At 58.8% G+C, this 115,343-nt stretch carries 100 protein-coding genes and 6 pseudogenes (2 of these 106 cut by a window edge); 45 read left to right on the forward strand and 61 right to left on the reverse strand.

What is annotated here, in order from left to right; genetic code table 11:
- Nucleotides 1-24: the 5' end (the start) of an Lrp/AsnC family transcriptional regulator gene (locus ACZ9BX_RS27455; RefSeq protein WP_476221325.1), read on the reverse strand. Its footprint begins 465 nt before the window's first position; 24 of the gene's 489 nt are visible here — the first part of the coding sequence; its start codon is at nt 22-24; its stop codon lies beyond the left edge, outside the window.
- Nucleotides 25-152: 128 nt separating this feature from the next.
- Here ACZ9BX_RS27455 and hppD point away from each other — a divergent pair, with 128 nt between their 5' ends.
- On the forward strand, nt 153-1,265 hold the full coding sequence (hppD, locus tag ACZ9BX_RS27460) for a 4-hydroxyphenylpyruvate dioxygenase (protein ID WP_476221326.1): 1,113 nt from the start codon (nt 153-155) through the stop codon (nt 1,263-1,265).
- An 88-nt stretch (nt 1,266-1,353) separates the two neighbouring features.
- Here the strand turns inward: hppD and ACZ9BX_RS27465 are convergent, their stop codons facing one another.
- Together ACZ9BX_RS27465 and ACZ9BX_RS27470 are read right to left on the reverse strand one after the other, a co-directional pair.
- Nucleotides 1,354-1,953 carry a HupE/UreJ family protein gene (locus tag ACZ9BX_RS27465; RefSeq protein ID WP_476221328.1) on the reverse strand — a complete coding sequence of 200 codons (600 nt, stop codon included), beginning with the start codon at nt 1,951-1,953 and terminating at the stop codon, nt 1,354-1,356.
- Nucleotides 1,954-2,125: 172 nt separating this feature from the next.
- Nucleotides 2,126-3,142 (reverse strand): substrate-binding domain-containing protein, encoded by a 1,017-nt coding sequence (locus ACZ9BX_RS27470; protein ID WP_476221330.1) that lies wholly within the window; start codon nt 3,140-3,142, stop codon nt 2,126-2,128.
- A gap of 318 nt (nt 3,143-3,460) precedes the next feature.
- On the opposite strand from ACZ9BX_RS27470, the gene ACZ9BX_RS27475 reads away from it, so the two are divergent.
- From ACZ9BX_RS27475 to ACZ9BX_RS27510, 8 genes and pseudogenes are all read left to right on the forward strand, one after another.
- Nucleotides 3,461-4,711: an ABC transporter substrate-binding protein gene (locus ACZ9BX_RS27475; RefSeq protein WP_476223061.1), complete on the forward strand. Its 1,251-nt coding sequence runs from the start codon at nt 3,461-3,463 to the stop codon at nt 4,709-4,711.
- A gap of 70 nt (nt 4,712-4,781) precedes the next feature.
- On the forward strand, nt 4,782-5,768 hold the full coding sequence (locus ACZ9BX_RS27480; protein WP_476221331.1) for a carbohydrate ABC transporter permease: 987 nt from the start codon (nt 4,782-4,784) through the stop codon (nt 5,766-5,768).
- Nucleotides 5,768-6,598: a carbohydrate ABC transporter permease gene (locus ACZ9BX_RS27485; protein ID WP_037142405.1), complete on the forward strand. Its 831-nt coding sequence runs from the start codon at nt 5,768-5,770 to the stop codon at nt 6,596-6,598. The genes ACZ9BX_RS27480 and ACZ9BX_RS27485 overlap by 1 nt, the downstream gene beginning before the upstream one ends.
- A gap of 12 nt (nt 6,599-6,610) precedes the next feature.
- Nucleotides 6,611-7,636 carry an ABC transporter ATP-binding protein gene (locus tag ACZ9BX_RS27490; RefSeq protein ID WP_132564645.1) on the forward strand — a complete coding sequence of 342 codons (1,026 nt, stop codon included), beginning with the start codon at nt 6,611-6,613 and terminating at the stop codon, nt 7,634-7,636.
- Nucleotides 7,637-7,701: 65 nt separating this feature from the next.
- Complete coding sequence (locus ACZ9BX_RS27495) at nt 7,702-8,487, forward strand: ThuA domain-containing protein (RefSeq protein WP_476221332.1); 786 nt, start codon at nt 7,702-7,704, stop codon at nt 8,485-8,487.
- Between the two features lie 10 nt (nt 8,488-8,497).
- The gene (locus ACZ9BX_RS27500) at nt 8,498-9,613 is read left to right on the forward strand and encodes a Gfo/Idh/MocA family protein (protein ID WP_476221333.1); all 1,116 of its coding nucleotides are present in this window, start codon (nt 8,498-8,500) and stop codon (nt 9,611-9,613) included.
- A 146-nt stretch (nt 9,614-9,759) separates the two neighbouring features.
- Nucleotides 9,760-10,851 (forward strand): Gfo/Idh/MocA family protein, encoded by a 1,092-nt coding sequence (locus tag ACZ9BX_RS27505; protein ID WP_476221335.1) that lies wholly within the window; start codon nt 9,760-9,762, stop codon nt 10,849-10,851.
- An 8-nt stretch (nt 10,852-10,859) separates the two neighbouring features.
- Nucleotides 10,860-10,991: pseudogene (locus ACZ9BX_RS27510) on the forward strand (IS110 family transposase); the annotation flags it as partial.
- 269 nt (nt 10,992-11,260) lie between these two features.
- On the opposite strand, the gene ACZ9BX_RS27515 reads toward ACZ9BX_RS27510, so the two are convergent.
- The 3 genes from ACZ9BX_RS27515 to ACZ9BX_RS27525 form a co-directional block, all read right to left on the reverse strand.
- Entirely contained in the window at nt 11,261-13,159 is a 1,899-nt protein-coding gene (locus ACZ9BX_RS27515) for an ABC transporter ATP-binding protein (protein ID WP_476221336.1), read from the reverse strand.
- 22 nt (nt 13,160-13,181) lie between these two features.
- Nucleotides 13,182-15,035 (reverse strand): ABC transporter ATP-binding protein, encoded by a 1,854-nt coding sequence (locus tag ACZ9BX_RS27520; RefSeq protein ID WP_476221337.1) that lies wholly within the window; start codon nt 15,033-15,035, stop codon nt 13,182-13,184.
- Nucleotides 15,036-15,204: 169 nt separating this feature from the next.
- Complete coding sequence (locus ACZ9BX_RS27525) at nt 15,205-16,308, reverse strand: acyltransferase family protein (protein WP_476221339.1); 1,104 nt, start codon at nt 16,306-16,308, stop codon at nt 15,205-15,207.
- 155 nt (nt 16,309-16,463) lie between these two features.
- On the opposite strand from ACZ9BX_RS27525, the gene ACZ9BX_RS27530 reads away from it, so the two are divergent.
- The 3 genes and pseudogenes from ACZ9BX_RS27530 to ACZ9BX_RS27540 all read left to right on the forward strand — a co-directional run.
- On the forward strand, nt 16,464-17,384 hold the full coding sequence (locus ACZ9BX_RS27530; protein WP_476221341.1) for an alpha/beta hydrolase: 921 nt from the start codon (nt 16,464-16,466) through the stop codon (nt 17,382-17,384).
- A gap of 282 nt (nt 17,385-17,666) precedes the next feature.
- Nucleotides 17,667-19,073: an FAD/NAD(P)-binding protein gene (locus ACZ9BX_RS27535; RefSeq protein ID WP_476221343.1), complete on the forward strand. Its 1,407-nt coding sequence runs from the start codon at nt 17,667-17,669 to the stop codon at nt 19,071-19,073.
- A 113-nt stretch (nt 19,074-19,186) separates the two neighbouring features.
- A pseudogene (locus ACZ9BX_RS27540) lies at nt 19,187-20,773 on the forward strand (response regulator); the annotation flags it as partial.
- Here ACZ9BX_RS27540 and ACZ9BX_RS27545 read toward each other — a convergent pair.
- Genes ACZ9BX_RS27545 through cyoA form a run of 5 tightly spaced genes read right to left on the reverse strand, consistent with a single transcriptional unit; the run spans nt 20,697 to nt 25,746 of the window.
- Entirely contained in the window at nt 20,697-21,437 is a 741-nt protein-coding gene (locus tag ACZ9BX_RS27545) for an SURF1 family protein (RefSeq protein WP_476221344.1), read from the reverse strand. The pseudogene ACZ9BX_RS27540 and the gene ACZ9BX_RS27545 overlap by 77 nt on opposite strands.
- Before the next feature lie 48 nt (nt 21,438-21,485).
- On the reverse strand, nt 21,486-21,887 hold the full coding sequence (gene cyoD / locus ACZ9BX_RS27550; protein WP_132564670.1) for a cytochrome o ubiquinol oxidase subunit IV: 402 nt from the start codon (nt 21,885-21,887) through the stop codon (nt 21,486-21,488).
- Nucleotides 21,884-22,504 carry a cytochrome o ubiquinol oxidase subunit III gene (gene cyoC, locus ACZ9BX_RS27555; RefSeq protein WP_132564673.1) on the reverse strand — a complete coding sequence of 207 codons (621 nt, stop codon included), beginning with the start codon at nt 22,502-22,504 and terminating at the stop codon, nt 21,884-21,886. The genes cyoD and cyoC overlap by 4 nt, the downstream gene beginning before the upstream one ends.
- Nucleotides 22,505-22,509: 5 nt before the next feature.
- The gene (cyoB, locus tag ACZ9BX_RS27560) at nt 22,510-24,513 is read right to left on the reverse strand and encodes a cytochrome o ubiquinol oxidase subunit I (protein WP_132564676.1); all 2,004 of its coding nucleotides are present in this window, start codon (nt 24,511-24,513) and stop codon (nt 22,510-22,512) included.
- A 45-nt stretch (nt 24,514-24,558) separates the two neighbouring features.
- Nucleotides 24,559-25,746, reverse strand: coding sequence for a ubiquinol oxidase subunit II (cyoA, locus tag ACZ9BX_RS27565; protein ID WP_476221346.1), 1,188 nt, complete (start codon nt 25,744-25,746; stop codon nt 24,559-24,561).
- A 372-nt stretch (nt 25,747-26,118) separates the two neighbouring features.
- Here cyoA and ACZ9BX_RS27570 point away from each other — a divergent pair, with 372 nt between their 5' ends.
- Nucleotides 26,119-27,453, forward strand: coding sequence for an MFS transporter (locus ACZ9BX_RS27570; RefSeq protein ID WP_476221347.1), 1,335 nt, complete (start codon nt 26,119-26,121; stop codon nt 27,451-27,453).
- A 69-nt stretch (nt 27,454-27,522) separates the two neighbouring features.
- Here ACZ9BX_RS27570 and ACZ9BX_RS27575 read toward each other — a convergent pair whose 3' ends face one another.
- The 10 genes from ACZ9BX_RS27575 to ACZ9BX_RS27620 all read right to left on the reverse strand — a co-directional run bounded on the left by ACZ9BX_RS27575 (nt 27,523) and on the right by ACZ9BX_RS27620 (nt 42,159).
- Nucleotides 27,523-27,993, reverse strand: a complete 471-nt coding sequence (locus ACZ9BX_RS27575) for a cyclic nucleotide-binding domain-containing protein (protein ID WP_027511109.1) — start codon at nt 27,991-27,993, stop codon at nt 27,523-27,525.
- 107 nt (nt 27,994-28,100) lie between these two features.
- Nucleotides 28,101-30,815, reverse strand: coding sequence for an ABC transporter transmembrane domain-containing protein (locus tag ACZ9BX_RS27580; RefSeq protein ID WP_476221348.1), 2,715 nt, complete (start codon nt 30,813-30,815; stop codon nt 28,101-28,103).
- 191 nt (nt 30,816-31,006) lie between these two features.
- The gene (locus ACZ9BX_RS27585) at nt 31,007-32,140 is read right to left on the reverse strand and encodes a glycosyltransferase family protein (protein ID WP_476221349.1); all 1,134 of its coding nucleotides are present in this window, start codon (nt 32,138-32,140) and stop codon (nt 31,007-31,009) included.
- A complete protein-coding gene (locus tag ACZ9BX_RS27590; protein ID WP_476221350.1) occupies nt 32,137-33,384 on the reverse strand; it encodes a glycosyltransferase family 4 protein in 1,248 nt (415 codons plus the stop codon). The genes ACZ9BX_RS27585 and ACZ9BX_RS27590 overlap by 4 nt, the downstream gene beginning before the upstream one ends.
- A gap of 11 nt (nt 33,385-33,395) precedes the next feature.
- Nucleotides 33,396-34,604, reverse strand: a complete 1,209-nt coding sequence (locus tag ACZ9BX_RS27595; RefSeq protein ID WP_476221351.1) for a glycosyltransferase family protein — start codon at nt 34,602-34,604, stop codon at nt 33,396-33,398.
- A 93-nt stretch (nt 34,605-34,697) separates the two neighbouring features.
- The gene (locus ACZ9BX_RS27600) at nt 34,698-35,870 is read right to left on the reverse strand and encodes an ABC transporter permease (protein ID WP_165928237.1); all 1,173 of its coding nucleotides are present in this window, start codon (nt 35,868-35,870) and stop codon (nt 34,698-34,700) included.
- Nucleotides 35,870-36,868 (reverse strand): ABC transporter permease, encoded by a 999-nt coding sequence (locus ACZ9BX_RS27605; RefSeq protein WP_132564697.1) that lies wholly within the window; start codon nt 36,866-36,868, stop codon nt 35,870-35,872. The genes ACZ9BX_RS27600 and ACZ9BX_RS27605 overlap by 1 nt, the downstream gene beginning before the upstream one ends.
- 1 nt (nt 36,869) lies before the next feature.
- Nucleotides 36,870-38,780, reverse strand: coding sequence for an ABC transporter substrate-binding protein (locus ACZ9BX_RS27610; RefSeq protein WP_476221353.1), 1,911 nt, complete (start codon nt 38,778-38,780; stop codon nt 36,870-36,872).
- Nucleotides 38,774-40,669, reverse strand: a complete 1,896-nt coding sequence (locus ACZ9BX_RS27615) for an ABC transporter ATP-binding protein (protein ID WP_476221355.1) — start codon at nt 40,667-40,669, stop codon at nt 38,774-38,776. The genes ACZ9BX_RS27610 and ACZ9BX_RS27615 overlap by 7 nt, the downstream gene beginning before the upstream one ends.
- A 146-nt stretch (nt 40,670-40,815) precedes the next feature.
- On the reverse strand, nt 40,816-42,159 hold the full coding sequence (locus ACZ9BX_RS27620; RefSeq protein WP_476221356.1) for an adenylate/guanylate cyclase domain-containing protein: 1,344 nt from the start codon (nt 42,157-42,159) through the stop codon (nt 40,816-40,818).
- Between the two features lie 448 nt (nt 42,160-42,607).
- On the opposite strand from ACZ9BX_RS27620, the gene ACZ9BX_RS27625 reads away from it, so the two are divergent.
- The gene (locus ACZ9BX_RS27625; RefSeq protein WP_476221358.1) at nt 42,608-43,948 is read left to right on the forward strand and encodes a nucleotide sugar dehydrogenase; all 1,341 of its coding nucleotides are present in this window, start codon (nt 42,608-42,610) and stop codon (nt 43,946-43,948) included.
- Here the strand turns inward: ACZ9BX_RS27625 and ACZ9BX_RS27630 are convergent.
- On the reverse strand, nt 43,938-45,113 hold the full coding sequence (locus tag ACZ9BX_RS27630; RefSeq protein ID WP_476221359.1) for a DUF3095 domain-containing protein: 1,176 nt from the start codon (nt 45,111-45,113) through the stop codon (nt 43,938-43,940). The two genes, ACZ9BX_RS27625 and ACZ9BX_RS27630, sit on opposite strands and share 11 nt — an antisense overlap.
- 124 nt (nt 45,114-45,237) lie before the next feature.
- Between ACZ9BX_RS27630 and ACZ9BX_RS27635 the strand changes: the two genes are divergently transcribed.
- A complete protein-coding gene (locus ACZ9BX_RS27635) occupies nt 45,238-45,717 on the forward strand; it encodes a class I SAM-dependent methyltransferase (protein ID WP_132564710.1) in 480 nt (159 codons plus the stop codon).
- On the opposite strand, the gene ACZ9BX_RS27640 is transcribed toward ACZ9BX_RS27635, so the two are convergent.
- A complete protein-coding gene (locus ACZ9BX_RS27640; RefSeq protein ID WP_476221360.1) occupies nt 45,718-46,596 on the reverse strand; it encodes an FkbM family methyltransferase in 879 nt (292 codons plus the stop codon).
- Complete coding sequence (locus ACZ9BX_RS27645; protein ID WP_476221361.1) at nt 46,596-48,314, reverse strand: adenylate/guanylate cyclase domain-containing protein; 1,719 nt, start codon at nt 48,312-48,314, stop codon at nt 46,596-46,598. Before ACZ9BX_RS27645 ends, ACZ9BX_RS27640 begins: the two co-directional genes overlap by 1 nt.
- A 302-nt stretch (nt 48,315-48,616) precedes the next feature.
- Here ACZ9BX_RS27645 and ACZ9BX_RS27650 point away from each other — a divergent pair, with 302 nt between their 5' ends.
- Both ACZ9BX_RS27650 and ACZ9BX_RS27655 read left to right on the forward strand, forming a co-directional pair.
- The gene (locus ACZ9BX_RS27650) at nt 48,617-49,705 is read left to right on the forward strand and encodes a glycosyltransferase family 4 protein (RefSeq protein WP_476221362.1); all 1,089 of its coding nucleotides are present in this window, start codon (nt 48,617-48,619) and stop codon (nt 49,703-49,705) included.
- On the forward strand, nt 49,702-50,481 hold the full coding sequence (locus tag ACZ9BX_RS27655) for a polysaccharide deacetylase family protein (RefSeq protein ID WP_476221363.1): 780 nt from the start codon (nt 49,702-49,704) through the stop codon (nt 50,479-50,481). Before ACZ9BX_RS27650 ends, ACZ9BX_RS27655 begins: the two co-directional genes overlap by 4 nt.
- Here the strand turns inward: ACZ9BX_RS27655 and ACZ9BX_RS27660 are convergent.
- Together ACZ9BX_RS27660 and ACZ9BX_RS27665 are read right to left on the reverse strand one after the other, a co-directional pair.
- Nucleotides 50,463-51,293 (reverse strand): MBL fold metallo-hydrolase, encoded by an 831-nt coding sequence (locus ACZ9BX_RS27660; RefSeq protein ID WP_476221364.1) that lies wholly within the window; start codon nt 51,291-51,293, stop codon nt 50,463-50,465. The genes ACZ9BX_RS27655 and ACZ9BX_RS27660 overlap by 19 nt on opposite strands.
- Nucleotides 51,294-51,582: 289 nt before the next feature.
- Nucleotides 51,583-52,350, reverse strand: coding sequence for an SDR family oxidoreductase (locus ACZ9BX_RS27665; RefSeq protein WP_476221366.1), 768 nt, complete (start codon nt 52,348-52,350; stop codon nt 51,583-51,585).
- Between the two features lie 116 nt (nt 52,351-52,466).
- On the opposite strand from ACZ9BX_RS27665, the gene ACZ9BX_RS27670 reads away from it, so the two are divergent.
- Nucleotides 52,467-52,970 (forward strand): GNAT family N-acetyltransferase, encoded by a 504-nt coding sequence (locus ACZ9BX_RS27670; protein ID WP_476221367.1) that lies wholly within the window; start codon nt 52,467-52,469, stop codon nt 52,968-52,970.
- Between the two features lie 14 nt (nt 52,971-52,984).
- Here the strand turns inward: ACZ9BX_RS27670 and ACZ9BX_RS27675 are convergent, their stop codons facing one another.
- The 11 genes from ACZ9BX_RS27675 to pcaD all read right to left on the reverse strand — a co-directional run bounded on the left by ACZ9BX_RS27675 (nt 52,985) and on the right by pcaD (nt 62,939).
- On the reverse strand, nt 52,985-53,701 hold the full coding sequence (locus ACZ9BX_RS27675) for an ABC transporter ATP-binding protein (RefSeq protein WP_132564731.1): 717 nt from the start codon (nt 53,699-53,701) through the stop codon (nt 52,985-52,987).
- Nucleotides 53,682-54,446, reverse strand: a complete 765-nt coding sequence (locus ACZ9BX_RS27680; RefSeq protein WP_476221369.1) for an ABC transporter ATP-binding protein — start codon at nt 54,444-54,446, stop codon at nt 53,682-53,684. The genes ACZ9BX_RS27675 and ACZ9BX_RS27680 overlap by 20 nt, the downstream gene beginning before the upstream one ends.
- Nucleotides 54,443-55,438 (reverse strand): branched-chain amino acid ABC transporter permease, encoded by a 996-nt coding sequence (locus ACZ9BX_RS27685; RefSeq protein ID WP_476221371.1) that lies wholly within the window; start codon nt 55,436-55,438, stop codon nt 54,443-54,445. The genes ACZ9BX_RS27680 and ACZ9BX_RS27685 overlap by 4 nt, the downstream gene beginning before the upstream one ends.
- A gap of 13 nt (nt 55,439-55,451) precedes the next feature.
- Complete coding sequence (locus ACZ9BX_RS27690) at nt 55,452-56,315, reverse strand: branched-chain amino acid ABC transporter permease (RefSeq protein WP_027511131.1); 864 nt, start codon at nt 56,313-56,315, stop codon at nt 55,452-55,454.
- A gap of 191 nt (nt 56,316-56,506) precedes the next feature.
- Nucleotides 56,507-57,679, reverse strand: coding sequence for an ABC transporter substrate-binding protein (locus ACZ9BX_RS27695; protein WP_132564740.1), 1,173 nt, complete (start codon nt 57,677-57,679; stop codon nt 56,507-56,509).
- A 162-nt stretch (nt 57,680-57,841) separates the two neighbouring features.
- Entirely contained in the window at nt 57,842-58,888 is a 1,047-nt protein-coding gene (locus tag ACZ9BX_RS27700; protein WP_476221373.1) for a 3-carboxy-cis,cis-muconate cycloisomerase, read from the reverse strand.
- 113 nt (nt 58,889-59,001) lie between these two features.
- Nucleotides 59,002-60,171, reverse strand: a complete 1,170-nt coding sequence (locus tag ACZ9BX_RS27705) for an acyltransferase family protein (protein ID WP_476221375.1) — start codon at nt 60,169-60,171, stop codon at nt 59,002-59,004.
- A gap of 184 nt (nt 60,172-60,355) precedes the next feature.
- The gene (gene pcaG / locus ACZ9BX_RS27710; RefSeq protein WP_476221377.1) at nt 60,356-60,967 is read right to left on the reverse strand and encodes a protocatechuate 3,4-dioxygenase subunit alpha; all 612 of its coding nucleotides are present in this window, start codon (nt 60,965-60,967) and stop codon (nt 60,356-60,358) included.
- A 2-nt stretch (nt 60,968-60,969) separates the two neighbouring features.
- On the reverse strand, nt 60,970-61,719 hold the full coding sequence (gene pcaH / locus ACZ9BX_RS27715) for a protocatechuate 3,4-dioxygenase subunit beta (protein WP_476221378.1): 750 nt from the start codon (nt 61,717-61,719) through the stop codon (nt 60,970-60,972).
- Between the two features lie 9 nt (nt 61,720-61,728).
- The gene (pcaC, locus tag ACZ9BX_RS27720) at nt 61,729-62,133 is read right to left on the reverse strand and encodes a 4-carboxymuconolactone decarboxylase (RefSeq protein WP_476221380.1); all 405 of its coding nucleotides are present in this window, start codon (nt 62,131-62,133) and stop codon (nt 61,729-61,731) included.
- The gene (gene pcaD, locus ACZ9BX_RS27725) at nt 62,130-62,939 is read right to left on the reverse strand and encodes a 3-oxoadipate enol-lactonase (RefSeq protein ID WP_476221382.1); all 810 of its coding nucleotides are present in this window, start codon (nt 62,937-62,939) and stop codon (nt 62,130-62,132) included. The genes pcaC and pcaD overlap by 4 nt, the downstream gene beginning before the upstream one ends.
- 92 nt (nt 62,940-63,031) lie before the next feature.
- Between pcaD and pcaQ the strand changes: the two genes are divergently transcribed.
- From pcaQ to ACZ9BX_RS27755, 6 genes and pseudogenes are all read left to right on the forward strand, one after another.
- A complete protein-coding gene (pcaQ, locus tag ACZ9BX_RS27730) occupies nt 63,032-63,955 on the forward strand; it encodes a pca operon transcription factor PcaQ (protein ID WP_476221383.1) in 924 nt (307 codons plus the stop codon).
- A gap of 112 nt (nt 63,956-64,067) precedes the next feature.
- Nucleotides 64,068-64,544 carry an aminoglycoside phosphotransferase/kinase family protein gene (locus ACZ9BX_RS27735; protein WP_476221384.1) on the forward strand — a complete coding sequence of 159 codons (477 nt, stop codon included), beginning with the start codon at nt 64,068-64,070 and terminating at the stop codon, nt 64,542-64,544.
- 642 nt (nt 64,545-65,186) lie between these two features.
- Entirely contained in the window at nt 65,187-65,453 is a 267-nt protein-coding gene (locus tag ACZ9BX_RS27740) for a DUF2277 domain-containing protein (RefSeq protein ID WP_476223062.1), read from the forward strand.
- A 90-nt stretch (nt 65,454-65,543) separates the two neighbouring features.
- Nucleotides 65,544-65,852 (forward strand): annotated as a pseudogene (locus ACZ9BX_RS27745) (RES family NAD+ phosphorylase); the annotation flags it as partial.
- Nucleotides 65,853-66,085: 233 nt separating this feature from the next.
- Nucleotides 66,086-66,232, forward strand: a pseudogene (locus ACZ9BX_RS27750) (DUF2934 domain-containing protein); the annotation flags it as partial.
- A 231-nt stretch (nt 66,233-66,463) separates the two neighbouring features.
- On the forward strand, nt 66,464-66,649 hold the full coding sequence (locus ACZ9BX_RS27755; RefSeq protein WP_476223063.1) for a DUF3008 family protein: 186 nt from the start codon (nt 66,464-66,466) through the stop codon (nt 66,647-66,649).
- 32 nt (nt 66,650-66,681) lie between these two features.
- Here the strand turns inward: ACZ9BX_RS27755 and ACZ9BX_RS27760 are convergent.
- The 5 genes and pseudogenes from ACZ9BX_RS27760 to ACZ9BX_RS27780 form a co-directional block, all read right to left on the reverse strand.
- Nucleotides 66,682-67,061, reverse strand: a pseudogene (locus tag ACZ9BX_RS27760) (recombinase family protein); the annotation flags it as partial.
- An 852-nt stretch (nt 67,062-67,913) separates the two neighbouring features.
- Nucleotides 67,914-68,585 (reverse strand): hypothetical protein, encoded by a 672-nt coding sequence (locus tag ACZ9BX_RS27765; RefSeq protein ID WP_476221386.1) that lies wholly within the window; start codon nt 68,583-68,585, stop codon nt 67,914-67,916.
- Between the two features lie 298 nt (nt 68,586-68,883).
- Nucleotides 68,884-69,351 carry a transposase gene (locus tag ACZ9BX_RS27770; protein ID WP_476221387.1) on the reverse strand — a complete coding sequence of 156 codons (468 nt, stop codon included), beginning with the start codon at nt 69,349-69,351 and terminating at the stop codon, nt 68,884-68,886.
- Nucleotides 69,352-69,533: 182 nt separating this feature from the next.
- Nucleotides 69,534-69,710: a hypothetical protein gene (locus ACZ9BX_RS27775; RefSeq protein ID WP_476221388.1), complete on the reverse strand. Its 177-nt coding sequence runs from the start codon at nt 69,708-69,710 to the stop codon at nt 69,534-69,536.
- A 35-nt stretch (nt 69,711-69,745) separates the two neighbouring features.
- Nucleotides 69,746-71,215, reverse strand: a complete 1,470-nt coding sequence (locus ACZ9BX_RS27780; protein WP_476221389.1) for a DHA2 family efflux MFS transporter permease subunit — start codon at nt 71,213-71,215, stop codon at nt 69,746-69,748.
- Between the two features lie 451 nt (nt 71,216-71,666).
- Between ACZ9BX_RS27780 and ACZ9BX_RS27785 the strand changes: the two genes are divergently transcribed.
- Entirely contained in the window at nt 71,667-72,092 is a 426-nt protein-coding gene (locus ACZ9BX_RS27785; RefSeq protein ID WP_476221390.1) for a VOC family protein, read from the forward strand.
- Nucleotides 72,093-72,178: 86 nt separating this feature from the next.
- Here the strand turns inward: ACZ9BX_RS27785 and ACZ9BX_RS27790 are convergent, their stop codons facing one another.
- From ACZ9BX_RS27790 to ACZ9BX_RS27810, 5 genes are all read right to left on the reverse strand, one after another.
- Nucleotides 72,179-72,382 (reverse strand): hypothetical protein, encoded by a 204-nt coding sequence (locus ACZ9BX_RS27790; protein WP_132564776.1) that lies wholly within the window; start codon nt 72,380-72,382, stop codon nt 72,179-72,181.
- A 51-nt stretch (nt 72,383-72,433) separates the two neighbouring features.
- Nucleotides 72,434-72,697 (reverse strand): DUF1488 family protein, encoded by a 264-nt coding sequence (locus ACZ9BX_RS27795; protein ID WP_476221391.1) that lies wholly within the window; start codon nt 72,695-72,697, stop codon nt 72,434-72,436.
- Nucleotides 72,698-72,806: 109 nt separating this feature from the next.
- A complete protein-coding gene (locus tag ACZ9BX_RS27800; protein WP_476221392.1) occupies nt 72,807-73,748 on the reverse strand; it encodes a beta-1,6-N-acetylglucosaminyltransferase in 942 nt (313 codons plus the stop codon).
- A gap of 239 nt (nt 73,749-73,987) precedes the next feature.
- Nucleotides 73,988-75,613, reverse strand: a complete 1,626-nt coding sequence (gene groL, locus ACZ9BX_RS27805) for a chaperonin GroEL (protein WP_476221393.1) — start codon at nt 75,611-75,613, stop codon at nt 73,988-73,990.
- Between the two features lie 63 nt (nt 75,614-75,676).
- Nucleotides 75,677-75,973, reverse strand: a complete 297-nt coding sequence (locus ACZ9BX_RS27810) for a co-chaperone GroES (protein ID WP_476221394.1) — start codon at nt 75,971-75,973, stop codon at nt 75,677-75,679.
- A 424-nt stretch (nt 75,974-76,397) separates the two neighbouring features.
- Here ACZ9BX_RS27810 and ACZ9BX_RS27815 point away from each other — a divergent pair, with 424 nt between their 5' ends.
- The 3 genes from ACZ9BX_RS27815 to glgB are packed head-to-tail and all read left to right on the forward strand — an operon-like array spanning nt 76,398 to nt 85,177.
- The gene (locus ACZ9BX_RS27815; RefSeq protein WP_476221395.1) at nt 76,398-79,643 is read left to right on the forward strand and encodes a maltotransferase domain-containing protein; all 3,246 of its coding nucleotides are present in this window, start codon (nt 76,398-76,400) and stop codon (nt 79,641-79,643) included.
- A gap of 42 nt (nt 79,644-79,685) precedes the next feature.
- Nucleotides 79,686-82,973 carry a maltose alpha-D-glucosyltransferase gene (treS, locus tag ACZ9BX_RS27820; RefSeq protein WP_476223064.1) on the forward strand — a complete coding sequence of 1,096 codons (3,288 nt, stop codon included), beginning with the start codon at nt 79,686-79,688 and terminating at the stop codon, nt 82,971-82,973.
- Nucleotides 82,970-85,177: a 1,4-alpha-glucan branching protein GlgB gene (glgB, locus tag ACZ9BX_RS27825; RefSeq protein WP_476221396.1), complete on the forward strand. Its 2,208-nt coding sequence runs from the start codon at nt 82,970-82,972 to the stop codon at nt 85,175-85,177. The genes treS and glgB overlap by 4 nt, the downstream gene beginning before the upstream one ends.
- A 77-nt stretch (nt 85,178-85,254) precedes the next feature.
- Here glgB and ACZ9BX_RS27830 read toward each other — a convergent pair whose 3' ends face one another.
- The gene (locus tag ACZ9BX_RS27830; protein ID WP_476221397.1) at nt 85,255-87,318 is read right to left on the reverse strand and encodes a putative bifunctional diguanylate cyclase/phosphodiesterase; all 2,064 of its coding nucleotides are present in this window, start codon (nt 87,316-87,318) and stop codon (nt 85,255-85,257) included.
- 728 nt (nt 87,319-88,046) lie between these two features.
- On the opposite strand from ACZ9BX_RS27830, the gene ACZ9BX_RS27835 reads away from it, so the two are divergent.
- The 3 genes from ACZ9BX_RS27835 to ACZ9BX_RS27845 all read left to right on the forward strand — a co-directional run bounded on the left by ACZ9BX_RS27835 (nt 88,047) and on the right by ACZ9BX_RS27845 (nt 89,339).
- Nucleotides 88,047-88,289 (forward strand): glycine zipper 2TM domain-containing protein, encoded by a 243-nt coding sequence (locus ACZ9BX_RS27835; RefSeq protein WP_132564950.1) that lies wholly within the window; start codon nt 88,047-88,049, stop codon nt 88,287-88,289.
- Nucleotides 88,290-88,306: 17 nt separating this feature from the next.
- Nucleotides 88,307-88,660: an EF-hand domain-containing protein gene (locus ACZ9BX_RS27840; RefSeq protein WP_476223065.1), complete on the forward strand. Its 354-nt coding sequence runs from the start codon at nt 88,307-88,309 to the stop codon at nt 88,658-88,660.
- 433 nt (nt 88,661-89,093) lie between these two features.
- Nucleotides 89,094-89,339: a hypothetical protein gene (locus tag ACZ9BX_RS27845; protein ID WP_476221399.1), complete on the forward strand. Its 246-nt coding sequence runs from the start codon at nt 89,094-89,096 to the stop codon at nt 89,337-89,339.
- Nucleotides 89,340-89,458: 119 nt separating this feature from the next.
- On the opposite strand, the gene ACZ9BX_RS27850 is transcribed toward ACZ9BX_RS27845, so the two are convergent.
- Nucleotides 89,459-89,692, reverse strand: coding sequence for a BrnA antitoxin family protein (locus ACZ9BX_RS27850; protein ID WP_476221401.1), 234 nt, complete (start codon nt 89,690-89,692; stop codon nt 89,459-89,461).
- 477 nt (nt 89,693-90,169) lie between these two features.
- Here ACZ9BX_RS27850 and ACZ9BX_RS27855 point away from each other — a divergent pair, with 477 nt between their 5' ends.
- The 3 genes from ACZ9BX_RS27855 (at nt 90,170) to ACZ9BX_RS27865 (ending at nt 90,852) form a co-directional block, all read left to right on the forward strand.
- The gene (locus ACZ9BX_RS27855; RefSeq protein WP_165928240.1) at nt 90,170-90,322 is read left to right on the forward strand and encodes a hypothetical protein; all 153 of its coding nucleotides are present in this window, start codon (nt 90,170-90,172) and stop codon (nt 90,320-90,322) included.
- A gap of 37 nt (nt 90,323-90,359) precedes the next feature.
- Entirely contained in the window at nt 90,360-90,596 is a 237-nt protein-coding gene (gene rpsU, locus ACZ9BX_RS27860; RefSeq protein WP_476221403.1) for a 30S ribosomal protein S21, read from the forward strand.
- A gap of 61 nt (nt 90,597-90,657) precedes the next feature.
- Nucleotides 90,658-90,852 (forward strand): hypothetical protein, encoded by a 195-nt coding sequence (locus ACZ9BX_RS27865; RefSeq protein ID WP_027511162.1) that lies wholly within the window; start codon nt 90,658-90,660, stop codon nt 90,850-90,852.
- A 166-nt stretch (nt 90,853-91,018) separates the two neighbouring features.
- On the opposite strand, the gene ACZ9BX_RS27870 is transcribed toward ACZ9BX_RS27865, so the two are convergent.
- A complete protein-coding gene (locus tag ACZ9BX_RS27870) occupies nt 91,019-91,231 on the reverse strand; it encodes a hypothetical protein (RefSeq protein ID WP_476221405.1) in 213 nt (70 codons plus the stop codon).
- 220 nt (nt 91,232-91,451) lie between these two features.
- Between ACZ9BX_RS27870 and ACZ9BX_RS27875 the strand changes: the two genes are divergently transcribed.
- Nucleotides 91,452-92,729 carry a glycosyltransferase family 4 protein gene (locus tag ACZ9BX_RS27875; RefSeq protein ID WP_476221406.1) on the forward strand — a complete coding sequence of 426 codons (1,278 nt, stop codon included), beginning with the start codon at nt 91,452-91,454 and terminating at the stop codon, nt 92,727-92,729.
- Nucleotides 92,730-93,234: 505 nt separating this feature from the next.
- Entirely contained in the window at nt 93,235-94,368 is a 1,134-nt protein-coding gene (locus ACZ9BX_RS27880) for a glycoside hydrolase family 18 protein (RefSeq protein ID WP_476221407.1), read from the forward strand.
- Between the two features lie 97 nt (nt 94,369-94,465).
- On the opposite strand, the gene ACZ9BX_RS27885 is transcribed toward ACZ9BX_RS27880, so the two are convergent.
- The 8 genes from ACZ9BX_RS27885 to ACZ9BX_RS27920 form a co-directional block, all read right to left on the reverse strand.
- Entirely contained in the window at nt 94,466-96,001 is a 1,536-nt protein-coding gene (locus tag ACZ9BX_RS27885; protein ID WP_476221409.1) for an oligosaccharide flippase family protein, read from the reverse strand.
- Nucleotides 95,998-97,425 carry a polysaccharide biosynthesis/export family protein gene (locus ACZ9BX_RS27890; RefSeq protein ID WP_476221410.1) on the reverse strand — a complete coding sequence of 476 codons (1,428 nt, stop codon included), beginning with the start codon at nt 97,423-97,425 and terminating at the stop codon, nt 95,998-96,000. The genes ACZ9BX_RS27885 and ACZ9BX_RS27890 overlap by 4 nt, the downstream gene beginning before the upstream one ends.
- Nucleotides 97,422-99,047, reverse strand: a complete 1,626-nt coding sequence (locus tag ACZ9BX_RS27895; RefSeq protein ID WP_476221411.1) for a CpsD/CapB family tyrosine-protein kinase — start codon at nt 99,045-99,047, stop codon at nt 97,422-97,424. Before ACZ9BX_RS27895 ends, ACZ9BX_RS27890 begins: the two co-directional genes overlap by 4 nt.
- Nucleotides 99,040-100,179 (reverse strand): glycosyltransferase family 4 protein, encoded by a 1,140-nt coding sequence (locus ACZ9BX_RS27900; RefSeq protein ID WP_476221412.1) that lies wholly within the window; start codon nt 100,177-100,179, stop codon nt 99,040-99,042. Before ACZ9BX_RS27900 ends, ACZ9BX_RS27895 begins: the two co-directional genes overlap by 8 nt.
- Nucleotides 100,180-100,191: 12 nt before the next feature.
- Nucleotides 100,192-100,962: a WecB/TagA/CpsF family glycosyltransferase gene (locus tag ACZ9BX_RS27905; RefSeq protein WP_476221413.1), complete on the reverse strand. Its 771-nt coding sequence runs from the start codon at nt 100,960-100,962 to the stop codon at nt 100,192-100,194.
- Nucleotides 100,959-102,119 (reverse strand): hypothetical protein, encoded by a 1,161-nt coding sequence (locus ACZ9BX_RS27910; RefSeq protein ID WP_476221415.1) that lies wholly within the window; start codon nt 102,117-102,119, stop codon nt 100,959-100,961. Before ACZ9BX_RS27910 ends, ACZ9BX_RS27905 begins: the two co-directional genes overlap by 4 nt.
- 44 nt (nt 102,120-102,163) lie before the next feature.
- A complete protein-coding gene (gene wecB, locus ACZ9BX_RS27915) occupies nt 102,164-103,312 on the reverse strand; it encodes a non-hydrolyzing UDP-N-acetylglucosamine 2-epimerase (protein WP_476221416.1) in 1,149 nt (382 codons plus the stop codon).
- Nucleotides 103,313-104,023: 711 nt separating this feature from the next.
- Nucleotides 104,024-104,944 (reverse strand): YdcF family protein, encoded by a 921-nt coding sequence (locus ACZ9BX_RS27920; RefSeq protein ID WP_476221417.1) that lies wholly within the window; start codon nt 104,942-104,944, stop codon nt 104,024-104,026.
- Nucleotides 104,945-105,097: 153 nt separating this feature from the next.
- On the opposite strand from ACZ9BX_RS27920, the gene ACZ9BX_RS27925 reads away from it, so the two are divergent.
- Complete coding sequence (locus tag ACZ9BX_RS27925) at nt 105,098-105,247, forward strand: hypothetical protein (protein WP_476221418.1); 150 nt, start codon at nt 105,098-105,100, stop codon at nt 105,245-105,247.
- Between the two features lie 284 nt (nt 105,248-105,531).
- Here ACZ9BX_RS27925 and ACZ9BX_RS27930 read toward each other — a convergent pair whose 3' ends face one another.
- Nucleotides 105,532-106,044 (reverse strand): hypothetical protein, encoded by a 513-nt coding sequence (locus tag ACZ9BX_RS27930; RefSeq protein ID WP_132564832.1) that lies wholly within the window; start codon nt 106,042-106,044, stop codon nt 105,532-105,534.
- Nucleotides 106,045-106,119: 75 nt separating this feature from the next.
- On the opposite strand from ACZ9BX_RS27930, the gene ACZ9BX_RS27935 reads away from it, so the two are divergent.
- The gene (locus ACZ9BX_RS27935; protein ID WP_476221420.1) at nt 106,120-106,374 is read left to right on the forward strand and encodes a hypothetical protein; all 255 of its coding nucleotides are present in this window, start codon (nt 106,120-106,122) and stop codon (nt 106,372-106,374) included.
- Nucleotides 106,375-106,721: 347 nt separating this feature from the next.
- Here ACZ9BX_RS27935 and ACZ9BX_RS27940 read toward each other — a convergent pair whose 3' ends face one another.
- Nucleotides 106,722-107,705 carry a nucleotidyltransferase family protein gene (locus tag ACZ9BX_RS27940; RefSeq protein ID WP_476221421.1) on the reverse strand — a complete coding sequence of 328 codons (984 nt, stop codon included), beginning with the start codon at nt 107,703-107,705 and terminating at the stop codon, nt 106,722-106,724.
- Between the two features lie 1,451 nt (nt 107,706-109,156).
- Between ACZ9BX_RS27940 and ACZ9BX_RS27945 the strand changes: the two genes are divergently transcribed.
- The 3 genes from ACZ9BX_RS27945 to ACZ9BX_RS27955 are packed head-to-tail and all read left to right on the forward strand — an operon-like array spanning nt 109,157 to nt 111,806.
- A complete protein-coding gene (locus ACZ9BX_RS27945) occupies nt 109,157-109,714 on the forward strand; it encodes a sugar transferase (RefSeq protein ID WP_476223066.1) in 558 nt (185 codons plus the stop codon).
- Nucleotides 109,698-110,732: an NAD-dependent epimerase/dehydratase family protein gene (locus ACZ9BX_RS27950; RefSeq protein WP_476221422.1), complete on the forward strand. Its 1,035-nt coding sequence runs from the start codon at nt 109,698-109,700 to the stop codon at nt 110,730-110,732. The genes ACZ9BX_RS27945 and ACZ9BX_RS27950 overlap by 17 nt, the downstream gene beginning before the upstream one ends.
- Before the next feature lie 18 nt (nt 110,733-110,750).
- The gene (locus ACZ9BX_RS27955; RefSeq protein WP_476221423.1) at nt 110,751-111,806 is read left to right on the forward strand and encodes a glycosyltransferase family 4 protein; all 1,056 of its coding nucleotides are present in this window, start codon (nt 110,751-110,753) and stop codon (nt 111,804-111,806) included.
- Here ACZ9BX_RS27955 and ACZ9BX_RS27960 read toward each other — a convergent pair.
- Nucleotides 111,807-112,027: pseudogene (locus ACZ9BX_RS27960) on the reverse strand (IS630 family transposase); the annotation flags it as partial.
- A 125-nt stretch (nt 112,028-112,152) separates the two neighbouring features.
- Between ACZ9BX_RS27960 and ACZ9BX_RS27965 the strand changes: the two are divergent.
- The 4 genes from ACZ9BX_RS27965 to ACZ9BX_RS27980 form a co-directional block, all read left to right on the forward strand.
- Nucleotides 112,153-112,464: a hypothetical protein gene (locus tag ACZ9BX_RS27965; RefSeq protein ID WP_476221424.1), complete on the forward strand. Its 312-nt coding sequence runs from the start codon at nt 112,153-112,155 to the stop codon at nt 112,462-112,464.
- A gap of 41 nt (nt 112,465-112,505) precedes the next feature.
- Nucleotides 112,506-113,741 carry a hypothetical protein gene (locus tag ACZ9BX_RS27970; protein WP_476221425.1) on the forward strand — a complete coding sequence of 412 codons (1,236 nt, stop codon included), beginning with the start codon at nt 112,506-112,508 and terminating at the stop codon, nt 113,739-113,741.
- Nucleotides 113,742-114,091: 350 nt separating this feature from the next.
- Nucleotides 114,092-114,844, forward strand: coding sequence for a class I SAM-dependent methyltransferase (locus tag ACZ9BX_RS27975; RefSeq protein ID WP_476221427.1), 753 nt, complete (start codon nt 114,092-114,094; stop codon nt 114,842-114,844).
- Nucleotides 114,845-115,069: 225 nt separating this feature from the next.
- Nucleotides 115,070-115,343, forward strand: the 5' portion of a protein-coding gene (locus tag ACZ9BX_RS27980) for a transposase (RefSeq protein WP_280173993.1). Its footprint extends 77 nt past the window's final position; 274 of the gene's 351 nt are visible here — the first part of the coding sequence; the start codon lies at nt 115,070-115,072; its stop codon lies off the right edge, out of view.

Here is a 115,343-nt window from a genome sequence, read left to right on the forward strand (position 1 = left end):
GTCGTATCCATCGATCTGTTCCATTTGTGCGTATTACTCCGCCTTTATGCATGAAACATGTATTGAATTGAGGAAAGTGCGCGTGAATGCAAGCACCGTGCATGAAAATCGCGTCATAATGCGTCTCAGGATCCAGTTTGGAGGAGAGAACGATGGGCCCTTATCCGCACGATGCACCGCCGACAGGCATCACTGCCGACAATCCGGCCGGTACGGACGGTTTCGAATTTGTTGAATTCGCCCATCCAGAGCCGGAGAAGCTGCGTGAGCTTTTCACCCGCATGGGCTACACTTGTGTTGCCAAGCACCGCACGAAAAACGTCACCGTCTGGCGCCAGGGCGGCATCAATTATCTCATCAATGCCGAACCCGGCAGCCATGCCATGCGCTTCGTCGGTGAACACGGTCCCTGTGCGCCCTCCATGGCCTGGCGCGTCACCGATGCCAAGCATGCCTTCGACCATGCCGTGTCGAAGGGTGCAACACCCTATGAAAGCAAGGACAAGACGCTCGACATTCCGGCCATCGTCGGCATCGGCGGTTCGCTGCTTTACTTTGTAGAAACTTACGGCGAGAAGGGCTCGCCCTATGATTCCGAATTCGAGTGGCTCGGCGAACGCGACCCGAAGCCGGAAGGCGTCGGCTTTTATTACCTCGATCATCTGACCCACAACGTCTATCGCGGCAATATGGACAAGTGGTGGGATTTCTATCGCGAGCTTTTCGGCTTCCGGCAGATCCACTTCTTCAATATCGACGGGCGCATCACGGGGCTGATGAGCCGGGCGATCACGTCGCCTTGCAGCAAGATCCGAATTCCGCTCAACGAGTCCAAGGACGACACAAGCCAGATCGAGGAATATCTCAGAAAGTACAAAGGCGAAGGCATCCAGCACATCGCCGTCGGTACGGAGGAGATTTATGACGCGACCGACAAGCTGGCCGAAAACGGCCTGAAATTCATGCCCGGGCCACCCGATACTTATTACGAACTCTCGCACGAGCGCGTGCACGATCATGACGAACCGGTCGAGCGGATGAAGCAGCACGGCATTTTGATCGACGGCGAAGGCGTGGTGGATGGTGGCACGACCCGCATCCTGCTCCAGATCTTCTCAAGAACCGTCATCGGTCCGATCTTCTTCGAATTCATTCAGCGCAAGGGCGACGAAGGCTTCGGTGAAGGAAACTTCCGCGCGCTGTTCGAATCGATCGAGGCCGATCAGATCCGGCGCGGTGTGCTGCGTCCCACGGCTGCAGAATAAACGGGACCTGGGCCTTTGCCTGGGTCGTCGAAGGGAAAAAGCGGCGAGTGCGGATCGCCGCTTTTTATTTTGGCGTTTGTCCGAAAGGTCAAATCATGCCGGTGAGGATGCCGACGCCTGCGACGGCCGCAAAGCCGCCGGCAAGACGTGTGGCAACGAAGCTCCGACGTTTGCCTATGCGGCCTATCGCATAGCCAAGGCCGAGACCGGCGGCGTGAAGAAGCGCAGTTGCAATCATGAAGCCTGCCGCAAAAGCGGCGCCTGCGGCGCTTTCCGGCATTTCAGCACCATGGGCATGGCCATGGAAGATCGCAAACAGCCCGGCCACCGCCATTGCGACGGCTGCTGGAGCCTTGACGTTGAACGCGACGACCGCGCCGAGAACGACAACCGACAGTGCTATGCCTGTTTCGACGAACGGAATATCGATGCCCGCGATGCCGAACGCTCCGCCCAGAGCCATAGCCAGGACAAAGGTGGCCGGAACGAGCCAGATTGCGCGGCCGCCGAGCTGAGAGGCGAAAATGCCCACCATGACCATAGCGAGGATGTGGTCGAGGCCCGATATGGGATGGCTGAAGCCATGGACGAGGCCTGCAGCTTCACCGATTGCGGGATGAGCATAGGCGGTGGCCGGGAGCGCGACTGCGGCCAGCGCCAGAAGCCCGCTTTTATGTGCTGATTTCATTGGTCAATTCCCCACTGAGTTGCAGAATTCCAACTGCGGTAAGCATAGGTAAGGTCGCGGGTGTCATGCTATGTGACAGGCGCTGGAAGCGTCAACAAAAAATATTGAATATGAATATATTTCAATAGTTTACTGATGCGGTCGCAGCATGCATCAGGCTAACCTGTGGGTATCACCGCCTTAGGGCGCGCGTCGATTCCCTCAGGTTGAGTTCGACGGGCCACAATTCGTGGATATCCGAAACGGGCCGTCCCGCCAGCAATTGCAGCGTCAGGTCGGCGCATCTTGCTCCGGCCGCCCGCATCGATGAACGGCTTGCCGAAAGCGAGGGCGCCATGTTTTCCGCCGTCAAGTAGGGAAATACGTCATCATGCGCGATGACCGAAACATCCTCTCCGATCTGCAGGCCGAGAGATCGGGCGGCGCGATAGACGCCGAGTGCCGTCATCATCGATCCGGCCACGAAGGCTGTGGGAGGATTGGTGTTCTCGAGAAAGAAGCGGGCATGTCTAAATCCCAGCTCATCTGTGAATGTATCGTGGGCAATGAGCTGCGCATCATGCTCCAAGCCGCGTTCCTCGAATGCCTTGCGGAAGCCGATATCGCGGTGGATTGAATAAGTCAGCCCCTTGCGACCGTTGATCATTGCGATCCTGCGGTGCCCGAGATCAAGCAGATGTTCCGTCGATCGGCGGATTGCGCCCTCGTTGTCGATGTCCAGCCATGCGTGCGGGATGGCGATATCCGATCGCCCATGCACGAAGAAGGGAATTCCGAGCCGGTCCAGAAGCTCGATGCGCGGGTCGTTCGGTTTCGGAGAGTGGACGATGATCGCGTCGACGCGCCGGCTTTCGGCGAGCCGCCTGTAGGTCAGCAGCTCTTCGTTATAATCGCGGTCCGCCATGGGGATCACGAGAATGTCGGTATCCTCCGACGCCAACCTCTCGGCCATGCCGGCCATGAATTCGGCGAAGTGGAATTCGCCGGCGCGCCCCATGATCACTCCGATCGCCCCCACGCGGCCGGTCTTCAACCGCACCGCATTGACATTTGGCCGGTAGCCCAGCCTCAGGGCTTCCTCAACGACGCGCGCGCGCGTCGTTTCGCTCACCTCCGGATAGCCGCTCAACGCCCGGCTTACCGTTGTTGGCGACAGCCCGACTTCTTTTGCGAATTCCTTGAGCTTCATTCGAACACGTTCTGTTGGACCTCGCGGATCAATGGCGGATTGTTGACGGCTCGGCAATCTCGTCTATCACCGCGTGGCACGATTTGAAATCGATTTCAATAATTTCATCCATTTGAACTTGGGCCAGCGCTCACATCCGAGTTTGTTGTATTTGATATAACAAATTGAAATATAATGTTAAATATAACTTTTGCACATGGTTTTTACTTCACTATGGGCCACCCTTGACGGTTGAAAAAAGTTTTGCGATGCTCAGTTTAGCCAAATCGATTTCAATTTTCGTCTGGCAACGGGAGGACTACTATGAAATACCGTTTAATGGCCGCCGTTTCGGCGGTTTCGATGTTCTGTACCTTGAATTTAGCGGCGGCAGCCGAGCTTTCCTTTGCGGCGAGTTCGACGGGTAACAACCTCGAGTTCTTCCGCAAGCAGTTTGCCGTCTTCGAGGAGAAGACCGGCCACAAGGTCAATATCGTGAGCATGCCGTCGTCGAGTTCGGAGCAGTTCTCGCAATACCGGCTGTGGCTCGCTGCCGGAAACAAGGACGTCGACGTCTATCAGACTGACGTCATCTGGGCGCCGCAGCTCGCCGATCAGTTCGTGGACCTGAAAGAAGCCGCCAAGGACGTGGCTGGTCAGTTCTTCCCCTCGATCATCGCCTCGCAGACGGTCAACGGGCGCCTCGTGGCGCTGCCTATGTATACCGATGCTCCGGCGCTCTACTATCGTAAGGACCTGCTCGAGAAATATGGCAAGCAGCCGCCGAAGACCTGGGATGAGCTTGCGGAGACCGCCAAGGAGATCCAGGACAAGGAGCGCACGGCCGGTCAGAAGGATATGTGGGGCTTCGTCTTTCAGGGAAACTCCTATGAAGGCCTCACCTGCAATGCACTGGAATGGGTAAAGTCCTCCGGCGGCGGTCAGATCGTGGAGCCGGACGGCACGATCTCGATCAACAACGAAAAGGCCGCTGCCGCCATCGAACGTGCGAAGGGCTGGGTCGGCACGATCTCGCCTCCGGGCGTGCTTGCCTATCAGGAAGAAGAATCTCGCGGCGTCTGGCAGACCGGAAATGCCGTCTTCATGCGCAACTGGCCGTATGCCTATTCGCTCGGCAACGGCGCCGACAGCGCCGTGAAGGGCAAGTTCGACGTCACGACGCTTCCCGTTGCCGCCGCCGGCGACAAGCCGTCGTCGGCACTCGGCGGCTGGAATCTTGCGGTTTCGAAATATTCGGACGAGCAGGAAGCGGCTATTGAGCTCGTGAGGTTCCTGGCGTCGGAGGAGGTTCAGAAGGCGCGCGCCATCGAACTTTCCAACCTGCCGACCCTGACTGCGCTTTACGACGACAAGGATGTCGCTGCCGCGCAGCCTTTCATGCCGGAGTGGAAGCCGATCTTCCAGGACGCCGTGCCGCGTCCTTCGGCAACGGCCAAGGTGAAGTACAACGAGGTGTCCTCAAAGTTCTGGACGGCCGTACACAATACACTGTCCGGCAGCGGGACCGCGGCGGAAAACCTCGAACTCCTCGAGGCCGACCTGACGACCCTGAAGGGCGATAGCTGGTGAGTATGGGAACCGGCGGCCGGAAAGCCGCCGGTTCCGTCTCCAGAAGTCTCAAGCACGGGATAGCCGTTCCATGGGCGAAATCGTAGTTTCACAAGCGGCCAGACCGCTAGCCTCCGCCTTGAGGTCCACAACCGAATTGCGCTCCGAGCGCGTTCGATCGGCCTGGTTGTTTCTGGCGCCGACACTGTTCATACTGGCGGTGGTGGCCGGGTGGCCACTGTTCAGGACGATTTATTTCAGCTTCACGAATGCGTCGCTTACCGATCTTGGCAATGCGCAGTTCATCGGTTTCAGCAACTATCTCTCTTGGGTCACGCTGAAGAGCGGACGCACCATCTATCGCGGGCTGCTTGCCGATCCGGTCTGGTGGAGTGCAGTCTGGAACACTGCCAAATTCACGCTGCTTTCAGTGACGATCGAAACCATGCTTGGCCTTGTCGTTGCGCTCGTTCTCAACGCGCAGTTTGTCGGGCGCGGCATCGTGCGCGCTGCGATCCTCATTCCCTGGGCCATACCGACGATCGTTTCGGCAAAGATGTGGGCCTGGATGCTCAACGACCAATTTGGCATCCTGAACGATATCCTCCTCGGATTCGGTCTCATCAGTCAGAAGATCGCCTGGACCGCCAATCCGGAGACGGCGATGATTGCGGTCCTGATCGTCGATGTCTGGAAGACGACGCCCTTCATGGCGCTTCTCATTCTCGCCGGACTGCAGATGGTGCCTGCGGATATCTACGAAGCCGCCAGGATCGACGGCGTCAATCCGGTCAAGGTCTTCTGGCGGCTGACGCTGCCCTTGATCCGGCCGGCCATCATGGTCGCGGTGATCTTCCGGATGCTGGATGCGATGCGCATCTTCGATCTGATCTATGTGCTGACGCCCAACAACGCCCAGACCAAGACGATGTCGGTCATGGCGCGTGAGAACCTGTTCGACTTCGACAAGTTCGCCTATGGTGCAACCGCTTCGACAGTCCTCTTCCTCATCATCGCCTCCGTCACCGTGCTCTACATCTGGTTCGGACGCGTCAAGCTCGGCGGGGAGGAACGCTGATGCTCCTGTCGGTCACAAAGAACACGCTCTTCTATCTGCTCGTCGCAGTCATCGTCATCCTCGCGGTCTTTCCGTTCTACTATGCGATCCTCACGAGCCTGAAGACTGGCACGGCGCTTTTCGAGGTCAATTACTGGCCGGTTTCGATTTCATTCGGCAACTACTCGTCGGTGATGAGCCAAGGCGGCTTTGTCCGCAGCCTTGGCAACTCCGTGCTAATCGCCTTGGTCGTGGTTGCCGCGTCGCTGCTGCTTTCCATCACGGCATCCTTCGCCCTGGCGCGCGTGAACTTCCGCGGGCGGGCGCTTTTGATGCTGACGATCCTGTCCGTGTCGATGTTCCCGCAGATTGCGGTTCTCGCCGGCCTCTTCGAGCTCATCCGGTGGATCGGCATCTTCAACACGCCTTTCGCGCTGATCTTTTCGTACATGATCTTCACACTGCCGTTCACCGTCTGGGTACTCACGACCTTCATGCGCGAACTGCCGATCGAGATCGAAGAGGCGGCGATCGTCGACGGCGCCTCGCCCTGGGTTATCATCACCCAGGTCTTCATGCCGCTGATGTGGCCGGCGCTCGTCACCACCGGCTTGCTTGCCTTCATCACCGCCTGGAACGAATTCCTCTTCGCACTAACTTTCACATCATCAAACACACAACGGACCGTGCCGGTCGCCATCGCGCTGCTTTCAGGCGGCAGCCAATTCGAAATTCCTTGGGGCAACATTATGGCGGCTTCGGTCATCGTCACCGTACCGGTTGTTGTCCTCGTCTTGATATTCCAGCGCCGGATCATCTCGGGGCTGACTGCCGGCGGCGTTAAAGGTTGAGGGAGCAGAACATTGGCAGAAATCCGCCTAGACAATATTCGCAAGAGCTTCGGCGCCTTCGAGGTCATCAAGGGTGTGAGCATGGACATCCGCCGCGGCGAATTCATGGTTTTCGTGGGCCCGTCCGGATGCGGCAAGTCCACGCTGCTGCGCCTTATCTCCGGCCTTGAGGACATCACGTCCGGCACGCTTTCCTTCGACGACAAGGTGGTAAACCAGCGTGCGCCGTCGAAGCGAGGGATCGCCATGGTGTTCCAATCCTATGCGCTCTATCCGCATATGACCGTCTTCGACAACATGGCCTTCGGCATGAAGCTTTCGGGACGGACGAAGGATGAATGCCGGCAGCGCGTCGAACAGGCAGCCGGCATGCTGCAGCTTTCACCCTATCTCGACCGCCTGCCGCGCCAGCTGTCGGGCGGGCAGCGCCAGCGTGTCGCGATCGGCCGGGCGATCGTTCGCGATCCCAAGGTCTTTCTCTTCGACGAGCCGCTATCTAACCTCGATGCCGCCCTGCGCGTGGCAACAAGGCTGGAGATCGCCAAGCTCCACCGCAGCATGCACAACACGACGATGATCTATGTGACGCACGATCAGGTAGAGGCCATGACGCTTGCAGACCGGATATGTGTTTTGCGCGACGGCGTCGTCGAGCAGGTTGGCACACCCTTGGAGCTCTATGAGACCCCGAATTCGCTCTTCGTTGCCGGCTTCATCGGCTCGCCGAAGATGAATTTCCTGTCCGACGGACTGGCGCAGCCTTACAATGCCCATACGATCGGCGTGCGCGCCGAGCATGTCCGGATCACGTCGCAGGCGGCCGTGTGGAGCGGGAAGGTCATCCATTCGGAAATCCTTGGCTCCGACAGTTTCGTCTATCTGGACATCGGCGCCGACGAGCCGTTTATCGTCCGGGAAACCGGCGTCTCCGGCCACCGGCCGGGTCAAAAGCTCGGCGTTGCGCCGATCACCGATCACATACACCGTTTCGACCAATCCGGCCGCGCGCTTGCAAAGACATCCATGCGCGCTGCTTGACCATCCACGAAGGACTGATCTACCTCCCAATGATCGATCCGCCTCACATCGCAAGGAGTAACGACGTGTCTATTCGCACCATTGTCTGGGGTGAAAACATCCATGAGAACACCAACGCCGTCGTCAGGGAAATTTATCCCGACGGCATGCACACCACGATCGCCAGTGCGCTGAACAGCGATCCGGTAATCAAGGCGACGACGGCGACGCTGCAAGAGCCGGAACATGGGCTTACCGAAGCCCGGCTTGCCGAAACCGATGTGCTCACCTGGTGGGGCCACAAGGATCACGGCGCGGTCTCCGACGAGGTCGTCGAGCGCGTCGCCAAGCGCGTTTGGGAAGGAATGGGGCTTCTGGTGCTGCATTCCGGACATTTTTCGAAGATCTTCAAGCGGCTGATGGGCACGCCCTGCGCGCTGAAATGGCGCGAGGCGGGCGAACGCGAGCGCCTGTGGGTCATCAATCCGCGCCATCCGATCGCCGCCGGTCTCGACGAGAATTTCGTTCTTGAGAACGAGGAGATGTATGGTGAGCAGTTCTCGGTTCCCGAGCCGCTGGAAACGGTGTTCATCTCCTGGTTCCAGGGCGGCGAGGTGTTCCGGTCCGGCATGACCTGGCGGCGTGGGGCGGGTAACATCTTCTACTTCCGCCCCGGTCACGAGACCTACCCGACCTATCACGATGCCAATGTCCGCAAAGTGCTGATCAACGCTGTCAAATGGGCCTACAACGCGCAGGGAGCCCTCAAGGGCATCACCGATGCGCCGAACGTTCCGGTGGAGAAGGCGCCGGAGCCGATTGTGGAGCGCGGCCCGAAATTGCACCAGGCCGGCGAAGCCGGCTATCGCTGAGGGGACAAGGATGAGACTTCTTGTTCTCGGCACAGGCTCGATGGCGCGTAGCCAGATCAGCCATTTCAAACGGATCGAAGGCGTCGAAGTGGTCGGTGCCGTCGATACCGATCCGGCACGCCTTGCCGAATTTGCCGATCATTTCGGCATTGAGAGACGTTTCCTTACGCTTGAGGAGGCGATCGCCTGGGGAGATTTCGATGCGGCGACGAACGTCACGCCGGACCGTGTCCACCATCCAACGACGATGGCGCTGATTGCCGCGGGCAAGCACGTGTTCTGCGAAAAGCCGCTGGCGGAGAACTATGCGGATGCTCTGGAGATGACCAATGCCGCCGAGGCGGCCGGCGTGATCAATATGGTGAATCTGACCTATCGCAATGTGGCGCCACTGCAGCGCGCCCGCGAGATGGTGCTCGCCGGCGAGCTCGGTACGATCAAGCACGTGGAAGCATCCTATCTACAGAGTTGGCTCGTCTCTCGCGCCTGGGGCGATTGGCGCACGGAATCGCGCTGGCTTTGGCGCCTTTCCACCGGTCACGGTTCGAACGGCGTGCTCGGCGATGTCGGCATCCATATCCTCGATTTTGCCTCCTATGGTGCGGCAACCGATATCGATCACGTCTTCGCCCGGCTGAAGACCTTCAACAAGGTGCCGGGCGGCCAGATCGGCGAATATATGCTCGACGCCAACGACAGCTTCACCATGTCGGTCGATTTCGCCAACGGTGCGCTCGGCGTCATTCATGCCAGCCGCTGGGCGACGGGTCATCTCAACGAATTGAAGCTGCGCATCTACGGCGAGCGCGGTAGCCTGGAGGTCATACACCGGCCGAACGGATCGCAATTGCGCGGATGCTTCGGTGAGAACGTCGAGACGGCCACCTGGGCGGATATCGATGTTCCGCCGGTGCCGACCAACTACCAGCGTTTTGCCGAAGCGGTGGCGACCGGCAAACAGCTTGACCCGAGCTTCCGTCACGCCGCCAACCTGCAGAAGGTCATCGATCTTGCGATCGTCTCGGAAAGGGAGCGTCGCGAGCTCAATCTATTGTCGCCGGAAGACGGCATGACACCCGGACCGGAAGGCGCCGGCAATGTGGAGGTGCTGCCGATCGCCGTGTAAGCACCATCGCACTCCGTATTGCCATGCGGCCGGTCGAGGGCCGTATGGTCGGATGTTTGAGCCCTGCCTTGACGAAGCATGAAAGAAGGCGTGGCGCAGATGCCAACCCGGCCGTCTGGTCGGCCGCAAGCAGAAGGAGCAAAATAATGAAACTAATCATACTTGGCACGGGTTGGTGGGCGAACACCCACGCCACGAGTTTCTCGGAAATCGCAGATGTGGAGATCGTCGCGGCGGTCGATAGCGATGATGTGCGCCTGCGCGCCTTTGCCGCCCGGCACGATATTCCGCTCACCTTCAATTCACTGGACGATGCGCTTGCCTGGGGCGAGTTCGACGCGGCAACCAATGTCACTCCGGACCGCGTCCACTATGCCACGACCTTGGCCCTGCTTGCCGCCGGCAAGCACGTCTTTTGTGAAAAACCGCTGGCGGAGAATTTCGCCCAGGCCGCGGAGATGGCCGACGCCGCCGAGAGGTCGAAACAGATAACGATGGTAAATCTCACCTATCGGAACGTCGCGCCGCTGCAGAAGGCCCGGCAGATGGTGCTGAACGGCGACATCGGCCAGGTCCGCCACTTCGAGGCCTCCTATCTGCAAAGCTGGCTCGTTTCGAAGGCGTGGGGCGACTGGGCGACGCAGCCGCAATGGCTCTGGCGCCTGTCGAGCAAGCACGGGTCGAACGGCGTTCTCGGTGATGTCGGTATTCACATTCTCGACTTCGTCGTCTACGGCACCGGAAGCGAGATCAAGACCGCCGCTGCGCAACTGAAAACCTTCGAGAAGACGCCCGGCAACAGAATCGGCGAGTACGAACTCGACGCCAACGACAGCTTTGTGATGATGGCCGAACTGCAGAACGGCGCTTTGGGCGTGATCCATGCCAGCCGCTGGGCAACCGGACATCTGAACGAACTGCGGCTGCGGGTTCACGGCGACAAGGGCGCGATCGAAGTCATCGATACGCCGAATGGCCCGACGCTCAGGATTTGCGCCGGCGCGGATGCTGACAATGCGATCTGGCGGCAGGTGCATGTCGAACCCGTTCCGACGAACTTCGAGCGGTTCGCAGAGGCTGTCAGAACCGGTGTCGAGCAGGAGCCATCCTTCCGGCATGCCGCCAATCTGCAGGAGGTCATCGATCACGCGCGCATCTCGGCCGCCAGTCTTCCCGCGGTGATCATCGCCGCTCAAAGCGGGCAATATGGCGGAGGAGGCGCCAAGCGCCACATTTAAGCGGATTTAGAAAGGTGCGGTCGGACACGGGCAGTAAAATTCCGATCGCGGGCATTCAGGAAGCCGGGCTGGATGGCTTCTGGATCGATCGTGTGCTGAAGGCGAACGGGATAGAAAGCCACGTCGTCGATCAGGCTTCGACTTTTCGAACAATGAAAATACTCATGCATAAAAGATGCATGAAATACAGGTCACGGCTGGAGGCTGGCGCGTTCGATAGCGCATTCCGGCTCGTAGGATGACGATATCGAACGTACCCTGCTGCTGCTCGAGCGCGGCAATCTGCTTTTCGCAGTTCCTCGATCTGGATGAGGATCTCGGCCCACTTTCTCTTCAATTCGTCCGCAACAAGAACCATACGCGACCACTCCTTAGGATCGCGGCGATCCTAAGGAGTTCAACGGACAGCCTATGTCGCCGACCTGCTAGCAGCCGTGTCCTCCAGGGCCTCCTCCGGAATGTCGTCGAAGGAGGCATAGTTCAGGTTGTAGAGCCGCGAATAGAGCTTGCCGTTCTTCATCAGCTGCCGGTGATTGCCGCTTTCGATGAGCTCGCCGTTCTGCAGAACGATGATGCGGTCAGCCTCGCGGATCGTCGCCAGCCGGTGGGCGATGACGAGGCCCGTGCGGTTTTCGAGGAGCTTCACTAGCGCCTTCTGGATCAGCATTTCCGTGTAGCTGTCGATATTGGCGGTCGCCTCGTCGAGCACCAGGATCTTCGCGTCGGCGACGAGCGCGCGCGCGAAACTGAGCAACTGCCGCTGGCCGAGCGAGAGGTTGCCGCCGCGCTCGCCGAGTACGCTGTCATAGCCTTCCGGCAGGCGCATGATGAAGTCGTGGGCGCCCACCGCCTTGGCGGCTTCGATCACCTGTTCGCGCGTCGCCCTTGTCTTGTGATAGCGAATATTGTCGAAGACGGTACCGGTGAAAAGGAAGGGTTCCTGCAGCACCATGGCGATCTGATCGCCAAGCGAATCCTGCGTCAACGCGCGAACATCGTGCCCCCCGACCAGGACCTGACCGTGCTGCACATCGTAAAACCGGTGGATGAGCGACATGCAGCTCGATTTGCCCGAGCCGGTCGGACCGACGAGAGCCACTGTTTCGCCCGGATTCACCTTGAAGCTCACATGCTTGAGGACGGGATGCTTCGGATTGTAACCGAAGACGACATCGCGGAATTCGACCGAACCATCCATGTCCTTCGAAAGAGCCTTGGCGTTCGGCGCGTCCTTGATATCGACCGGCACGTCAAGGACCTCCGTCAGCCGGCGACCCGAAGCCATAGCGCGCTGCATGACGGAATATTGCAGCGTCAGCGAGCGGATTGGGTCGAAGAAGCGCTGAATGTAGAAGAGGAATGCCACAAGCACGCCGACGTCGAGCGCCTGGTTCAGGACGCGGGCGCCGCCAACGACGATAACGAGTGCCATTGCCACGCCGGTCAGGCTATCGACGATCGGCACCATCACCTGGGCATAGCGGGCGGCCGTCAGGTGCGTCTTGAGGTTCGCATGGGCTTTGTCGTCATAGAGCGTGAAATTGACGCCCTGGCGATCCATGCTCTGCACGGCACGAACACCGTGTATCGCCTCGGCGAGTGCGCCAGCCGCCACGGAGTTCGTCTCGTGCGCTGCCATGAAGGATTTGCGCGCCAGCGGCAGCCAGAAGAGACGGACGATGAAGAGGACAGGCAGGACGGAGAGTGTCAGCAGCCCGAGCTTGAAGTCGAGATAGAGCATGACGAAGACGATTCCGAAGAGCAGGGCGATATCGCCGACCGAGAGCACCGACGTCTCGAGAAATTCCTGCATGGAGTTCACGTCGCCCTGAAGGCGTGACATCAGCCGTCCGACCTCTGTCTTGTCCATGAAGGAAAGCGAGACTCGCTGGAGATGCGAGAACATCGCCGTGCGGATGTCGAAAAGCACCTCCTCGGCGACATTGCCGACCAGCGTTTCCTGCGCGTAGCTTGCCGCATAATTGATCAGGATCGCAATCAGAAAGGCGATGATCGAATAGAGGAGGGCGGAGCGATCCCCGCCCGGCTGCATGCCGTGGTCGATCGCGTAACGGATGATAAGGGGGATCAGCAACTGCATCGCCGTGAAGGTGAGCACGGCTGCAACCGACCACAGGACTTGCCGACGGTATGGCGCGACGAAGGTCCAGATGCGCTTGACGATATTGCCGTCGAAGGCCTTTCCGAACATTTCTTCTTCGATGCGGTGCGAGCCGACGACCGCCCGCGGCGGGCGGCGGCCGTCCTCGCGAACGTCGGAGCGTTCGGTTTCCAGTTCCTCGGCCATGAAATCCTCCCGCGCCGGTTTCTCACGCGCTCAAAGCGTCGTCGCCCGGCCGTACCTGCAAGTCGTAAAGTGCCTTGTACCGGCCGCCATAGGCCAGCAGTTCCTCATGCGTGCCGCGCTCGACGATGCGGCCGTCCTCGACGAAGAGGATCCGATCGGCATGCATTAGCGAGCTCAACCGGTGTGCGACGATGATGGTGACGCGGTCGGCGGCATATTTGCGCATGGCGGCGCGGATCCGCTGTTCGGTCGCCGCATCGATTGCCGCCGTCGAATCGTCGAATACCATTACGGCCGGCCTCAACATCAGCGCCCGGGCTATCGAAAGGCGCTGGCGCTGACCGCCGGACAGCGAAACGCCGCGTTCGCCGACCACCGTGCCGTAGCCTGTCGGCAGGCCGAGCACGTAGTTGTGCAGCTGCGCGCTTTCGCTCGCCCGCTCGATCCGTGGCTCCTTGGCCCAGGGGTCGCCATAGGCGATGTTGTTTTCGATGGTCGTGGTGAACAGGAAGGAATCCTGCTGCACGACGGCAACGGAGCGGCGGAGCGATTGCAGCTTCACCTTGCGGACGTCCTGTCCGTCGATCGTGATGCTGCCCTTCGTCACGTCATAAAAGCGCGGTATCAGATGGGCGATCGTCGATTTGCCGCTGCCCGGCGGCCCGACGATGCCGATCGTTTCACCGCGCCGCGCTTCGAAGGAAACGCCGTGGAGCACCTGATGCATGTCCGAGCTTGGATAAGCGAAGCCGACATTCTCGAAACGGAGCGTGCCTTCAGTCACCTTCAATTCTTTCGCACCAGGGGCATCACGTATGGCGATCTCGAGGTCGAGCAGGTCGAAGAGGCGCGTGCCGCATGTCGAAGCCCGGGCAAAGGCGTTGACCATCATGCCGAGCTGGCGCACCGGCATTTGCAGGATGGTCATGAACGTCAGGAAGGAAGCGAGCGTGCCGACGGTGATTTCGCCCGCCATCACCTTTTCTCCGCCGACCCAGAGCACGAGGCCCATCGCGGCGAAGAAGGAAAAGGTCATGGCGCTGGTATTGGCAACACGGATACCGACGCGCTGATGCGCAAGCGTCAGCGCATTCTTCGAGGCTTTTTCGAATTTGGAGAGCTCATGCTCCTGCGCAGCGAATGCACGCACGACACGGATGCCGCCGAGGTTTTCCTCCATGATGCGCGTCAGCACCGAAAGCCGCTCCTGCAGGTCGAGCCACGTGGCCCGCAGCCGGAGCTGCGCCACCGAGGAACGCCAGCCGACAAAAGGCACGAAACTTAGAGCCAGGAGACCAAGAACCACATCGGTCGAAATCAGCATATAGGCGCCGATGCCGATCAGCATCGAGAGCAGGAAAACGCGCACAAGTGCTGTCGAGAAGTACATTCGCACGCCTTCAAGATCGAGCAGTCCTATGGTGATCAGGTCGCCCGAATGAACGGTGTCGTGGAAGCTGAAGGACAGCCGCTGGATCTTCTCGTAGCAGGCAAGCCGCAGTTCATAGCCGATATGGTGACCGACGCTTTCGCTGTAGTAGTTCTGGACCATCGTGAAGACGCCGCGAAGCACGCTGGCGCCGAGTAAAAGCAGCGCCGTCGTCAGCAGCGCGTCCTGCGCCAGCTGGCCGGCAGCGCCGCCCGTCAATGCAACCTGCGTATGATCGACCGCCTGGCCGAGCAGCCGCGGAATCAGAAGCTGGAATGTGGATGCTATGAGGGTTGCGCCGATGGCGAAGCCGGCTTGCCAGGGGTGACGAAAGGCCATGACGGTGATGCGGACAAGAGTATAAAGACCCTTGCCCCATCCTGCCGCATTCACAAGCGCAAGCGAAGCCGAAGGCTTCGTCGCGCGTATCGACGCATCGCTGCTCACGGTATTGATTCCAAATAGGTGTATGGTCGGACGCTGGCCCGAAAAGACGGCAATTCCATGAAGGAAATGGTTAGCGCGCTTACTTTTGCCGATTCTACCTGGGCGTTCAAGTAAAGAATTCACCAGTTGGTTATTTTATCGTGAGTGACGGGCGGTGAGAACCGCAGCCCTAGCTCGATCCCAATCGGGATAGGTGCCGCAGCATAAGAGGTTTTTTCACGACCCTTTCGGCAGACGTGACGAAGCAGGAAATCAGAAGGACGGCAGAGACCGAGGCGCAGAACAGCAAGCCGGCGGACACTGGCGAAACTGGCGGCAACACTGTCGCCAGCGATTGCACTATGGAGCCGCCGAAAGTGTAATGATTAAGGTAGAGTGCGTAGCTCAGGCTTCCGAGATATCGGGACATCTTCCGCTGGCGTTCGCTGAGCCGGGCTTCGAATGCATCCGCACGAGTGATGCACAGGATCATGAAGCCTATGGCCGTCAGCCAGACCAAGGCGGCTCCGGTGCCGATGCCCCATAGGAGGTCTCTGCCGACGAATATCTCGGCAATGCACATCACGCCTGCCAGCAGGAGTGCGCCGGTCGCGGTCGCGGAACGATGGCCGCGCATGCTTGACCACAACAGCATGCCGAGCGCGAAGAAGACGCCGTAGCGCATGAGAAAGACCTTCGAAGGAAAGCGCGAAAGCGTCGCAAATAGTTCCTTGTCGAGCAGGAAGGCTGCAGACCAGATGACCAAATAAAGCGTGCTCACGGCGCAAATGATCTTCGCGAGGCTTTCCAAGGGGATACGTGATGCAAAGATGATCATGATCCCGACGGTGAGATAGAAGACGGCCTCGACGACCAGAGACCAAACGACACCATCGATGTAAGGCCCGATCGGCGAAAGGACCGAGGAGCGGATGAGACGCAGGACCAGAGGCGCGATGTCTTCGCCGGTAAGGAGTAAGATCAAAAAGCCGATCAGGCTGGAAATCCATAAAACAGGCAGGATTCGAAGCGCACGCAGATGGATGAAGCGGAGCGCACCTTGCACTCCGGTTGCGCCTTCTGTGCTCATGGAGATCACAAGGCCGGAAATCACGAAAAAAATCTCCAGACCGACGCTGCCGATTCCATCGAATGGCCAGAGGAATCCGAACACCGGCCCGTCCGTCCGAGGGAGCTGGAAGCTCGCGAAATGGAATAGCATAACCAGTACAGCAGCATAAATTCTGACTATATCTACTACATAGTAATGCGTCATGATCCGTCTTTCAGACATGTGTTCCCCCAAAAGGAGTAAAAATACTGTATTATCTTCGAATCATCTATTATTTTAAGACTTATTATTGGGACAATTATCGCATATACACGTATTGTGAGCAGAAATCAAAAGTTTTACCTTAGAAGCTGCCAGGGCGGCGAGAGGAAGACAGCATGAACTGCGGATTGTCGGGACGTATCACCACTATGATAGGCATGGTGCTTTTCTTGCTGACGGCTGGAACTTGCGAGGTTCTGGCTTCGACAGAACCGGATGGTCCCGCCTTGAAGGACGTCGCTTACGGAACTGACGCCAGCAACAGGATGGATATCTATAAACCGTCCGGCGCCGGTCCGTTTCCGGCGATCATTTATATCCATGGCGGCGGATGGTGGAACGGCGACAAGCAATTCATCGCGGCAAATGCCAGAGCTTACATCCTGTCGAAGGGCGTTGCGGTCGTTGCAATCAACTATCGCAATCTGGTCGAGGCGAAACGGGACGGGATATTCCCGCCGGTGCGGGCCCCGCTCGAGGACACGAAATCCGCCTATCGATACCTCCTGCAATACGGCGGCAGCATGGGTATCGACAACACACGGCTTGCCATATACGGCGCTTCTGCCGGTGGCTTCAATGCGCTCTGGCTCGCATTGTCGGCCAATGAGGACGGTTCGCCGGGGGCGATCAAGGTGGTCGGCGGCATCGATGCGCAAACCACGATAGACCCCTTCGAGATGCGCGATTGGGTGAGTCCATCCATCAATTACGGCGGGCATGCCTTTGGCCTGCCTGAGGCGGATTTTCAGCTATTTCTGGCGCAACGAGGCAAGTTCCTGAACGACATTACGGCACTGTCGCCCTCATACCTGGTTCGGGCGAACTCGCCTCCGATCGTGCTCCTGTATTCCGGGAGCCTGCAGGATCGATCGACCGACCACATGTCGCTCGTTCACAGCCCGAAATTCGGTGCCGGATTTGAGAAGGCTGCCGAAAAGAGCGGACATACCGTGACCATTCTCGATGAGGCTGACCGCATCCCGGCGCGCTATAGCGACTTTTTCAATTTCCTGATCGACCGTATCAAGAAATAGCCGAGCAGACAGCACCGGTGAAGACAAGGGACCATCCCGACGCACGCGGCTGAGCAAAAAATTCTTTATTTATATCAGCAGTCTGACCACCGGACCTGCAAGCGCGTGGAATAAAACGCTTGCCACCCGCCCATTTTGGCGCTTTGATACACGACTAGTTTGATAGACTATGGCGGCAAGCGTTCCAGACCGCCGCGTGAACCTCAGCAACGCATGAGCGTATATTCCTGCGTTGAAACCTTGATCGAGACGCGATGCGGGCCAACCCGCAAGGGAGTTGAGATGACGGTTCAGGGTCTTTTTGCTTCGAAATTCAATGCGAGAGGGCAGGTTTCGTCGATACCGCGTATCGCCGTCGTCGGCCGCGGCTTTTCCGGCATGATGAGCGCAATCGCCTTGATGAAGACGGTGCGGACACCGTTCCACCTTCAGCTTTTCGATCCGAATTCTTCGGTCAGCGGCGGTCAGGCGCTGTCGTCGACGCGTTCTTCAACGATCCTCAATACCCGTGTCCGCGATCTGTCCGTGTCGCTCGGCGACGCCGACGATTTCAACGACTGGCTCTGTAGCAACGCGGAATTCCGGGCCGCCGTGCCCGCCGCGATCCCGGGTTTCCGACAGATTTTCGTTCCGAAGCAGCTTTTCAGCGATTACGTCTATCAGCGCTTTTCAGAATCGCTCGCAGCCCGCAAGGATATCACCGTACAGGTCTGCCACGAGCCGGTCGTCTCGATCCGCAGGAGACCCGCGAACCGCTTCCTGCTTGAGAGTGCCAATCCGGCCAATCCGATTTTCGATACCGTCATTCTGGCTACCGGTTATGGGCTTTCCGAGCCCGAGGCTGTCACGGACGATCAGTCGCCGGTGCGGCCGCAGCGTCTCGTTGCCCGACCGCATGCGGCTCTGCTTGGAAGTGGCATTCGGGTTGTCGACCAGTTGCTGCAGCTGCGCGATAGCGGCTACACCGGCCAGATCACCATCGTCTCGAAACATGGTTTCCTGCCGCAGAGCCATACGCCGAATTCCGCTGATCCGATTTTTCCGGCCGAGGAGCTGCCGCAAAGCCTGCCGGAGATCGTCCGCTTCATCCGCGCTGCCTGCCGAAAGGCGGAAGAAGAAGGCCGCAGCTGGCAATCGGTGATGAACGGCCTACGCAGACATGCCCGCTCGCTTTGGCGTTCGCTGCCGGCGCGCCAAAAACGCCAGTTCAACCGGCATCTGCGCGCCATCTACGACAGCCACCGCAACCGCCTGCCCGAGGCCATGTACCTGCGCTTGAAGCGCGAGCTTGCCGAAGGCAATACCGTCCTTCGCCGTGGCACGGCCGGCCGCCGGGGGCTGAGCGGCATCTTCTTCACGCCGGCTGGATCGGATGTCGAGGAAGTCATTTATGCGGAGCGTGTTTTCGATTGCCGCTGCCGGGCGCCGAATCTCGCGATGCCCCTGATGCAGAGCCTGATCAACTCCGGCCTCGCCATGCCCGACGAGCTTTCACTGGGTCTTGCCGTCAATCAGCGCGGCGAAGCCTGCCTGGAGGACGGATCGACGATGGACGGCCTCTTTGCCGTTGGTCCGCTCGGCCTCGGCAGCCTGCCGGATATCGATCTGGTCCCTGAGATCGTCAGCCAGGCCTACGCGGCTGCGGACAAGATCGGGCAGCAGCTCCACCCTCAAAGCAGAGCTGTCTGAATTTATTCAGACTTCTCCGGAACCATTTCGGCCTCCTTCGGTTTAGGCAACTGATGTTTTCTCTTGGGGGCCCTATGGAACTCGCCGATCGATATGATGCGTCTCTCACGGACGAGGGCCGCTTGCGATTACTTGTCGATGCCATCACCGACTACGCCATCTATATGCTCAGTCCGGAGGGTCGTGTCGCGACCTGGAATGCCGGTGCGCAACGCCTCAAAGGATATTCGCAGGAAGAGATCATTGGCGGGCACTTCTCGAATTTCTACACCGAGGAGGATCGTGCTGCCGGTGAGCCGGAACATGCACTTGACGTTGCCCGCCGCGATGGCCGATTCGAGAAGGAGGGCTGGCGGGTGCGTAAGGACGGCAGCCGTTTCTGGGCGTGCGTGGTTCTTGATGCGATCAGGGACGACTGCGGTGAGGTGATTGGTTTTGCGAAGATCACACGCGATATGACCGAGAAGCGCGAAATCCAGTATGCCCTCGATCAGGCACGCGAAGAGCTTTTCCAGGCGCAGAAAATGGAGGCGATCGGCCAGCTCACCGGTGGCATCGCCCACGACTTCAACAATCTTCTGATGGCCGTTCTCGGGAGCCTGGAGATTTTGAAGAAGCGGATGCCGGAACAACCGGAGCTGATGCGCCTCGTGGAAAATGCCATCCAGGGTGCGCAGCGCGGTGCGGCACTGACGCAGCGCATGCTCGCCTTTTCCCGGCGCCAGGAACTGGCGGTCAAGACGATCGACATTGCCATGCTCATGGACGGAATGGCCGACATGCTGCAACGTTTGCTCGGGCCGCTGACCATGCTGGAAACCGAAGTGCCACGGGATCTTCCGGCAATTGCCACCGATCCCAACCAGCTCGAAACGGCCATCCTCAATCTGATTGTGAATGCACGTGACGCAATGCCGGGCGGCGGGAAGATCACCGTGAGGGCGGAAGAGCGGGCGATGGGTGACGGGAACGGGACTGTTGCGCCCGGTGCCTACCTGTGTATTTCGGTTATTGACCGCGGAGAGGGCATGGACGAAAAGACGCTTGAACAGGCGACGACACCCTTCTTCACGACGAAAGGTTTCGGGAAGGGCACTGGTCTCGGCCTGCCGATGGTTCAAGGGCTCGCGGCGCAATCAGGCGGCAAACTCGTGTTGAAGAGCCGTATCGGCGAAGGCACAGTCGCCGAACTTTGGTTCCCTGCGATCCCGGCGCAGGATCTTGCACCAGCAGAACATCCGGAGCAAGCGGCTGATCATCGTGGCCTTCCGCATTCGCTGCGCATCCTGGCCGTCGACGATGACAGTCTCGTGCTCATGAACACCGTTCTGATGCTGGAAGATCTCGGCTATGAAGTCATCGAGGCGGCATCGGGTGCCGATGCACTGGCCATCCTTGCCGCTGAACAGGTCGACCTCGTCATTTCCGACCACGCCATGCCGCGGATGACCGGTGCAGAGCTTGCGGAGGCGATCCGCCGTGATTGGCCGCAAATGCCGATCATCCTTGCCACGGGCTATGCAGACATTCCACCCGGCGGCGGCCTTATCGACCTGCCGCGTCTCGGCAAGCCCTTTTCGCAAGCGCAACTCGCCGAGGCAATCAGCCGGACGATTGCCGCGGCTACCGCGTTCGAATCTCGCCGCGGATCACGTATCCCAGCAAACCTGCCACCATCAGCGCCAATCCAAACCATGTGATCGCGTAGACGAGGTGGTTGTTCGGAAAGACGATACGCGTCAATCCGCCGACCGGTAAGCCGCCAGGGTTTGACGTCGCATCTGTATCGATGAAATAAGGAGCGGCGTTTGTGACGCCCTTTTCCGCCGCGATCGCAGCGACATCGCGGGAATACCAGCGGCCCGAGGCCGGGTCGTTCGACTGCAGCAGCGAGCCTTTCGGCTCCGTTATCCGTATCAGCCCGGTGATCGTGACCGGACCGGAGAGTTGGCCGGACTGCCGGGTTTGAGGATTGCGCTTGTCGGCCGGCACGAAGCCGCGGTTGATCAGGATCGCCTTGCCATCTGGAAGCGACAGCGGTGTCATCACCCAATAGCCCGGTCCCAGCTCAGTCGAGGCATAGACCAGCGTCTCCTTGCCGTTCTGCAGTGTACCGGTCGTCATTACGCGGCGGTATTCCTCATCGGCGGCGTTGACTGATCTGTCGAGCGGCGCCGGAACCGGTTCGGCTTTTACCCGTTGATCGACCCGAGCAATGAGATCGAGTTTCCAGGACAGCCGCTCCACCTGCCAGACGCCAAGCGCAACAAAGCCGGCAATCGACAGAAGCATTAGGCTGCAGAGCATTGCGAGCTTGACTGCCGAGCGGCGCCGGTCTTTCGGTTCAGGAGAGCTATTTGACATGGCTGCAAAACCGGAGCGGGCGGCCTGCCGCCGCCCGCTCGATGCCCCCTAGGGCATGTTCTTCATCATTTCCGGGCTCATCGGCATCATATTGGTATTCAGATGATGCATGACCCAGAGCGAGCCGGAAAGCGCGATCGCCACGATCACGATGGTGAAGATCAGCGCCATCATCGTCCAGCCGCCCTCCGAGCGGGTGTTCATGTGCAGGAAGCAGATCATGTGAACGACGATCTGTACGGCGCCGAGGGCCATCACGAGCGTGGCCGTCACCGCCGGGCTTTCGAAGACGCCGGCCATGACAAGCCAGAAGGGGATCGCGGTCAAGATGACCGAGAGGACGAAGCCGATCGTGTAGCTCTTTAGCGAGCCATGGCCCGCCCCGTGCCCGTGGCTGTGGCCATGATGGGCTTCGTGCGCGTCCTCATGCGCGGGTGCTTGCGAAATCATCCGAGAACTCCCATCAGGTAGACGAAGGAAAAGACGCCGATCCAGACGACGTCGAGGAAGTGCCAGAACATCGAAAGGCACATGAGGCGGCGGCGGTTGGCCTCGATCAGGCCGTGCATCGAAACCTGCACCATCAGTGTCGCCATCCAGATGATGCCGGACGTGACGTGCAGCCCATGCGTTCCGACCAGCGTAAAGAAAGCCGAAAGGAAGGCACTGCGCGATGGTCCCGCACCCTCGTTGATCAAGTGGATGAACTCGTAGAGTTCAAGGCCGATGAAGGCCGCGCCGAAGAGGCCGGTCACCGCCAGCCAAATCAGCGTGCCGGATTTGCTGTTTTTTTCCATCTGCAGCATCGCAAAGCCATAGGTGATGGAAGAAAAGAGCAGCATCGACGTGTTGACGGCGACGAGCGGCAGGTCGAAGAGGTCTTTCGGGGAGGGCCCCGCCGCATAATTGCGGCCGACAACACCGTAAGTCGCAAACAGCACCGCGAAGATCAGGCAGTCGCTCATCAGGTAGAGCCAGAAGCCGAGATTCGTGCTGCCCTCCGGATGATGTTCCTCGGTCAGATAGAATTCAGGTTTTTCGGCCGTGTCGATGGTATGATCGCTCATGGTCATCACACCTGTGCCGCAAGCAGTTCGGTCCGCTTGCCTTCCGTTTTGCTGACGTCTTCCACCGGGATGTAGAAGTCGCGCCTATAGTTGAAGGTATGGGCGATCGTGACGACGAGCAGCCCCACAGCGGAGAGCACGACGAGCCACCATATATACCAGATCAGGCCGAAAGCGAGAGCCACGCTGATGGCCGAAAGGATCGCGCCGGTGCCGGTGTTTTTCGGCATGTGGATCGGCTTGAAGCCTTCAAGGGGCCGTTCGTAGCCGCGATTCTTCATGTCGTACCAGCTGTCATGATCGTGCACGACTGGCGTGAAGGCGAAATTGTAATCCGGCGGCGGCGAGGAAGTCGACCACTCCAGTGTGCGGCCATCCCATGGATCACCTGTATGGTCGGCGAGCTCCTCACGCTTCATGAAGCTGACGACGAGCTGAACAAGGAACGCCAGGATGCCGAGCGCGATCAGGAAAGCACCGAAGGCCGCAATGATGAACCAGATCTGCAGCGACGGATCCTCGAATTGCGAGACACGGCGGGTGACGCCCATCAGGCCAAGCACATAGAGCGGCATGAACGCGAAGTAGAAGCCGGTCAGCCAGAACCAGAAGCTCACCTTACCCCAGAAGGCATCGAGCTTGAAGCCGAAGGCCTTCGGGAACCAGTAGTTGACGCCGGCAAGCAGGCCGAACAGCACGCCGCCGATGATCACATTGTGGAAGTGGGCGATCAGGAAGAGCGAGTTGTGCAGCACGAAGTCTGCAGGCGGAACGGCGAGCAGCACGCCCGTCATACCGCCGATGACGAAGGTCACCATGAAGCCGACGGTCCAAAGCATCGGCACCTCATAACGAATGCGGCCCCGATACATGGTGAAGAGCCAGTTGAACATCTTCGCTCCGGTGGGGATCGAGATGATCATGGTCGTTATGCCGAAGAAGGAGTTGACGCTGGCGCCGGAACCCATGGTGAAGAAGTGGTGGAGCCAGACGATATAGGAAAGGATGGTGATGACCACCGTTGCGTAGACCATAGAGGCATAGCCGAAGAGGCGCTTGCCGCAGAAGGTGGCGACGACTTCCGAGAAGATGCCGAAGGCCGGCAGCACGAGGATATAGACCTCAGGATGACCCCAGATCCAGATGAGGTTGACATACATCATCGGATTGCCGCCGAGGTCGTTCGTGAAGAAGTTCGTTCCGGCGTAGCGGTCGAGCGACAAGAGCGCGAGCGTTGCCGTCAGGATCGGAAAGGTGGCGACGATCAAGACGTTGGTGCAGAGCGAGGTCCAGGTGAAGACGGGGAGCTTCATCATGGTCATGCCGGGCGCGCGCATCTTGACGATGGTGGCGATCAGATTGATGCCCGACAGTGTCGTTCCCACGCCTGCGACCTGCAGGCCCCAGATGTAGTAATCGACGCCGACTCCGGGACTGTAGTCGGCGCCCGAAAGCGGCGGGTAGGCAAGCCAACCGGTGCGCGCGAACTCGCCGATGAAGAGCGACAGCATGATGATGACGGCGCCGGCCGTCGTCATCCAGAAGGAGAAGTTGTTGAGGAACGGGAAGGAGACGTCACGGGCGCCGATCTGCATCGGCACCACGAAGTTCATCAGACCCGTGACGAAGGGCATGGCCACGAAGAAGATCATGATCACGCCGTGGGCGGTGAAGATCTGGTCATAATGGTGCGGCGGCAGGTAGCCTTCCGATCCGTTGAAGGCGATCGCCTGCTGGATGCGCATCATGATCGCGTCCGAGAAGCCGCGCAGCAGCATGATGACGGCGAGGATGACATACATGATGCCGATCTTCTTGTGATCGACGCTAGTGATCCAGTCGTGCCACAACGGACCCCAGAACTTGAAATAGGTGATGAGGCCAATCACGGCGAGACCACCGATCACCACGGCGATGAAAGTCGCGACGAGGATCGGCTCGTGATAGGGGATCGCTTCAAGCGTCAACCGGCCGAAGATGAACTTCAGGAGGTCAGGATTGGAAAACATGGATTAACCCGTTCATTGGTGTCTTAGCGACGCAAAGCGCTAGGTTTAATTGTTGTTGCCCGGCTGAGCCGGATTGCCGCTGCCGTGGTTCATGCCCGGCATCGGATGGCCATCGTGCTGGATTCCGGGCATGGTCTGCCCGCCCTGCTGCGGTTGGGCGCCGGGCTGCTGGCCGCTGTTTTCCGTGCCCTTCGGCGCCTCGTCGCTGAAAGCCGGCGTGCCGGTTGCCGGGAAGGTCGGGGCATTGGCGCGTTCACCTTGTTCGGCATGACGGTTGTCATATTCCAGCCGCTCGCGGTTTTCGGCGCTTTCCCTGCCGCCGCCGCCCATCATGTCGATATGCATCATCTCGTTCATACACATCTTTCCGGGCGTCGCGCACATGTTGAGGATCGCCTCGTAGAGGCCGGCCTCGGCGCTGGAGTAGTAGCGCACCGGCTCGCGTTCGCTCGGCTTTTCAAGCTTCAGGTAGGCATCGCGGTTCAACGCCGTACCTTGGGATTTGACGCGGGTGACCCAATCGTCGAAGCCCTGCTGGTTGAGGCCGTGAAACCTGAAGCGCATGTGCGAGAAGCCATCGCCGCTGTAATTGGCGGAAAAGCCCTCGTACTCGCCTTCCTTGTTGATGACCGCGTGCAACCTCGTCTGCATGCCCGGCATGGCGTAGATCTGGCCGGCGAGCGCCGGGATGTAGAACGAGTTCATCACCGAAGAGGCGGTGATCTTGAAATTGATCGGCACGTCGACAGGGGCGGCCAATTCGTTGACGGTCGCGATGCCGAGATCCGGATAGAAAAACAGCCACTTCCAATCGAGCGCTACGACTTCGACAGTCAGCGGCTTCGCGTCGGCAGGAATCGCACGTTCTGCGTCCAGCCGATCCAGCACGCGATAAGGGTCGAGCTTGTGGGTGCTGATCCAGGTGATTGCGCCGAGCGCGATGATGATAGCAAGCGGCGCCGACCAGATCACGACTTCGAGGCGGGTTGAGTGATGCCATTCCGGATCATAGGTTGCCGCGGTGTTCGAGCGCCGGTACCGCCAGGCGAAGAACAGTGTCAAGAACAAGACGGGCACGATGATCAGCAGCATCAGGAAGGTCGAGACCATGATGAGGTCCGCCTGTTGATTCGCGATATCGCCCGAAGGCGACATCACCACCAGATTGCACCCTGCCAGCATGAACAGCGGCAATGCGAATAGAAGGCGGGAAAACTTCATCAGTTTTTGCACGTCTCTAAGCTCTTGTTGTTTCGTCCGAACCGCGACTAAAGCACGGAACGGCATGGTGACATGAGGTGTTTGGTCGCAGTGCAGCAAATATGCCGCGATGCGGCAGAGTATCGTTTTTTTACGGCCTTCCTGAAATCCTGATTAATTCAGTAAGGATTTTGATCGGCGATGAAATGTTTCCCGGCCTATATATCCGCAAAAGCAGCGTTGGCCAGTTTCCGCCAGCCGTCCCTCATGCATTTTGCGACCTGCATTGCAATTTTGGAAATGGATGATGAACTATTTACGTCACGCGGACTTGATAACCCGGCAGGTTTGATCAAGATCGTCTTGAGGCGCTTCGTACAAGCACTTCAACGAGGGAGGCGTTAAATGGCTGAAACACAAGTACACTACGGACCGTCATCGCGCACGCTGGAACGCGACGCCCGCAGAATTCATGACGATAAGCCGGTTTCGCCGGGCAGCATCGCGATCGGTGTCGTCATCGGGCGCATGTCGGAATTTTTCGATTTCTTCGTTTACGGCCTGGCCTCGGTTCTCGTCTTCCCGCAGCTTGTCTTTCCCTTCGCGCCGGACCGGCTGACGGCGACGCTTTATTCTTTCTCGATCTTTTCGCTGGCTTTTCTCGCCCGCCCTGTCGGCTCCGTTGTCTTCATGACCGTCGACCGCCTTTACGGCCGCGGCACAAAACTGACGATCGCGCTCTTCCTGCTTGGCGGCTCGACAGCCTCGATAGCCTTCCTGCCCGGTTATAGCCAAATCGGCTACTGGTCGATCGCGCTGCTTGCTCTCTTTCGCCTTGGACAGGGCTTTGCTCTCGGAGGCGCCTGGGATGGGCTTGCTTCGTTGCTGGCGCTCAATGCACCGGAACGGCACCGCGGCTGGTATGCGATGATCCCGCAGCTCGGCGCGCCGATCGGTTTTGCCCTGGCGAGCGCCCTCTTCGGCTTCTTCATCGCTAATCTTTCAAACGATGATTTCCTCTCTTGGGGCTGGCGCTACCCGTTCTTCGTCGCGTTCGCGATCAACGTCGTGGCGCTCTTTGCCCGCCTGCGTCTCGTCATGACCAAGGAGTTCGGCACGCTTCTGGAGCAGCATGAATTGGAAGCCGCGCCAATTCTCGATGTCCTCCGCGTCCACGGCCGCGATATTCTGATCGGCGCCTTCGTGCCTCTCGCAAGCTTTGCGATGTTCCATCTCGTTACTATTTTTCCGCTTGGCTGGATGAGCCTCTACGGCAGTCAACCGCTCGGCACTTTCCTGGTCGTGCAGATCATCGGTGCCATGGTCGGCATCGTCGCTATCATCGCCTCGGGCCTGATCGCCGATCGCATCGGCCGCCGCGGTCAGCTTGCCGTCTGCGCCGTGCTGATTGCGATCTTCTCGTTCATCGGCCCGATGCTGATTGCCGCCGGCGACACTGGTCAGGATGCTTTCGTCATCATCGGCTTCGGTGTGCTTGGCCTTTCGTTCGGGCAGGCGACCGGTTCGATCTCTTCGCGATTCGGCCGCGGCTACCGCTACACGGGCGCAGCCTTCACGTCGGATCTCGCGTGGCTGGTGGGTGCGGGTTTTGCGCCGCTCGTTGCGCTTGGCCTGTCCAGCCGCTTCGGCCTGCCTTTTGTCGGCTATTACCTGCTTTCAGGCGCCATCTGCACGCTTGCCGCGCTTGCCTTCAGCAAGGCGCTGGAGCAGCGCGAATAGCGACGACCGAAGCATGAAGCCCGCCGGCTCTCCGCCGCGCGGGTTTTTTAACGTCCGGATTTGCCGAAATTACTGAAGGGCTGCCTGCGGCTTTTTTGCAGCACGTGCTGCCGTCAGTTCCGCGGTCGTGTGGTTCAGGCGGTCGGCAAGGACGCGCATGATCTCGACGGCGATTTCGGGAAAATCGCTGAGAAGCTTCAGGAAATGTTCCTTGCTGATGCGAAGCACTTCGAGCGCGGACGTGGCACGGACGGTTGCTGTACGCGACACGTCACAGAGAATGGCGATTTCGCCGACGATGGAATTAACCTCGACATCGGCGACCTTTATGTCGCCTGCAGGCGAATTCACCAGAATATCGGCGGTGCCGGAAAGCACGACATAGGCCGCGTCGCCCGGATCGCCTTGGTGGAAAAGGTCCTGACCGGCCTTGTAGGTCATCCGGTCGGAGGTGAAGGCCAAAAGCTTGAGTTTCGCCGGGGCGACCCTTGCGAAGATCGGCACCCGCCGTAGCATTTCGACTTCATCTCTCAACAGCATGAGCGTCTCACCCCCTGCCGCTTCTCCTCGCCGAAGGAGAACGCGCTTTAAATAACTCTACTGACATTCCCTCGCAAGAATGCCGTCTCTGCCGCTCTAATAGAATATTACGATAACAGTTCCTTGAACATACCGTTTTTCTCGGAAAGTTCAGGATAGTTCCCGGCCTCCACTAAATCACCGCGATTAAAAAGCAGAATCCGATCAAAGATTTCTGCAAGTCGTGCGTTTGAAAGTACCCAGATAATCGCTGGACGTTTACCTTCCTCGTGTAGACCTTGAACGACATTGCGGATGATCTGATCCTGCACACGCTGATCGAGCGCGGGAAGCGGCCGGTTGAAGATGAAGTAATCAGAACGTTTCAAAAGCGCACGGGCAAGGTTGAGTTTTTGCCGCTGGACCATGGTCAATCGCTTGCCGCCGGAGCCGACATCGAATTCAAGTCCGATCGACAACACGTCGTCGAAAAGATCAAGCGTGTCGAAGAGTTCGCTCATGATGGTACGAATACGATCGGACGCGTCCGCCTGTTGATAGGCGATGCGGCCGAACAGCACATTGTCCATCAGCGACGCGGATGAGGTGAAGCGCTCGGGATCGTAGCGCTCGATGAGAGCTGCCAGATCGTCCGGTATATTCTCGTGAAATTGCTTGCGGGCGCCCACAATCTTCGCCATCAGCTCATCGCTCAGCAAGCCGAAGCGGTGGCGCGGCTCGATATAGGCAAAGCTCAGCCGGATGATCATCGACCGCTCGTCGATAGTCGCATCCTCGAACCTGCGGCTCTGCAATTTCTGGAGCAATGCCTGATAGGTCGGAATATCATCCGCCGTCATGAAGGTCAGCTGCTGGAAGAAGGGGTGGTCCGGCGGCAGATCGTGGAAGAGTTCGACAGCGTTTTCGGCGATTTCCAGACCCATCGCATAAAGGTCGTTGCTGAGGCCCGTATCGCGGAAAAGCTGCTGGAAATACGAGTGTGCCGCAAGCCTGCGGTTGTTCATCATCGGCCGTTTCATCGTGCCGAAAAGCAGGTTTTCACCGACCGTTGCCTGGGGATTATAGTTGTCGAAGTCAAAAGGCACGACAACGGCATCGAGGTTCTCGTCCTTCATGCGTTCGCGCAGCGACCGGCGCAGATCAACGATGCGACCTGCAAGAGCAACGTGCACGCTTGTATCGACCGTCGAGCGGAGAGCAAGGTCAAGGATGTCGTGCGAAATCAGGACGGCATCGAGCACCGGCCGGATTGCCGTCAGCAGATCGTCTGGGCCGGTCGCGCCGGCGGCGTTGTAATCCACCCAGTCGCTGTTGAGGTCGAGCGTCGGGTTGCCGGCCTTCAGCGCCTCGGCGGCATGCCATTTGAACTCCTGCGCGGCCTCGCCTTCGTAGCCCGGATCGGTCAGCGGCGCATGCTTGAGGCCGTAGAGCAGGTTATCACGCAACGTGCCGTGGAAAAAATAAATATCGGCGGAAGCGTAGGAAATGCGGCGGCCGGTTATCGATTCCGGCAGCTCCAGAAGGTCGCGGCCGTCGATGCTGATACGGCCCGAGTCGGGCCAGACGATGCGGCCGAGCGCTTCTGCGAAAGCCTCCGCACCGCTGCCGTTCGGCCCGACGATCGCCACCGTCTCGTTCGGCCTGATCTCGACCGAGACGCGATCGACCAGACGCGCGCCGCTATCGTCGCTGACGGCGAGGTTGCTGACGACGAGTGCCGCCGTCAGTGGGCCGACTGCTTCTGCCGGGATTTCCTGGATCCGGCTGTCGATGAGTGGCTCGACATTGAACTGTTCATAGACCTGCTGATACTTCACCTGAACGTCCTGGCGCATCTGATCCCAGTCGATCAATTCCTTCAATGGTCCTGGAAGATCCTTGTAGGCGCTGATGACGGCGACGAGTTGGCCGATGTCAAGGCGCCCCTGCAGCGCCAGATAGCCGCCGATCGCGTAGAAGAGAAAGGGGGTCACCTGAGCCAGGAAGTTGTTCAGGAACTTCACCAGGAACTTCCACTGGTAAAGGTGGTAACGAATTGAAAAGATCAGGCCGAGACGCGTAGCGATGTCAGCACGTTCCAGGTTCGAGGTGTCATTGCCGTGGATCGTGCCGATCCCCTCGACAATCTCCCCGACGCGGCCGGAAAGCTCGCGGGCCGTCAACTGGCGCTGGCGGCCGAGCTCGAGCAGCCGTTTTCTCATACGCGGAATGATGACCGCCTGCACGCCAACGATTGCTGCTGCAATCATGCCGAGCCAGAAATTCTGGACAATGATGAAGGCAAGCGCCGTCAGCGCCTGGCCGCCGAGAAGGGCAGGCGAGACGAAAGCATCACCTGTGAAGCCGCCCATCGGCTCCACCTCGTCCTTGATCATCGTGGCAATTTCAGCAGATTTCACGCGCTTGAAATGAACGGGCGGGAAACGCAGCACCCGGTCGATCAATTGAAACCGGATACGCCGCAGCATCCGTTCGCCGAGGCGGCCCTTATAGGTGTTGATATAGAACTTGAAGAGGCCGTTCAGCACCACCAGTGCCAGGAAGACGAGGCTCAGCGCCATCAGCGTCTGCAGCCGGTTGAGCTGCAGACCCTCGAAGAATTCGACATGCCCGATCAGCGGGATGTCGTAGGCAATATGCATGAAGGTCTGCCTCGCATTCGCATTCTCGAAGCCATCACCCTGGATCGGTCCGTTGACGATCTGTTTCGGCAGATCGAAGGACAGGAAGTAAGGGACCATCGAGACGGCGACCACGGCCAGAATCCAAAGCTGCTGCCGGCGCGTGTTCGACCAGATATAGCGGGCGAGGCTTTTTTCCATGCTAATCGTCAGCCTGATGGGAAAGGGCGGACCGCGATATCGGGCCGTTCAAAAGGGGAGATGCCGAAAACAGATTCATGCAACCGGACCGCCGGATATCGTAGAAGATCAAGGAGAAGCGGATTGATGTTGAATGCCGATTCTCGCCAGAGGTTAGTTATATCACAGGATTTTCATAATAGGCGAGCGATTCAACCGAGCATCGATCGGATGATCGAAGCGGTTGTCCCGGCGCCTGTCAGATCGAGCGCCACTTCCTTTCTGGCCGGCGCTGCAAGCGCGCTTTCGACCGCCGCCGCCACATGCTCGGCCGTCAATCCTTGCGCCGGAAGAATAGTGGCAAGACCCATCGCCTGCAGGCGCTCGGCCCGCACGGTCTGCTCCGTTTCGCCGCCGGCGACAAAGGGAATGAGGATCGAGCAGCAATCCGCATGCAGCAGGTCTCCGATCGTATTGTAGCCCGCCTGCGAGATCGAGACCTTCGCGCCGCGCAGCAGGGAAGGAAAGTCCTTGCGGAAGCGCGTGAGCGTGATGTTAGCGGGCGCGTTCCGGCTCAGGCCTATAAAGTCCGCTTCCGGCAAATTGGGACCGGTAACGAGCAGCCAGCGATGGCTTTCGGGGAGCATGGCGGCTGCATCGCGGGCCGCGCGGATCAAGTCCAGGCCAACGGCTCCGCCGCCCGCAGAGGCAATGATGTCGAAGATTTCCGCTGGCTCGGCCGCTGGTGCTGCTGCAACGAGGCCTGTGTAATGCACCTTGTCTGCGATTTCAGCTGTCAGCCGAAAGGTATCTTCAAGCCGCACGAAATCCGGATCACCGTGAATAAGCACGGCATCGAAGTGGCGCTTCACCAGGTCGACGGTTTCCTCGTCGCGCCCTGGCTTGCGGTTTTCCTGCAGGATGTCGCGCACGGAGGTGAAAAGCTTCGGCCGCGGATCGGTCTTTTCGATCATATCGAGCAGCGGCAGCAACTCGAAACGCATCTGCCGCCGGCCGAAGGGGAAGGCCTCGATGATGACGGCGTCCGGCTTCGCCGCTTGAAACGCTGCAAGCAGCAGATCGCGACGTCGCGAGAGAAACTCCTCGCCGGCGACATTGCCGTCGGCGTCCGCAAGGCCAGAAAAGCCTGCATTGCTGGCGACGACCGCTGGCAGCGCCACGGTCTTCACGCCTTCGCTGGGAAAACCGGAAACCGGCAGGCCGCCGGTCACGATCGTCACATCGAAGCCGTCCTTGGCCAAAGCGTCCGCAATGCGGCTTGCGCGCGCGATATGGCCGATGCCGAGCAGGTGCTGGACGTAGAAGAGGATGCGTTTTGCACTCATGAGGGCTTTTGCCATTCCTCTTCAAAGAGGCCTATTAGCTGCTTTACGCTGGAATGATAGTCGAAATGTTCACGCACGCGTTTTTCCGCCGCATCGCCGAGACGGCGGCGCAGCGCCGGATCACGGATTGCCGCCTCGAGTGCATAAGCGAGCGCCTGCGGATCATCGGGCGGAACGACAAGACCGTTCTCACCGTTTGTCAGCAGTTCAGGAACGCCTGAAACATCGGTCGAAAGGCACATCAATCGCTGGCTCGACGCCTCGACCAGCACGTTCGGCAAACCGTCCCGATCGCCGTTGGATGCGATACGGCACGCAAGCGCGAAGAGATCAGCCTGGCGGTAATGGCCGAGCACCTCCTCCTGCGCCATTGCGCCTTTCCAGCTTATCTTGCCGGCAAGCCCGAGCTCTGAAGCGAGAGCCCTCAGCTTGGCAAGTTCATCACCACCGCCGATATGCTCGAAACGCCAATGCAGGCTTTTCGGAAGCAGGGCAAGCGCGCACAGCAGCACGTCGTAGCCCTTCTTTTCGACCGCCCGGCCGACGCTCAACAGAAGAACCGGATGGGCAGGGTCGGCGCCGTCGCGGCCTGAATGTTGGCCTTCGAAATGGCTGAAGCGGGCCAGATCGAGGCCGTGATAGCTGAGATGCACCGCATCCGGCCGGTCGGTTAGGCTGCGCATATGCTCGTAGCCGCTCCTGGTGCATGTCACCGCCCAGCGGGCGCTGCCAAGTTTGATATTTAACTCCCAGTCGGGCGACGTCCAAATGTCTTTCGCATGTGCCGAGACGGTCCAGGGCACGCCCGTCAGGATGCTTGCATATTCGGTCACAGAAGCAGGTGTGTGGATGAAATGCGCGTGCAGCCACTGGCCGCTATCCGGCCATTCGCGAGCCAGGACCAGCGCCTGACCGAGGCGGCGGAAGCGGTTGCGGGACATATCGCGCGGCAGATCGGCCAGGAAGCGCTTCATCAACGCCTTGAATCCCGGCTTTCCGAAGCCGGCGAAAAGTCCCTTCAGTACGCGCATCGGCTCTTCGTGCAAGTATTCCGGCAGGTAGACGACGCGGGCCTTGATCTCGTCATGCACTGGATGGCGTTTCTTGTCGGTCGGCCGCCTCATCGAAATCAGCGTCAGGTCGAAGCCTGCTTTTTCCAGGCCAAGCAACTCTTGGGCAATGAAGGTTTCGGAAAGGCGTGGGTAGCCTTTCAGCACGACAAGGATCTTGCGGCGTTCCGGCAAGGCTTTGTTCTTTACTCTGCGCCGACGACGGCAAGACGGCTGCCGCGATTGTCGAGCCAGTGGCCGACTGTCTGCGAAATATGATCGAGCCCTTCGAGTTGCATATCGCTTCCGCTCTTTGATGGCGGCAGGCGTTGCGGCAGCCGCTTCAGCGCCTCGGCCATGACAGTCGGATCAGCCGACTGATCAGGAAGCAGCATGTCCACCAGGCCGAGGGCGCTGGCGCGCTGGGCGCGCAGCAACTGCTCTTCCCTCGGCTTGATGCGCGGCACGATGAGCGCCGGCTTGTCGAAGGAAAGGATTTCGCAATAGGTGTTGTAGCCACCCATGGCAACGACGCCCGTGGCGCCGACGATGAGCTCTTCCATATGGTTGTCGAACTCGATCACCTCGATATAGGAAATCTTCTCGCCCTTCCTGACGAGTTTCGACCGCTCGGCTGCCGGCATATAAGGCCCGAGTACGACCAGTGCTTTTTGCTCAAGCGTCGCATCATGCTCATAGGCGTTCATCACGTCATGAACGAGGTCGGAGCCATCCCCGCCGCCGCCGGTGGTGATGAGGATGTAGTCGTCCTTGCGGGCATTGATCGAGGTGTTTCCTTTCGAAACGCTGCGCTGCAGGAAGCCGACGAAGTCCATTTTCCGGCGCACGCTTTTCGGGACATCGAGGCCGATCAGCGGATCGTAGAACTCGGGCGGCCCGTACACCCAAACGCTGTCATAATACTGGTCGATCTTCTGCATGATGCCGTTTCGCTTCCACTCGGCGTCGAGCAGATGCGGCGCATCCATGATTTCGCGGAGACCGAGCACCAATGTCGTGCCCTGAGCCTTCAGATAAGCAAGCGTATCTTCGACTTCGCCCTTGAGTCCCATCGGCTCCTTGTCGACGATGAAGATGTCCGGTTGGAAGGTCTCAGCCGTATGGCGGATGCTCGATTCGCGCATCTTCAGCGTTTCGTGCAGGTCGATATGGCTCGCCATCGACGTATATTCGCCGTTATGAAGTTTGATCACGCTGGGGATCTTCACGAAATCGACGCGCGCCCGGTAGTCGAACGCACCGGCGATCGTTGCGCCGGAAATGATCAGCACATTGAGACCGCGATAGTCCTCGACCAGCGCATGTGCGATTGTCCTACAGCGGCGCAGATGGCCGAGCCCGAACGTGTCGTGGCTATACATCAGGATGCGAGCATCTTCCACGCGTCTGGCCATGGGCAGTTCCTTCGGGGCGAACGACATACTTAGACCCCCGATTTTCCGGAGGCCGAGACATGGCAGAACGGAATACCTCCGCCGCGCTTGCTGCTATTTGTAGGGATCTGCTGCATCGCGCAACCCATCTCCCAGAAAGTTGAAGGCCAAAATGACAAGAACCACCGGAATGATCGGGAAAAGCAGCCACGGGTAAAAGGCGATGACACTGACGCTCTTGGCCTCGGTGAGCAAGATGCCCCAACTGGTGATCGGCGGACGGAGGCCGAGGCCCAGGAAGGAAAGCGCCGTTTCGCCAAGGATCATGCCCGGGATCGAAATCGTTGCAGAGGCAATCAGATGCGACATGAAGCCGGGAACAAGGTGCCGCCCGATGACCCGGGGCGTGCTTGCCCCCATGAGCTGGGCAGCTTGCACGTAATCCTCCTCACGCAGTGCCAGAAGCTTGGAACGCACCGCACGTGCAAGCCCGGTCCAATCGATGATACCGAGGATGACGGTGATGCCGAAATAGATGACGATCGGGCTCCACGTCACCGGCATGATGGCCGCAAGGGCCATCCAGAGCGGCAGGCTCGGCAGCGACTGCAGCACCTCGATTACGCGCTGGACGATGAGATCGAAGACGCCGCCCCAATAGCCGGCAAGGCCGCCGATGACGATGCCGAGCACAAAGCTGATCGCGATGCCGAGCAGGCCGATCGTCAACGAAATCCGCGCCCCGTAGAGGATACGGGAAAGTACGTCGCGCCCGAGACGGTCGGTGCCGAACAGGAACATCTGGCCCCCTTCTGCCGGGCAGACAAGATGAAGATTGGACTGAACGAAGCCCCAGAACCTGTAGGAATCGCCACGGCAGAGGAAACGGATCGGCTGAACGTCGTCCGGTTTGTCGGTATAGATCCGACGCAGCGTGTCGAGGTCGAGTTGCATCGCGCGGCCATAGACGAAGGGACCGACGAACTCGCCTTTGTCGAAGAAGTGCACGCGCTGGGGCGGGGAATGGATGTAATCGACATTGCGCGTGTGCAGGCCGTAAGGCGCCAGAAACTCGACGACCAGGATCATCAGATAAATGGCAAGCAGGAAGATGCCGGAAGCCAGCGCCAGACGGTGCTGTTTGAACTTCCACCACATCAGTTGCTTCTGGGAAGCAAGGTGAATGCGCGAATTCGCAGCCGTCATCGTTTCCGTGGCGATCGGATCGAACGGTGCGGTCGAGACGTAGTGCTGCAAGGGAGCGCCGGGCGGCGGCAAGGGCGACATTATTTGGTGCTCCTGCCTTGCAGACGGATGCGCGGGTCGAGGAAGCCGAGCGCAATATCGGAAACCAGCACGCCAATGACATTCAGGAAGGCAAGGAACATCAGGAAAGAACCGGCAAGATACATGTCCTGGCTCTGCAGCGCCTTGATCAGCATCGGGCCAGTCGTTTCGAGCGACAGCACGATGGCGACGATCTCGGCGCCGGAAATGATCGACGGCAGGATCGAGCCGATGTCGGCGACGAAGAAGTTGAGCGCCATGCGCAGCGGATATTTGATCAGCGCACGGGTTGGATGAAGGCCTTTGGCGCGCGCAGTCGTTACATATTGCTTCTGCATCTCATCCAGCAGATTGGCGCGAAGGCGGCGGATCATGCCGGCCGTACCTGCCGTGCCGACGATAATGACGGGGATCCAGAGATGGGACAGGATCGACCGCGCCTTCTCCCAGCTCATAGGTTCGGAGAGGTATTTCTGATCCATCAGATGGCCGATCGAGATGCCGAACCAGATATTGGCGAAATACATTAAGATCAGCGCCAGCATGAAGTTCGGAATGGCGATGCCGAGCAGACCGAGGAACGTCAGTCCGTAGTCGCTCCAGCTATATTGATGGGTGGCGGAATAGATGCCGATCGGAAAAGCGATCAGCCAGGTGAGCAGGATCGTCGTGAAAGAAACGAGGATCGTCAGCCATAGGCGGTCGCCGACCACTGCCGAAACCGGCAGCTGGTATTCGAACGAATAGCCGAAATCGCCGTGCAGCATGCCGCCGACCCAGTAGACGTAGCGGATGATTGCCGGCTTATCAAAGCCGTATTGCTGGCGCAGCTCCTCGATTTCCTGCAGGTTCGCACTCTCGCCCTGCGCCCGCAGTTCGGCGATCTGGCTTTCGAAGAAATCGCCCGGCGGCAGTTCGATGATCGTAAAGACGAGCGCCGAAATCACGATCAGCGTCGGCACCATCGCGGCAATCCGCCATAGGATATATTTCAGCACCTCACGCCTCCTTCAGCCAGAAAGCATCCGGCATGTAGATGCCGAGATAGGAGGTTGGATCGAAGCCGTAGAGCGCCCGCTCCGGCACATTCTGCATCTTGGCAGAACGCAGGATCGGCTGCAGCGCGCCGTTGATGAGTCCGATCGAGAAAACCTGCTGTGTATAGATCGACAGCATCTTATGCCAGATCGCTTCGCGCTCGCGGAAGTCGGCAGTGGCACCCCACTGCTTGAGGAGGTCGACGAGCTCGACTGCCTCAGGCAGGTCGGGCGCACTGCCCTCCTGACCGACAGAGAGATAGTACATGCCCCAGATCGGCCATTGCAGCTGGTCGTCCACGGTTGGCGCGAGCTGGTTAGGCGCCATATCGGCGGTCGGAACGCCGTTCTCGATGCCGAACCATGTCGACATCATGATCGCGCCGCTCATGGCGCGGCTCTGGAAGACGTCGCGCTGCGAAGTTCGCGTGTAGAGCGCGAGCCCGATATTCTTCCAATGATCGTGCACGAGTTCGAGGACGTCGGTATCGAGCGTGCTCTCGCCGGCAGTTTCGACGATGATTTCCGCTCGCCGTCCGTCCGGCAGTAGGCGGAAGCCTTCGCCGTCACGCCTTGCAAGACCGAGTTCGTCAAGCAGGCGGTTGGCTTCATTTGGATCGAACTGGATGAAGGCGTCGGCATATTCCTGCTTGTAGAGCGGGCTGTCCTGCAGGACGGTGTCGGCGCTCGGCATGCCGAGGCCATAGAAGGCCACCATGTTGATTTCGTGCCGGTCGATCGAAAGCGACAGCGCCCGGCGGAAGCGAACGTCGCGGAAAAGCTTCCGCCAGGTTTCGTCGGCGCAATTGAGGTTCGGGAGCAGCGCGATCCGCGATCCGCGCGCCTGCTTCCAGAGATTAACCTTTACCGGGAAACGCTTCTCGGCCTCCTTCAGGAAGGTATAGTCGTTGAAGTCGATACCGGTCGCCTGCAAGTCGGATTCACCCGCACCCGCTTTGGCCGCGATGATCGATGACGAGCTGACGTTCACGATAAAGCGGTCAATATAGGGCAGTTGCATGCCGTTTTCGTCGACACGATGGAAGAACGGGTTGCGGATGAAAATGAATTGGTCGGCTGGCGGCGCTGTCGTGTTGCGCCACGGATCGAGCGTCGGCAGTTCCGGATTTTCCGGACGCGAGGCGCGCGACATCTTGATGTGCAGGTCGACCCATTTCTTCGCGCGGTTCTCGCGCATGAGTGCGGAAAGCCGGAAGTCATCCTGGTATTTCTTGTGGAACTGCTTGACGTAATGCGCGGGACCGAAGATGACGAGCGGCAACGGGCCGGCGAGCGCCGGCAGGAAATTCGGGTTGGGCTTGTCCCAACTGTAGCGGACGGTGAATTCGTCCAGCACCTCGAAACGCGGAAGCGTGCCGTGAGGTCGCAGTTCGAGCGCGCCGCCGCCGGGCGTCAGGGCTTTGTCGAGGATGACGTCTTCCCACCAGTAGCGGAAATCGTCGGACGTGAAGGGATGGCCGTCGGACCATTTGTGGCCTTCGCGCAGGTGGAAGGTGAAGACGGCATCATTTTCCGAAGTATAGCCGCCGAGGATATCCGGCTGGAACCGCAGGTGCTTGTCGTAACCGACAAGGCGCGAATAGCCGTAAACGGTCATGTAGCGGATGTCACGGGCGCTGCCGATAATGGTACGCACCGAACCGCCGTAGACGCCAGGCGTCAGGCCGGCCTCCTTCATGTTGACGATGCGCGGATGCTTCGGGAGCCGCTCGACCATCGGCGGAATACGGCCTGCCCTCAAAAGGTCGCGCAGGAATTCCGGCTCGATATCACGGTCGCCCACAGCATATGCGATCGAGGGTCCGAAGGCTGAGCCGATCAGGCCGCCGAGAAAGGTTCGGCGGCTTACCATGCACGTAGTTCCTTTGCATCGGCACCCTTGCGGGCGCGCACTAGGTGGCCGTTGCCGAGATCGGCATAGGCGAGCTCTGACGCGTCGTCATGTTCAGCGGTAAAGGTTATGCCCCAGTTCTGCTTGTCGGCGGCGCCGTTCTTGCGTAACGCCTCGAAATCGAGCGGCCGGTCGAGATCGGGGAAGGGCACGGCGGCAAGCAGCGACTTCGTGTAGGGATGCACCGGGTCCCGCAAGATGATCTCGCGCGGGGCGATTTCGACGATGCGGCCCTTGCACATCACCGCGATACGATCGGCCATATAGTCGACAACCGCGAGATTGTGCGAAATGAAGAGGTAGGTCAGGCCGAGCTCTTTCTGCAGATCCTTCAGCAGATTGAGGATTTGCGCCTGCACGGAAACATCGAGTGCGGAGACCGGTTCGTCGAGGATGATGAGCTTAGGACCGAGAGCAAGGGCGCGGGCGATGCCGATGCGCTGGCGCTGGCCGCCGGAGAAGCTGTGCGGGTAGCGGCTCAGGTAGCGCCGGTCGAGGCCGATCGCGCCCATCAGCGCTTCGACCTTCCGCTTGCGTTCGGCGCCGTCTCCGCGATCATGGATTTCCAGCGGCTCGCTCAGGATGTTGCGCACTGTCATGCGCGGCGACAGCGAGGAGACCGGATCCTGGAACACCATCTGGATCTTGGTGCGCAGCGCCTGCAGGTCGTCGCCCTTGACGGAAAGAACGTCGATCACGTCCTTGCCGTCGTTGAAGATCACCGAGCCACCGTCGGGCGTGACTGCGCGCATCAGGATCTTGCTGACAGTGGTCTTGCCGCAGCCGGATTCGCCGACGAGCCCCAGACATTCGCCCCGCTGGATATCAAAGCTGACGTCGTCGACGGCCCGCACGACCGCGGCTTCATCCCTGCCAAAAAGGCTGCGCTTGCGTGTCGTAAAGGCCTTGGAGAGGTTGTTGACCGAAAGCAAAAGCTTCGGGGCGTCCGTCTCCGCCATCTGCTTTTTGCCAAGGAACGATTCCAGATTGACCGGCACATCGCGCAGGGCCTTCAGCCGCTCGCCCGGCTTCATGTCGAAATGCGGCACGGCAGCCATCAGGCCCTTAAGGTATGGATGCTGCGGATTGCGGAATATCGCATTTACGGGCCCAGCTTCCATGATTTCACCGTGATAGATCACGACGACCTCGTCGGCCATGTTGGCCACGACACCGAGATCGTGGGTAATGAGCAGCATGGCCATGCCGAGTTTGTGCTGCAACTCGCGCAGCAACTCGAGAATTTGTGCCTGGATGGTTACGTCTAGCGCCGTGGTCGGCTCGTCGGCGATCAGCAGCGCCGGCCTGCAGATCAGGGCCATCGCGATCATCGCGCGCTGGCGCATGCCGCCTGAAAGCTCGAACGGATACATGTCGTAGGTGCGTTTCGGATTGGCAAAGCCGACAAGGCCGAGCATCTCTTCGGTTCTTTCGCGCGCTCGCTTCTTATCGGCGTCCGTGTGGATCAGCAGCACTTCGCTGATCTGGTTGCCGATCGTGTGGAGCGGCGAGAGCGAAGTCATCGGTTCCTGGAAGATCGTTGCCATGCGCTGGCCGCGCAGATCCCGCATTTCCTCGCTGTCGCGGCCGAATTGCAGGATATCGGTAGTCTCGCCATTGAGTGGATCGGTGAAAAGAATGCGGCCGCTTGCCTTTGCGGCGTTCGGCAGGATGCCCATGATCGACTGGCTGATGACCGATTTGCCGGAGCCGGATTCACCGACCAGTGCGGTCACTTTTCCCGGAAGAACGCGCAGTTCGGCATTTTTTACAACGCGCAGCTTATCCCCGAACACCGAGAATGAAACGTCAAGGTTCTCGATACGCAATAAGTCGAACGCGGACGCCATACCAACGATATTCCCCAGTCACTTTTGTGTTCCCGTTAAGGCACACTATCGTACCGCAATCGGGGTGTCCAGTTGATGACAGGGTATGGGAGACCCGCGCGTTTCGCCTGATTTTACAAAAGCAAAACAGACATTTCAGCCGCGGCCTACTGAACGAATCTCTCGACCGTTGGCCGCTTCGCCTGCTTCTTGGCGTCGCGGTGGAGCAGAATGACCTGTTCGGCTTCGGAAAGGCCGTTCGGGGCGACTTCGCGGAAACCGCCTTCAATGGCGAGTGCCGGTGCGGGAGCGCGCGGCTGAAGGATCGTCACCTTCTGGCGGATGCCGCGCAGCTTCTCTTCGCCGAGCGTCGTCCATTCGCCGCCGCAGTAGCCGGCAAACGCCTGGCTGGCAACGACCTCGCGATTATACTTCTTGGTCACGGCCTGCAGGCGCTGGACCTCGTTGACGGCCGAACCGAAGGCCGAAAACGTCAGGCGGTCCTTGAGTCCGACATTGCCAAGCATCACGTTGCCGATATGCAGTCCGATGCCATAGCTGATCGCGCCAAGACCTTTTTCGGCGCGTTCGTTATTGAGTTCGGCAACGCGGGCCTGCGCCTGATAAACGGCGGAAAGGGCCGCCTGCGAGGCAATCTTCGACGGATCCTTGTGACGGCCGCAGGGATAGACAGCGAGGAAGCCGTCACCCAGAAAGCTCAGGATCTCGCCGCCGTTGCGGTTGAACGGTGCTGCTATCGCGTCGAAGAATTCGTTCAGCGTGTCGATATAGGCCTGCCGGCCTTCCTTTTCGGCATACATCGTCGACTGGCGCATATCGCCCATCACAAGGGCGGCTCGGATCGTTTCTCCGTCGCCACGGCGGATCTGGCCGTTCAGCACGCGCTTGCCTGCATCGCCGCCGAGATAGGTCGTCAGCATGTTGTTTGCGAGCTTGCCGAGCACGGCCATCTTGGCGGCAACGGCCAGATGATTCTGCATGCGCAGCAGCGCATCGATCATGTCGTCGGAAAAACCAAAATGATTGTCCGTCGACCACGAACCCATCATGCCCTGGACAGAACCGTCGCCGAAGGGCTGCACGAAAGCAAGATAGTCGGTGATCTTCTCGGCGCGAAGATCCTCGAAGATCGGGAATTCCGCCGGGCCATCGAGCGGGATGCGGCGGCGGATATGCTGGAGATTGTTGTCCAGCAGATAATAATAGGGGCTTTGGAGAAAACGGTCGGGCTTTGCGCCTACCGAATGGCGATAGCCCTCGATCGTGACGCCGCTCGCCCGCCGCCAGGTAAAACCCAAAGCGTCATAGAGCGGATGAAGCATCGAAAACGTCAGGTGCACGCGCGCGATCGGCAGGCCGGCGGCAGCAATCCGCTCGCAGAAACCGCGAACGATGTTCTCGAGATCATCACCTGCAAGCGAAGAATGTGTCAGCCATTCGGCGACGCGGTCCAGAAGGATGGAGGACACGCTGGATTCGATCGTGCTCATTCTCGGTATTATCCTCATAAAGCACGTCCGTTCCTGAAAAACGATAGAAAACAGGCCCGCGGCACCGTCATGCGCAGGGCGGAAATTCAAGATGGACGAGCGGTATTATCGTGTCAACGATCTGCCGAAGACCCGGCAGACGCACCTGTCAGACCCATAGAAATCGGGAGGACGAGCAGTCCTTTCTGTCATTCACTTATTCGATTTAAATAGGCGTGCCGGAAATGCGAAACAATGGCATCCGGGCAATTTTCTCCCGTTGCGCGATCATCGCGAACGATGGCCGGGTCTTTTCGGTCACACTGGAGAATCCATGCCCGGCAGATGCGGCGCCGATGAGGCATGGCGATCGCGTCTGCCTCACATCGTCGTTAGGAGACTACGGGTTTCAATCCCGGCGATCTTGCATTATCTCACAGCCTAACTTCCTCTTTTGAAGAGACCTGCCTTGGCCAGCCCATCCTCCTTCGCCGCCCTTTCCGCAAAGATTAAAAACCGCTCGGCCCGTGCGGGCATCATCGGACTTGGCTATGTCGGCCTGCCGCTGGCGATTGCGATTGCAAGGAGCGGCTTTGCCGTTGTCGGTTTCGATATCGATCCGAAGAAGATCGTGGCGCTCGACGCCCGCAAATCCTATATCGACGCGGTGGCCGACGAGGCGTTGAACGCCGAGGCGGAGGCAGGCCGCTTTTCAGCGACGGCGGACTTTGCGGGCCTCCAGGCTTGCGACATCGTCATCATCTGCGTGCCGACGCCACTCACGAAGCATCGCGATCCGGATCTTTCCTATGTCGAGGCGACGTCACGCTCGATCGCAGAGCATCTTCGTGCTGGCCAACTCGTGGTGCTGGAATCGACGACCTATCCTGGTACGACGGACGATATCGTGAAGGTGATCCTTGAAAAGACGGGACTGAGATCCGGCGTGGATTTCTTCATCGGCTTCTCACCAGAGCGCGAGGACCCCGGCAACCAGCACTATCATACCGCAACCATTCCGAAGGTTGTCGCCGGCGATGGGCCGGAAGCCCTGGAACTGATGAAAGCCTTCTATGGTGCGGCGGTAACAACCGTCGTTCCGGTGTCCTCTAACGCGACGGCCGAAGCGGTAAAGCTTACGGAGAACATCTTTCGTTCGGTCAATATCGCGCTCGTCAACGAGCTGAAGACCGTCTATGCGGCGATGGGTATTGACGTCTGGGAAGTGATCGACGCGGCCAAGACCAAGCCGTTCGGCTATATGCCGTTCTATCCGGGGCCGGGGCTCGGCGGCCACTGCATTCCGATCGATCCGTTTTATCTGACGTGGAAATCCCGCGAATACGAACTGCCGACGCGCTTCATCGAACTTGCAGGCGAGATCAATTCGGCAATGCCGCGCTATGTCGTCGGCAAGCTTGCAGAAGCACTCGATATCCGCGCCGGCAAAGCGCTCAGCCGCAGCAAGGTTTTGGTCCTTGGTCTTGCCTACAAGAAGAATGTCGCGGACATCCGCGAGAGCCCGTCGCTGCGCCTGATCGAAATCATCGAGGAGCGCGGCGGCAGGGCGGATTATCATGATCCTTTCGTTGCCGAAATTCCGTCGACCCGCGAATATCAGGAGCTGAAGGGCCGGAAGTCCGTGACGCTGACGCAGGAAGCCTTGGCGGGTTACGACGCGGTTCTGGTTGCAACCGATCACGATCAGGTCGATTACGCCGCGCTTGTCAAAAATGCACCGCTGATCGTCGACACGCGCAACGTCTTTACGCGGCTCGGCCTTTCGGCAGAGCACGTCATCAAGGCGTGACGTTTATCGCAGACAGCGTCTTGCCGGTGATTTTGCTGGCGGCGACGGCATAGCCGCCGCTTGCGCCGTCGATGAAGTGCATGTGATCGCGCGAAAGCGGTGTCGGCACGAAACAGGTCATCAGCGCCGATTCTTGCCGATGCAGTCCATAACGGGCGATCTCCTTGGCCCGCGCTTCATCGAGCAGCTTTTCGATCCGCTTCAGCCGTGCGGCATCCACATCGATCGTCATCTTCAGGCCGTCGTCGAATTTGCGGAAATCCGAGTTTCCGGCAACATCCTCCTTGTAGCGCCGGGCGTCGAATTTGCCGAGCGGCATACCGATTTTGTAGAGCGCGGCCAAGAGGGCGAGCTGCAGCATGATGAAGAGCTTCGTAAGAAAACGCTTTCCCTTTGGCGCGGCCACCTTTACTTCGCGATCAATGCCTTTCATCGAGAAGGAGAGCTTCGGACCTTCCGGAGGTATCGGATGGCCGCCACGACCCTGCTCGGCGGCAATCGCGACGATTGTCGTGACCAATTGCTGAAACTCCGCTCCTACTCCCATTGCGCCAGGCACGGCAATGATGGAGACGATTTCTCCATAGTTCGATGAGATCGGGTTCCAGCGGCAGGAGAGCCCTGCGAGATTCGGCCGGCTACCTGGTGCTGCGCGTGCAACGGCGTAATTGCCGTCCTTCATCTGCCGTTCGGCCCAGCTGTTGCCGCCCCCCGAAAACATCGCGTAGGTAACGTAGGGGCTCGCGGAATAGCGGGCGATCATCACGTCGAGACCCTCGCGGCGGATATCGGCAAGCGGCACGACGGCGGCGCGCAGCGTGAAACCGAGATCCTCCTCGACCCAGATCTGCACGGCCGCGAGCGCATCGCGCGCAATCTGTTCGAGGGATCCCGGCAAAGCTATGAGCGCCCCATCGCCGCCGAAGACGAAGGGATAGTCGCCCTTGCCGACGGCATTCAGCACGGCGGAGATAACGGAGGCGCCGGCCATGTTGACGTCCTTGTAGCGGCCGCCTTCGATCGCCTGCGTCGATCCGACGATATCGGCAAGCGCCAAAATCCAGCCGTCCGGCAGTGGCCGGTAGTTTCCAGCATCGGTCACACCCTCGAAATCGGTGAAGACCGGCACTGTCGCGAAGAATTTCTGATCCGAAACGGCATTCATAATCCGACCTTATCACAGACCCGTATCGCTGCGGCAACGGCATTTTGATTTACGGTGATCGACTTTGCGCGGTTTCATGTGATAGCACCGGATTGAAAAAAAAGAATGACGGACAAGGACATAGATGAGCCGCCTCGACAGCTTCATCCGCCGTTTGACGGCTCAGCGCGATATCCTCAATTCCATCGGCGCTCTGGTCCAGGATACGGACGGTCCGGTTCTGGAATTCGGCCTCGGAAACGGCCGGACCTATGATCATTTGCGTGAACTTCTCCCGAACCGCCGCATCATTGCCTTCGATCGCGAGGTGCACTCCTATTCCGCCTCGACACCGCCCCCGGAGGACATGGTGACGGGCGATATCCGCAAGAGCGGCCGGGCCTTCGTAGGCATCGGTGCGGCACTCGCCCATGCCGACATCGGGACCGGCCACGACGAGATCGACGCGGTAACGCTGACCTGGCTGCCGCAGCTGGTGGCCGGCGTTCTTAAAAGGGGCGGTATCGCCGTCAGCGGCCTGCCGCTCGATTGGCCAGAGCTGGAGCCGCTGCCGCTGCCTGACGGCATCAAGGATGGACGGTATTTTCTCTACCGGCGCAAATAGTCAGGGCAGAAAGAGCACGTCATATTGGTCGATGCCGCCCGGCAGGTCGCGGACCTTCATGTCCTGCTCGCCCACCTCGAAGAAGACGATGCAATCCTCGTAGAAGGTGGAAAGCGCTGCTACGAAATCGCCGGTCTGTCCTGGCCCGTAGAAGATCGGCGTGAATTCCATGTAGAGCGGCACGCGCCGCGACATCAGCGGTGCCATGGAACGGCAGGCGACAGGTTCATAGCCTTCGATGTCCATCCAGACGAGGCCGATGTCGCTCTCATTGAAACCTGCGTGACCGATGATATCGCCCACCGGCTTTACCGGAACGCTCACCTTGATATCCGACGAACTTTGGCGAATGGCGCTGCTCTTTCCGTGGTTGTTTGCGTTGAGAAAGAAATCGATCTCTCCCGAAGTCTCCCCTGCGGCGCAGTTGACGAGCGTGACCTTCTCCTCCAGCCCGTTCTTGCGAATGTTGGTTTCCAGCAGCCGAAAATTGCGGGGGTCAGGCTCCACGCTGACGATGTGCGAATAGGCGTTGCTCAGCGCGAAATAGACGGTCTGCGTCCCGATATTGCCGCCGAGTTCAAGCAGGACGCCCTCCTTTCGCAACAGGCCGCGTTCACGCAGCGACGCCAGCAGCCGGTCGACGTTCTCGCGTTCGAAATGCCCCTTCCGGAAGACCTTGCGGCCGATATAGTCGGACGGCGAAAAGGTCATCAGATGATCGCCGCCATCAACGGTCATGGAAACTACGCGCGGACCGATATTCTCGATGAGCAGTCGGCGGCCGAAGCGCGTGTCAAAGAAGCGGCCCGCCAGGGTGTTTCGCACCTTGCGCAGCCGCTTTCGCCAGTATTTTTTTGAACGCCACGTGTTAACGGCCATCAGGCTTTCCCGTTGAGCGGCCTAGCCGCTTGTTCTTTGTCGATCACATAGACTTTCAAAGGCAGAGCACGGCCGCGCACGCTGATGTTGCGGCTTTCGATGCCGCGCATGTCCGCGCCCGAAAGATCGGCCACCGGCTCGGAAATAACAAGCGCCGCACCGAACTCCTTGGCGGCGCTCTCAAGGCGGCTTGCGACGTTCACCGTGTCGCCGACGGCGGTCAGATTTCGCACCCTGCCATACCCCATTGTTCCGACGACGGCCGGCCCGAAATGGATTCCGATCGCGATCTGCAGGGGGATCGTCAGTTCATCGGCGAGTTCGGCACCCAGTTTTTCGATTTCGGAGGCGATCGTTTCGGCTGCCTTGAGCGCCTGTCGGCAAGCGTCCTCGGGCGAAGTGCCGATGCCGAACAGAGCCATGGCGCCGTCGCCGATGAACTTGTCTATCCGTCCGCCTGCCTGTTCCACTGCCTTGCCGACAAGCGCAAAGTAACGATTGAGCAGGAAAACGATGTCGAAGGGCAGCCGGGTTTCCGTCAGGCTCGTGAAGTTGCGGATGTCGCAGAAAAGAACCGCGATGTCCCGCTCCCGGCCGGGGTTTGTTTCCTGCGTATTGGCGGGCAGGGAGGTTTCCGTTGCTGGGATCAGGAGCGGTACGACGGTAATGTCGTGGTCCGGGCGGAGCTGACAGGCGAGACGCACGTCCAGGCCCGCATTGATGCGGTCGAGCGTCTTCTGCTCCAGTTGGTCAGGCTGCGGCAGACGCTCGTAATCGCCGAGAATCTGAACGCGGCAGGTGGAGCACTGCCCTTTGCCGCCGCAGACCGAGTAATGCGGCAGTCCACCGAGACGGCTTGCCTCAAGCACCGTGAAACCGCGCGGCACCTTGATCGTTTCGCCTCCCGGATAATGCACGGCAATCTGGTCGGTACACTCCTTCCATTTGCGGCGGGTGCGCGCAGCGATGACGGACAAAAGCGTCAGCGAAAAGGAGCCGTAGAGCCCGGCGCGGATCATCGCGATCTGCCGCTGGGCGTCCGGATCGGAAAAATAACGGGTGTTCAGGTTCTCCTGATAGCGCCCGGTGTCGACAAGACCTTCGTAATCCGGTTCGGCGATCGTACGGCCCATTTCGATAAAGCCGAGCAGCGAAAGCACCGGCAGCAGGATGGCAAGCGCCAAAAGCAGCGGCGCAAGACCGTCATACCAAGGCCGGTAGCGCAGCCAGAAATGCAGGCCGATGCAGCCGTGGATCCAGACGACGACGAGCGCGACTGCCTGCCGGATGCCGTTGCCGAAAGAGAGGATCCATAGCTGGCGAACGACCGTTTCGTAGCTGTCGGCATATCTGTAAAGTTCGTGAACGATACGCGTTCCGACCACATGATCGATCAGAAGCAGCGGGATCGCGAGGCCGAGCACGATCTGCGCCATTTCGCCGTTCGGCATGACCAGGCTGCGGCGCATGTATAACGAGCGAAACACCAGCGCGATGTGAACGAAGATCGCGCTGTAGAAGATCAACGTGCCGAGCGGATTTCGCCAAAGGGCGACAAACAGCCGGCGGCCATCATCGGCAGCGGCGACGGAAATGAGGCCGAGTGCATGGTTCGACAGGTGAAGAACCACGAAAGCGAACATGACAAGGCCCGAGCCGAGCCGCGCGCGCCGGATGTTGCGTTCCGAGAAGATCCCTGTGTGCACGACGGTTGCCATTCATTCCCGTTCTTGAAGTTCGAATGCTTTTGCCGGGAGCCGGTTAACTTTAGATCGACTTGACCTAAATCTGAATCCGCCGCCCGACCGAAAGGCTGGAATGTGATCCGGCGAAAATCACTTCACAGCTGTCAGCATCATGCTCTAGTGATGTTTGGATAAAAGCGGAATGCCGTCTTCTCCAGCCGCGATCACATTCCATATGTTTATCAGTAACTTTTAAGGAAGCGGACAATAGCGGAAATTTTCGCGATAGGCCGGATGGCTGGTTGGAAACAGTGCGTTCTCAAAGGAGCGTTCTGATGCGGATTGCATTTTACGCGCCGCTAAAGTCTCCTAACCACCCGACACCCTCCGGCGACCGCCTGATGGCACGGCTGCTTGTCAGCGCGCTGCAACTCGCCGGCCATTCCGTCGAGATCGCCTCCGAGTTCCGCAATTTTGCACCGACCCCCGAGGCGGCAGCGGCGCTTGAGGACGAGCGGCAGGCAGAACTTCTTCGGCTGAGGAGCGCGTGGCACAACGAGCCAAAACCGCATCTCTGGTTCTGTTATCATCCGTATTACAAATCTCCGGATCCCTTCGGACCGATACTCGCGGCGGAATTCGGCATTCCTTATGTCACTGCCGAGACATCCTATTCCCGCAAACGTGACGCCACCGGCTGGGCACCGTCGCAGGCGCTGGTTGCCGCAGCAATCCGGCAGGCGGCCATTAACATCGCGCTCACGGAACGTGACGGGGCAGGAGTCGGGCAGGCTGTTCCCGAGGCTCGACTTGCCTTAATCAAGCCGTTCATCGACACGGCGTCTGTCAGGAATATCGATCTGCGGCCGGATTCGAAACGGCTTGTAACGGTCGCCATGATGCGCGCCGGCGACAAGATGGCCAGCTACACGATGCTGGCTGCGGCGTTGCGGATGATCGAAGAAAAGACCTGGACGCTGGGCATCATTGGCGATGGACCGATGCGGACGGAAGTCGAGGCGCTGTTTTCGGATTTCCCACCCGGCCGTATCGATTGGCTGGGAGAGCGCAGTGCTGGCGACGTCGCCTGTCTGCTCTGCACATCAGGCCTTTATGTCTGGCCTGGCTGTGGCGAAGCCTACGGACTTGCCTATCTGGAAGCTCAGGCGGCCGGCTTGCCGGCGGTGGCGCAGCGAACCGCGGGCGTGCCCGCGGTGATCCAAGATGGCGTGACCGGCATATTAACGGCGGATGGCAATGTCGGCGCCTTTGCGGCCGCGATCGACCGGCTGCTGCACGATCCGGCGCGACGCCAGGAGATGGGGGAAGCGGCGCGGCGTTTCGTGCTGGAAGAGCGATCGTTGGAGATCGCCGCCAGGGAACTGGACGGGATACTGAAAATATACGCAGGAGTTGAACCATGAGCGGCAATTCGGTCTGGAGACCCCTCCATGAAGAACTTGCGCGCTGGCAGGAGGCTGGAAAAGTGGCCCGCTTCTGGTGGCGCGATGACGATGCGATCGAGCCGACAGCGGCGCTGGACAGATTGCTCGGCCTTGCAAACGCGCATGAGACGCCGTTGACCGTTGCTGTCGTCCCGGCAAAGACCGGTCCGGCGCTTTCCGAGCGGCTTTCGGCTGCGAGCGGCGTCAGCGTTGCCGTGCATGGTTGGTCGCATGAGAACCATGCGCCGCCGCAAGAGAAAAAGCAGGAGCTTGGCGGGCACCGCCTGGCGGAGGCCGTGCTTGGCGAACTTTATAGCGGCTTCCTGACACTGCAGCGACTGCATCCGGCGCGGTTCATTCCCATGCTGGTGCCGCCGTGGAACCGCATCGACGGGAGCCTTGTTTCAAAGCTCCCGGCGCTCGGTTTCGAATGCATTTCGGCTTTCGGCCGGGCGGCCGAGGAAGCCCCGATCCCGCTCCTCAACACCCATATCGACGTCATGGGACGAGGAGCGGACCGAAAGGGGCCGCGGGTCGGAAAGCCGCATGACGAACTTGTAAGCGAACTGGTGACGGAACTGCAGGACCGTTTCGAAGGCCGCCACGAACCGGTCGGCTTGCTGACCCATCATCTCGCACATGACGCGACTGCGTGGAAATTTACCGAGGGGTTCTTTGCAGAAACCGGCGATCACCCGGCGATCGCATGGAAGCCGGCGACTGCCCTTGTGAAAGATCAGATGTCGACAACCTGATTATCACGCGCGGCGAACGCGCCGGGAAACGCCGCCTGGGCATCCTTTTCCATTTTGCCGAGCTGCTCGTCTGTGCGCGACGGCGCATGGTGGAAGAGCGCGAAGCGCTTCGTCCCGGCCATTTTGGCAAGTTCCGTGCCGTGCTGCCAGGTCGAGTGGCCGAAACCCTTGAAACGCTGCATCTCGTCTTCGTTGTAGGTGCAGTCGTAGATCGCCAGATCCGCACCTTTCATCATTTCCAGCGCTACGGGGTCGTGTGTTCCCGGAATGTGTTCGACGTCGAAAACGAGGGCGATTGCGCGGCCCTCCCACTCGATCCGATAGCCGATTGCGCCACCGGGATGATTGAGCATGTAGGTCTTTATGCGGACGCCGCTATGCGGGGAAAGCGTGTCGCCGGCACGAAAGTCGCGGAAGTTCATCGTTGCCTGACAGATATCCGTCTTCACCGGGAACCATGGCGGGCTGATGAACTGATCGACCATCTCCTTGGTGCTCATCTTGCCGTTCAGATGGCCGGACCAGATGTTGACGTTTATCGAGGGATAGTAGATCGCCTTGAAGAAGGGCAGACCGATGATGTGGTCGTAATGACAGTGGCTAAAGAACAGATCGACGTGCGTGACGCCTTCATTAAGCATGGCAAACCCCGCCTCGCGCAGGCCGGAGCCTGCATCGAAGATCATCAGGTGGTCGCCGCAGCGGACTTCGATGCAGGAAGTGTTGCCGCCGTAGCGGTCGAATTCGGGGCCCGATACCGGGATGCTGCCGCGAACGCCCCAAAATTTTACCTGAAACTGATCGTTACTCATGGTTCTTCAAAATCGGGCTCCCGCGTGGCGCTATCGTAATCATAGTTTAACCCTGATGCGAAGTGCGGAATTCCGCGGGGTTGCCTCTTTCCTGCCTATTGTCCCAATCGCTAGCAGCAGAAGGAGTAGATTTTCCTAAGGCAGCAGTATTTGGATCCGAATGCAGCCGGACATGGTTTGCTTTCCGTAAAAGGAAATGCCGGAGTCTGTAAGGCGGCGGACAGTTCCTGCCATATTAGGTGGCCCTTCCAGGACGAAAATACAATTCTCTGCTTTCCGGCGTCCCTATCTAAAGGCTGGCGGTGATGCCGCCATCGACCATCAGCATGTGGCCGTTGACGAAGGAGGAAGCGTCCGAGGCGAGAAAGACGGCTGCGCCGACCAGTTCTTCCACATTGCCCCATCGGCCTGCAGGTGTCCGGTTCTCCAGCCAAGCCGAGAAATTCGGATCGTCCACCAGCGCCTGGTTGAGTGGCGTCTTGAAATAGCCGGGTGCGATCGCGTTCGCCTGCAGGCCGTATTTTGCCCAATCTGTCGCCATGCCGCGGGTGAGATTTCTGACCGCACCCTTGGTCGCCGTATAAGGGGCAATGCCCGGGCGGGCGAGTTCGGCCTGGACGGAGGCGATGTTGATGATCTTGCCCTTTCCGCGAGCAATCATTGCCTGCGCCGCCGGCTGGCTGACGTAAAAGATGCTTGAGACGTTGGTCTTCAGCAGTTCATCCCACTTTTCGATCGGGAAAGATTCCAGCGGCGTTCGAAACTGCATTCCGGCATTATTGATGAGGATGTCGACCGGGCCGATCTCGCTTTCGATATAGGCGATGCCATCGCGCGCCGCGGCAGCGTCGGTCACGTCGAAGGCCGCGCTCAGCGCATGGAATCCTCTTGCCCTGATCGTCTCCGCTGCGGCGGCTGCTTTCCGGGCATTGCGGCCGTTGATGACGAGGGAAGCGCCGTGTTCTGCAAGGCCGAGCGCCAGCGCATAGCCGATGCCCTGGCTGGAGCCGGTAACAAGCGCGCGGCGGCCGGTAAGGTCGAACAAGGGAAAAGACAAACCCGACTCCTCATTGTTAGGGCTGATTGAAGAAGAGTTCCCGTGTCAATGCAAGCGGTGGCTTTGACGCAGGCCGCTGCGGTCTGTTATGTCCGGCCCTAGAGTGGAGGATCATCATGCGCATCCGCAACGAGACCGAAGCCGATATCCCGGCGATCCGCGCTCTGGTTAGCACGGCATTCGCCGGCAAGGCTTACAGCAGCCAGACGGAAACGGCAATTGTCGACGCCCTGCGCAGCAACGGAGCGCTTTCCGTGACGTTGGTTGCCGAAGACGAAAGCGGCATCATCGGCCATATCGCGTTCTCACCCGTGATGATCGACGGCGAAGATCTCGGTTGGTACGGCCTGGGTCCGATCGCCGTCGCGCCCGAAAGACAGCGCGAGGGCATCGGCAGCGCTCTGGTGCGCGAAGGGCTCGCAGCCATCCGAAAACGCGATGCCAATGGATGCCTCCTGCTTGGCGATCCGAATTATTACGGCCGGTTCGGCTTCAGGGCGGATGCGCGCCTCAGGCTTGCAGGCGTTCCGCCCGAATATTTCCAGGCATTGTGTTTCAGCGGCGAAATGCCGGCAGGCATGGTCACCTATGACGCGGCTTTCGAGGTGACGAACGACTAGGCCGCGCACAGGGCCTAATGCAAGCCGCCGACGCCGAGCAGGCGTTCCACCGCATCGTGATCCGTCGATAGCGCATCGGGTGTGCCGGTCCAGGCAAGGCGGCCGCGCTCCAGTATGATGACCTGATCGGCGAAGTCGAGTGCGCTCTGGATGCGCTGTTCGACGAGCAGTATCGTCATGTCGCCGGTTTGAGCGAGTTCGGAAAACGCTGCCATCAGCTCTTCGCAGATGACGGGTGCGAGACCTTCCAACGGTTCGTCGAGCAGCAGCACCGAGGGGCGGCCGAGAATGGTGCGGGCGGTCGAAAGCATCTGCTGCTCGCCGCCGGAGAGCTGGCTGCCGAGATTGCGGCGGCGTTCCTTCAGGCGCGGGAACATCTGGTAGGCCTCTTCGAGCGCCGTCTTCGGTCGTCCCTTGAGGCCGACGAAGAGATTTTCCTCGACCGTCAGCGTCGGGAAGATGCAGCGCGCCTGCGGCACATAGCCGAGCCCCTGATGGGCGCGAGCGGCGCTGGCCATTGCCGTAACGTCGGAGGAGCCGAGGCGGATGCGGCCATCATAAAGCTTGGTCTGTCCGGCAAGCGTCGCAAGCAAGGTTGTCTTGCCCATTCCGTTGCGGCCGAGGATGGCAAGGCGCGCGCCAGCGGGCATAGAAAAGGAGACGCCCTCCAGAACCCGCGTCGGTCCATAGCCGGCGGAGAGATTTTCGACCTCAAGCGGCGTGGCTGGCATTGGCATAGCTCCCGAGATAGGCCTCGCGCACGCGGGCATCCTTGGTGACGTCGGCCGGCGCGCCGTCGAAGATGATGGCGCCTGCCGCAAGCACGATGACGCGCCTGGCGAAGCGGAAGACGAGATCCATGTCGTGCTCGATCATCAGGACCGCTAGATCGGCGGGCAGATCGGCGAGCGCCTGTTCGATGCGGCCGGTGTCGCTCTGGGGCACGCCTGCTGCGGGCTCGTCAAGCAACAGCACTTTCGGCTTCAGTGCCATGGCGACGGCAATTTCGAGGAGGCGCTGCTGACCATAAGCAATTTCACTGACCTTTCGATGCATGAGATCGTTAAGGCCGAGCGTGCCGAGCAGATCGGCGACTTCTGCCATGACGTTCGGCATTTTGAGGAAGTTTCCGAACATCCGGCCCGTGCGTCCGTCGCGCTGCAGGATCGCAAGCGCGACATGTTCGGCCGGCGTCATTTCCTGGAAGAGCCGGGTGACCTGGAAGGAACGGACGAGGCCGCGCCTGACGCGGCCTGCCGCACCGATCCTGGTCACGGTCTCACCAGCGAGGCGCACGTCGCCGGAGTCCGGCGGAAGGTTGCCGGTGACGAGATTGACGAAAGTGGTCTTGCCGGCGCCGTTGGGGCCGATGAGCGCGACGCGATCACCTGGTGCCATCGAGATCGACACATCGTTGGTGACCGCAAGGCCGCCGAAGGATTTCCTGAGATTGATGACTTCGAAGACGGGGCTCATTCGGCCTCCCTGCGGCGGGCGAAGAAGGCAGCTGCGGTCCCGTAAAGCCCCTTCGGAGCGAAGAGTACGACGGCGATCAGAAGCGCGCCAACCATCGTCAGCCAATGGAAAGGGTTTGCAGCCGACACATAATCCTCGAAGAGCATGAAGATGACGGTGCCGGAGAGCGCACCGAAGAGCGAGCCGGTGCCGCCGAGCACGAGCATGACGAGGCTTTCAGCCGAAAGCGTGAAGGAGAGGCTGTCGAGGCCGACGACCTGCGTCGAGATGGCGTTGAGCGCACCGCCAACACCGGCGACCGCACCGGAGATGACATACATCTTCATCAACGCTGCTTTCGGTGAGGCGCCCATTGCGCGGATGCGCAAGGCGTCTTCCTTGATGCCGCGGCAGAGCATGCCGAAGGGCGAACGCACCAGAAGGCGGAGAAGAATGACAACGGCAAGCAGCAGGATCACCCCGAAAACATAGGCAGTGTGGCCGTAAAGATCGAACTCGAAGGTGCCGAAGACTGGATCGGCCGAGATGCCGGAAAGGCCGTCGCTGCCGCCGGTCCAGGACGACGCCTTATTGGCGAATTCATGGAAGAGGTGGATGAGCGCGATCGAAAGGACAAGCTGCGGCAGGCCATGGGCGCGCAGGACGACGAAACCGCAGACGAGGCCCGCAGCCGCACCGCCGGCGACACCGGCAGCCGTCATCAAGAGCGGGTCGGTGATGCCGTAATGGGCCGAGACAATGCCCGCCGCATAAGCACCGGAGCCGAAGAGCGCGGCTTGACCGAGCGTCGCCACGCCGCAATAGCCGGTGACGAGATCGAGCGAGAGGACGAGCAAGGCGATCGCGATGACGCGCGTCAGCAGCGCAAGGTTATCCGGAAAGAGCAGATAGCCAAAACCGGCGAGCACAAGGATTGCGGCAATGCCGGCCGCATCGCGGCCAAGCGAGCGATGGCGCCGGATGGGTGCGGCCGTCGTTATTTGTGTGTTCATGGCGATCGTCATCCTACTTCATCCTTCCGGCAAAGCCGCGCGGGAAAACGCAGATGATGGCGATGACGGCGAGATAGAAGAAGAATTCCCCATATTCCGGCATCAGGTAGCGGCCCGTGGTATCGATGCCGCCGAGCACCAGGCAGGCAATCAGAGCACCCGGAATGGAGCCCGCGCCGCCGACCGAGACGACAACGAGGAAGGTCACCATGTAGCGCAGCGCATAATAGGGCTCGACAGGCAAGAGCTCGGCGCCGACCACGCCGCCGAAGGCTGAAAGGCCGACGGCGACGGCGAAGCTTAGCGCATAGATGATCTCCGTGCGCACCCCAAGCGCTGCGGCCATGGCGGCATTGTCGACGGACGCGCGCAGCTTCACGCCGAAACTCGTCTTCTCGATCGTGTACCAAAGGGCGGCTGCGACGGCGAGGCCGCAAAGGATGGCAAAAAGCCGATGCACCGGAATGGTGCGAAAACCAAGATCGGCGGAGCCTCGCAAACCGTCGGGCAGCGGAATGGTCTTCAGCGTCGGTCCCATGACGTAGTTGGCGATGCCGATGATGCAGAAGGTGATGCCGATCGTCATCAGCACCTGGGTAAGTTCCGGCGCGCCATAGATGCGGCGGAAGAGGAAGCGTTCGACAGGAATGGCGATGACGATGGTTCCGACGACGGCGACAATAACTGCTATTCCGTACCCGAGACCGAGATCATGCGCTGCGTAGGAGGCGATATAGCCGCCGATCATCGCGAAGGCGCCATGGGCGAGGTTGACGACGCGCATCAGGCCCATGGTGACTGACAGGCCGATCGAGATCACGAACAGCACCATGCCATAGGCAAGCGCATCGACGGCTATGCTGAAGACAGTTTGCATGAGGTTCGTGTGTTCCTTTTGTCGTCCATGAAACCGCGCCGATGGCTCTCGCTCCACATCGTCCGGCGTACCGTGCCGCCTCCTCGTCCGCCTGCCGGCATCCTCTCCCGCTTGGGAGAGGGGATTTGCGGCGCCGGGAGAGGGCAGGATGAGGGGGCGGTCTCCACGATCGCGCCCTCATGACAGGCGGTTTACTTCATAGCCGCCAGACCCGGATCACCCTGCTTCTCGAAGATCTGGATTTCCTTGTTGATGTATTTGCCGCCCGCATCCTTGGTGACTTCGCGCAGATAGATATTCTGCGTGAGATGGCGGCTTTCCGGATCGATCGAAACCGGGCCGCGCGGGCTTGTCCAGGAGAGACCTTTCACGGCTTCGACAGCCTTTTCGGCGTCCTGCTTTCCGCCGGTCGCCTCGATCATCTTGTAGATGACGTGCATGCCGTCATAGGCGCCAACGGCGGGGAAGGTGAGTTCGGACGGGTTGCCGAGCGCCTTGCCGGTGGCTTCGACGAAGGCCCTGTTTTCCGGCGAATCATGCGAAACCGCATAATGGAACGTCGTCAGCATGCCGAGCGCGGCATCGCCGAGTGCCGGCAAGTCAGATTCCTGCGTCAGGTCGCCGGGGGCAAAGAGCTGGATGCCGCCGGCCTTCAGACCATTTTCGTCATAGGCCTTCACGAAGCCGAGCGTCGTCGGCCCGGATGGCAAGAAGGCGAAGACGCCTTGTGCGCCGGAGTCTTTGATGCGCTGCATGATCGGGCTGAAATCATTGGTGGCAAGAGGCATGCGGATCGCCTCGACGATTTCGCCGCCGGCCTTTTCGAAGCCCGCCTTGAAGGCGTTTTCAGCGTCGACGCCGGGACCATAATCGCTGACGACGGAGATGACTTTCTTCACACCCTTGTCGAAGGCGACCTTGGCGATTGGGGTGGAGGTCTGCCAGAGGGTGAAGGATGTACGAACGACCAGCGGGCTCTTGGTGACGATCGCCGAGGTCGCCGCGTTCATGATGACGAGCGGCGTATTTGCCTGCTTCAGGATGGGCGTGACGGCCATTGCATCCGGCGTGAAATAAAATCCGGCGAGATACTGGACCTTTTCCTTGACGACGAGTTCCTGGGCAAGCGCCTTGGACTGCGCCGGATCGGCGGCCGGCAGATCGCGATAGATCACTTCGATGGTGTTGTCGCCGATCTTGGCGCCGTTCGTTGCCATATAGGCGTCGATACCAGCCTTGAAGTTCTTGCCCTGCAGCGCGAACGGACCCGAAAATGGGCCGACGACGCCGACCTTGATCGTGTCGGCATAGGCGGCGGCGCCCATGACGAGTGCCGCTGCAGCGGCCAGAACCAACCGTTTCATGTTTTCCTCTCCCTTTGTGTCCGGCGTACTCCACCGCCGGATTAGCGCGAAGCTAATAATTTTCGCGTCAGTGTGTCATGCGGAATAGTAATGTAAAATGAAATAAATGCCGTAATTCATAACCGGAGCTTTATGTTTCGTACTACCTGACGTCGCCATGGTCTATGGTCTTCCCAGGCGCAAGATATTGCCGGTCAACTCACGTGCAAGCCGCAGGGCGGCGGCGGTCGCCATCACCGTCTGCGGTATCACGAGCCATTCGAGCGTCCAGGCGGCACCTGAACGTTCCTGTTCGTGAACGAGCGATTGGTGGATGGCGGAAAGCTGGGCGGCGTTGAAGCGGGCAAGCGCAACAAGCGTCTCGGCCGCGACGGGATTTTGCTTATGTGCCATGGCAGACGAACCGCCGCCGCCAGCAAGTTCGATCTCGCCGCCCGCCTGCGCCAGAAGGGCTATGTCCTGGCCCATCTTCCCGAGGCTGCCGGTGATCAGCGAGAAAAGGTTGGTAAGATCGGCGATCATGGCACGCTGGCTTTGCCATTGCGGTTCGTCGGCGAGCCCGAGTTCCTGGGCAAGCGAAGCGCGGATGGCGGCCGCCTTGTCGCCAAGCTTGTCCAGCGTTCCGGCGGCGCCACCGAACTGGACGGGAAAAGACTGTTCCATCAGCCGGCCGCGATAAAGTTCAAGCGGTGCCCGCCATGTCCGCAGACGATCGGAAACGGCAATCGGGATTGCGGCCTGCATGCGGGTATGACCCATCAGGGTGTTCTGGCCGAATTCGCGGTCGATCGCGTCGAGAGCGAAAATAGCGGCACCGAGCCGGCCGGAGAAAAGAAAGGCGATCGATTTCAGCCTGATCATCAGGCTGGTGTCGATGACGTCCTGGCTGGTCGCGCCGAAATGGACATGCTCGGCCGCGTCGCCGCCCACGCACTTGCGCAGTTGCTTGATGAGCTCGGGAACGACGACGCCGTCCCTGGCGGTCGCGGCCTTGAGGCCGGCCAGATCGGCAGTGAAGCCTTTACAGGCGTCGGCAATGCGGCTTGCCGCCTTTTCCGGGATCAGGCCGTGGACGCTTTCGGCCTTCGCAAGCGCTCGTTCGAAAAAGAGCATGGCGCGGATATCGGCATCGGCCGAAAGATACGCCGCAACCTCATCGTCGCCGAGAAGGCCGCACAGAAACGGGTGGTCGAAGGCTGATGTGGTCACGTGACGTCTCATTGATTTCTGCCTGCTTCTGCCGCCAGTTTGGCGGCAGAAGGACCGCATGGCTACCGAAATGCCGGAAGACTAGGGACAAAGGCTTTCCGCTCCTTTGCCGACTATACCTTTACCGGCTCTTCGACGGACAGGATCTTTGTATCCGCATTCTCGTCGACGCCACGCGCCTTTGCAACGAACGAGAATTTCTTTCGCATGCCCAGGATGGGCTTTTCGATCATATGCCAGGAAAAGACGGCGATACCCAGGGCGGCACAGATGCCGACGGCATAGAGCGCGAGCGCTCCCGTCTTGGGGATGAGGAACAAACCCGGTGCCAGGCTGATCAAAATCTGCAGAAAAGGATCGTGATAGAGATAGACGCCATAAGAGTAGTCGCCCTTGTGAAAGACGGAGGGCAAGGGTACCGGCGTCAGGCCGACAAATACCGTGATATAGACGAGTGCCGGCAGGACGAGCAGCCTGTTCGGCACGCTCTCGATAGATGGGCTGCTCAAAAGGAGCATCGCCAGGACGGAAATCGCCAGGCTGGCCACAAACAGCGATCTTTTGTGCGGAATAAAATCCCGCAATTGATAGGCGAGGATGCCGAGCAGAAACGCGAACACCAGTTGGGCGCCGCGGCTAACGAACAGCGTGCTCAAAACCAGGTTTACGCGATAGGGCAGCAGATGCCCGAAGAACTGGACGACGAGCCCGGCCAGGATGAAGCCGCCGGTCAAAAGTGCCAGCTTCTGCCACGACTTGATGATCGAGGTGATCATCAGCGCAGACATGATGATGTAGCAGAAGATTTCCCAAGGCACGGTCCAGAGAGCCCCGTTCACCCGATGCGTCGGGTTTTCCTCAAACACGCCCGGCAGGCTGTAATGGATCCAGCCGACGATGTTGAGGAAATACTTGTAGAAATCGGCACCAAGAAAATAGTCGCGCGAGGCGACGGTCGTCACCAGCGGGCCGATGATGAGCGCGCAGACGACGATATCGACGGCAAGGGCCGGGACAATGCGCAATCCGCGGTTCAGGAGAAAGTTCTTGAGGCTGAGCCGCTGAGCGCTGCCGGCGATCAGAAAACCGCTGAGAGCAAAGAACATCGGCACCAGTGCGTATTCCGCAAACCAGAGCGGGCTCGAACGGAAAAACGCGTCATTTCCGGTCAGCAAAAGCGAATGTGCAAATACGATTGAAAAAGCCAGAGCAATTCTGAGGAAGTCGAAACCTGGACCAAGACCCTTGTGTGCGGACAGGACGTGCCCGAATGTTTTCTGCATGTTTCCACCATCACCGTTCAGCCCGTCCAAGTCTTACTGCGGTGCAGCATTTTTAACAACCCGCATATCGCCGTTTTGTCATACGCGCAGCTCTCTTTGGTTGTAGTCCTGACTGTCAACGGCATTGCCCTCCGCCAGGAGGTGCCTGCACCATAAGGGCAAAACCCCTTATTTTACATCATGGTCAAATGTCGAGAAATACGGTTTCCTGCTCCCCCTGAAGGCGGATATCAAACGTATAGGTTGTGTCATCGCGGGACGCGATCATTGTTGCAGTGCGCTCGCTGTGCTCGATACGGGAAAGCAGCGGATCGGCGTTGTTGGCGTCCGCCTCTTCGGGAAAATACATGCGGGTGTGGAGCCCGATATTGATGCCGCGCGCGACGATCCAGAACGAGATGTGCGGCGCCATCATGCTCCCGTCCTTGAACGGGACGCGGCCGGGCTTGACGGTCTCGAAGATGTAGGCGCCGTCTTCGGCGCTGGTCGGGCAGCGTCCCCAACCGGTGAAATTCGGGTCGGCCGTACCGCGCATTTCCGATGGGCTGTTGTAAAGCCCGGCGCTGTCGGCCTGCCAGATTTCGACCACTGCGTCACGCACGAGCGCGCCTGTGCCGTCATAAACATGGCCGGTGACGGTGATGCGTTCGCCGAGCGTCTTGTCGTTGACCATCGCGCTGCCGAGGTCTTCTGCGTAAACGCCGCCGATATCGCAGAAATTCGGCGTCAGGCCGATATGGACATAGGGACCTGCCGTTTGCGACGGGGTTTCCTTGAGATAGCCGAGTTCCTGCATGGTCAGTTGCCCTCCAGCCGATTTTCGAACAGTGTCGAGCGGCGACCGCGCAGCACGATATCAAACTTGTAGGCGCGCGCATCCATGGGGATGGTATTGCCCCAGTCGAGCGGTGCAATCAGCTGCTCGATCGCTGCCTCGTCCGGGATCGTGCCGACGATCGGACATTTCCAGATCATCGGATCGCCTTCGAAATACATCTGCGTGATCAGCCGTTGGGCAAAGCCGTGGCCGAAGATCGAAAAATGGATATGCGCCGGGCGCCAGTCGTTGACGCCGTTCGGCCACGGATAGGCGCCGGGGCGAATGGTGCGGAAGGAATATTGCCCATACTCGTCGGTGATGCAGCGCCCGCAGCCGCCGAAATTCGGATCGATGGCAGCAAGATAGGTTTCCTTCTTGTGGCGATAGCGCCCGCCGGCATTGGCCTGCCAGAACTCCACCAGCGCGCCCGCAACCGGCCGGCGACGTTCGTCGAGCACCCGGCCATGAACGATAATACGCTCGCCGATGGCGCTTTCGCCGGGGCGGGCGAAATTGTGGATCAGGTCATTGTCGAGTTCGCCGATGATCGAGTGGCCGAAGACCGGTCCGGTAATCTCGGAAATCGTGCCGTCGAGCGATAAGAGTGCGCGCTGTGGAGAGCGCAGCACCGATGTCTTGTAACCGGGCGCATAGGCCGGTGGGTGCCAGGCGCGGTCGCGGGCGAAGAAGGCGCCAGTTTCCGGCTTGCGGTTCGGGATATCGGACATCTCTTCCTCTCAGGCTGCCTTTTCGGCGTCCATTTGCTCGAAAACCTGCTTGGCGATCTTGATGGCGTGATTGGCGGCCGGAACGCCTGCATAGATCGCCACATGCAGAAGCGCTTCACAAACATCATCGCGGCTGGCACCGGTATTGGCTGTGGCGCGCACATGCATCGCAACCTCGTCGTCCTGGCCCAGTGCCGCCAGAAGCGCGATCGTCACGATCGAACGCTCGCGCTTGGTAAACGCCGGACGTGACCAGACATGTCCCCAGGCAGCCTCCGTGATCAGGTCCTGAAACGGCTTGTCGAAAGCCGTCGAGCCTACTTCGGCGCGATCGACGTGATCGTCGCCGAGGATCGCGCGGCGGGTCGCCATGCCCTGCCTGTAGCGTTCGGACGGGGTCGGGGCTTCATTCATGGGCTCTGTTCTCCATGCAAGGCAAAGTCGATGAAGGCACGGATGATGGCGGTGAGTGCCTCCGGCTGTTCGACGCAGGGGATGTGACCGGCATCGCGGATCACTTCAAAACGGGCATTCGGGATCAGCTGCGCGGTCGACCTCACCAGGTCCGGCGGCGTCGAGCCGTCCTGATCGCCGGCGATGCAGATGGTGGGAACCGCAATCTTCTTTGCAGCCTCGGTGTAGTCGGCATCACGGATCGACTCGCAGGTTGCGATGTAGCCTTCGAGCGGCTGACGGGCCAGCATGTTGCTGTAGCCGTGATAAGCGGCGTTTTCCGGGCGGCGGAATGCCGGTGTGAACCACAGCTCCATCACCCGATCGACGATGCTGCCGATTCCCTCTTTTCCAACGGTAGCAATCCGCGTGTTCCAGCTTTCCTGGGTGCCGATCTTGTGTGCCGTATCGCAAAGGATGAGGCCGCGCACGAGGTCCGGGCGCTGCTGATAGAGAGATTGCGCGATGAGGCCACCGACCGAAAGGCCGCAGATGAAGGCCTGTTCGACCTCAAGCATCCCTAGGAGACCGATCAGGTCGGAGGCATGGTCCTCGATCGAATACGGCACCTGGCCGACATCCGAGAGGCCGTGTCCGCGCTTGTCGTAAAGTACGATCGCAAAGTCTCCTGCGAGCCGCACGATCACATCGCGCCAGATCCGGAAATCCGTGCCGAGCGAATTGGCAAAGACGATGACCGGCTTGTCGGCCGGGCCGCCAATGATCTGGTAGTGGATCGTGACATCATTGACGCGAGCAAATTGCACAGGGCTTCCTCCTGAGGCGAAATTGAATGTTTAATTCGGTTAGGTAAAATGATATTTCGTGGCTTTCCGATAACTTATGGGTTATGTGACAGATGATCGACAGCCGCATCAAGTTTCGCCATCTGCAGACCTTTGTCGAGGTTGCGCGTCAGAAAAGCGTCATGAAGGCAGCGGGACTCCTGCGTGTCAGCCAGCCGGCGGTGACAAAGACGATCCGTGAACTGGAAGAGGTGCTTGGCGTCGGCGTTTTCGAGCGCGACGGACGCGGCATAAAGATCACCCGATACGGCGAGGTATTCCTGAAGCACGCAGGCGCGGCGCTGGCGGCGCTCCGTCATGGGCTCGATTCCGTCACCCAGGAGCGGGTGGGCGACGCTCCGCCGATCCGCATCGGCGCGCTTCCGACGGTCTCGACGCGCGTCATGCCGCGGGCGATGGAACTATTCCTTAAAGAGAATACCTGGAGCCGCATCAAGATCGTGACGGGCGAGAATGCGGTCCTTCTGGAACAGCTTCGCGTCGGCGATCTCGATCTCGTCGTCGGGCGCCTCGCCGGGGCGGAAAAGATGGCGGGCTTTTCCTTTGAGCATCTCTATTCCGAGCAGGTGGTCTTTGCCGTGAGAGCAGGCCATCCGCTGCTGAAAGCCAAACAGTCGCCTTTCGGGGCGCTCGGTGATTACACGGTGCTGATGCCGACGCGGGCCTCGATCATCCGCCCTTTCGTCGAGAGTTTCCTGATCGCCAACGGCGTGCCGAACCTGCCGAACCAGATCGAGACGGTCTCCGATTCTTTCGGCCGTGCCTTCCTGCGGTCGAGCGATGCAATCTGGATCATCTCGACCGGTGTCGTGGCCGCCGATATCGAGGACGGCATCCTGGCGGCGTTGCCGATCGACACGAGCGAAACGAAAGGGCCCGTGGGACTGACGATGCGTACCGACGCACTTCCGTCGCTGGCGCTATCTATTCTGATGCAGACGGTCCGCGAGGCCGCACGGGAGATTTCCGCAAAATGAAGGGACGAGGACGCCGTCGCAAGGAAGGCGATCCGCGGCTCTGTTCCGTTATGCCGAAGGTGAAGAGCCGGGTTACCGTTCGACGGCCGATGCCAAGGCGCAAGGTGTGACGATGGCCCGCGTCCACGCGGCTTCAAACGTGTATCCGCGATGGAATTCCGGACGATACGATCTCGACCTGAACCATTTGCTGCACCGTCCGCTGGCCTCGGTGTCGGCCTTGGGGACATTGCCCGCAGATTCTCTGAAATCATTGTCGGATCTAGCGATCCGCCTTTCATCGGCCGTCACCGCTACCGAAGGGCTGACGCGGGTCCGATGCCACGGCGACTGCCATGGGGGCAATGTCCGGATTGCAACGGAAGGCCGGCTCAAGGAGAGGCGGTATTCTTTGATTTCGATGATGGAGGTCCAGGTTATCTCGCTTACGATCTTGCCGTCTTTCTCTGGTCAGCCTCCATTCATCGGGACGGTTATTGGCTATTCGCTATGGCATGCTTTCCTTGAAGGGTATCGGTCCGTCCGGTGTTTAAACCCGATCGAATACGAGGCGGCACATCTTTTGTGCCGGTACGGCATTTCTGGCTGATGGGTGAATTATGCAAGCAGAACTGTCGAATGGGGCAGGGAAGCAGCCTCTGAGAAACGGCTTCACCGGCAACTGGAATACCTCCTCTCATGGGAACAAGAGAGGCTCATGCCGAAGTTGTTCTGAACACGGCGTCCTCAAATGGGCAGAAGGGCCCATCGGAGCCGTTTTCGAACAGGCATAAGCGTCGATGGCAATTGACGTCCGGAAAGTTCACCAACAGCATTGGCGAGCAAATCACCATCGGGCGACTGGTCTTATACGAGCTGCGTGGTCGTGATGGAGGAATGGATTGATTCCGGCGCCGGCAGCGCTTTGGAAGTCGGCGTCAACGGTGCCGCTAACGCTGTGGCGCATTGTGCTCTATGTCTGGACCGATGGACGCGAGGATGACTTATAAGTTCTGTTTCGTTATTTTGGTCATCTAGCGTGTCTTCCGCCAAACGGCAGCAGGCATCAAGGCTATCTGGTTGAGGGGAGATGGCTGCAAAGCATGCAGAGAGCGCACAGGACGCAGTCGGCCCGACAGGACGCGCACGAGCACTTCGCAATAGCCCCTGGGGCCTGCTAAGCCGCCGCCCGCTGTCAAGGTGGGAAGGAGACGACGATGACGAAGATGACGAAGACGACTGGGAGCAAGTCATGTGCCGAAACATAAGAACTTTGTTCAATTTCGATCCGCCTGCGACCGACCACGAAATCCATGACGCCGCGCTGCAGTTTGTGCGAAAGCTGAGCGGAACGAGCAAACCGGCGAAACGCAATGAGGCGGCGTTCGACCGCGCGGTCGGTTCGATCGCGGCATGTGCCCGCGAACTGCTCGTTTCACTCGAGACTTCGCAACCGCCGCGCGACCGCGAAGAAGAAGCCGCAAAAGCGCGCGCGAGAACAGCGGCCCGGTTCGCGTGAACTGTGCCGGTGGTCTGGCCCGCCGCAGGCTGAATCCGGCCCTTGCGGGCGTGGGACGTCATGACCAATGCTCGGGACATCGATGCCTCCCTCCTGGAGGATGGAGGCCGTTTGCCACCCAGCCAGCACTATGTCGAGATCACCATTCCACGCGGATTAACGTATGAAGTCTTCTCGCCTCCAGCACTTCCTGGTTGGCATGCGATGCCGGCGACCGTGAGTAGGAAGTTCGGTGAACAATGGTGCTTGGAAAGGCGAAGTGCGATCCTGCTGGTGCCCAGCGTGGTGGCGCGTCTCGACCACAATGTCCTGATTAATCCGGCTCATCCGGAATTCCCACAAATCGGGGCAAGCTTGCATCAGCCGGTCTATTGGGACCGCCGATTGTTTGGTGCCTAGTCTTCTGCTTAGGCCGGAGGCGCTCCCGGACTGGCTGCTCTGAGCGGTGGTTGGCTGCCGGTTTGACGCGGACAGGGAGGGAGTTCTTGTCGGCCCGCTCGGTGCGCACCGGCTCTTCATCGATGAGATTCTCCATGCCCAAATTGGGTCTGGTGCAGGATCGCTACGGACAGCCCAAGGCTCGTCTCGTACGCGCAGCCCTGAGGCTGTGAAACCAAGAATGTTCCACCATGATGGCGAACCATCCGAACGAGCTCTTTGCTTTCGAGGCAACAGCACTATCTCAGTTCCCTTGCAACTCGGAGGAGCAAACCGTGAAGGCAACGCGAGAGGAACAAATCCGAAAACGAGCCTATGAAATATGGGAGCAGGAGGGCCGTCCGCATGGCGAGGACCTCAAACACTGGCTGAAGGCTTTCGAAGAGATTGGAAGCAGGCTCCAATCTCCCGCGAAGCAATCAGGATCCAAAGCTGACAAGCGAGCCAAGACGGTCGCCGAGGCGAGAAAGCCGGCGAGCGGTGTCGCCGCCACTGACCGAAAGCCATCGAAAGACAAACGCACTCTTGAGCCCGAGCATCAATCTAGTGCCTCGAAAGCAACGGTGCCCGAAATGCCAGCAAAATCCAAAGCTCAGCAGAAGGCCGCAGGTGCTGCCTTATCAGCAAAGCGTGGTGAGACGTCCAAGAGTAAGGTAAAGGGCGCCGCCAAGAGCACGGAAAAATCCATGAGCGAAAAGCAGCCCGAAGAGTTTGCATCGACCAAAACAAGAGGCAAACCCGAACGCGTTGCTAAGTAGGCGGCCGGATCCGGCCGCCTCGTGACAGGCTCTCATGAGCGAACGAGCCGGAAGCGACACGCTTCGTCCAGCCGCCCTGACAGAAGACGGTTGCCATTTCCGGCCACCACGCGGCGGCTGGCCATGCATCCGGTCCAATTGGGCAGCAATGTCGCGCAGCGATAGATCAGGATCGGCGATCGCGATCCCGGCGGCCGATGCGGCGATCGAACAAGTAGTTCCGGCTCCGCGAGCTTTTCGCGCACCATCCGGTGGACCGCCCGGCGCAACCGTTCGACTGTCCAGTCATGACCTTCTGAGATTGAGGATCCGCATGACACTGCACCGAGGTAATAAGCTCGTCGAGACAGGTGCGCTCAAGCGCCGCCGACACCGCACGCACCGCCTCTGGTCGGCGTTTCTGAAGCTCGGGGACCCATAGCGGTCAGCCCGAACTTCGTCATATTCCCGTATCGACATATAGCCCACTTTGAAGGATCGTGGCATGGTCGGCGCGACACGAATCGAGGTTCTGCATGACAATCGGAAGCCGCCGGGCGGCTGTCACAAAGGCACTTGGACGCGCGCGCAGGCTGGGCATCGAAATCGACCCTGATCCCGCCTTTCATACGTTGATCGAATGCTGGGTCAAAGGCGAATTAACGATGCCGCAGATTCGCGAGCGGTATCTCGCGCTGCTGAAGGAACGCGAACAGTCCCGGCGCGAGTGGAAAGGACGGTCTGGACTTTCCGTTGCTACTGAACCCGAAGACGCCGCAGAGTCCTCACTGATGGGAGGAACCGAGGCTATAGGAATGCAAGAAGGTGATCGGCAGAAGGAGGAAATAAGTCACCCGCATTTGCCAAAACGACGCCGGCCGCGGAAGCCGTGAATGATGGTTTCGATGCATTTCCGCTGAAGACCGGCGACGTCCCCGTACCGGCCGCCTTCACGTCAGATTTCTCAGTCCCGGTCGACCTCGCGCGGATGACATCGTCGATATTGCACGGTGGCTGTGACGGCCAGGCCCGTGAGAGGAGGGTTGCGCCTAATGGTGCGATCACAATCGGCACTCCAGCGATCGGGCAGGACACCACTCCAAGAGTCAGGATGGGATCGACCATCCGGTAGTTGTGGTTTGGGTCGTCTGTGTCCCACCGCGTTCCAGGTCTGTAGTCCCACGAAAGGTCCGCCACTGCGCGATGCGGCGGGCAGTTCGTTACACGAAATCTGCGACGTGTCGCAGCTTGCGGCACGGGGCAGATCTCGCCGCTTGAAAGAACATCAACGCGCTGCGTTGATGTTTGCCGACATGGCTCCTTTGAAGCGGTCTGCTCGCGCGACATCAAACCGCTCGAGCATCTTCTTGAGCTGCACGTTCTGTGCATGGAGTTGTTCGGCCAGCAGGCTATTGAGCCGCTTATTTTCTGCATCAAGGGCGGCTAGTTCGTCGAAGGAAACCCAATCTCGGGCAGTCACGGATTCCGCGCTTCGGGGCTCGTTCCTCCCCATTGCAATGCGCGCGATCGGAACTGCGCTGCGCTTGGCGCGCTTTCGATGGGTGCCTTTTGATGATTTCCGGGGCTGCGGCGCAGGCTCGCTCTCTTGCACGGGCGCGACAACTTTTGCGGTTAGAACATCTGTCTCATGCTGCTTCGGCACCTCAACCTCAGCAACCTTTGGGCCGTTGTCCGATGGTACCGCTGCTTCTGCAGTGCTGGCCTCGCCCACGTGTCCGCTCGCAGAACCCGAATTCATCGGGTCAGGCGGCATTGTATCGCCTTCGTCCGGCGTACCAGGTGCTGCATTTGAATTGAACGGATGCGGCGCCGTATCTTCCGCTTCGCGAACGAAAGCCTTGAGGTCAGTGTCACCCCAAATTGAGCTTGTCCGCACCTTCGTCGATCGTCGACCCGACTTGAATTCAACAACGAAATTCCGTTGTGGCATTTTCATATGATTTCAACCTTGAGCAATGCGTGGCAGAGCCAGCGCCGATGAGCGCCACGCGTTCCTGCCAGCGGATCCATATATCGCCTTACCGCGCGCTTCAACTGTCAGCGCGCGAGACAGTGACGAATACTTCGCGCTGACAGCCCGGTGTAAACGAGCCTTTGAGGCGCTACCGCAGGGAATGTCGCCTTCGCGATTGCTCGCCTCGACGGCGGGATTGGAGGCGAGCCCGACCTTTGAAGTCACGCAAGACCGGGCGGTCAATCGATAAAATGACCGCCTGCACGGCCTCGTTCCTGGATCAATCCAGCCCGAGCCTCTTGCGCAGTTGCGTATTTTCCGCACGCAACTTTTCCGCCAGGCGCTTGCGAAGCTTCTGGTTCTCCTCTTCGAGCTGGACCAGATCGCCCAGTTCATCGCTGGCCGGAACCGGCTTCTTGTTCCTTTGAACAACCGGCGTCGCGGTCCGTTTCCAGTTATAGTAGGTCTGCTCCGATATGCCGGCCTTCTTGATCGCGTCCTTGAGGGTGCTTTTGCCTTCGGTGATTTCCGTCCCGATCAGCTTGAGCTTACCGGTTTTTTCCTGCTCGCTATACGTCCTGGGCTTAGCCACGGGCGACTTTACAGCCGCTGCCTTTGATGTAGCGCGCGCCGGTTCGGCAGCCGTCTTTTGCGGCCGTGGCGACCTCTGCTTCTTGACAGCAGGTGTTTTTGCCTCGGCGTCCGTCGCCGCAACTGCATTCGGTCCTATGTTGTTCTCGTCAGCCATCAGTATTTCCTCTCTAGCCATTGCCTGTTTTCCGCCGAGTGAGCTCCAGAGTCAACACCGCCGCAAGCCTCCTGCTTTTGCGGGCAGTCGAAACCAATTGGGTCGGCCCGGAATGGCATGCGGGAGTCGACCTGACGCGCTCTTAAGATCGCTGAAGGATTATGCTTTTCGTCCCGCTTGTCTCACTCGATCTCGTAAATCGCCGCGTTGTTGTCCTGCACCTCGCGCAGCCCCTTGTATGACGAATGCCGCAGCTTCACGACGGGTATCCGATCTCGGCAATCAGCGTGGGTGCCTGCATCACTGAGACAACCACCGGCGAGCCCGAACCATGGCCGCTTTCCAGTGGTGGATTTCATGGGTGTCGTCCTTCGAGTAGGCGGATTGCCTCTTTTCAATGCGATACGCCGTGGCCGCCTATCGGCTTCTTGATGAAGAAAGCCGTCGCAATAGCTGCAATGGAAATGGCCGCCCCACAGAAGAACGACGCGCGGATCCCGCCCGTGGTGGCCGCCACGGCATCGGCGCCGGCGAGTGTGAGGCTCGAACCTTCCATCGTCATGATCGCAACGAAGAGCGCGGTGCCGGCCGCGCCGGCGACCTGCTGGCTGGTGCCGATCATTGCACTTCCATGCGAATAGAGATTGGGCGGCAGTGCTCCGAGGCTCGCAGTGAAGAGAGGGGTGAACATGAGCGCAAGGCCAATGCTGAGGACGATATGGGCGATCAGCAGCATCCAGAAGGGCGTGTCCTGCTGAACGAAGGTCAGACCCCACATCGAAACGCTGAACAGAATGGCGCCCGGAATGGTGAGCGGCATCGGGCCATACCGGTCGAACAGGCTGCCGACCGTCGGGGCGCAAAGTCCCATGATCAACCCACCCGGGAGCAACAGCAGCCCGGTCTGAAGTGTCGTCAGCCCCAGCACGTTCTGAAGATAGATCGGCAGCAGGATGAACACGCCGAACATCGACATCATCAAGATCGCCATCATCACGACCGGAATGGTGAAGGCCTTGATCGTCAAGGTGCGCATGTCCAGCAATGCCCTGTCCTGGCGCTGAAGCCGCAACTGCCGCAGGACGAAGATCGCAATGACCGCCGCACCTACGCCGAGCGGAATCCAAGGCGAGACGGCTGGCGTCTCAAGCGCGGCCTCGCCCAGTCCGCTCAGGCCATAGACGAAGCTGCCGAAACCGATTGCGGAGATGGGGACAGAGAGGATATCGATGGGCGCCTTCGTCGGCTCGGTGACGTTCTTGATTTTCCATGCACCGAGCGCCAGAGCTATGAGCGCGATCGGCAGGACGAGCAGGAACATCCAGCGCCAATGAAGCGCTGCCAGGATAAGGCCGGAAATCGTCGGGCCGATGGCGGGCGCCACGGAGATGACGATGGAGATATTGCCTATCGTCTTTCCGCGCGAGTGCGGCGGCACCAGATGCATGATCGTGGTCATCAACAGCGGCATCATGATCGCCGTGCCGGATGCCTGTACGATCCGTCCGATCACCAGCATGCTAAAGCCCGGCGAGAGTGCGGAAATCAGCGTGCCGGCGCTGAACAGCGACATCGCCAGAATGAATACGGGCCGCGTATTCAGGCGCTGCAATAGATAGCCGGTCACCGGAATGACGACGGCCATGGTCAGCATGAACGCCGCCGTCAGCCATTGCGCCAGGCTCGCGGAAATCTTGAGATCCGCCATCAAGTGCGGCAGTGCGACACCCATGATGGTTTCGTTGAGGATGACGACGAAGGCCGAAACCAGCAGAAGACCGATGACGAGCTTGTTACGGGCGCTCTGGTCTTCGGTGACGGGGACATCTTCAACGCCGGATATTGCTTGGGAATCGAGGGTCATAGCGGTGCCTTGAATGGATGCGGGACTGTATCGCTATCGAATGCAGAAGCGAGCACCATCATGACGTATCGTCAAGCGAAGATCCGACAATGAGGTTTAAATTTTCTCAGCGCAGGTCCGATCGCTGATATGGTGAATCGCGTGCTGACGACAATACTGGTTTCAACGATCGGTTCCGAAATCACATGAGCCATTGGAGCGGGCTCGCCTCATTCCCCTGGTTGAAAGCCGATCGCTTCTCGCTGTGACTTAAACGCCGTTTGCAACGCAGATTTCGCGGCAGATCAGAATGTCGTCCGCGATTAGGGATGCCTTAAGGCCCAATAAAAAACACCTCCGAGTGATAGGCCCAAGCCCAACTCTCAGTCGGTGCTCCTTGGACAGCGCTGTACGGAATCGAGGGCCGTTCGATCTCGGATGTGCCAGAGCTGACTGAAATGGAGGAATGTCCATGAAGCCGCGTATTTCTGTCTTGACGCTGGGTGTCGCCAATCTTGAGCGGTCGCTCGCCTTTTACCGTGACGGCCTTAAACTACCTACTCAAGGGATCGTGGGCCATGAGTTCGAGCATGGCGCCGTCGCGTTCTTTGACCTATCGAGCGGCGTCAAACTTGCGATCTGGGCTCAGGACGACCTGGCCCACGACAGCGGTCTGGCGAAAGTACCCGCAAGCAGCACCTCATTTTCGATTGGCCACAACGTCTTGCATCGACGTGAGGTGGACGAGGTCATGGAACAGGCCCGGCATGCGGGAGCAGACCTCGTAAAGGTCGCCGAGGAGACCTTTTACGGTGGATACGCTGGATACTTTACCGATCCCGACGGCCACCTATGGGAAGTGGTGTGGAATCCGGCCAATCTGCCACCGGAGGATTGAATCGGCGTGATTTCCGGGCTTCGACGTCGATCTCTCCAATGCGAGTACCAAGGAGCTTGGTGTGAAGGCTGAGGTCAAGCCGGTGATCACTTGCTCTTGTCGGTCGATTTTTTGAATTCCGGAGCGGGAAGCTTGGCCTCCGCGAGCATTTCTTCCTGCGTCGCTGAAGCACCGAGCTTGAGAAAAAGCCGCTCAGCTTCCGTGTCACTCAATCGGTATTTTTTGGCGAATTCGTAAACGGCGGCTCGCGGTCCGTCCAAACGTGGCTGTGTGGCTTCGAATTTTATCATCGGGAATTCTCCTAAGGTCCTCAAAAAAAGGTACGTGTGCGAAGAGCGGCGTCACCTCAGATCGGCTGCAGTCAGCGTGTAGGCCGATCGGCGATTGCGCTCGTAGACTTTGATCGCCGCGTCCTGGATAGCCGAACGCAATCTGTCGAAGGCATTGAGATAATCCGCTTCCACGAAGCTCTGATCGGCTTGCTTCATGAGCGCGGCAGCCTCTATGAGGAAGCGCACTTCAAACACGCCATCATAGCCTTGAAAGCGGACTGTCCGCTTCCCTTCGTCGAAACTGCGGCTGCTGTTTGGGAATTGAAGTGTCATGTCTGCCTCTTTCGGGCGTGAGTAAGCCGGGATGGCGGGTGACGTCCGGCGTCAACCCCTTGGCCAGATCGGGAAAGACCGGCTCTAAGCCTCCTGGCAGCCGATATCCCTATCGGGATAATGCCGGAATTGCGACGTTTGTTGCATTCGCCGGCACGAGCTGCACCCGGTCAACATTTGCAACAGCCTGGGCGGCGAGATGTCGTTCCAAGACCCCGAGAATCTCGCTATCAACCGTCTGATCGAATTTCCGGGCAAAGAGATTGGGGCTTGATATCAGTTCAGGGGCGTCTTGGCGCTGATAGGTTCTGGGACGCAGCTTTATGGTGCCATCGGGAATCCAGTCGATCGTCCGCAGGTCATCGCTGACGATTTCGCCTTGCATCGCAGAATTCATCATCACCGTTTGGAAGAATCCTTCGTCTGCAATCAGGGTGTTTTCATAGAACGCCTTGTAACGAGCCACACTCGGGTCGTGGCAGACGAAGTCGCAGAAAGCCCTTGTCACGATCATCCACTGATTGCCGATATAGGGTACGGCGTCGGTAAGGAAGGGCCTTGAATGTGCAGTGCGCTGAATGGTCTCCTCCAACTCGACCACGTATTCGCTGACGCGGTGCATTGTGTCGGGGCGCTCCCGATCCTGGTCCCGAACCTTGATGAATTCGCAATTGAGGTTGGCATTCAGGAATGCGGTGATCTGCTTTTGGGGTTTCAGCGGAAAGTCCTGGCCACTTAGATTGATGAAATGGCTCCATTCGCCCATTTGCAGCAGGCGCTCCATGCCGCGCAGTTCGGCATCGACCAGACTGTAGCCGCCCCAAAGAGCCTTCTCGCTTTTGATCATGTCAGCGTTTGCATAGGGCAATAGAAACCTCCGGATTTCGGCTTCGAGATCGGCGCCCGAGTTCTTGTCGACATGCACGACGTAGTGATTCTCGCTATTGTGGATCGCCCTGAACAGACGCTTGAATTGATCGGGATAACGATGAACCAGGATCAGATAGCCGATCATATGTTGGCTCCGCAGGATACGGATGATCGGAGGCATTGGGCGGGATGGGTAGTCATCGCGTTGATCCTATCAGAAGCGTGTCGAGCTGCGAACAGCGAGGCTGATCGGCCGATTTCTTCTTTGTTCGGGGAATATTGAGGCAAGCACGGAACTGGCGGAGCCAGGCACCTCCAGACACAGAGTAAAGTCGCGCTTTTTACTGGTGAGACCAAGGGCCTCTATCGATCGGGGCCCTTGGTCGCAGAGTTGTTTTGGAGGTTTCGCAAGGGGCCTCGTTACATCATGCCGCCCATATCAGGCATGCTGCCTCCGGCGGCATCCTTCCTGGGAAGGTCGGCAACCATTGCTTCCGTCGTCACCAGCAGGCCGGCAACCGAAGCCGCGTTCTGCAGGGCCGTGCGGACGACCTTGACCGGATCGACGATGCCCATGGCGATCATGTCGCCATACTCGCCGGTCTGGGCGTTATAGCCGAAATTGTCGGTATTGCTTTCCAGTATACGGCCAACGACCAGTGAGCCTTCGTCACCGGCATTTTCGGCGATTTGGCGAACCAGCGACTGCAAGGCCTTGCGGACTATGCTGATGCCGGCATTCTGATCGTCGTTCTCGCCCATGATCTTAAGGGCAATGGAGGCCCTAAGCAGAGCCGTGCCGCCGCCGGGAACGATTCCTTCTTCGACTGCGGCGCGGGTTGCATTCAACGCGTCGTCTATGCGGTCCTTCTTTTCCTTGACTTCGATCTCCGTCGAGCCGCCGACACGGATCACCGCAACGCCACCGGAAAGCTTAGCAAGACGCTCCTGCAGCTTTTCCTTGTCATAATCCGAGCTGGTTTCCTCGATCTGGGCCTTGATCTGTGCAACGCGGCCTTCGATGTCGGACTTGGTGCCGGCACCATCGATGACCGTGGTATTTTCCTTGGTAATGGAGATCTTCTTGGAACTGCCAAGCATGTCGAGCGTGACATTTTCGAGTTTGATGCCGAGGTCTTCGGAAATGACCGTGCCGCCCGTCAGGATGGCGAGGTCTTCGAGCATAGCCTTGCGGCGATCGCCGAAGCCTGGAGCCTTGACGGCGGCGATCTTCAGGCCGCCGCGCAGCTTGTTGACGACGAGTGTTGCAAGCGCTTCGCCTTCGACGTCTTCGGAGATGATCAACAGAGGCTTGCCGGTCTGGACGACAGCTTCCAGGATCGGAAGCATGGCCTGCAGGTTGGAGAGCTTCTTCTCATGCAATAGCACATAAACATCTTCCAACTCCGCCACCATCTTTTCGGCATTGGTGACGAAGTAAGGTGAAAGGTAGCCGCGGTCGAATTGCATGCCTTCGACGACTTCGAGTTCGGTTTCAGCGGTCTTGGCTTCCTCGACGGTGATGACGCCTTCGTTGCCAACCTTCTGCATCGCATCAGCGATATACTGACCGATTTCCTTCTCGCCGTTGGCCGAGATGGTACCGACCTGGGCAATCTCTGCCGACGTATTGATCTTTTGGGCCTTGGCAAGCAGATCCTTGACAACGGCGGTGACGGCGAGGTCGATACCGCGCTTCAGGTCCATCGGGTTCATGCCGGCGGCAACGGCCTTTGCGCCTTCGCGGACGATCGCCTGGGCAAGAACGGTTGCCGTCGTGGTGCCGTCGCCGGCGATGTCGCTGGTCTTCGACGCGACCTCGCGCAGCATCTGGGCGCCCATGTTTTCGAACTTGTCTTCGAGCTCGATTTCCTTGGCCACCGAAACGCCGTCCTTGGTGATGCGCGGCGCGCCGAAGGACTTGTCGATCACGACGTTGCGGCCCCTCGGACCGAGCGTCACCTTCACGGCATCGGCGAGGATATCGACGCCGCGCAGCAGCTTTTCGCGCGCATCACGACCAAATTTGATTTGTTTGACAGACATGGCAAAACTCCCGGGCTGATCGCCCAATGGTCTTCATGAAGGGAAATAAAAAGGAAGAAACGGTTAGGCGACAACGCCCATGACGTCGGCTTCCTTCATGATCAACAGGTCTTCGCCGTTGAACTTGATCTCGGTGCCGGACCATTTGCCGAACAGGATCCGGTCGCCGGCCTTGACGTCGAGCGGCTGGATCTGGCCGGCATCATCGCGCGCACCAGGCCCAACAGCGACAACTTCTCCCTCCTGCGGCTTTTCCTTGGCAGTATCTGGAATGATGATGCCGCCCTTGGTCTTGGCGTCAGCCTCAATACGGCGCACGACGACACGGTCGTGCAACGGCCGAAAAATGGTACTAATCATTTCTGGGTTCCTCAACGAGAATGCAGCCGAATGGCCGATCTCGATAGACAATCTTAGCAGTCTTACGTTGAGAGTGCTAGGATTGATTCATGTTTTGGTCGCATTCGGCAAGTTTGCCTCAAACGTGCCACGTATTTCCAGCCGAAGGGCAGCCCAGCACTGGCAAGACCATCGCTATCGATGCTTTGGCACATCGCGCCCTTAAGATGAAAACCCGAAATTACAGTGATCGGGAACTGCTGACTGCGCCAATCGGGACTTTTCAAGATAGTTGCCCGGAACGGACGTCTCATTCGCGGAATTGCATTCCGGTCAGAGCTCGGTCAACTCTGCACCGCGTACCGAAATGATGGCCAATTGCGACAGCACAAAGGAACAAGCACGGTAGCCTTGCAGTTAATGCGTAAAGCGTGAGGGACCCACGATGAACACCCGCCCCCAATTCGCGTCGCGAACCTCGCAACTGCCGCCGCAGATTTACTACGTGCATCCCCTGATGCTGAAGGGGTTGGAGGCGTGGAGAGAGATCTTTGCGCATGCGAGTGACCTTGGCTTTGACACGGTCCTGACGGCTCCGCCTTTCGAACATGGCCATAACACCAGTGTCTTTGTCGCAAAAAGCTTCGATCGCCTCGATCCGGAATTAGGGTTGGGTGACTCCGTCACGGACGCCGTCAGAGATTTGGTCCAAGCAGCAACAGACAACAACCTCAAGATTATGCTCGACCTGGTCGTTGATCGGGTCGCCGTTGATAAGGCTTTAGGATCGATCATCGCCGATCCGCGCGTACCCCCGCACGAAGCCGGCAGCCGGCGCGTCGATTTCACACGTGAACCAGGCCATATCGACGACTGGTTCAGTCGGATGAGGCTGCTTACAGACCTCGGAATTGCAGGCTTTCGCTGCCTTGGTATCGCAAGCCTGGCTCCAAAAGCCTGGTTCAACATTATCATGTCGAGCCGTAAGTCGGCGCCGCAAACAACCTTTCTGGCTTGGACGCCTGGCACCGACTTAAAGGATCGCAAGGCCCTAGAGGGCATCGGTTTTGATGGCAGCTTCTCCTCGTTGGCATGGTGGGACCTCGAGGAGCGATGGATCATGGACGAATACCAGATCCAGAGGCAGATCGGCTATCAGATCACGTTTCCTGAAGCACCGTTCGGCAAGCGCATGGCCCACGGCACCGACAGCCGGGAGGTTTTGCAGCGCAAGGCTGTCCGGGCGCTGCGGCTCTCTTCCACATTTGCCAGCGGCCTGATGATCCCGATGGGGTTCGAATACGGTGCCGCGATTCCACTCGATCCCATGCATGGGGATGGAACCGGCCTGCGCGGCCTTCGCGAACAGGGCGCGTTCGACCTTTCCGGCGATATCCGCGCCGTCAATGCCTGGACCAACAAGACGGCCGCCGGCTTCGCGCGTCGGCCTCTCAAGCTCATCTCCACCAGCCAAACCCCGGCCGTTGCTCTGATGCAGACGGACCAAGAAGATATGCATAGCTCACAAAAAGTGCGCGTGGTCGTCCTCAACCGCGACCTGCGACGCAGCGTCAGCGCACCGTTCAATCTTTTGCGTGAGGCCGCATCCTCGTTCCTACCGCTGATCAACCCGCAGGACGATGATGAGATTCTTGCCGCCCAACTGAAGCTGAAACCGGGTGAGCTTCGCGTCTTCGAAGGACAGTCATCCGTTCCAATCATTGACGCGGTTGCAGTACCTGCTGCCAGCGAGGCAGCGGCATCTGCAAGACTGGCAATCGAAAAGGTCACGCCGGCAGTCGACGAGGGTCGTTTCGTCGTCAAACGCGTTGTCGGCGAAGTGATCAAGGTTGAAGCCGATATTTTTGGAGACGGCCACGACCCCCTTTCGGCGGCACTTCTGTGGCGGCCGGCCGATCAGAGCGGGTGGAACGAAGCCCGCATGGAGCTCGTCGAAAATGACCGCTGGCGTGCCGAATTCGTGGCAAAGCGCCTAGGACGGCATGAATTCGTCGTGGAAGCGTGGCGTAACCCCTTCCAGATCTACCGCTATGAATTGGTCAAGAAGCACGAGGCACGTCTCGACCTTAGGCTCGAGATCCAGGAGGGCATCAACTTCGTGCTCGACGCGCTCGACCACGCCGACGGCCAGATCAAGACCCGACTGAAAACCCTGTTCGACACGCTGACGGAAACGCAGGATGCTCGGCGCACCGAAATCCTGCTCGCCGCAGACACCGCCGAGCTGATGGCAGCAGCAGACAGGCGGCCCTACCGCCTCCGCTCTCAGGTCATCCCGCTCGATGCCGAGCGTTCGGCCGCCGCCTTCGCAAGCTGGTACCAGGTATTCCCGCGCTCCCAGAGCGGCGACCCGAACCGTCACGGCACATTCGATGATGTTATCCAACGGTTGCCGGCCATCCGCGCGATGGGTTTCGATGTGCTCTACTTTCCGCCGATTCACCCGATAGGCACGACAAATCGCAAGGGTAAGAACAACAGCCTGCGCCCAGAACCAACCGATCCCGGCAGTCCTTATGCGATTGGCTCGCAGGCGGGTGGCCATGATGCGATTCATCCCGAACTAGGCACCTTCGAAGACTTCCGGCGGTTGATCGAAGCTGCCAAGGACGAGGGCTTGGAGATCGCGCTTGATCTTGCAATTCAAGCGTCACCCGATCACCCGTGGCTAAAGCAGCATCCGGGCTGGTTCGACTGGCGACCGGATGGAACGATACGTTACGCGGAAAATCCCCCCAAGAAGTACGAGGACATCGTCAACGTCGACTTTTATGCGGGTGAAGCAATCCCGTCGTTGTGGATCGCGCTTAGAGACATTGTTCAAAAGTGGGTCGATAACGGCGTAAAGCTGTTTCGCGTCGATAACCCGCATACCAAGCCCTTTCCCTTCTGGGAGTGGCTGATTGCCGATATCCGATCACAGCACCCGGAGGTCGTATTCCTGTCGGAAGCCTTCACGAAACCCAAGGTGATGTACCGGCTCGCCAAGATCGGCTTTTCGCAGTCCTACACCTATTTCACCTGGCGCAACTCCAAGTGGGAACTCGAACAGTACATGCGTGAGATCACGACGGAAGAACCTAAGGAATTCTTCCGTCCGCACTTTTTTGTCAACACGCACGACATAAACCCTGACTTCCTGCAGAATGCGCCGCGTCCGGCCTATCTTATCCGTGCTGTGCTCGCAGCGACGCTGTCGGGACTTTGGGGCGTTTATAACGGCTTTGAGCTTTGCGAGGGTCGGCCGGACGCCAAGCGCAAGGAATATGCCGACTCTGAAAAGTACGAGATCCGGGCGTGGGACTACGATCGGCCTGGCAACATCAAATCCGAAATTGCGATGCTTAACCGCATCCGCAGGGAAAATCCGGCTCTACATTCCCATCTCGGCCTGCAGCTTCTCACAGCCTGGAACGACAACATCATGTTCTACGAGAAGGCAAGCCCCGGGCGCGAGAACGCTCTGCTGATCGCCGTCAATCTCGATCCGTACAATGCCCACGAGGCAGATGTGGAAATTCCGCTCTGGTCATGGAACCTCGCCGACCATGCCGCACTCGATCTCGAAGACCTGATCAATGGTCACAAGTTTACCTGGGCCGGCAAGGTTCAGCGCCTTCGGCTCGATCCGCACGCCGGGCTGCCGTTTTCGATCTGGCGCGTGAGATAAGGGAGGAAAACAAAAATGGACGTCGCAACAAGCCGGAGCCAGATGCAGACCGAGACGCATACAAGCACGCAAGATTCCGATCCCCTCTGGTATAAGGACGCAGTCATTTACCAGCTTCACATCAAGTCGTTCTTTGACGCTGATGGTGACGGCATCGGCGACTTTAAGGGACTGCATGAGAAGCTCGATCACATCGCTTCGCTCGGCGCCAATGTCATCTGGCTCCTACCGTTCTTCCCTTCCCCGCGCCTTGACGACGGATACGACATCGCCGACTACACCAATGTCAGCCCGGACTACGGCACCATGGAGGAGTTCGAGGCCTTCGTCGAAGCCGCACATCAACGTGGGCTGCGGGTCGTGATCGAGCTCGTCATCAATCACACCTCCGATCAGCACCTGTGGTTCCAGCGGGCGCGCCATGCGCCTCCCGGCTCGCCGGAGCGCGACTTCTATGTCTGGTCGGACACGGATCAGAAGTTCCCGGAAACACGAATTATCTTTCTTGACACTGAAAAATCCAACTGGACCTGGGATCCCGTCGCCGGCGCCTATTACTGGCACCGGTTCTATTCCCACCAGCCCGACCTCAATTTCGATAACCCGCTCGTGCTGGAGGAGCTTCTGAACGTGATGCGCTTATGGCTGGAGACCGGGATTGACGGTTTCCGCCTGGACGCGATCCCTTATCTGGTCGAGCGGGAAGGAACAATCAACGAGAACCTGCCCGAGACACATGCGATCCTGAAGAAGATCCGCGCAGCCCTCGAGTCCACTCACCCGGGCAGGATGCTGCTTGCCGAGGCCAATCAGTGGCCGGAGGATACTCGTGATTATTTCGGCGATGGCGATGAATGTCACATGGCATTCCACTTTCCCCTGATGCCACGCATGTATATGGCAATCGCCAAGGAGGATCGTTTTCCCATTACCGATATCATGCGGCAAACGCCGGAAATTCCGGAGAGTTGCCAATGGGCGATCTTCCTGAGAAACCATGACGAGCTGACGCTCGAGATGGTCACCGACGACGAACGAGACTATCTTTGGAATATCTATGCCGCTGATCGCCGCGCGCGCATCAACCTCGGAATTAGGCGACGTCTTGCGCCGCTGATGGAGCGCGACCGCCGCCGCGTCGAGCTGATGAACGCGCTTCTGCTTTCGATGCCTGGTACCCCTGTGATCTACTATGGCGACGAGATCGGCATGGGCGACAATATCTATCTCGGAGATCGCGATGGCGTGCGAACGCCGATGCAGTGGTCTCCGGACCGTAACGGCGGTTTCTCGAAGGCAAACCCTGCCCGCCTCGTTCTGCCTCTCATCATGGATCCGCTTTATGGCTACGAAGCTGTCAATGTCGAAGCGCAGGGGGCTGACGCCCATTCGTTGCTCAACTGGACGCGACACATGCTTGCGTTGCGCAACAAGCACTCCGCATTTGGGCGGGGTTCCTTACGATTCCTAAAGCCGGGCAACAGGAAGATCCTTGCCTATCTTAGGGAGTACCAAGGCGAGACGATCCTTTGCGTCGCCAACCTGTCGCGCCTGCCGCAGGCCGTCGAGCTGGATCTTGCCAATTTTGCCGGTTACGTCCCGATTGAGCTCACGGGCATGTCACCTTTCCCGCCGATCGGTCAGCTCACCTATCTGCTCACGCTGCCCCCTTACGGTTTCTTCTGGTTCCAGCTCTGCCAGGACACTGATGGCCCCGCCTGGCGCGCCGAGCCTCCAGAGCAGATGCAGGACATGGTGACCATGGTCGTGCGTCGCGACCTGCAGGAACTGCTCGATGAGCCCCGGCTTTCAGGTACACTCTCGAACGAGGTGTTGCCGGCCTATCTCGGTAAGCGGCGCTGGTTCGCCGCTAAGGGCGAGAGGTTAAGGCATGCGTCCCTGATCTCCGCCATGCCGTTTCCCTTCGCCGGCAACATCCTGTTTGGAGAACTGGAAGCCGAGCTAGACGCGCGCAACGAGACCTACCTGCTGCCGCTTGCCGTGTCGTGGGATGACAGCCAGCCCAGCGCCCTTGTCCAGCAGCTTGCTCTTGCCCGTCTCCGTCAGGGACGTCGCGTAGGCTTTCTGACTGACGGTTTTGCGATGGAGGGACTTGCGCGCGGCATCATACGCGGACTCTGTGAACGTGCCGTCATAGCCGGTCGCGCTGGTAAGCTCGAGTTTCTGGGAACTGCGCAGCTCGACTGCACGAGCGTCAATGATGACATGCAGGTGCGTTGGCTCTCCGCAGAGCAATCCAACAGCTCGCTGATCGTCGGCGATATGGCGATGGTAAAACTCATCCGCCATATCTTGCCGGGGGTCCATCCGGAAGTGGAGATGACCCGCCATCTGACGAGCGTGGGATATGCAAATACCGCGCAGCTGCTTGGTGAAGTCGCGCACATCGCGCCTGACGGCAGCCGCTACACACTGATTATCGTGCAAAAAGCCATCCGCAATCAGGGCGATGCCTGGAACTGGATGCTGGCCAATCTGCGCCGCTCGATCGACGAGGTCGTGGTGACCGGCATCGATGGCAAGGCGGCCGACGAACATTTCCAGCCGTTGGTCGAGTTCGCTGCGACCGTTGGCAAGCGGCTCGGCGAACTGCATGTGGCGTTGGCGCAGCCGACCGAAGACGAAGCCTTCAAGCCTGCCGGCATCACAGACGAGGACGCCGCTAGCTGGGCAAACGCCGTAAGAGAGCAAATTCGCGACAGCCTCGTCATGCTTGAGGCGAGTGGCGACAGTCTTGCGCCCGCGCTTGCGAAACAGATCGTCTCGCTCACCCAACTGCGCGAACCTCTCTTGAATACTGTTGACGATCTCGCCAAGGCTGCAGTCGGCACGCTGATGATCCGAAATCACGGCGATTTTCATCTCGGCCAAATCCTGGTTGCGGAAGGGGATGCCTACATCATTGACTTTGAGGGCGAACCCGCCCGCGATCTCGCCAAGCGCCGCGCCAAGGCCAATCCCCTGCGAGATGTCGCAGGCCTCCTCAGGTCGCTTAGTTACTTGGCAGCATCCGCCGATCTCGACCGCGAACAGGTAAGCGAGGTGGAAGACCAAAGGCATACCGCACTCGTCAGGCGCTTCATCGACCTGGCCGAGCCGGCGTTTCTTCATGCCTATTTCGGAGTGATCGACAACGCGCGCGAACTCGACATTCCGAGCAATTCGCGCGGTCGCATCCTCGATCTGTTCCTGCTGGAGAAGGCGGCTTACGAGGTCGCCTACGAAGCGCGGAACCGACCCAACTGGCTGGCGTTGCCGCTTGGCGGTCTTTCTGCCATCGCGTCGAGACTGCTGGAGAAGGTCGCATGAGATACGAGCGCACAGACTTGATGACCGGTACTGTCGAAGAGGGCCTTCAGGCTCTCGTCGAAGGCCGTCACGGTGATCCATTCTCGATCCTTGGACGTCACCAGTACGGCGATTTTGCGGTCGTAAGGGCGTTGTTACCCGGAGCGGCATCGGTCGACCTCGTCGAGGCTGACACCGGCCACATGCTGACGCGACTTGAGACGATTCATGAGGGTGGTCTTTTTGCCGGGGCGATCGGCGACACGACGAGTTACCTCTTTCGCATCAACTGGCCGGATGCCGTGCAGGAGACGGAGGATCCTTATTTCTTCGGGTTATTGCTCGGCGAGCTCGACCTGCATCTGATCTCTCAGGGCACCCATTATGATCTCGGCCGTACGCTCGGCGCCATTCCGATGGAAATCGATGGCATCCAGGGCGTGCGTTTTTGCCTTTGGGCACCTAGTGCACGGCGGGTTTCGGTGGTTGGCGACTTCAACAGTTGGGATGGTCGCCGACATCCGATGCGACTGCGTCCGTCAGCCGGCGTATGGGAGATCTTCATCCCGCGCCTGACGCAGGGGGAACGCTACAAGTTCGAGCTACTTGACGCCAACGGCAATCTGTTGCCGCAAAAAGCCGACCCGGTTGCCCGTGCCAGCGAGGCTGCGCCCTCCACGGCTTCGGTCGTCGCGTCCTCGAAACCCTTCCGCTGGAGCGATGAAGACTGGATGCGTGCCCGCCGCGCCGACCGCGCACTCGAAGGTGCAATTTCAGTCTACGAGGTGCATCTCGGATCCTGGCTTAAGATCACGGAGGAGGCAAACCGGCCGCTCGACTGGGTCGAGCTCAGCCAGAGGCTGGTCCCCTATGCCCGAGATCTCGGCTTTACGCACATCGAACTGTTGCCGATCATGGAGCATCCGTTCGGAGGCTCCTGGGGCTATCAGCCACTTGGCCTTTTTGCTCCGACCGGTCGCTACGGCATGCCGGATGACTTCGCCTATTTTGTCGACCGCTGCCATGCCGCGGGCATTGGCGTCATCCTCGATTGGGTGCCGGCGCATTTTCCAGCCGATGTCTGGGGGCTTGCCCGCTTCGACGGCACCGCGCTCTATGAGCATGAGGACCCACGGGAGGGATTCCACAAGGACTGGAACACTCTGATCTACAATCTCGGGCGCAACGAGGTGAAAGGGTTCCTGATCGCCAGTGCACTCGAATGGCTGGAGCACTATCACGTCGACGGTCTGCGCGTCGATGCGGTCGCCTCGATGCTTTACCGCGACTACAGCCGCAACGAGGGCGAATGGATACCCAACAAATACGGCGGGCGGGAGAACCTCGAGGCGGTGGAATTCTTCAAACATCTGAACAGCATCATCCATCATCGGTGCCCGCATGCCTTTACGGCCGCCGAAGAGTCGACCGCCTGGCCGGGGGTTACAAAGCGGCCCGAAGACGGCGGCCTTGGCTTTGATTTCAAGTGGAACATGGGCTGGATGCACGACACGCTGCATTATATGCAGGCGGATTCAGTCTACCGCAAATACCATCATGCGGCGATGACGTTTGGCATGATCTATGCTTATTCCGAACGCTTCATGCTGCCGCTTTCCCATGACGAGGTGGTGCACGGCAAGGGTTCGCTGCTCGCAAAGATGCGCGGCGATCAGTGGCAGCGGCTTGCCAATCTGCGCGCCTATTACGGGTTCATGTGGGGTCATCCAGGCAAGAAACTGCTTTTCATGGGTTGCGAGCTTGCCCAGGAGAGCGAATGGAGCCACGATGGTTCCGTTCATTGGGACCTGCTCGACAACCCCGCTCATGCAGGTATTCAGCGGTTGATCGGCGACCTCAACAGGCTTTATACGCGAGAGCCGGCGCTGCAGTTCGGTGACCTTCATGCCGCTGGCTTCGAATGGGCGGCCGCCGACGATGCGGAAAACTCCGTCTATGGCATGCTTCGCAGTTCGCGCGACCGCTCGTCGCTGATGCTGATTATGGCCAATCTCACGCCTGTTCCGCGGGACGGCTATCGTGTCGGCGTGCCGAGGGAGGGACGCTGGGAGGTGGTACTCAATACGGATGCGGCAATCTATGGGGGATCCAATCTCGGCCAGACCGAGGTCTGGGCAGAACGCCAGCCAAGAAATGGCAAGGGGTATTCTATCCCTCTCCTACTGCCGCCGCTCGCGACGGTCTTCCTGCGGCAGAAGGAGTAGATTTCTTCCGTCTGGCGCTCTGACGTGGCGGCGGACATATGGGCGGCCGGGCTCAGGGGGCATGCCTTGCAGGGATCTTACGGCCGAACGGGTTCATCGCGGTGGTCAGCGGGACTGGGTGGTGAGCGTTCAAGCAAGAGCTTCTCAACGTGGCTGAGTGGCAGAGGTTTTCCGAAGAAATATCCCTGAATTTCAGTACAACCATGCTCCCTCACTCGATCGAGCTGGTCGGTCGTTTCGACACCTTCTGCCGTGGTCGTAATGCCGAGACTTGATCCTAGATCGACCACCGCCTTCACGATGGCGGCGCAATCCTTGGACTCCCCAAGCTCACGGATGAACGATTGATCGATCTTGATCTTATCAAACGGGAAAAGCCTCAGATAACTCAAGGAAGAATATCCGGTGCCGAAGTCATCCATCGCGATCCGTACGCCAAGTCCCCTTATGTGGTGCAGGGTCGCCAAGGCCGTCTCACTGTCGGTGAGGAGGACGGATTCCGTGATTTCGAGTTCAAGCCGAAAGGCTGACAGGCCGGAATCGGCAAGGGCAGAAACAACCGTATGGGTAAGCGACGGGCTTCGGAACTGGAGTGGGGAAAGGTTTACCGCAACCCTCACATCCCCCGGCCAGTTTGCGGCATCCTTGCAGGCCCGGCGCAACACCCATTCGCCGAGCGGCACGATTAAGCCGGTTTCCTCTGCGAGCGGGATGAACTCGACGGGTGAAACCAAGCCCCGCTCAGGATGGTGCCAACGCAAGAGTGCCTCGAAACCGACGATCTCTTCGGTTCCTGCGTTGACCTGCGGCTGATAATAGATTTCGAACTGGTTGCGTGCGATAGCCTGCCGAAGATCGATTTCGAGTTTGCGCCGCTGCTGAATGCCGGCGTCCATAGCAGGCTCAAAGAAGCAATACGTGCTTCTGCCGTTCGATTTTGCCTTGTAGAGAGCGGTATCGGCATTCCTCAAAACACTATCGGCTGTGTCGCCGTCGTCAGGAGCGATCGCAATACCGATGCTGACGCCGATGTGAACAGGCTGCCCCTCTATGTCGAACATTTCGCCGATAGCGTCGACAAGTCTTTGCGCCAGGGCTGAGGCCGTTTCATTCGTTCGAGCGTCCTCGTGGAAGACGACGAATTCGTCACCGCCCAGCCGTGCGATGCTGTCGCCCTCAGCCAGGCAATTCTTCAGTCTGTCCGTCACTGCCTTCAGCAGAAGGTCGCCGACGGCATGACCCAACGTATCGTTCGCCTCTTTGAAGTGGTCGAGATCGAGGCATAGCAGCGCGCTGCGTTTTCCACCGCTACGAAAGGATAGTTCCTTTTCAAGCTTGTCACGCAAAAGCGTACGATTGGGCAAACCAGTCAACGGATCGTGACCAGCCATATGTTTTATCTGCTCTTCTGCACGCACGGGTTCGGTAACGTCTTCATGGGTCGCGACGTAGCCGCCGTTGTCCATTGGATTATGCGTGATTTTTATCACCCTGCCATCCATCAGAACTACATTTTCGCTGGCGGCGGAACCCTTTAGCGCGGCTTCGACGACGACATCGAAATATGCCTCCCGCTGAGCAGGCGCGTTTCCGGCCGTTTGCCGATAGTCGAGGATTTGCCAAAGAGGCGTCCCAGGCCGCGTCAACGATTCGGGCAGCTCGTACAAGCGGCAATAGGCTGCGTTGCAAAGTAAAAGTTTTTTCTCGGCATCGAACATGCACAGTCCGTGCGGCATGTTTGCCAGCGCCGCATCGAAGCGCCGGTTCTGATCGGCCAGATCCTTTTTTATGCTGGCGAGCGCGGATATGTCATCACAGCCGATCAACCATCCCCCGTCATCCACTGGCGTGGAGGTCAGTGAAACGATCCGGCCACTGACTGAGATCTCCTGACGCAACAAGGTCGAACGCGTGAGGACGTGCGTCAGCCAGCTCTCCTGATTGTTGTCGGATTGCTGCGACTGACCAAGGATCGGAATCTGCGCAGCCATCCTTGTCGCACTGACACCGAATTCGATAGCGCCTTTGGGGGCCCGCAAGAGTTTCCCCATCTGATCGTTGAATATCACAACGCGCAAGTCTGCATCCAGCAGCATGACGCCCTGCTGCATGTTCTCCAGAATACGGAAGGAACTGAGCATATTCCACCTTTGCACTAGGCGACGATACACGCAACTGTAGAGTGCGCTCGAGGCGATCACAATGCTTTCCTTCCAGGTTCCTCAACCAGATCACATCGGCGGTCGCCTCTGCGCGCGGGAATGGCCGACGGCGATACGGTGGGCGCGGGAGCGCCCGGACCGTTAGTGCCGTCTCGCCGGGTGCCGATCAGTTCGTCCGTTTCCAAGTCAGGCCTCGTTACGCAACAACTGACAGAAGCATTAGGCGTGGCCATCATCCGCACACCGCCACGGTTCCAAAGACAACGCTTGAAAGCCCGGCTATTGGCCGTCGATTGTCGCCAGGAGAATGATGGTGGCCACCGGACACCGTTCGAGAGCGGCGTAGTGACGCTTGATCGATACTCCCGCACTCCGTGCGGGGCAGGATGCGCGCAAAAACAGGGCGCCGCCGTTTGTGCTGGTGCTGTCCGGCGTTGAACCCTGCGGTCTGATCTCGCTTCCGTAGGCATCAGCGCTCGGGGACGCGCCAAATGTTGTTTTTAATCATGCGCAGTGATAGTATTCGCCAGCGGCGCCAAACTTTTTCAGCGCGGGCTGCATGTTTTGTCTGTGAGTTGCTTCTGATCAAGCAGAAGAATATCTCGCGCTTGAGGGACATACTCAGAAGCATATTTTCGTCCGACGCCAACTCAATGGCGCCTCCGCCGGTCTATCTTGAACGTGAACGGAAATACTTGGAGGAAAAAATGACCAAGTGCACGATAAGTCTTACTCTCTTAGGCTGCCTTGCGTTGTCTGGCTGCCAGTCTGCTGCAACATCGCAAGGAGGACGCAGTAGCGAGTTCGGCTGCATCGCCGGTACGGTCGGCGGCGCGGTCGTCGGCGGTCTGCTCGGCGCGACCATTGGCTCGGGAACCGGGCAATTGTGGGCTGTTGGCGGCGGAGCTACGCTGGGCGCTGCGGGCGGCAGTGCCTTGACCTGCTACTGATGCGAAGGGCCGGGATGATGAAAAGAGTAGTCCTACTGACAGGATTCGTTTTTTTCACCGCCATTGCGGCGGCCGCGCAGAATCAGCCGATGGCCCTGAACCAGGGTCAAATGGATCGGCTGGATCGCGACAGGAACGGAGCGGTCGACCGATCCGAATATCAGGCCTTCATGACGACGGCTTTCGTGAGCCTCGACAAGAACAAGGACGGAAGCCTGAACTCCGACGAAGTTGCCCGAGTTCTGAATGCCCAGCAATTCGCCGCCATCGACGCCAACGGCGACGGCAAGGCCAGCCAGAACGAGTTCCTGAACAGGGTGATGGCGGACTTCAAGACCGCCGACCGCGGCGGTGACGGACGCCTGCAGTAGTGCAAGACGCAGCAGCGATCCGAGCCGCCTTGGCGGCGCGCTTCTGCTCGTCTCTTCTCTACTCGGTGACGATGCCAGGTTCGTTCGTCCCGCTGAATTGCCGGCAGGCTTCCCTCAGGTGACCCTCACATAGCTTACTATGCTGGTCTCCTGAGGCTCAAGCATGTGGCAGTGGGGCCGTCCAGTTGCCCGGACTGTCGGCGACGAAGGCGATGCGGGCGCTGGCGTTCGGGAACAGCATCGCCTCGCGCGCACCGGTTATGGCTCAGCGAGGACGTTCAGCGTCGCATGAACTGCGGCTTGGCACCACCCCAATATGGCGAGATATAGGTTCGTGAGCCGAGACGCTCTTTGCAGATCGTCTCCACAAGCTGCTGCAGGTCCTTCACGCGCGCGACGAGCTAGCGGGCGGGCGGCCATTACCAGCCGCAAAGTGGGCAAGGGCAGTGCCATCTACATTGGCACATATCTTACGGGATCCCTGGTCGAAGGCCTGGCTGACCAGCTCTTCGCACACACCGGTATTGCGCCGCTGGTCGCCAACCTTCCCGCGAATGTGGAAGTGACGGTCCGCGAAGCTGCCGGCAGGAAACTCCTGTTCGTGCTCAATACGGAGGAAGACACAGTCGAGGTCTCGTCGCTGCCGACCGGCGTCGACTTGCTCACCGGCAAGAGGTGAACGGTTGCCTTTCACTTGGGCCGCATGAAAGTGCGGTCATTCGCTTTTGAGCAATTCACGTCTGGCCAGGACGTGCCGGCAAAGATGCATGGCAGCGACAGATTGTTAGGCGGCGCGGATCAATCCGGCTGGTTCATTGCGTCCCGCAGGGTATCGTTGATGCGATCCTGCCAACCCGGACCCTCTGCCTGGAAATATGCCAGAACGTCACTATCGATCTTGATCGAAACCTGTTCTTTTGTGTTCGGGATCGCGGGCCGCTCGACTGCTGGCGCTGCTACCTTCTTGGCCGGCTTGAAAAGCGCTTCTGCCGCGTCAAGAGGATTGACGGATCGACGAGGTGGGCGGTTCATGTTCATCTCCATTGTTCGGACGAGGGATATATCCTCCGCCGGTCTTCGTTGGTCGGGTTGCCGGTCGCCAGCACTCTCGTTCTCACCCGGTGATCTGTCTCGGTTGCCTCGAAGCAGGTGACATATCAAAGCGGTTTGACCTTCGCCACTTGAAAGCGCCCCTCAAGCGCCACATTTGTCGTCCACAACCCCTATTAACGGAGCCTTGTTATTGGGGTTGAAAGGCCGCTCTCCGAAAAGATCAGGTGCGCTTTCCAATTTCGCGGCTATCGCCAATGCCGTGCTGCAATTGCAATTGCCCTATTGAATACCCATATTTTCAAAGTGTTCCCCAATTTCAACCAAAGGCTTTGGTTTCGTCTGGCGTCTTTTTCAGCCGTCCGCGAGTTGGCGACCGCCTGCCCTCCGGGTATCCCGTGACGGGCAACCCCGCAACAACTGATGATGCCTACCCATTGGGTCGGCAAAGGAAATCTATTGGACAATACACATACCGCCGCCGCGCCCGTGGTGGTGAAGCTCCGTGAGCGCGGTGAGGCCGTAGTGCGGCCCGACAAGAGCTGGAAGCCGTATCCCTGCCTCCTCACACGCCGTGAGCTGCAGGAATTGATCGCCAATCAGCTCGGCTGAGCGGCAACGCCAACAATAAAAGAACAAGGAGAACAGAATGCAGGTACTCGTCAGAGACAATAATGTCGACCAGGCCCTAAGGGTTCTGAAGAAGAAAATGCAGCGCGAAGGTCTGTTTCGGGAAATGAAGGAGCGGCGCGCCTATGAGAAGCCATCCGAACGCCGCGTTCGTGAAAAGGCGCAGGCCATCAGCCGCCATCGAAAGGCCGCTCGCAAGCGGCTTCAGCGTGAAGGATTGATCGCGGGGCCAAAGCGCACGGCCCCCGCTCGATAGCCCCGAATGCCGCCGGTACGCCGCGCGTGGCCGATCGGATTCCTACGAAAAGGATGGACGAATGGAAGAGCTAGACAGCATAACGATTTCCGAAGAGCGCCTCGAGGATTGCCGTGACGTCATAGAGCCGGAGTTGCAGGATCTGATTCAGAGCGCGCTTAAATCAGGCTTCTCGCGTGAAGAAATCCTGATCGCCGTTAGCGAACTGGTCGCCGAAGACTTCGCGACGGTGATGAAAACTCCCAGCGTCCATTGAGGCTATCGGAGGGGTCAATTCCTCGCCTCGCTTGAAAGGCGACGACCGGCAGAGCTTTTCGAACCCTTCCGTCTACCACTCTCTGTAAGGGGATGACATTACAGGCACCGGTCAAGATTCAGCCAGTTTGGGAGGGTTGCTTTCAACCATGTAACCTCCTGCGCTTTCACGGCGCACTGTAGGAGCCGCAAAGGATGACCCTGAGAGCCTTGCCGGCCGCCTTCTTTCCGGACAGCCTGGTGGCACGGAACTGCTCGACCTCGAAAAACAGGATCTGCAGAACACGGGCAAGCTCTCGGCGCTTCTTGTCGGCAGATTGTTCGAGATGGTCTGTCGGGGTCACTGCCGCGTCAAAGCCTTCGGTGGGAGTCGTATCCATCGTAGCGGCTCGTCGGTTGTTGCGCATATAAACTCATTACGCGCACATTTATGGACGGCAACCAGTTTTAGCTGGACAGAAAGAGCGCCAAACGAAGGGAGGTCGAACCAGCGCGCTGTTTTAAAATAGGAGTTCCGCTGGCGAATTCGTGTCCCCGAGCTAATGCAAAAGGCTGAATTGCAATCAGGTGCGATCGGTCGCCTCATTAAGATGGGGAATCTTGAACTTCATTGCCAAGGCGGGTCTGCTTACGGTCCGCTTGCGCGGCATTGTGGCGGTTTCAGACATGCGCCTGATTGTTGTGAATGACGTTTCCGTTGTCCGGGGTGGTGCCACGAAAGTAGCGATCCAGTGTCTGCAGGCCTGTGTCCGGGCCGTCGTCGATTGCACTTTCTTCGTTGGCGATGACGGGGCCGGCCTGAAGGAGTACGGTCTGCACATCCCCACTGTCGCGCTTGGCGAGAAGCCGCTTCGAGACGGGCCAGACATCACCAATATCTTCGACCGTCACTTTAACAAGAGGGCCTATGAGGCGCTGTCGAAGCTGCTGTGGGAATCGTCTGAGGAAACGGTCGTCCATGTGCACGGCTGGAATCAGATCCTCTCGCCATCCATCTTCCATGCGCTGGCAGAGAGTCGGGCGCGGGTGATCATCACGGCCCACGACTTTTTTCTGAACTGCCCGAATGGCGGCCGGCTCAACTACAAGAGCGGCGAAATCTGCCCCGTCAAACCGATGTCATTCGAGTGCCTGGCAACCAACTGCGATAAGCGCAACTATCTGCACAAGCTCTGGCGCTTCCGGCGTATGCTGGGGCAGATTGGCGTGGGCAACGCCTTCTGGGAGCGCATCGAGGTGATCCTCGTGCATGAGAAAATGGAGGCCTATCTGACCCCGGGTCCAATCGGGAACTTCCAGACCTTGCGCACACCCACCGAGCCTCTTACGTGGCGGCCGACGGAACCTTGGCGGCGCGAGTGCATCATGTTCCTCGGCCGCATGACCTGGGAAAAGGGCGTGCGTACGCTGGGCGAAGCGCTGCGCATGACCGGCGAGCCGGCAACCCTGATCGGCCGCGGGCCGCTTCTCGAAGAAATGCAGGTGACGCTTCCCCATTGCTGGGTACCCGGCTGGCTCGATGATGCAACCGTCTCCGAGCTTGCAGACCAGGCACGAATATTCGTGATGCCGTCTCGGATGCCGGAGCCTTATGGGCTGGTGGCCGCCGAGGCGATCATGAGCGGAATCCCGGTAATCATAAGCAGCAATGCCCTCATTGCTGAGGAAATTGAGGAAAACGGCGCAGGGCTCGTGTTCAAAAGCGGCGATGCCGCCTCACTGGCGGAAGCGCTATTGAAGGTCAAAAGCGACGGGCTTGTGCAAAAGCTTGCCGAAGGTGCCCGCGCCTTCGCCAACAAGATTGCGCCCAGCCGCCCAGAATGGGAACGCCGGATGATCGCGATCTATGCAGGGAAGACTGCATTTCTCGCTGCTTAGGAGGGATCATGACCCGTGAACTCGTGACTGACGGATGCGGCTTTGTCGGCCGGCATCTCTGCGGCCGGCTTTTGGCCGAGGGCTTCGATGTGGTCTGCGTCGATTTGATGAAACCGGGAACAGGTGCAAGGTGCGAGGAAGGGCAAGCCGTCCCGAGGGTATCCTTCCGCTGCGCCAAAGATCAGCCTGCAGGACGGCGTGCGGCGTTCGCTGGAGCATCATTACCGAAGGTGCGATATCGACTACTATCAGTACCATCTGTTTCAAGGTCGCGGCCATGGCGATAACCGGATTCGGCGAAATCGTTCTTCCGGGCACGGTGGGTAAGCTGATGTCGGTCGTGACGATGATGATCGCAGGCATTTCTCTTTTCGCGCGGCTTGCCTAGACCATCGTCCGTCCCGACAAAATCACTTTTCCGCGTATGCAATGCGGGCTGCAGCGCCACGAGGTCGACGTCATCCACTGCAGCTGGTTGCCCGCTTTCAACATGGAGTTCTTCTGCATGCTCAGCCGGCTAACCAGTCTCTTCGCCGCTGCTCCGCTTGTTGCGTTGCAAGCGCTCAGCAATCCCGCCGTCGCTCAAGAGCGGTGGTTGGCTGGTTTCTATCCGGGCTGGGAATATGAGTTTTATCCACCAGAACTCATTGATTTTTCGTCCCTCACTCACGTGGTGATGTTCTCAGTGGTTCCGGAAAATGACGGATCGCTTGATACGAGTTTCTTCATGGACTCGATGACTGGTCCTCGGATTGCGCAGGAGGTCGTTATGCGGGCGCACGCATCGGGTCGAAAGGCGCTCCTCGCAGTTGGCGGGGGCGGACTGGTCGACCGAATGCGCCAAGCCTCAAACGACGCCAACAGGCAACGCTTCGTGGCCAATCTCGTGGATTTGGTGAGGCGGTGGAATTACGACGGTCTCGACATCGATTGGGAACCTATAGAGCCAACGGACCGGGCAAATCTGGCGGCCCTGGCCAAGGCGCTTCGCGACCAGATGCCTGACAAATTATTAACGATCGACCTGAGCTGGAAGAATTCGAATTCTTCCGTTGAAAACCAGGAAGCTCGATTCTTGATGCAAATCGAGCCAATCTTCGATCGGCTGAACGTGATGACGTACGATATGGCTGATAACTGGGAGGATTGGCTGTCGTGGCACAATTCGCCGCTTTACGGTGACTCCAACAGCACTCCTGCTTCGGTCGCCAGCAGCATCAAGGCCTATATTGGAGTGGGCATCCCCGCCGGGAAGCTTGGTCTCGGCGTGGCATTCTACGGGAGTTGCTGGAACGCGCCGGTTTCGGCTCCGCGGCAGGCTGCTGGAACCGCCCAAGTGATCGCCGGCGATCAAGACATGAGCTATAGGAATATCATGACGTACTATTACGACCCTAGCTACGCCGAGTACGACACAACCGCTCAGGCGCCGTATCTGTCTCCATCGAAGGAGATCGGCCCGTTCGGATGTACGTTCGTTTCATACGAGGACGAGCGTTCTATCGCGGCCAAGGGGGAATTCGCCCGGCAGAATGGCCTGGGTGGGGCAATCATCTGGTCTCTGGGTGAGGGATACATGCCGACGGCGACAAACCCGAGCGGCCTTCTGCAGGCCGCTCGGAAGGCGATTCTCGATTGAGCTGAAGGACAATCTCGGTGCTGGCGGTTCCCCCACTTGCGAGGAGTGAGACCGGTTGAGAAGACCGGGCGAAGCGCTCGGGGGCGCTTCGATCGCCTCAACAGGTTCTCAACCATTTCGGCAGGCCGCGCCAGCGCGGCGGCAGCGCTTGCAGAGTGCTGGCGACAAGCCCGGGAAAGAACACGGCGACGATCCCGATGTAAAGTGCAAGCGATGTTGCGAACGAGGTCACGCTGAACCAGTCGGAGACGAGCGCGCGCCGAAACAGAAAGAGCACTGCAAGCGACACCTCCACCATGGCCACAAGGGCGATCGCCTCGCGGATCAGCTGTGCGTCGACGCGAGCGGATCGGGCAAGAGAGCGCGACCAAAGCATGCCGGCCCCCAGGCATATAGAGAGCACGAAGCCGAAGGATGCCAGCGCGACATCCCACAATGCCCCGATTGCAACCAAGGCTATGCCCGCCAGCAACTGGACCGCAGAACACTGGAGCACCGTTCCGGCTTGCTGGGTGGCAATCATGAAGGAAGGCACGGAAGCTACGAGGGCCAGGACGGGCAAGGCTAGCGCGAAAATCATCATGATGTCGGCCACCTGGATCCAAGCAGACCCCAAGGCAATGCCGACGATCTGGGCTGAGAAAATGGAAAATCCGAACGCCGGGACGCAGAACAGCACGAGGCTTGCAAGCGAGATATTCAGTATAAAGCTCTCGAGCTTTTGGGGGTCGCCGGACATTCGGGCGAATATCGGAAGGAGGCCTGCCGAAATCGGATAGAACAGCACGCTCGTCACCAGATCGAGGAGCGCCTTCGCCGAGCGGAACATGCCCGCAGCAGCCGGTCCGGCAAGGAGCCCTAGCGTGACTTCCGGCAGGCGTTGGCCTGCCGCATCGAGCACGAGCCGACCCATCAGCTTGGCGACGCTCGAGGAAGCGCTCTGCCAGTCCGACTTGGAAAAGCGGGATCTCGGAAAGGCCGGCAGGGCGGCCAAGCACACGACGGACCCCGTCGCCGCCGTGAGAATGGTCTGCGCAATGATGCTCCAGGCTCCGCCGCCGAAATAGGCAAGGGCGATCGACAGCGCACCTCCCGTGAGGATCGCCAAGGGACGCCGGATCGCCAGCACCGAAAAGGCAAATTTTCTAGCAAGCAGCCCCTCTGAGACCAGTCCGATCCCGGTCAGTGCTGGAGCGAGCGCCGAAGCCCGCATCAGATCGTCGATCAAGGGATCGCCGACGGCGGATGATAGGATCGGTGCGGCTGCGACGATGAGCATCGCCATCAGCAGGCTGCTACCGATCGCGCAGACAAAACACGCGCTCAGATAACCCGGCCCGGCATCCTCCCGCTGTATGACGGTCTGCGTGACCCCCTGCAATGCATGGTTCGCAATCAGCGCTGGAGCAACGGCCATGGCTGCCATGCCCAAGTCGGTCGGGCCGAGCAGTCTCGCCGTAATCAAGAAGACGCTGGCTTGAGTGGCCCGCTCAGCGCAGATTTGCACCAAAGACCACGCAGCACCCCGTATAGCGGTGGCGCGCATCTTATTGCTTGCAAGTTCTTGCGTGGCCGTTGATGCCTGCAGGTTTTGGATTTCGACGCCGGACTCGTTTCGGTTTTTGGGGCTCATTGGTAACCCGTTACCGCCGGGTTGCCGCTGAGGGTCCGGTCCGAAAGCGAGCCTGTCGTGTGGCGTGAGACCTTGATCACGTCTCCCGGTCTGACCGGGCTCGTTTCGGCCGTTACCTCCTCGACCAACTGTCCATCTCGCTCCCTGAGGATCGAATATGTAATCTCGATCTCTTCGTCGTGACCTGCAGCAGGCGCTCCGTCTATCTGCAATTGCTGGATCAAGTCCTCGGCGGTGCCAAGCTTGCCTGTCACGCTCTCGAGTTCGCCGTCCACCCCGTTGAGCTCGACAAGTAACTCACTGCCGTCCGCGTCCTGCAGTCGCCTTATTGAGGCCTCAGTGCTCGCGACGCGCTCACTAACCTTGAGCATTTCGGTCTGCACCTCTTTGCGCTTGCTGTCGACGGCCAAGGCGGTCCGCTCAAGCGCATATACACGTGCCGAAGGAACCAAGCCCTGGGATTCGAGCTTCCGCACCTGGACAAGTTCGCGGTCTACGCTGCTGCTCTGCGCGTTCTGGGTTTCGATCTGGTTCTGCAAAGTACTCATCTGCCCGCGGAGCAGTGAAAGCTGTTCGTTATAGTTACCTAACTCGCGAGCGCGTGTCTTGCGCCGCTGATCAAAAACGAGCTGCTCTCGCGTAATCACATCTTGGACATTCGGCTCGCTTGCGCGCAGTCTCAGTCTCGCGGGAAATTCGATTTTATCTTTGCCTCCGACTGTCGCTTCCAGCCGGGCGCGTCGAGCCTCAAGCCTGTTCCTTTGCGCCCTCAAGACGTTCAGTTCGCCATTGGCCTGAACCATATCGCGTTCGAAACGGCTCTCTCCTAACGCCGGGGCCCTTGCCATGCCACCTGCCACACTGAGCGCATGGATCACTCTCATGCCTGGCCTGAAGGGGTACTCTCCCGGTTTCTCGACCGCACCGATGATGTAGAATGGACGATGTTGCACTATTTCGACGGCCGTGACGGGAGGATTGACCAGCCGCACCTTCGCTTGAAACTGCGATGCGATCGAGGTCGCGAATTTGGAAGCGCTCATCCCGGCCGCCTTGATGTTGCCAAGCAGCGGTATCGCAACGTCGCCTGCCGCATCCACCGTGAATTCGCCATTCAACCGAGGTCGAATCTCGCCGCTCGCCGAAGAGATTTCCGTCACGCTGATCCTGAGTTTATCCTGGGAGCCTAGCGTATATTCATCCGATGCTTTGCCGGCTGTTGCTCCCGCCAAGAACAGAAGCACCAGCGCCAGCGCGCCATTTTGCGCCGCGCCTGGCACGTTAAGACGAGCCATGATCACACTCCCTCCACCGCTTCTGCCGGACCGCCTGCCCGCGCTAGCTCTTGGAAAATGCTGAGCTTGCCAGCGTTTGAACCAGAGCCCAGGCCACGTCGTGCGCACAAATACACTCTTTTCCATCATTCCATCAGCGTCATCTTCCGCCGGGCAACCTTGTTCAGCACGACTCCGAGTACCTTCAGCCGCTGCGGCTCGAGCATCTTCAATGCTAGGCCGAGAGCAGACCTGTCAGTTTTGTTCCACTCCGCCAGTATCACGAGATGATCCAAGAAACTGACCATCGCCAGGGCATCTCCGCATCTGGCCAATGCCGGCATGTCCACGCAAATCCAGTCGAAATCCTTACGATGAGTTGCGATCATGCGGCCGACCCAATCCGGTCGGTTCATGAGCTTCTCGTCCACAGCTGGCCCGAGCAGAGGAGCGAATTTCAGGGCAATGCCGGGAAGGCACCGGACTTCGGAGCTCTCGGCGTCAGCGTCCGACCCGTCCGACGACAAGTACGTCAGGGGGGCAAGCGTCTGGGTAAGCTGCCGGGTCTGAAAATCGGCATCGATGAGCAGGACCTTGTCGCCCGCGCGAGCGAGAAGCTGAGCGAAATTGGCGAGCAGCGTCGAACGACCTTCGGATCCACATGCAGACACAACGCCGACGACGATGGCCCGGTGGCCGCTGGCTGCAACCACCAACTGGGACCTGAGTAGGCGCAGCGCCTCGCAAAACAGGGAGGTCGGGAAGTCCGCCGCATAAGACAGTGCGGAGGACGATAGGGGCTTCCTGTTGGACCTTCGCAACCATCGAGGCAAGAGCCGCGAGAACGGATTGGGCCTCAACGCGCGCACCGATGGAACGAGTCCCAAGCATCGGATGGCAAGTTCGTCCTCAAGATCGCTCCTTCCCCCGACCGTGCGCTTCATCGCGACACGGGCGGCGGCGGTGCAGATTCCGAACCCCAATCCGGCAAAGAGGCCGAGCGCCAGCAGGACCGGCGTCTTCACGCCGGTGCGCTCCACGAGCGGACTTGCCGGCGTCAAGATACGGGCCAGGGGCGCACTCTCCCGCTCGGCCGCCTCCATCCTGAATTTCCACTGATGATCCACATAGGTTCTCGCAATGGCATTCGCGACACGCGCTGACTTCTCAGAGCTGCTTGCTGTGACTTCGATTTCGGCCACGTACGATCGCGCGGCCCGGCTGGCCCGCATCGCTGACCAAAGCTGTCTGGCGGCGATCTGCCGAAGTTCGTCATCAGGTCTCGCCTCCGCGCTTAACGGCGCGTCCTGTGTCGGCATCCGTGCCGCGAAGACCATTCGTTCAAGGCTCGACCGCCAAGCAGGCAACTTGGAGGAGAGGCCGGATTTGGCGGAAACGAATTCGGGATCTTTATCAAGTGCGAGCTCATCGACGACCTCCAGCAGCACGTCATTCGACTCGATAATCTTGATCTGTGTATCGATATAGGCGGAGTCCGCAGAGTCGCTGGGGACTTGCCCGTCAGACACTGGTAAGCGGTAGTCGAGAAGAATGACCGCTCGCGCCCGATACGTCGGCTCGGCACGCATGGCGTAGGTTCCCGTCAGTGACATACCTATGACGGCCCAAAGTGCGAGCCAAAGCCAGTTCGCCGATAAGAACGACAGAATAGGACCAAGGAGGAGCGGGCGCGGACCATCATCTGAGGTCAACGCCGAGACCTTCGACCAACGTGCTGCTTGGTGATGTTCATAACGCATAAACTTACCCATGATACAGATGAGGACGGCTGTTACTTCTTTCGTTCGCTATTTCCTCTGAAACTATCGTGCTCAAGATCTTTGCCCCATTGTCGATCGTATAGGGGGCGATGCTGGCTTCGCCCTTTTCGCGGAGGAATGCTATTTCGGCCTGGGACAGGGAAAGAAGCGTTCTCAGGCAGTCTTCTATGTCGCGAACTCGGGGCTCGAAGACGAGACGCGGATCGATCGATCGGGCTAATTCTGCGCTGCCGCACGCTGTGCTGACCGCACATAGGCATCCGCGTTGCAGGGCCTCGTTGACGACCAGTCCCCACGGGTCTGCCAATGACGGAAGGACCATCACGTCGATCGAGCGATAGAATTCCTCCCGCAGCTCGCCGTCAACGTAGCCCCACCATCGAATTCGTTCTGCCGTTCCGACGGACATCGGAGCCATTCCGGCCATATGAAGCGACACGTCGGCTTCTCCCAGTGCCGCGAATGCCTCGATGAGTGCCGTCACGTTCTTTCGATTCGAGCCCGCTCCGATATAGCCGAACGATCTGATCGGGCCGCTCCGCCGAACCAAGGGGCCGCTGGCGTCGGGCACAACACAGATCATTCGCTTGGTGGGGATGTTGGTCGGCAAACTGCGCAGGTATGCCTTGGTCATGTCGGAAAAAACGATCGCTGTGTCGCAAATTGAACACAATATCTTTGAACAAATTCGCTGATAGAGTTGTTTGACGCGTGGCTTGAAATGATCTGGAATGTGTTTTTCCCAAAGCAGTAAACGCTTTCCTTCCAATTTTAGAACGAAGGCCCAAAAGAGCATGCACAGGTTCGTTGGATTGTTGTCCAATAGGACGACGGTCTGCGGTTCCGGTCGAAGCCAGAAGAAAACAAGTGGACCGACGGTAAAACTGGGACACCTGATGACTGTGTACGTGGTCTTATGACAGGCGCCGCCCCATCTTCGCCCCTCGTCCTCCGGGCTCTGCAGATAAAAGACTATCAGGTCCGTGCCTGAACGCGCCATTTGCTCAAAGATGGCATGCTGGTGTGGCGAATAGTAGTTCTGCACAAAGGCAATCGTCCCACTCGCCTTATCCGGCTGTTTGCTTGCTGCCCTCTTGAAGAGGACTTTCTGAGCGTCCGTCATGGTACACCTCTGCTAATGGTGGGTTGCCCGCCTAGCGAGGTCACTCGCCAGGATGGCGATGAAACGGGAATTGGTTGTAAGATTGCGCTTCCACAGCTTCCGCGGCTCCAAGCAAAGCCGCCAGGCCCATTCGAGCCCGGCATTCTGTAAGAGGACCGGGGCCCGGGGCAGAAACCCTGCGGCGACATCGAACGCTCCGCCCACGCCCAAGACAGCCGGGATCTGCAAGGCGGAGCGCTGTTCCTCGCACCAGATCTCCTTAAACGGCGCGGGCATTGCCACCAACAGCAGATCTGCGCCGCTGTTGTTGATCTCTGTTGTGATGTCAGCGTACTCGTTCTTCGAGAAGAAGCCGTTTCGCGCGCCGGCAATTCGTATGCCTGGATATCTCGACGCGACGACTTCCATGAACCGTTGCAGTCGCTGCTGGGTCGTCCCGAGCAAATACACGCTCAGCCCTTCGGTCGACCCTCTCTCTAATAGCGCTTCCATTAGATCGATTCCGGTCACTCGTTCGGGAACCGGGGTGCCGAGCAGCCTACTGGCCCACACCAGGGGCATTCCATCGGTCACGACGAGATCTGCCTTCCCGACAGCCGCCGAAAGCGTCGAATCGGTCCGCATCGTCACAAGAAGAGAAACATTGGCAGTGATTATGATGTGCGTTTGCCGAACAGGTTCGGCCCGCCAATGCAAGACGAGACTTACAACATCGTCAGCAGGTATGGCGTGGAAACGGGTATTCAGAAATTCCACAACTGGAATTTTGTCAAGGCTGTTCATACAATGTGCCTCCCCCTGTTCCCGGCCTGATCGAGGCTGGCTGCATAGAGGCACCATCCCCACTCATAGGGCCGTATCTCGTGATTGATGCATAGTGCCATTGAAGGGGCTTCGCTTCCGCGGTGACGTCCGGCCAGCGCGAGCATTTTGTTGCCCAAGGATGCGATCGGGGGCTCGCTCCGTTCGATATTCCTCCAGATTGCAGTCGCCTCCTCGTCGATGAGGCTGACACCCAGCTCGTTTTCGAGGACCCAGCGTTGGCTACGTTCGATTGCTTGCGAGTAATCTCCTCCACCCGCCGCCCGCAGGATCATCAAAGCCATCGGCGCCATTGCATGCTGATGAACCGAATAGACGGGATAGCCCTCCGCAACCCGTCCCGAGGACACGTCGTAGTGCCACCACCACTGGCCCTGGCTGCCTTGTAGCTCGGTCAGCCGCCCGGCTATCCGTTCCGCCAACCGAAGGGCTCGCTCGTCGTAGAGCACGATCGCGGCAAAGGCCAAGGCCTGGACGGCGTAAATTTGGTCGGCGAAGTTCGCAAGTTGTCGACGTAGTCGATGTCGAAGCGGGGCTGCGGCACTGGCGTGGCTGACCAAACGAGCGTTCTCGTCATAGCGTGACCACAATACCGAAACAGCCGAACGAGCCAGATCGAACATGCGGGCGTTGCGCACCCGTCCCAGTTCATGAAGCAGGCCGCTGGCAAGCCACGCGACCTCCATGGTGGTCAGCCGGTCGGCCCATTCCCGCCGGTCATTCAATGACACGCCGATACGATCGAGGAGGTCTCCCAAGGCAAGGCCGTCGAGGACTGCATTCGCCCAGATGGCAAGGCCGGTTGCACCAAGCGCTCGCTCTCGGCCCATACGGTCGAGGGCCGCAGATAACGCCTTCTGGGATGGTAGTCCAATCTGACTGGGAGCGATGCCGGCTCTGTCGAGACCTATCAGGCAGATGAGCGTGCTCGTAATATTCTCTGTCCCTCGGGTGGGCTGACCGGATTTGCGGTCCCTGATCTGTAGGTCGAAGAGGCCTGTCTCAGGATTGGCGGCCGCTCGCAAGCCGGAGGCGCAAAGCGGCAACAGACGTGCATATGCGTCAGGAACGGCGGGTGAGAATTCCAGGCCCGTTTCGAAATTTATAATAGTTGGCATCGGAGCCTCTCCATCGTCCCGTGGTGTGTCTGACGCCCATAAAGTCAGCAGATAATCGCCTGCGCCTTCGTCGTACCTGCAACCCTTTCGCGCAGCTTCTCAAGCATTCGAGCGCTGGCCAAGCCATCGCCGTAGGGGCTTTTGTGAATGGTCATCGTGGGAAGGCGGCTGGTGCTCAGTGCGCCGATAGCCTCCTCAACAATTCGGGTCCGGTCGGTGCCGATCAGCTTGGCAACCCCTGCTTCGATGCCCTCCGGACGCTCGGTGTGCTGCCGGGTGATCAGGACTGGCACACCCAGCGAGGGAGCCTCCTCCTGAATGCCGCCCGAGTCGGTAATGATGAGATGAGCCCTAGCCATCAGATAGACGAAGGAGACATAGTCGACGGGCGCTATCAGATGTATTCGTTCAAGCAACTCCGGATGTGCGCACCCGAGAATGGCGTTGACAGGCTCCTGCACGTTTGGATTCAGATGAACTGGATACAGTATCTCGACATCCGACAATTCCCCAACCAAGTCGATGAGCGCTTCACACGTCCTGCGGATAGGGCTGCCAAAGCTTTCGCGGCGATGCCCTGTGACCAAAACTAGGCGTCTGTGCGGCTTCAAGAATGAGAATCGATCGTCCAGCTGTTCTCGCAATACACTGTTCGACTTTATAAGATTGATCACCCACACCAACGCATCGATGACGCTGTTGCCGGTCACGAATACCGAATTCTCTGGATGGCCTTCCTGCAGCAAGTTGCCGCTGGCCCAAGAGGTGGGCGCGAAATGGAGGTCCGCTATGGTGCTGATGAAGCGCCGGTTGGCTTCTTCAGGATAAGGAGAATACTTGTCGGATGTGCGAAGCCCGGCTTCCACGTGCGCAATTGAGACCTTTTCGTAAAATGCGGCCAAGCTCGACGCGAACGCCGTTGTCGTATCGCCTTGGACGATAACCCACTCCGGTCGCGCCTCCCGGATTACATTCGCGACCTCTACAACAATTCGTGACGTAACCTCGGCAAGGCTCTGCGCGGGTTTCATCAAGTTCAGATCGTAGTCAGGCTTGATGCCGAATACATCGAGCACCTGATCCAACATGAAGCGGTGCTGTCCGGTTACGCAGACCCGAATATCGAATGCCGGATCAGCAGCTGCCGCCTTGACAAGAGGAGCAAGTTTTATTGCTTCTGGCCTGGTGCCCAAGACAGCTAATATCGTTGTTCCTGAGGAACTCATTGGCTAAAGACCGCCCAGCTATAAATAGTGCAATAGAAATAATGTACGATGGCTATAATAAAACAAGAGATCATAAGGGGTATAATTCGTTGGTATTAGCTAATAAGTCTGTCCCATGACAAATAACTTGCTTGGAAAACGTGCAAGATTTGATCTGGATATGAGAGTTCTTACGATCACGAGTTGTTCGAATGGCGGAGCCTGTGGAGGGATCACATGGCCCGTGCGGTCAGATGTGGAGCGCTGGGCGTCTCCAGACGACCCGGTTCACGATCAACTGCGGATCCCAACCAGCTCACGGAAAGGGCAGCGGCATCGCGATGATTCCGATAGCAGTTCCTCCTCGCCGGCGATGCGGCAGCTCAAGTCGTGGATGATACGGCCCAGATAAATTTCCGATACCTGCTGCGCAGGGGCATGCGCATTGCGCGTCTGACGTCTGATCAGCGCCACTTGCCGAGGCGGTGCACGGTTTGGCGCAGCGACGCCCGTCTTTGTCGCAAGCTTCGCTTGCTGCTTCCTGGCCTATGGTGAGCTTCGCTTCGACCGGGAACGTCACGGTTTTTGCTGGAGGGCGGTGTCCACCCTCACTTGGCGCGTATCCTGCGGCTTCATCGCCCCGGTCTTAACCGCAATTCTGACGCCTTGCTGCAAGGAAGCTTGCGTTTGCCGATGGAACTACCTGTCGGGCGAAGGAAAGAGCTCGGTTCTCATTGCGAGGTGGTAAGCCACCAGTCCGATCCATTCATGAGCAGCCAGATCCGCGAGGTACAAACCCATAGAGACGGAACGTGTCGGGCGTCCCACATCGGAGGGCCGAGCCCGATAGCCTACGGGGTATGGGATGACCGGAAAATCGGCGGCGCGAAAGCAGGCGACGGCCCTCGGCATGTGAAAGGCAGATGTGACGAGCAGCCACGACTCCCCCGGCTTGGGACTTGCAACAGCCTTGCTCTCGACCGCATTCTCGCAGGTGTTTCGTGAGCGCCCTTCAAGTTCGATCCGTTTTTCCGGAACACCGATTTCGACAAGAAGGTCGCGCGCGACTGCCGCCTCCGACTTCTCCTCGGCAGACAGTAAATTTGCCGTCCCGCCTGAAAGGAGAATTCTCGCATTGGGGTAGAGCAGGCTGAGCGCGGCCGTCTTGGTGAGCCGCTCGCCTGCATCGGTCAAGGTGATGGTCTGGCGTTCGGTCGAGATATCAGTGTCAATTTCCCCGCCGAGGACAACAATACCCGTCACATTGTCCTGGATGGCGGGTCGCGGGAACCGGTCCTCCAGTACGAGAAGTCCTGCACTTCCAACGGGGAACCACCCGACGATCAGCAAAAGTGCGGTTGAGACGATGAGGAGAATGCGCGCTACTCTGAACCGACGCATAGCAAAGGCCACGATCCCTACGAATGCCATCAATCCAATCAGATTCGACAGTACTAGAAATGCTGCCAAAAGCTTCGAAAGAACGAAGAACACTTGCGGCTCCTGAGATCGCTCTGAATATACGTGGAGCAAATCATACACTGCATTTGGAAAGAAGAAGAACCATCCAACGTAGTCCTTTTTGGTCAGCTGCCGGGGCGCGAGTTCGACGGCGTACACGGCGCTCGAGGATCGGCGTTGCCTCGAGAAGCCCCTTCACCTGCCCGCTTGCCGTTGGCGCTGCTGGCCCCGGCGGCACAATCACGTGAGGAGGGGAGGGGCTCGTCTGGAAGCTTATCGAGACTCTATGCAGAGCTGGCCGGGCGTTAAAGCTTGAGGAGCGGATCGCAATCGTGGTGTGCGAGCTCGCCGGGGTTTGGTACGAACTATGCGCGCGTGCTGGCGCTGAAGCTCAAGGAAATCTGCGACATCGAGGCCGAAGGCAAGGCAGAGCGGGAGCTGAAGCGCGGGTCCGGCCGCTGATCACGAGACGTACCGGTCGAAGCGTCGAAGCCGTCGTTCTGCCCGACGTGCCCGAGTTGATCGCGCTGATGATCGATTTGCTACCTGTCCCGCTACTTGCCTGCTTCATGGCAGACTTTATGCGTGTTGATATCGATTTGCCGCGCAAATCTCGCGACATCTGCGATGATGGCATGACGCAGCGCCGGCGGTTCCAACAAATGTTGGATCAGTTGGCGAATGCCACAGCAGCCAGTGCCGCGTCTAATGCGCCGCTTGCGGGTGCGCTGCTTTGCCGACCCGCATCAACCGTCCTGCATCAGGTTCATCTTGATCCATTCTGCGCCGGTATTGGCGTTGTCGTATTCCATGCCGATCACCACCGCGTCGTTGATCAATGTAGACAATGCAACAAAGCCCTTTGCAGTTAGCCATTGGCTGGCGTTCATCGCCTCATTGAGCAGGGACACCAATGCATTAAGCTTCCGCACATGTGTGATCCGCAACGGTGTCACGATTGAATATCGCGGGAAAATGATGGCGGTGATGGCGCCCGCCTGTTCGGATGATCGAACAGGCTGGATGTATTTCACAGTTCGTCCATCCGGACGCCGATACTTAGGAAGGCGGTCCAAGTTCGGAAACCGAGTCCGAAGGAGCTCCCAACTGCCCGGCTTGGCGGCAAAGGCGAAGGCCAGTCCGCGAAGGCCCGGGGGCTGCGCGGTGACAAGAGCAACATCATCGGCAATGGCAGACATGCCCGATGCGCTTAGCAGCGCCGCCAGTGTCGTTTTGCCTTGACCGGAAGAGCCGGCCAACGCTATTGCGCTCGACGCGGAGGAAAGGACCGCTGCGTGGAGGGCGATCCAGTCGGGCCTAGGCCCAAGCACGGCATGGAGGACAGCCTCTTTCAGGCCGACAGCGAGAGCCGCTGGATCGCAGAAGCTCGCCCGTTCTCCAGGCTGGTGGGCAATCCAGTAGCCTTCTTCGCATGCTCCCACCGTAATTTCGGTTTCGGCAACGCCGGTATGGTCATGGCGCAGATGACCGGCAAGGGCATTCCAAGCCCGTTTTGCGTTGGAGTCTGGGAAAGAGATGGCAATCATTGCGCCAGCGACGCAGTAGATTTCTCTGGTGGCGGAAATTGACTCTGGGCTTTCGTCGCTTCTAGATTTCGGTCGAACGGGTTCGATCAGCCCTTGCTTCGGAAGGGCAAGCTTTTCCCATTCGACCAGGCAGGACGAAATGTAGTCACTCGCCTCGTCCAGCAGACATCCCGTCTCACTGGCGAGGAGCTGCGCGATCCTGCTCGGTGGTTCGCCTGCAGCAACGCCAAGCCAAATCGACCCTGATATGGGGCTCAACTGATAGACGCGCTGCTGGGGTTCGGAGAAAAGAGCGTAATCATCGTCAAGAGCGCAGAGCACAACACGATTGTCCGGCCCTAGTACCATTGGTCCGGTCGTCGCCGGGTTGTCCGGGTGCAGGCGCCGGGTCATCGTTGATTTGCCGCGGCAATTTTAAACGGCTTCCAGATCGCGCGCAGCAAGGAAAGCCCGAAATCGTCCAGATTCTTGTAAGCGGCGTAATCCTGCCGTGCGATTTGACGGCTAAATAAGAGGTTCGGCAGCAACCCTGCGGGGCTGCCGTCGATCTTTACGCCGGCCAGGCGTTGCAGGTTCAGGAAAAACAAATCCCGAGCGAGGGCCAGTCGACCTGACGGCAACCTGGCGCGGACCGCATCCCAGTCGATGTCGTACCCCAAGTCGAAGATCTCGCGGCAGTCGAGAAGATGCCGAAGCTCGACATCGCCCGTGCGCAGCCGGCGGTCCAATATCATGTCGTGAACGATTAGGTGGACCACCCACTCCACTGGCGTGGGGATACTAACCCGAACCCCCATCACTTCGAGGCGTGTGCTGTGGAGCGCTTTGCTCTCTGTGTATACAGTAGCTGGGCCTGGCGGCCTCAGATGCAAGTCCAAGGAACCAACATCGGTAGGCCGATAGAATTTCCCGTATGCGTGTGGACCAGGGTCTTCTGGGAGGGGTTGGTAGCCAATGCCAAGAAGTCGCCCCACGCTTCGCTCGACATTGTTCTTGTCAATCACCAGATCGAGGTCGCTGATCATCCGGCTGCCCAAACGATGTTCTGGCATAATCATCAGGAGGGCCGACCCTTTGATAAGCAGTGGTTCGATCCCCGCTTCGTTCAATACACGCAGGGTCTCGACGGACTGTCGGCGCAGTCGTCGATTTCGCTCTTCGTTCAAATCATACAAAAAGCGCAAGTAATTTTCGACTTCCTCAGGGATGCTGATAAGTAACCCCCGATGGCGAAGCCAAGCATATAATGCGGGGCCAACAAGGTGCCGATTGGCCTCCTGCACGACTTCGTCCCACTGGTCCTGTCCGGTAGTGATCCCGTTCAACAACGCAGCCAGCACTTGGAAGCCGGATTCAGAGCCTCCCGATCTCATGCAACCCCTCCCGCAACATTGGACCTTGCAGCTGACAACAAGAACGGCTTTCAGGTCGTCTTTCGAATGCTGACGAGCGTGTCGTCTTGTGCAACTGGTTGGGGACGCAGGGTGAATAACCTGATTGGACCATGACGACGCCAACAGCACTGCGGAATGGTTCGCGATGACATTGGTCCAGGAAACTCAGTTCCATGACAGCTGACAACTCAATACCAACGAGCGCTAATGATGACCGATGGCCACGGTCTCGGAGGCCGTGGACATGATCTTCGACGGTGGATCGGCTAGATTGTTTGCCACGGTGGCGGTTTGGTTCAATCCCACCACCTGCGAGGGCGGCGTCGAGGAGGACCAGCGTGCCCATGCTTCTTATTGCCGTATCCCCAGCCGGGCCGACCGCCGGATGCAGCTACAGCGGGCGAGTTCATGGAGACATCAAGCAGCACAATCACCGCGGGGGGCGTCAAGGCAGCGAATTTCCCAAGCCCCTTGATGAAATCACGCCGTTCCATTGTTGGACTTGCATGATTTTGTTCTTTGGTTTCACGCTCCGTTGCCATCGGGTTACCTCACGTGCTCGATTTTATAACTTTATAGCATTAATCTCATGGTGAAAAGTCAGGCATAAGTATTATGCGAGAACTCGAATAACCTGAACGAATACGCGAACCGAGTTTCCCCGGACCTTTTGAAAAGCTCGAGAGCGTCGCAATCCTTTCCTAGACCCGCCATGGCGCTCTGACGAAGCTGCTCCAGGCGTCGGCCGTGCACGAGCGCAGACGTTTTGAACGACAAAGCCGTCATAGCTCTATTTGATGACCTTCTAGTGAGATTATCGGTATGACACTCGGCCGGCTCCCTGGTGAATGATGTCTGGCTCTGTGAGCCGGGCCTGGAGACGCCACGTGTGTAGAAGTGTGAGCACTGGCCCGGACCAGTGTCGGAGAGACGCTAAAGCATGCCATGGTTGTGATCGTTTCGGTTGTTGCCCGACGCCACCGCCTTATGATTGATCTCGATTCCGATAAACAGTTCGAGACTCGCAGATGAGCCGCTGCGCAACTCGTAGGCACTTGCAATAGATTTACACGGCAAAGCCGCAGCATAAAACATATTAAAACGGAACAGTAACATTCAGATAACCCGACAATACCTAAATATCATTACTAATATATTCCTTTTAATTTAGTAACTTTGCATATATACATAGATATAGCGAAAGCAATAGCTCTGCGCCGGGGCGGCGGAAGAAATATACGCAATATATATCTTCGTGACGTTTTGAATGTTGGGGGGGAGTTATGTCTATATGGTATGCGCACCGTCACACCTCGTCGCTGCACTTTCGCGAGAGCCCAAAATGCGAGCGACTGCCGCTGCACCTCGCCGATCCCGGCCATATCGATGCAGCAGTCGGCCGGTCAACGAGGTATCTTTTCGTCAGGCGCATGTTCGATATCGCGTTTGTCCTGGCGAGTGCGCCGGCTAGCGTCCTGCTGGTAGGTGTCGCCGCGGCGGCAGTGATGGTAACGATGGGTCGTCCAGTCTTTCTCGCCCAAGAGCGCGTTGGTTACAGGGGACGGACATTCCGAGCACTGAAACTTCGGAGCATGCGCGCATCCGATGGCACTCCCCGGCCAACCAGTCTGGATGATGACAGAATTACACCTCTGGGTGCGTTCCTCCGACAATCGCATCTCGACGAACTGCCGCAGCTCTGGAATGTCCTCGTCGGCCAGATGAGCCTTATCGGCCCCAGGCCAGAGTGGGTCCCTCTTGCTCGCCGGTACGAATGCGCTTTCCCGGAGTATAAACTGCGCTACTGCGCACCTCCAGGTTTGACAGGATTGGCCCAAGTCAAGCAAGGATATGTTTCGACAATTGAGGAAGTTAAAGCGAAAGTAGAATATGATATATACTATATACTAAATATATCAGTCGCCATGGATTTCAAGATACTTCTTCTTACATCGAAGACAATATTTAACAGTGCGCTATCGCGATAGGAAGCAATTGTCGAGTTGTGTCGTACTACGCACTCGATTCTTTAGAGGGGGATTTGCATTGAGCGATCAGAACAATGTCTTGGTCACAGGAGGTTGCGGTTTCTTGGGCCGCCACGTCGTATCGAGGCTTGCGGCCCAGGGGTGCCATGTAACAATTCTGGACGACTTGTCCGCCGGCGCCCCGCTAGACACGGCGGACGCGTCGATCAAATTCGTCAATGGAGACATCGCCGATCCAGGCACCATCCGGGCGGTCCTCGGCGAGCGGCCTTTCGACCATGTCATCCACCTTGCAGCCATACATTTCATTCCTCGCTGTGAAGCGGATCCGGGGGCCGCATTCATGGCGAACGTGGTCGGAACAAGGAATCTGGTTGAAGCGCTCGTACCGTCCTCGTCGCTGAAGTCTTTGGTCTTCGCATCCAGCGTCGCAGTCTACGCGCCATCTGTAGAGGTCCTGTCTGAGGATGCCGATACAGTGCCGATGGATATCTACGGCTGGAGCAAACTTGTCTGCGAAGATCTTGTTCGGAGCGCTTCGGTTCGAGGGGGATGGCGAGCCGTCTGCTGCCGTCTTTCCAACTTGATCGGGCCGGGCGAGACGAATCCGCACCTCTTTCCTGAGATCGGCAGGCAAATTGCAAGAGGAGAAGCGCTGATAGAGGTTGGGAATACCACGCCAAGGAGAAACTATCTGCATGTCATGGACGCAGCCGACCTGTTCGTTCGATGCCTTGGACTGTCAGGAAGCGACGCCCACACGATAAATTTGGGCTCAGGTGAGGAGTATTCGGTCGCGGATATATTGAGCCTGTTCCAGAAAGCCGCGCAGAGACCAATCAAATTCGTTGAAACAGCAGCGCGCAAGCGCAAGGTCGATCGGCCTAGGCTTCAGCCAAACACCACCGTCATGCGGGGGCTAATCGGAGAGCCGCAGCGCTCGGCCGAGGATGCGATCAAAGCCGTTTTGATGGAATTTGCTCTCGAAACACAAACGAAATGGTCAATTACCGGGTAGGGTGGCATGCGCGTCATAATGGCAAATAGATATTTCCTCGGTTATCTCGGAGGCGTCGAGCGCTACATCGCGTCTCTTGCTGGCGAACTGGGGAGGCTGGGCGTAGACGTCGTGGTATGCGCGGCCGGCAGTGACGCGCTCGTCCAGTTCGAGGGGCTCGCAGTCAAGACGGTGCCGTCGCAGGCCCAACTGCGCGCCTTCGTTAACCGTGGAGCCGATGTCGTCCACGCGCACCTGCCGCGCAATCCCTTCTCTTTCGCGGCCATGCGGGCGGGCCACAAGGCTGGCATGCGCACCGTGTTCACGCCGCATGCCTTCTATCCCGATGGATCCGCCATCAAGAAGCTCGCGAAAGCGGTGATTGATCTCACCATGACGCGCCATACAATGAAGATCTGCGACACCGTCGTGAACTTGACCCCGCAGGATCAGGCAGACTCCATACGCAATGGATTGCACAGGGAAAAGTCGGTGATAATCCCGAACTCTGTATCAGTCCGCGAGCTCATTGAACTCGAGGACAAATCGCGCGACATACTTCCTCCATTTGCACAGCCGTATGTCCTGCATGTCGGGCGTTTTCACCGCGTGAAGAACATCCCATTTCTAGTCAAGGCGCATCGTAGGATCCCCGACCATCATCTGGTCCTCATCGGTCAGGACGACGGTGAGTTGCCCGCCGTCAGAGAACTCGTCTCGCAACTTCAGCTCGAAGGACGGGTCCATATCCTGGAACGTGCTGATCGGGCCCTGGTCATGGCTGCCTACATGAACGCCTCTGCGGTAGTGCTGAGTTCGCGCTGGGAGGGTCTCCCAACAGTTCTGCTCGAGGCGATGTTCTTCGGAAAGCCCTTTGTCGCCTCCGACGTAGGTGGAAACGGCTGGCTGGTAGAGCGCGGTGCTCCCGGGATGATATTCAAGCTGGACGATGAAGATGGTTATGTTTCGTCACTTGCTGCCGCCTGCAGGATTCCTGCAAGTGCACTTGCCGGCGGCAGAGCCCTCGTCGCCGATGAATTCTCATGGGAAGTTAATGCCCGGCGCCTCCTGAACATCTACGCTAAGAGTAACTAATCACCTGAATTCGACGTTTGTCATCAACCGCTGACAAGAGCGTTTGACGGATGCGCCGAATGTCATCCGCGGATTTTGGCTCGCTGTAAGGCTTCGGGTTTTCGTTGTGGCGTTCGAATGTCGGCTTTGAACTGCATTGTCGAGGTATGGACTTCTCGACGGAGCTGCTTTCGGGTCAGTTCCGCAAACCAGCGTTCGACTTGATCGATCCATGAGGCGTTGCGCATGCGCACGCAGTCCTTCGAGCTCGTCATCTGCAATCGGCGGGAAGGGCGTATTCATCCGGCCGGATGAGAACGACCATTGCGCCGTCGCGCTAATCCATGCATCGTCCCGGACGTTAAATATGCACCTTAGCAATCAAGTGCGTGCGCCGTTCGACATGCGGCACGACAAGGCTCAGGTCATGGGAACGTACTGGCTTCTAATTGCGTCCTGCATTGGTGGGATTATCGCTGCGGTTCTTGGGCTCTCAGCGATGTCCTGCGTGAACATCGCTACGGTTTTGCTGCTGGGAGGTATAGCGCACTTGCTTTTCAGCGGTTATGGTCTCAACATCATCATCACATCCATTGGAGCACCTGCCATTCTGCTTGTTTCGTACTTTTTCAGCGGGTGGGCACTCAGTGCAATTCGGAAGACCGACAAGAACGACTAACTGTCGCGTGAGCCATTTTGGCTGTCACGGAGCTTTGTATAATGAGTGGCATGCCGGCTGCTGATCGGAAAGGCACCTTGGCTCGGTGGGATGGCGATTTTCTTCCGCTCGCTCTCATAGCCTTTTGTACAGTCATGAATTTCGGGCTAGCACTCGTCAACAATCTCGTCACAAATATTCAGGAGATTCACGTCGTTGCCGTGCAGCTCTTTGTGACCCTTTGTGCTGCCGCATTGGTCGTCTTGCGGCGACCTCGTTTAACGGCCGATCAAGTCATATTGTTTGTTATGCTAGTATCGTGCGTTGTAATATCGACAATATATCACGGTCAGACCGATGTAAAAATTCTGTATGACATGTCGGTGATTCCGCTTTTCGTTGTTTTAGGTTCGACCATCAGGCGAGTACCGAGATGGTTTTTGCATATGCTATTTATTATAGTATTGATTACGGTGGCATTCGAGACTGTCATGCCTGATGTCTATGCCAAGATTGTCAATCCGCTGAGATACTATGCGAACACAAGAAGCTGGGTCGCGGACAAGATGGATGACCAGGCCGATGACTCAGGTTTCTATTTCGGTGCCCAGCGGGCAGGGGAGGGCGACGCTAGGCATCGCGCGAGCGGCCTCTTTCTCGAGCCGTTGTCCCTAGGTTACTTCGCTTGTATTGCCGCAATTTTCTATTTGAATGAATACAGATATCAGGCCGGAAGGAAAATACTTGCTGTCTCTGGCTGTTCCTTGCTCATAATATTGTCCGACGTTCGAGCCGCCTTGGGAGTGCTTTTCGTCATTGTGATAGGGGCGCCGCTCCTCGCGCGATTGCCGCGATTGGCAGGTCTAGCGTTGCCATTCGTTGTGATCGCAGGTGGAGCGGTTTTGCATTATTCCACGGCGGGTAATCAGCACATCGCCGACTTGGCGGGACGGTTGTCCTGGACCTTTGAGGAACTCAGGGAAGCTGACTTGACGACACTGCTGTTCGGAGGATTCGATCAAACCCATGCCAATGACAGCGCAATTCTCTACTTTGCAGAGGTTTCTGGAATATTGGGGTACGTCCTTCTATTGTACATATCCGCGGGCGTCTCATCTTTGAATGAGCGCCCATTGATCACGAACGCCGCGTTGATATACTTGGCCAGTACGAGCCTGTTCGGGCACGCTTATGCTTCGATCAAGACCGGAGCACTTCTCGGCGTTGTCGTGGGAAGCCAAAAGCGCCATCAAGAGAAACCAAACATTAAGTGTCTGCCCCGGAAAGCAGTTGAGTGATGTCATATATCCTTTGATTGTTCGGTGTTGTGAAGAATCGACAGAAATGCATCATTCCGATTAACGTCTTGAACACGACCAATCGGAGCTCACCCTGCGGCTGGAGCGCGCCGGCCGAGGCCATTAGGGCGACGATCTCTTCGTCGGTATAGATATGGAAATTACCGATGTTCAAGCCGATAAAGGCGACTGGGTTTCACTTGCCATCGCTCAGCGTCTGATCATCGGTCGAACTTACTATCTCGCATACCCCTTTTGAAGTACGCCATGAGTATCAATTGCCAGTGAACCATTCACAATATAGTATAACGGGGGCTGGAATAGTATCACGGGGGCCGGAGCTATCCGGGATGCTCTATGTGTCATCATGTTTACCGCTGGCCTGGTTGGATAAGCAATGGAGTGATGGCATGCCCGCTATAGCTACAGGTAAGGACCCGACCAGCCACTACGATGCGACCTACTTCAAATGGCAAGGGAAGAACGGCCGGCTGGCAGGAGAAGCAAATCGATTCAAGTTCGCACCCTTCATTCAGCCAGGCAGCCGGATTGTCGACTTCGGCTGTGGAGATGGCTCTCTGCTGCTCGCTCTAGGTGGTGGGAGCGGTATCGAGATCAATGAACATGCAATTTCAGTCGCTCGCGCTAGCGGCCTGCACGTCGAACAAAGTTTACGCAATCTTCCTGACGGGTCTGCTGATGTTATTGTAAGCAATCACACACTGGAGCACGTCGAAGATCCTCTAAACGCGTTGCGCGAGATGCACCGCGTGTTGGCGGCTGGCGGGAAGATTGTCATTGTCGTGCCCTGCGACAAGCCATCATATCGGTTCCGACTAGATGATCCTGATTTCCATTTATTTTCGTATAGCGCTAGCAATCTGGGAAACCTCGCCCGTGCTGCTGGATTCCGCGTCATTGAAGCACGAGTGATAGCCCATGCTTGGCCGCCCAAATGGCCTAAAATTCAGGCCCTGCTTGGATGGCGAGCATTTCACATGGCCTCACGGGTTTGGGCGCGAATTGGCCCATTCATTGATCGCCGTGTCCGTCGCATTCGGGCCCAAGTGAGAGTAGTCGCGGAAAAGCAGTCTGGTTCGTGAGCGGTCAGCCCATAGCGTCGGCCTGTTCCAGGGTAAGCGGTCAGCCGATAACGTCAGGCTTGAAGCTCCAGGGCATGAGCGCTTCGATTTCGGATGCTGGCCAGCCGTAAGCGGCAAGCAGACCCCATCTGGCGTTGGTAGCGTTGGCCCCTGTATTGCGGACAGACGATTCACAAACTGTGAGCTTCTATGTCTGCGCCTAGCTCTGGAACTAGAAACTTCCATATGATCGAGGCCGTTCCGGAACGGCTTGAGGGCGCGCCGCGGCAATTTCGGCGGCGCTGGTCCGATGAATTCAAGGAGCGGGCTGTGGCTGAGGCGATGGAGCCCGGTGCAAGCGTGTCAGCGATTGCGCATCGCATCGGCATACATCCGTCCCAACTATTTGGCTGGCGCCGCGATGCTCGTGCCGGACAACGATCGCTTTCGCAGGATCCGGCTGTTCAGATAGAAGCTGGGCCAGTTGGCGCGAGAGCAGTGATCGAGCTTGTCATCGGCG

This window comes from Rhizobium sp. USDA 3886 (genome assembly GCF_056279785.1).

Coding starts and splice junctions, on each gene's coding strand:
- hppD (WP_476221326.1), top strand. CDS start 153: ATGGGCCCTTATCCGCACGATGCACCGCCGACAGGCATCACTGCCGAC.
- ACZ9BX_RS27465 (WP_476221328.1), bottom strand. CDS start 1,953: ATGAAATCAGCACATAAAAGCGGGCTTCTGGCGCTGGCCGCAGTCGCG.
- ACZ9BX_RS27470 (WP_476221330.1), bottom strand. CDS start 3,142: ATGAAGCTCAAGGAATTCGCAAAAGAAGTCGGGCTGTCGCCAACAACG.
- ACZ9BX_RS27475 (WP_476223061.1), top strand. CDS start 3,461: ATGGCCGCCGTTTCGGCGGTTTCGATGTTCTGTACCTTGAATTTAGCG.
- ACZ9BX_RS27480 (WP_476221331.1), top strand. CDS start 4,782: ATGGGCGAAATCGTAGTTTCACAAGCGGCCAGACCGCTAGCCTCCGCC.
- ACZ9BX_RS27485 (WP_037142405.1), top strand. CDS start 5,768: ATGCTCCTGTCGGTCACAAAGAACACGCTCTTCTATCTGCTCGTCGCA.
- ACZ9BX_RS27500 (WP_476221333.1), top strand. CDS start 8,498: ATGAGACTTCTTGTTCTCGGCACAGGCTCGATGGCGCGTAGCCAGATC.
- ACZ9BX_RS27505 (WP_476221335.1), top strand. CDS start 9,760: ATGAAACTAATCATACTTGGCACGGGTTGGTGGGCGAACACCCACGCC.
- ACZ9BX_RS27515 (WP_476221336.1), bottom strand. CDS start 13,159: ATGGCCGAGGAACTGGAAACCGAACGCTCCGACGTTCGCGAGGACGGC.
- ACZ9BX_RS27525 (WP_476221339.1), bottom strand. CDS start 16,308: ATGTCTGAAAGACGGATCATGACGCATTACTATGTAGTAGATATAGTC.
- ACZ9BX_RS27530 (WP_476221341.1), top strand. CDS start 16,464: ATGAACTGCGGATTGTCGGGACGTATCACCACTATGATAGGCATGGTG.
- ACZ9BX_RS27535 (WP_476221343.1), top strand. CDS start 17,667: ATGACGGTTCAGGGTCTTTTTGCTTCGAAATTCAATGCGAGAGGGCAG.
- ACZ9BX_RS27545 (WP_476221344.1), bottom strand. CDS start 21,437: ATGTCAAATAGCTCTCCTGAACCGAAAGACCGGCGCCGCTCGGCAGTC.
- cyoD (WP_132564670.1), bottom strand. CDS start 21,887: ATGATTTCGCAAGCACCCGCGCATGAGGACGCGCACGAAGCCCATCAT.
- cyoC (WP_132564673.1), bottom strand. CDS start 22,504: ATGAGCGATCATACCATCGACACGGCCGAAAAACCTGAATTCTATCTG.
- cyoB (WP_132564676.1), bottom strand. CDS start 24,513: ATGTTTTCCAATCCTGACCTCCTGAAGTTCATCTTCGGCCGGTTGACG.
- ACZ9BX_RS27570 (WP_476221347.1), top strand. CDS start 26,119: ATGGCTGAAACACAAGTACACTACGGACCGTCATCGCGCACGCTGGAA.
- ACZ9BX_RS27575 (WP_027511109.1), bottom strand. CDS start 27,993: ATGCTGTTGAGAGATGAAGTCGAAATGCTACGGCGGGTGCCGATCTTC.
- ACZ9BX_RS27580 (WP_476221348.1), bottom strand. CDS start 30,815: ATGGAAAAAAGCCTCGCCCGCTATATCTGGTCGAACACGCGCCGGCAG.
- ACZ9BX_RS27585 (WP_476221349.1), bottom strand. CDS start 32,140: ATGAGTGCAAAACGCATCCTCTTCTACGTCCAGCACCTGCTCGGCATC.
- ACZ9BX_RS27595 (WP_476221351.1), bottom strand. CDS start 34,604: ATGGCCAGACGCGTGGAAGATGCTCGCATCCTGATGTATAGCCACGAC.
- ACZ9BX_RS27600 (WP_165928237.1), bottom strand. CDS start 35,870: ATGTCGCCCTTGCCGCCGCCCGGCGCTCCCTTGCAGCACTACGTCTCG.
- ACZ9BX_RS27610 (WP_476221353.1), bottom strand. CDS start 38,780: ATGGTAAGCCGCCGAACCTTTCTCGGCGGCCTGATCGGCTCAGCCTTC.
- ACZ9BX_RS27615 (WP_476221355.1), bottom strand. CDS start 40,669: ATGGCGTCCGCGTTCGACTTATTGCGTATCGAGAACCTTGACGTTTCA.
- ACZ9BX_RS27620 (WP_476221356.1), bottom strand. CDS start 42,159: ATGAGCACGATCGAATCCAGCGTGTCCTCCATCCTTCTGGACCGCGTC.
- ACZ9BX_RS27630 (WP_476221359.1), bottom strand. CDS start 45,113: ATGAATGCCGTTTCGGATCAGAAATTCTTCGCGACAGTGCCGGTCTTC.
- ACZ9BX_RS27635 (WP_132564710.1), top strand. CDS start 45,238: ATGAGCCGCCTCGACAGCTTCATCCGCCGTTTGACGGCTCAGCGCGAT.
- ACZ9BX_RS27640 (WP_476221360.1), bottom strand. CDS start 46,596: ATGGCCGTTAACACGTGGCGTTCAAAAAAATACTGGCGAAAGCGGCTG.
- ACZ9BX_RS27645 (WP_476221361.1), bottom strand. CDS start 48,314: ATGGCAACCGTCGTGCACACAGGGATCTTCTCGGAACGCAACATCCGG.
- ACZ9BX_RS27650 (WP_476221362.1), top strand. CDS start 48,617: ATGCGGATTGCATTTTACGCGCCGCTAAAGTCTCCTAACCACCCGACA.
- ACZ9BX_RS27655 (WP_476221363.1), top strand. CDS start 49,702: ATGAGCGGCAATTCGGTCTGGAGACCCCTCCATGAAGAACTTGCGCGC.
- ACZ9BX_RS27660 (WP_476221364.1), bottom strand. CDS start 51,293: ATGAGTAACGATCAGTTTCAGGTAAAATTTTGGGGCGTTCGCGGCAGC.
- ACZ9BX_RS27670 (WP_476221367.1), top strand. CDS start 52,467: ATGCGCATCCGCAACGAGACCGAAGCCGATATCCCGGCGATCCGCGCT.
- ACZ9BX_RS27675 (WP_132564731.1), bottom strand. CDS start 53,701: ATGCCAGCCACGCCGCTTGAGGTCGAAAATCTCTCCGCCGGCTATGGA.
- ACZ9BX_RS27680 (WP_476221369.1), bottom strand. CDS start 54,446: ATGAGCCCCGTCTTCGAAGTCATCAATCTCAGGAAATCCTTCGGCGGC.
- ACZ9BX_RS27685 (WP_476221371.1), bottom strand. CDS start 55,438: ATGAACACACAAATAACGACGGCCGCACCCATCCGGCGCCATCGCTCG.
- ACZ9BX_RS27690 (WP_027511131.1), bottom strand. CDS start 56,315: ATGCAAACTGTCTTCAGCATAGCCGTCGATGCGCTTGCCTATGGCATG.
- ACZ9BX_RS27695 (WP_132564740.1), bottom strand. CDS start 57,679: ATGAAACGGTTGGTTCTGGCCGCTGCAGCGGCACTCGTCATGGGCGCC.
- ACZ9BX_RS27705 (WP_476221375.1), bottom strand. CDS start 60,171: ATGCAGAAAACATTCGGGCACGTCCTGTCCGCACACAAGGGTCTTGGT.
- pcaG (WP_476221377.1), bottom strand. CDS start 60,967: ATGCAGGAACTCGGCTATCTCAAGGAAACCCCGTCGCAAACGGCAGGT.
- pcaH (WP_476221378.1), bottom strand. CDS start 61,719: ATGTCCGATATCCCGAACCGCAAGCCGGAAACTGGCGCCTTCTTCGCC.
- pcaC (WP_476221380.1), bottom strand. CDS start 62,133: ATGAATGAAGCCCCGACCCCGTCCGAACGCTACAGGCAGGGCATGGCG.
- pcaQ (WP_476221383.1), top strand. CDS start 63,032: ATGATCGACAGCCGCATCAAGTTTCGCCATCTGCAGACCTTTGTCGAG.
- ACZ9BX_RS27735 (WP_476221384.1), top strand. CDS start 64,068: ATGGCCCGCGTCCACGCGGCTTCAAACGTGTATCCGCGATGGAATTCC.
- ACZ9BX_RS27740 (WP_476223062.1), top strand. CDS start 65,187: ATGTGCCGAAACATAAGAACTTTGTTCAATTTCGATCCGCCTGCGACC.
- ACZ9BX_RS27755 (WP_476223063.1), top strand. CDS start 66,464: ATGCCAGCAAAATCCAAAGCTCAGCAGAAGGCCGCAGGTGCTGCCTTA.
- ACZ9BX_RS27765 (WP_476221386.1), bottom strand. CDS start 68,585: ATGAAAATGCCACAACGGAATTTCGTTGTTGAATTCAAGTCGGGTCGA.
- ACZ9BX_RS27770 (WP_476221387.1), bottom strand. CDS start 69,351: ATGGCTGACGAGAACAACATAGGACCGAATGCAGTTGCGGCGACGGAC.
- ACZ9BX_RS27775 (WP_476221388.1), bottom strand. CDS start 69,710: ATGAAATCCACCACTGGAAAGCGGCCATGGTTCGGGCTCGCCGGTGGT.
- ACZ9BX_RS27780 (WP_476221389.1), bottom strand. CDS start 71,215: ATGACCCTCGATTCCCAAGCAATATCCGGCGTTGAAGATGTCCCCGTC.
- ACZ9BX_RS27785 (WP_476221390.1), top strand. CDS start 71,667: ATGAAGCCGCGTATTTCTGTCTTGACGCTGGGTGTCGCCAATCTTGAG.
- ACZ9BX_RS27790 (WP_132564776.1), bottom strand. CDS start 72,382: ATGATAAAATTCGAAGCCACACAGCCACGTTTGGACGGACCGCGAGCC.
- ACZ9BX_RS27795 (WP_476221391.1), bottom strand. CDS start 72,697: ATGACACTTCAATTCCCAAACAGCAGCCGCAGTTTCGACGAAGGGAAG.
- ACZ9BX_RS27800 (WP_476221392.1), bottom strand. CDS start 73,748: ATGCCTCCGATCATCCGTATCCTGCGGAGCCAACATATGATCGGCTAT.
- groL (WP_476221393.1), bottom strand. CDS start 75,613: ATGTCTGTCAAACAAATCAAATTTGGTCGTGATGCGCGCGAAAAGCTG.
- ACZ9BX_RS27810 (WP_476221394.1), bottom strand. CDS start 75,973: ATGATTAGTACCATTTTTCGGCCGTTGCACGACCGTGTCGTCGTGCGC.
- ACZ9BX_RS27815 (WP_476221395.1), top strand. CDS start 76,398: ATGAACACCCGCCCCCAATTCGCGTCGCGAACCTCGCAACTGCCGCCG.
- treS (WP_476223064.1), top strand. CDS start 79,686: ATGCAGACCGAGACGCATACAAGCACGCAAGATTCCGATCCCCTCTGG.
- glgB (WP_476221396.1), top strand. CDS start 82,970: ATGAGATACGAGCGCACAGACTTGATGACCGGTACTGTCGAAGAGGGC.
- ACZ9BX_RS27830 (WP_476221397.1), bottom strand. CDS start 87,318: ATGCTCAGTTCCTTCCGTATTCTGGAGAACATGCAGCAGGGCGTCATG.
- ACZ9BX_RS27835 (WP_132564950.1), top strand. CDS start 88,047: ATGACCAAGTGCACGATAAGTCTTACTCTCTTAGGCTGCCTTGCGTTG.
- ACZ9BX_RS27840 (WP_476223065.1), top strand. CDS start 88,307: ATGAAAAGAGTAGTCCTACTGACAGGATTCGTTTTTTTCACCGCCATT.
- ACZ9BX_RS27850 (WP_476221401.1), bottom strand. CDS start 89,692: ATGAACCGCCCACCTCGTCGATCCGTCAATCCTCTTGACGCGGCAGAA.
- rpsU (WP_476221403.1), top strand. CDS start 90,360: ATGCAGGTACTCGTCAGAGACAATAATGTCGACCAGGCCCTAAGGGTT.
- ACZ9BX_RS27865 (WP_027511162.1), top strand. CDS start 90,658: ATGGAAGAGCTAGACAGCATAACGATTTCCGAAGAGCGCCTCGAGGAT.
- ACZ9BX_RS27870 (WP_476221405.1), bottom strand. CDS start 91,231: ATGGATACGACTCCCACCGAAGGCTTTGACGCGGCAGTGACCCCGACA.
- ACZ9BX_RS27880 (WP_476221407.1), top strand. CDS start 93,235: ATGCTCAGCCGGCTAACCAGTCTCTTCGCCGCTGCTCCGCTTGTTGCG.
- ACZ9BX_RS27885 (WP_476221409.1), bottom strand. CDS start 96,001: ATGAGCCCCAAAAACCGAAACGAGTCCGGCGTCGAAATCCAAAACCTG.
- ACZ9BX_RS27890 (WP_476221410.1), bottom strand. CDS start 97,425: ATGATGGAAAAGAGTGTATTTGTGCGCACGACGTGGCCTGGGCTCTGG.
- ACZ9BX_RS27895 (WP_476221411.1), bottom strand. CDS start 99,047: ATGGGTAAGTTTATGCGTTATGAACATCACCAAGCAGCACGTTGGTCG.
- ACZ9BX_RS27900 (WP_476221412.1), bottom strand. CDS start 100,179: ATGACGGACGCTCAGAAAGTCCTCTTCAAGAGGGCAGCAAGCAAACAG.
- ACZ9BX_RS27905 (WP_476221413.1), bottom strand. CDS start 100,962: ATGAACAGCCTTGACAAAATTCCAGTTGTGGAATTTCTGAATACCCGT.
- ACZ9BX_RS27910 (WP_476221415.1), bottom strand. CDS start 102,119: ATGCCAACTATTATAAATTTCGAAACGGGCCTGGAATTCTCACCCGCC.
- ACZ9BX_RS27935 (WP_476221420.1), top strand. CDS start 106,120: ATGGAGGACAGCCTCTTTCAGGCCGACAGCGAGAGCCGCTGGATCGCA.
- ACZ9BX_RS27940 (WP_476221421.1), bottom strand. CDS start 107,705: ATGAGATCGGGAGGCTCTGAATCCGGCTTCCAAGTGCTGGCTGCGTTG.
- ACZ9BX_RS27945 (WP_476223066.1), top strand. CDS start 109,157: ATGTTCGATATCGCGTTTGTCCTGGCGAGTGCGCCGGCTAGCGTCCTG.
- ACZ9BX_RS27955 (WP_476221423.1), top strand. CDS start 110,751: ATGGCAAATAGATATTTCCTCGGTTATCTCGGAGGCGTCGAGCGCTAC.
- ACZ9BX_RS27965 (WP_476221424.1), top strand. CDS start 112,153: ATGCACCTTAGCAATCAAGTGCGTGCGCCGTTCGACATGCGGCACGAC.
- ACZ9BX_RS27970 (WP_476221425.1), top strand. CDS start 112,506: ATGAGTGGCATGCCGGCTGCTGATCGGAAAGGCACCTTGGCTCGGTGG.
- ACZ9BX_RS27975 (WP_476221427.1), top strand. CDS start 114,092: ATGCTCTATGTGTCATCATGTTTACCGCTGGCCTGGTTGGATAAGCAA.